Annotated in this window: 82 protein-coding genes, 3 rRNA genes, 1 other RNA gene and 2 pseudogenes (2 of these 88 running past the window's edge); 33 read left to right on the top strand and 55 right to left on the bottom strand. The window is 70.5% G+C overall.

Features of this window, described 5'->3' with window-relative positions; translation table 11 throughout:
- The 9 genes from K3769_RS26680 to K3769_RS26640 form a co-directional block, all read right to left on the bottom strand.
- A protein-coding gene (locus K3769_RS26680) for a xanthine dehydrogenase family protein molybdopterin-binding subunit (protein ID WP_267028821.1) crosses the window boundary here: on the bottom strand, positions 1 to 326 show its 5' end (the start). 1984 nt of this gene lie to the left of the window's left edge; the window shows 326 of its 2310 coding nt (coding positions 1-326); the start codon lies at positions 324 to 326; its stop codon lies beyond the left edge, outside the window.
- On the bottom strand, positions 323 to 1966 hold the full coding sequence (locus tag K3769_RS26675) for a 2Fe-2S iron-sulfur cluster-binding protein (protein WP_267028820.1): 1644 nt from the start codon (positions 1964 to 1966) through the stop codon (positions 323 to 325). The genes K3769_RS26680 and K3769_RS26675 overlap by 4 nt, the downstream gene beginning before the upstream one ends.
- A complete protein-coding gene (locus tag K3769_RS26670; RefSeq protein WP_267028819.1) occupies positions 1963 to 2856 on the bottom strand; it encodes an FAD binding domain-containing protein in 894 nt (297 codons plus the stop codon). Before K3769_RS26670 ends, K3769_RS26675 begins: the two co-directional genes overlap by 4 nt.
- Positions 2857 to 3133: 277 nt before the next feature.
- Entirely contained in the window at positions 3134 to 4816 is a 1683-nt protein-coding gene (locus K3769_RS26665; RefSeq protein ID WP_267028818.1) for a beta-N-acetylhexosaminidase, read from the bottom strand.
- A 1-nt stretch (position 4817) separates the two neighbouring features.
- Positions 4818 to 5666, bottom strand: coding sequence for a carbohydrate ABC transporter permease (locus tag K3769_RS26660; protein WP_267031558.1), 849 nt, complete (start codon positions 5664 to 5666; stop codon positions 4818 to 4820).
- Between the two features lie 47 nt (positions 5667 to 5713).
- Positions 5714 to 6742, bottom strand: coding sequence for a carbohydrate ABC transporter permease (locus K3769_RS26655; protein WP_372515173.1), 1029 nt, complete (start codon positions 6740 to 6742; stop codon positions 5714 to 5716).
- Positions 6743 to 6747: 5 nt separating this feature from the next.
- On the bottom strand, positions 6748 to 8061 hold the full coding sequence (locus K3769_RS26650; protein ID WP_267028816.1) for an extracellular solute-binding protein: 1314 nt from the start codon (positions 8059 to 8061) through the stop codon (positions 6748 to 6750).
- Positions 8062 to 8355: 294 nt separating this feature from the next.
- Entirely contained in the window at positions 8356 to 8667 is a 312-nt protein-coding gene (locus tag K3769_RS26645; protein ID WP_189775099.1) for a DUF3039 domain-containing protein, read from the bottom strand.
- A gap of 29 nt (positions 8668 to 8696) precedes the next feature.
- Positions 8697 to 9269 (bottom strand): YqgE/AlgH family protein, encoded by a 573-nt coding sequence (locus tag K3769_RS26640; protein ID WP_267028815.1) that lies wholly within the window; start codon positions 9267 to 9269, stop codon positions 8697 to 8699.
- A gap of 252 nt (positions 9270 to 9521) precedes the next feature.
- Between K3769_RS26640 and murA the strand changes: the two genes are divergently transcribed.
- The gene (gene murA / locus K3769_RS26635; protein ID WP_189775097.1) at positions 9522 to 10868 is read left to right on the top strand and encodes a UDP-N-acetylglucosamine 1-carboxyvinyltransferase; all 1347 of its coding nucleotides are present in this window, start codon (positions 9522 to 9524) and stop codon (positions 10866 to 10868) included.
- Positions 10869 to 10980: 112 nt separating this feature from the next.
- Here the strand turns inward: murA and K3769_RS26630 are convergent, their stop codons facing one another.
- From K3769_RS26630 to K3769_RS26590, 9 genes are all read right to left on the bottom strand, one after another.
- Complete coding sequence (locus K3769_RS26630; protein WP_007382399.1) at positions 10981 to 11262, bottom strand: HU family DNA-binding protein; 282 nt, start codon at positions 11260 to 11262, stop codon at positions 10981 to 10983.
- A 532-nt stretch (positions 11263 to 11794) separates the two neighbouring features.
- Positions 11795 to 13210: an NAD-dependent malic enzyme gene (locus K3769_RS26625; protein ID WP_267028814.1), complete on the bottom strand. Its 1416-nt coding sequence runs from the start codon at positions 13208 to 13210 to the stop codon at positions 11795 to 11797.
- 451 nt (positions 13211 to 13661) lie between these two features.
- Positions 13662 to 16136 carry a HelD family protein gene (locus K3769_RS26620; protein ID WP_267028813.1) on the bottom strand — a complete coding sequence of 825 codons (2475 nt, stop codon included), beginning with the start codon at positions 16134 to 16136 and terminating at the stop codon, positions 13662 to 13664.
- Positions 16137 to 16278: 142 nt separating this feature from the next.
- On the bottom strand, positions 16279 to 17052 hold the full coding sequence (locus K3769_RS26615; protein ID WP_267028812.1) for an anti-sigma factor family protein: 774 nt from the start codon (positions 17050 to 17052) through the stop codon (positions 16279 to 16281).
- A 38-nt stretch (positions 17053 to 17090) separates the two neighbouring features.
- Positions 17091 to 17612: a sigma-70 family RNA polymerase sigma factor gene (locus K3769_RS26610; protein WP_010039908.1), complete on the bottom strand. Its 522-nt coding sequence runs from the start codon at positions 17610 to 17612 to the stop codon at positions 17091 to 17093.
- A gap of 217 nt (positions 17613 to 17829) precedes the next feature.
- A complete protein-coding gene (locus K3769_RS26605) occupies positions 17830 to 18423 on the bottom strand; it encodes a CGNR zinc finger domain-containing protein (RefSeq protein WP_267028811.1) in 594 nt (197 codons plus the stop codon).
- Positions 18424 to 18786: 363 nt separating this feature from the next.
- The gene (locus tag K3769_RS26600; protein WP_372515172.1) at positions 18787 to 19977 is read right to left on the bottom strand and encodes a uroporphyrinogen-III synthase; all 1191 of its coding nucleotides are present in this window, start codon (positions 19975 to 19977) and stop codon (positions 18787 to 18789) included.
- A gap of 207 nt (positions 19978 to 20184) precedes the next feature.
- Positions 20185 to 21567, bottom strand: a complete 1383-nt coding sequence (locus K3769_RS26595; protein WP_267028809.1) for a nitrate/nitrite transporter — start codon at positions 21565 to 21567, stop codon at positions 20185 to 20187.
- 181 nt (positions 21568 to 21748) lie between these two features.
- Positions 21749 to 22186, bottom strand: coding sequence for an ATP-binding protein (locus tag K3769_RS26590; RefSeq protein ID WP_267028808.1), 438 nt, complete (start codon positions 22184 to 22186; stop codon positions 21749 to 21751).
- Between the two features lie 226 nt (positions 22187 to 22412).
- Between K3769_RS26590 and K3769_RS26585 the strand changes: the two genes are divergently transcribed.
- The 3 genes from K3769_RS26585 to K3769_RS26575 are packed head-to-tail and all read left to right on the top strand — an operon-like array spanning position 22413 to position 23692.
- Positions 22413 to 23264 (top strand): helix-turn-helix domain-containing protein, encoded by an 852-nt coding sequence (locus tag K3769_RS26585; protein ID WP_267028807.1) that lies wholly within the window; start codon positions 22413 to 22415, stop codon positions 23262 to 23264.
- 7 nt (positions 23265 to 23271) lie between these two features.
- On the top strand, positions 23272 to 23475 hold the full coding sequence (locus tag K3769_RS26580; RefSeq protein ID WP_267028806.1) for a DUF397 domain-containing protein: 204 nt from the start codon (positions 23272 to 23274) through the stop codon (positions 23473 to 23475).
- 28 nt (positions 23476 to 23503) lie between these two features.
- Positions 23504 to 23692, top strand: a complete 189-nt coding sequence (locus tag K3769_RS26575; protein ID WP_267028805.1) for a DUF397 domain-containing protein — start codon at positions 23504 to 23506, stop codon at positions 23690 to 23692.
- A 255-nt stretch (positions 23693 to 23947) separates the two neighbouring features.
- Here K3769_RS26575 and K3769_RS26570 read toward each other — a convergent pair whose 3' ends face one another.
- The 7 genes from K3769_RS26570 to K3769_RS26540 form a co-directional block, all read right to left on the bottom strand.
- Positions 23948 to 24598: a hypothetical protein gene (locus tag K3769_RS26570; protein WP_267028804.1), complete on the bottom strand. Its 651-nt coding sequence runs from the start codon at positions 24596 to 24598 to the stop codon at positions 23948 to 23950.
- Between the two features lie 77 nt (positions 24599 to 24675).
- The gene (locus K3769_RS26565; protein WP_267028803.1) at positions 24676 to 25722 is read right to left on the bottom strand and encodes a hypothetical protein; all 1047 of its coding nucleotides are present in this window, start codon (positions 25720 to 25722) and stop codon (positions 24676 to 24678) included.
- The gene (locus tag K3769_RS26560) at positions 25710 to 26369 is read right to left on the bottom strand and encodes a hypothetical protein (RefSeq protein ID WP_267028802.1); all 660 of its coding nucleotides are present in this window, start codon (positions 26367 to 26369) and stop codon (positions 25710 to 25712) included. The genes K3769_RS26565 and K3769_RS26560 overlap by 13 nt, the downstream gene beginning before the upstream one ends.
- 561 nt (positions 26370 to 26930) lie before the next feature.
- Positions 26931 to 28178, bottom strand: a complete 1248-nt coding sequence (locus tag K3769_RS26555) for an acyltransferase family protein (protein WP_267028801.1) — start codon at positions 28176 to 28178, stop codon at positions 26931 to 26933.
- A gap of 161 nt (positions 28179 to 28339) precedes the next feature.
- A complete protein-coding gene (locus K3769_RS26550) occupies positions 28340 to 30553 on the bottom strand; it encodes a bifunctional polysaccharide deacetylase/glycosyltransferase family 2 protein (RefSeq protein ID WP_267028800.1) in 2214 nt (737 codons plus the stop codon).
- A complete protein-coding gene (locus tag K3769_RS26545; RefSeq protein ID WP_267028799.1) occupies positions 30553 to 31329 on the bottom strand; it encodes a hypothetical protein in 777 nt (258 codons plus the stop codon). The genes K3769_RS26550 and K3769_RS26545 overlap by 1 nt, the downstream gene beginning before the upstream one ends.
- A gap of 470 nt (positions 31330 to 31799) precedes the next feature.
- Complete coding sequence (locus K3769_RS26540; RefSeq protein ID WP_267028798.1) at positions 31800 to 32789, bottom strand: LysR family transcriptional regulator; 990 nt, start codon at positions 32787 to 32789, stop codon at positions 31800 to 31802.
- Positions 32790 to 32872: 83 nt separating this feature from the next.
- Here K3769_RS26540 and K3769_RS26535 point away from each other — a divergent pair, with 83 nt between their 5' ends.
- The 6 genes from K3769_RS26535 (at position 32873) to K3769_RS26510 (ending at position 41094) form a co-directional block, all read left to right on the top strand.
- Positions 32873 to 34189 carry an MFS transporter gene (locus K3769_RS26535; protein WP_267028797.1) on the top strand — a complete coding sequence of 439 codons (1317 nt, stop codon included), beginning with the start codon at positions 32873 to 32875 and terminating at the stop codon, positions 34187 to 34189.
- 395 nt (positions 34190 to 34584) lie between these two features.
- On the top strand, positions 34585 to 35889 hold the full coding sequence (locus tag K3769_RS26530; protein WP_267028796.1) for an ABC transporter substrate-binding protein: 1305 nt from the start codon (positions 34585 to 34587) through the stop codon (positions 35887 to 35889).
- Positions 35886 to 36872 carry a carbohydrate ABC transporter permease gene (locus K3769_RS26525; protein WP_267028795.1) on the top strand — a complete coding sequence of 329 codons (987 nt, stop codon included), beginning with the start codon at positions 35886 to 35888 and terminating at the stop codon, positions 36870 to 36872. The genes K3769_RS26530 and K3769_RS26525 overlap by 4 nt, the downstream gene beginning before the upstream one ends.
- Before the next feature lie 28 nt (positions 36873 to 36900).
- Positions 36901 to 37722, top strand: a complete 822-nt coding sequence (locus tag K3769_RS26520; protein ID WP_267028794.1) for a carbohydrate ABC transporter permease — start codon at positions 36901 to 36903, stop codon at positions 37720 to 37722.
- A 43-nt stretch (positions 37723 to 37765) separates the two neighbouring features.
- Positions 37766 to 40087, top strand: coding sequence for an alpha-xylosidase (gene yicI, locus K3769_RS26515; protein ID WP_267028793.1), 2322 nt, complete (start codon positions 37766 to 37768; stop codon positions 40085 to 40087).
- A 2-nt stretch (positions 40088 to 40089) separates the two neighbouring features.
- Positions 40090 to 41094 (top strand): LacI family DNA-binding transcriptional regulator, encoded by a 1005-nt coding sequence (locus tag K3769_RS26510; RefSeq protein WP_267028792.1) that lies wholly within the window; start codon positions 40090 to 40092, stop codon positions 41092 to 41094.
- Between the two features lie 79 nt (positions 41095 to 41173).
- Here the strand turns inward: K3769_RS26510 and dacB are convergent, their stop codons facing one another.
- The 6 genes from dacB to ftsE form a co-directional block, all read right to left on the bottom strand.
- Positions 41174 to 42805 carry a D-alanyl-D-alanine carboxypeptidase/D-alanyl-D-alanine endopeptidase gene (gene dacB, locus K3769_RS26505; protein WP_267028791.1) on the bottom strand — a complete coding sequence of 544 codons (1632 nt, stop codon included), beginning with the start codon at positions 42803 to 42805 and terminating at the stop codon, positions 41174 to 41176.
- An 84-nt stretch (positions 42806 to 42889) separates the two neighbouring features.
- Positions 42890 to 43279, bottom strand: a transfer-messenger RNA (tmRNA) gene (gene ssrA / locus K3769_RS26500).
- 151 nt (positions 43280 to 43430) lie between these two features.
- Positions 43431 to 43964, bottom strand: a complete 534-nt coding sequence (smpB, locus tag K3769_RS26495; protein ID WP_189775199.1) for an SsrA-binding protein SmpB — start codon at positions 43962 to 43964, stop codon at positions 43431 to 43433.
- Positions 43965 to 44080: 116 nt separating this feature from the next.
- On the bottom strand, positions 44081 to 45247 hold the full coding sequence (locus tag K3769_RS26490; protein WP_267028790.1) for a S41 family peptidase: 1167 nt from the start codon (positions 45245 to 45247) through the stop codon (positions 44081 to 44083).
- Between the two features lie 67 nt (positions 45248 to 45314).
- Positions 45315 to 46232 (bottom strand): permease-like cell division protein FtsX, encoded by a 918-nt coding sequence (gene ftsX / locus K3769_RS26485; RefSeq protein WP_267028789.1) that lies wholly within the window; start codon positions 46230 to 46232, stop codon positions 45315 to 45317.
- A 46-nt stretch (positions 46233 to 46278) separates the two neighbouring features.
- Entirely contained in the window at positions 46279 to 46968 is a 690-nt protein-coding gene (gene ftsE / locus K3769_RS26480; protein WP_149514170.1) for a cell division ATP-binding protein FtsE, read from the bottom strand.
- 248 nt (positions 46969 to 47216) lie between these two features.
- Here ftsE and K3769_RS26475 point away from each other — a divergent pair, with 248 nt between their 5' ends.
- Positions 47217 to 47411, top strand: a complete 195-nt coding sequence (locus K3769_RS26475) for a hypothetical protein (protein WP_107015898.1) — start codon at positions 47217 to 47219, stop codon at positions 47409 to 47411.
- A gap of 129 nt (positions 47412 to 47540) precedes the next feature.
- On the opposite strand, the gene K3769_RS26470 is transcribed toward K3769_RS26475, so the two are convergent.
- From K3769_RS26470 to K3769_RS26455, 4 genes are all read right to left on the bottom strand, one after another.
- A complete protein-coding gene (locus K3769_RS26470) occupies positions 47541 to 48191 on the bottom strand; it encodes an LPXTG cell wall anchor domain-containing protein (RefSeq protein ID WP_267028788.1) in 651 nt (216 codons plus the stop codon).
- Between the two features lie 314 nt (positions 48192 to 48505).
- Positions 48506 to 49612, bottom strand: a complete 1107-nt coding sequence (gene prfB, locus K3769_RS26465; protein ID WP_267028787.1) for a peptide chain release factor 2 — start codon at positions 49610 to 49612, stop codon at positions 48506 to 48508.
- Positions 49613 to 49842: 230 nt separating this feature from the next.
- Positions 49843 to 51150 carry a serine/threonine-protein kinase gene (locus tag K3769_RS26460; protein WP_267028786.1) on the bottom strand — a complete coding sequence of 436 codons (1308 nt, stop codon included), beginning with the start codon at positions 51148 to 51150 and terminating at the stop codon, positions 49843 to 49845.
- Positions 51151 to 51342: 192 nt separating this feature from the next.
- Entirely contained in the window at positions 51343 to 53028 is a 1686-nt protein-coding gene (locus K3769_RS26455) for a serine/threonine-protein kinase (protein WP_267028785.1), read from the bottom strand.
- A gap of 425 nt (positions 53029 to 53453) precedes the next feature.
- Between K3769_RS26455 and K3769_RS26450 the strand changes: the two genes are divergently transcribed.
- The 8 genes and pseudogenes from K3769_RS26450 to K3769_RS26415 all read left to right on the top strand — a co-directional run.
- Complete coding sequence (locus tag K3769_RS26450) at positions 53454 to 57359, top strand: FHA domain-containing protein (protein ID WP_267028784.1); 3906 nt, start codon at positions 53454 to 53456, stop codon at positions 57357 to 57359.
- A gap of 383 nt (positions 57360 to 57742) precedes the next feature.
- Positions 57743 to 59131: an ABC transporter substrate-binding protein gene (locus tag K3769_RS26445; RefSeq protein WP_267028783.1), complete on the top strand. Its 1389-nt coding sequence runs from the start codon at positions 57743 to 57745 to the stop codon at positions 59129 to 59131.
- A 9-nt stretch (positions 59132 to 59140) separates the two neighbouring features.
- Positions 59141 to 60493 carry a carbohydrate ABC transporter permease gene (locus tag K3769_RS26440; protein ID WP_267028782.1) on the top strand — a complete coding sequence of 451 codons (1353 nt, stop codon included), beginning with the start codon at positions 59141 to 59143 and terminating at the stop codon, positions 60491 to 60493.
- 152 nt (positions 60494 to 60645) lie between these two features.
- On the top strand, positions 60646 to 61449 hold the full coding sequence (locus tag K3769_RS26435) for a carbohydrate ABC transporter permease (RefSeq protein WP_267031557.1): 804 nt from the start codon (positions 60646 to 60648) through the stop codon (positions 61447 to 61449).
- 150 nt (positions 61450 to 61599) lie between these two features.
- The gene (locus K3769_RS26430) at positions 61600 to 63864 is read left to right on the top strand and encodes a bifunctional glycosyltransferase/CDP-glycerol:glycerophosphate glycerophosphotransferase (RefSeq protein WP_267028781.1); all 2265 of its coding nucleotides are present in this window, start codon (positions 61600 to 61602) and stop codon (positions 63862 to 63864) included.
- An 81-nt stretch (positions 63865 to 63945) separates the two neighbouring features.
- Positions 63946 to 66108, top strand: coding sequence for a bifunctional glycosyltransferase/CDP-glycerol:glycerophosphate glycerophosphotransferase (locus K3769_RS26425; protein ID WP_267028780.1), 2163 nt, complete (start codon positions 63946 to 63948; stop codon positions 66106 to 66108).
- A gap of 62 nt (positions 66109 to 66170) precedes the next feature.
- A complete protein-coding gene (locus tag K3769_RS26420) occupies positions 66171 to 68399 on the top strand; it encodes a bifunctional glycosyltransferase/CDP-glycerol:glycerophosphate glycerophosphotransferase (protein WP_267028779.1) in 2229 nt (742 codons plus the stop codon).
- Positions 68396 to 69586 (top strand): annotated as a pseudogene (locus K3769_RS26415) (hypothetical protein); the annotation flags it as partial. The gene K3769_RS26420 and the pseudogene K3769_RS26415, both read left to right, overlap by 4 nt.
- Before the next feature lie 21 nt (positions 69587 to 69607).
- On the opposite strand, the gene K3769_RS26410 reads toward K3769_RS26415, so the two are convergent.
- Entirely contained in the window at positions 69608 to 70021 is a 414-nt protein-coding gene (locus K3769_RS26410) for an organic hydroperoxide resistance protein (RefSeq protein WP_267031556.1), read from the bottom strand.
- A 137-nt stretch (positions 70022 to 70158) separates the two neighbouring features.
- Between K3769_RS26410 and K3769_RS26405 the strand changes: the two genes are divergently transcribed.
- The gene (locus K3769_RS26405) at positions 70159 to 70638 is read left to right on the top strand and encodes a MarR family winged helix-turn-helix transcriptional regulator (RefSeq protein WP_267028778.1); all 480 of its coding nucleotides are present in this window, start codon (positions 70159 to 70161) and stop codon (positions 70636 to 70638) included.
- Here K3769_RS26405 and K3769_RS26400 read toward each other — a convergent pair.
- Positions 70586 to 72220: a glycosyltransferase family 39 protein gene (locus tag K3769_RS26400; RefSeq protein WP_267028777.1), complete on the bottom strand. Its 1635-nt coding sequence runs from the start codon at positions 72218 to 72220 to the stop codon at positions 70586 to 70588. The two genes, K3769_RS26405 and K3769_RS26400, sit on opposite strands and share 53 nt — an antisense overlap.
- A 90-nt stretch (positions 72221 to 72310) precedes the next feature.
- Between K3769_RS26400 and K3769_RS26395 the strand changes: the two genes are divergently transcribed.
- The 3 genes from K3769_RS26395 to galE all read left to right on the top strand — a co-directional run bounded on the left by K3769_RS26395 (position 72311) and on the right by galE (position 76355).
- Positions 72311 to 73627, top strand: coding sequence for a glycosyltransferase 87 family protein (locus K3769_RS26395; protein WP_372515037.1), 1317 nt, complete (start codon positions 72311 to 72313; stop codon positions 73625 to 73627).
- Between the two features lie 98 nt (positions 73628 to 73725).
- Entirely contained in the window at positions 73726 to 75321 is a 1596-nt protein-coding gene (locus K3769_RS26390) for a glycosyltransferase (protein ID WP_267028776.1), read from the top strand.
- Positions 75322 to 75374: 53 nt separating this feature from the next.
- Entirely contained in the window at positions 75375 to 76355 is a 981-nt protein-coding gene (gene galE / locus K3769_RS26385) for a UDP-glucose 4-epimerase GalE (RefSeq protein WP_267028775.1), read from the top strand.
- Between the two features lie 155 nt (positions 76356 to 76510).
- Here galE and K3769_RS26380 read toward each other — a convergent pair whose 3' ends face one another.
- Both K3769_RS26380 and K3769_RS26375 read right to left on the bottom strand, forming a co-directional pair.
- On the bottom strand, positions 76511 to 76732 hold the full coding sequence (locus K3769_RS26380) for a hypothetical protein (RefSeq protein ID WP_055517933.1): 222 nt from the start codon (positions 76730 to 76732) through the stop codon (positions 76511 to 76513).
- A 152-nt stretch (positions 76733 to 76884) separates the two neighbouring features.
- Positions 76885 to 77526, bottom strand: coding sequence for a TetR/AcrR family transcriptional regulator (locus K3769_RS26375; RefSeq protein WP_267028774.1), 642 nt, complete (start codon positions 77524 to 77526; stop codon positions 76885 to 76887).
- 130 nt (positions 77527 to 77656) lie between these two features.
- On the opposite strand from K3769_RS26375, the gene K3769_RS26370 reads away from it, so the two are divergent.
- Complete coding sequence (locus K3769_RS26370; protein ID WP_267031554.1) at positions 77657 to 78598, top strand: ABC transporter permease; 942 nt, start codon at positions 77657 to 77659, stop codon at positions 78596 to 78598.
- Between the two features lie 73 nt (positions 78599 to 78671).
- Positions 78672 to 79445, top strand: a complete 774-nt coding sequence (locus tag K3769_RS26365) for an ABC transporter ATP-binding protein (RefSeq protein ID WP_267031553.1) — start codon at positions 78672 to 78674, stop codon at positions 79443 to 79445.
- A gap of 41 nt (positions 79446 to 79486) precedes the next feature.
- Here the strand turns inward: K3769_RS26365 and K3769_RS26360 are convergent, their stop codons facing one another.
- The 5 genes from K3769_RS26360 to K3769_RS26340 form a co-directional block, all read right to left on the bottom strand.
- Positions 79487 to 80533 (bottom strand): glycosyltransferase, encoded by a 1047-nt coding sequence (locus K3769_RS26360; protein WP_267031552.1) that lies wholly within the window; start codon positions 80531 to 80533, stop codon positions 79487 to 79489.
- Positions 80534 to 80703: 170 nt separating this feature from the next.
- On the bottom strand, positions 80704 to 83652 hold the full coding sequence (locus tag K3769_RS26355; protein WP_267028773.1) for a bifunctional glycosyltransferase/CDP-glycerol:glycerophosphate glycerophosphotransferase: 2949 nt from the start codon (positions 83650 to 83652) through the stop codon (positions 80704 to 80706).
- A 137-nt stretch (positions 83653 to 83789) separates the two neighbouring features.
- Entirely contained in the window at positions 83790 to 88727 is a 4938-nt protein-coding gene (locus K3769_RS26350; protein WP_267028772.1) for an NAD-glutamate dehydrogenase, read from the bottom strand.
- Positions 88728 to 89445: 718 nt separating this feature from the next.
- A complete protein-coding gene (locus K3769_RS26345; RefSeq protein WP_267028771.1) occupies positions 89446 to 90111 on the bottom strand; it encodes an HAD family hydrolase in 666 nt (221 codons plus the stop codon).
- A gap of 95 nt (positions 90112 to 90206) precedes the next feature.
- Positions 90207 to 90722 (bottom strand): DUF6912 family protein, encoded by a 516-nt coding sequence (locus K3769_RS26340; protein ID WP_267028770.1) that lies wholly within the window; start codon positions 90720 to 90722, stop codon positions 90207 to 90209.
- A gap of 315 nt (positions 90723 to 91037) precedes the next feature.
- On the opposite strand from K3769_RS26340, the pseudogene K3769_RS26335 reads away from it, so the two are divergent.
- A pseudogene (locus K3769_RS26335) lies at positions 91038 to 91544 on the top strand (Rv3235 family protein); the annotation flags it as partial.
- A gap of 419 nt (positions 91545 to 91963) precedes the next feature.
- Here the strand turns inward: K3769_RS26335 and secA are convergent.
- Positions 91964 to 94807, bottom strand: coding sequence for a preprotein translocase subunit SecA (gene secA, locus K3769_RS26330; RefSeq protein ID WP_267028769.1), 2844 nt, complete (start codon positions 94805 to 94807; stop codon positions 91964 to 91966).
- A gap of 245 nt (positions 94808 to 95052) precedes the next feature.
- Between secA and K3769_RS26325 the strand changes: the two genes are divergently transcribed.
- Both K3769_RS26325 and K3769_RS26320 read left to right on the top strand, forming a co-directional pair.
- Complete coding sequence (locus K3769_RS26325; protein WP_267028768.1) at positions 95053 to 95637, top strand: GNAT family N-acetyltransferase; 585 nt, start codon at positions 95053 to 95055, stop codon at positions 95635 to 95637.
- An 83-nt stretch (positions 95638 to 95720) separates the two neighbouring features.
- Entirely contained in the window at positions 95721 to 96920 is a 1200-nt protein-coding gene (locus tag K3769_RS26320; RefSeq protein WP_267028767.1) for a winged helix-turn-helix domain-containing protein, read from the top strand.
- A 19-nt stretch (positions 96921 to 96939) separates the two neighbouring features.
- On the opposite strand, the gene K3769_RS26315 is transcribed toward K3769_RS26320, so the two are convergent.
- The 7 genes from K3769_RS26315 to mtnA all read right to left on the bottom strand — a co-directional run bounded on the left by K3769_RS26315 (position 96940) and on the right by mtnA (position 105700).
- Positions 96940 to 97686 (bottom strand): response regulator, encoded by a 747-nt coding sequence (locus tag K3769_RS26315; RefSeq protein WP_107015873.1) that lies wholly within the window; start codon positions 97684 to 97686, stop codon positions 96940 to 96942.
- Positions 97687 to 97920: 234 nt separating this feature from the next.
- The gene (hpf, locus tag K3769_RS26310) at positions 97921 to 98613 is read right to left on the bottom strand and encodes a ribosome hibernation-promoting factor, HPF/YfiA family (RefSeq protein ID WP_372515036.1); all 693 of its coding nucleotides are present in this window, start codon (positions 98611 to 98613) and stop codon (positions 97921 to 97923) included.
- Between the two features lie 315 nt (positions 98614 to 98928).
- The gene (locus K3769_RS26305) at positions 98929 to 99792 is read right to left on the bottom strand and encodes a ComF family protein (protein ID WP_267028765.1); all 864 of its coding nucleotides are present in this window, start codon (positions 99790 to 99792) and stop codon (positions 98929 to 98931) included.
- Positions 99793 to 99942: 150 nt separating this feature from the next.
- Positions 99943 to 101796: an LpqB family beta-propeller domain-containing protein gene (locus K3769_RS26300; RefSeq protein ID WP_267028764.1), complete on the bottom strand. Its 1854-nt coding sequence runs from the start codon at positions 101794 to 101796 to the stop codon at positions 99943 to 99945.
- Positions 101786 to 103855 carry an MtrAB system histidine kinase MtrB gene (gene mtrB, locus K3769_RS26295; protein WP_267028763.1) on the bottom strand — a complete coding sequence of 690 codons (2070 nt, stop codon included), beginning with the start codon at positions 103853 to 103855 and terminating at the stop codon, positions 101786 to 101788. Before mtrB ends, K3769_RS26300 begins: the two co-directional genes overlap by 11 nt.
- A 1-nt stretch (position 103856) precedes the next feature.
- Positions 103857 to 104546 carry a two-component system response regulator MtrA gene (mtrA, locus tag K3769_RS26290; protein ID WP_188114266.1) on the bottom strand — a complete coding sequence of 230 codons (690 nt, stop codon included), beginning with the start codon at positions 104544 to 104546 and terminating at the stop codon, positions 103857 to 103859.
- 8 nt (positions 104547 to 104554) lie between these two features.
- Positions 104555 to 105700 carry an S-methyl-5-thioribose-1-phosphate isomerase gene (mtnA, locus tag K3769_RS26285; protein ID WP_267028762.1) on the bottom strand — a complete coding sequence of 382 codons (1146 nt, stop codon included), beginning with the start codon at positions 105698 to 105700 and terminating at the stop codon, positions 104555 to 104557.
- A gap of 140 nt (positions 105701 to 105840) precedes the next feature.
- Between mtnA and K3769_RS26280 the strand changes: the two genes are divergently transcribed.
- Genes K3769_RS26280 through K3769_RS26260 form a run of 5 tightly spaced genes read left to right on the top strand, consistent with a single transcriptional unit; the run spans position 105841 to position 111433 of the window.
- Positions 105841 to 107217 (top strand): DUF7847 domain-containing protein, encoded by a 1377-nt coding sequence (locus K3769_RS26280; RefSeq protein ID WP_267028761.1) that lies wholly within the window; start codon positions 105841 to 105843, stop codon positions 107215 to 107217.
- 4 nt (positions 107218 to 107221) lie between these two features.
- Positions 107222 to 107917, top strand: a complete 696-nt coding sequence (locus tag K3769_RS26275; protein WP_267028760.1) for a DUF4129 domain-containing protein — start codon at positions 107222 to 107224, stop codon at positions 107915 to 107917.
- Positions 107914 to 109134, top strand: coding sequence for a DUF4350 domain-containing protein (locus tag K3769_RS26270; protein ID WP_267028759.1), 1221 nt, complete (start codon positions 107914 to 107916; stop codon positions 109132 to 109134). Before K3769_RS26275 ends, K3769_RS26270 begins: the two co-directional genes overlap by 4 nt.
- Entirely contained in the window at positions 109131 to 110123 is a 993-nt protein-coding gene (locus K3769_RS26265) for an AAA family ATPase (RefSeq protein ID WP_267028758.1), read from the top strand. Before K3769_RS26270 ends, K3769_RS26265 begins: the two co-directional genes overlap by 4 nt.
- A complete protein-coding gene (locus K3769_RS26260) occupies positions 110123 to 111433 on the top strand; it encodes a DUF58 domain-containing protein (RefSeq protein ID WP_267028757.1) in 1311 nt (436 codons plus the stop codon). Before K3769_RS26265 ends, K3769_RS26260 begins: the two co-directional genes overlap by 1 nt.
- A gap of 94 nt (positions 111434 to 111527) precedes the next feature.
- Here the strand turns inward: K3769_RS26260 and rrf are convergent.
- The 3 genes from rrf to K3769_RS26245 form a co-directional block, all read right to left on the bottom strand.
- Positions 111528 to 111644 (bottom strand): 5S ribosomal RNA (rrf, locus tag K3769_RS26255).
- A 98-nt stretch (positions 111645 to 111742) separates the two neighbouring features.
- Positions 111743 to 114865, bottom strand: a 23S ribosomal RNA gene (locus K3769_RS26250).
- Positions 114866 to 115182: 317 nt separating this feature from the next.
- Positions 115183 to 115343: ribosomal RNA gene (locus tag K3769_RS26245) — 16S ribosomal RNA — on the bottom strand (it continues 1367 nt past the right edge of the window).
- The 16S, 23S and 5S rRNA genes sit together here, the layout of an rRNA operon.

The raw sequence follows: 115343 nt of genomic DNA, 5'->3' as shown, positions 1-115343 counted from the left end.
TCGGAGGCGAACACCGGGCGGTCGGCCCTGCCGCGGCCGAGCAGCGCGGTGCCGGGCACGTCCTCGTGGGTGATGACGGCCTGCACGCCGGGCATCTCGCGCGCGTGGGTGGTGTCGACGGACAGGATGCGCGCGTGCGGGTGCGGTGATCTCAGGACGGCGGCCCACAGGAGGCCCTCGGCCCACAGGTCCGCCGCGTACGGGAAGGTGCCCTCCGTCTTGGCGCGGGACTCCGCGGACGGCAGGGACACGCCGAGGCCGTGCGGCGGCGGTTCCGGCGCGGTGCCGGGCTGCGCGGTGGTCGCGGTGGCGGTGTCGTTGCTCACGCCTGGCCTCCGTCCTGGCCGTACGGCTGCTCGTGGGGCTGGCTGGACTGGTGGGGCTCGAACGCGGACGGGTTGACGCCTCCGGAGCCGGGGCCCGCCTGGTGCGGGATACGGGCCTCGTCGCCGTCCGAGGAGCTCTCGGCGGCGGCGTGGGCCTCGCGCTCGGCCACGACGTCCCGTACGGCCTCCAGGACGCCCCGGTAGCCCGAGCAGCGGCACAGGTTGCCGCACAGGGCCTGGCGGGTCTCCAGGTCGGTCGGCGCCGGGTTGCCCTCAAGGAGGTCGTGCACGGTCATCGCCATGCCCGGGATGCAGAAGCCGCACTGCACGGCACCGCACCTGGCGAGGGCCCGCTGGACGTCCGAGGGCTGCCCGTCGGCGGCGAGGCCCTCGACGGTGCGCACCTCGCTCCCGGCGGCGGTCACCGCGGGCACCAGGCAGGAGGCGACGAGCCGGCCGTCCACCTGGACGTTGCAGGCGCCGCACTCGCCCTGTGAGCAGCCGTCCTTGGCGCCTGCGAGGCCGAGGCGCTCGCGCAGTACGTACAGCAGCGATTCGCCGATCCAGGCGTCCGTCACGGGCCGTTCGACGCCGTTCACCCGCAGGACGTACGAGGCGAGGGGGTGGTCGTTGTGCGGGGCGATGCCCTGAGCCTCGTCGGACTCGGCCTCGGACTCGGACCCGCCCCCGGACTCCTCGGCAACGGCGTCGGCGGTGGCGTCGGCGTGCGCGTCCGGAGCCCGCTCGTCGGGCTCCTCCGTAGAGGCCGCTTCCTGCTCGGCGGCGGGGTCGTCCGCGAACTCGGGGTGGTCGTGGCGGGGCGCGGCCCCGGACGGTTCCTCGCGTCCGTCGTCGCGTCCGTCGTCGTGACCCGGGTCGCGCTCCACGGAGACGGCGATCTCGTCGGCGTGCGCTCCGGAGACGTCGATGATCTCGGCGGCGCCGTGCTCGGCGGGCGGCTGCTGCCCGGCCGGCTGCTGGGCCCACGGTTCGTCGGCCCAGGGGGCCGCCGCCCCGCCCGGCAGCGTGGCGGGCGGACTGCCGCCCCACTGCTCGACCAGCGAGGACGTGGTGAACTCACCGGACTCGTCCGGCAGATCACCGTCCGCGAGCGGGATGGACCACTGCCCGGTGACGTCCTGACCCGAGGCGTCGTGCCCCGTCCCGACGCCACCCGTCCCGTCATGCCCCGTCCCGTCGTGTCCGGGCGGGCCCTGGTCGCCCTGTGCGGGCTGGTCGAAGGTCCACTGGCCGGTGGCCCCGGGGTGGTACGAGAACTGGTCCTGGGGGGCCTGCCGGTGCTCCTCGGGGAGGGTGTTCGGGTCGGGCCACCGTACGTCCTGCCCGTGACCGGGGCCGGCCGCGTCGGGCGGTGCGCCCCAGGCGCCGGCTGACCCGGGGTCGTTCTCCGCACCCGTGCCGGGCGCGACCGTTATCGGCGGCGGTACGTAGCCGTGGCCGGGCGCGGCGAGGGGCGAGTCCGCGAGGAGGGCGTCGATGCCCCCTTCGGGGAGCTTGACGAAGGCGGTGGCGCCGTCGTCGTAGTCGCCCTGGGGCAGCGGGTCCCAGCGGCTGCCCGCGCGGGGCCCGCCCTGTCCGTGCTGGTCTCCGTACTGGTCTTCGTGCTGGTCGTCGGTCACGACAGTGCCCTCCCCAGTGCTCGTCGGGCCAGCGCGGCGACGGTACGCCGCAGGTGCAGTACGGCGGGCGGCAGCGGCTGTACGGAGCCGTCCTCCTCGGGGGCCGGATCGGGGATGCAGGCCGCGGCGACGTACTCGCCGAAGGCGGCCAGCGCCTCGGGCACGATCGCGCGGTTGTTGTCCCAGTCGATCAGCGAGGCGACCCACTGCTCGGCGTCCAGGGGGCGCAGCGGCATCGGCGCTATGGCTCCGACGGCACACCGCACTCCGCGCCGGGCGGGGTCGAGGACGAGCGACACGGAGGCGATGGCGCGCCCGGGGCCGGTCCGTCCGGTCGCCTTGAGGAAGACCTGGGGCGCGTGCAGCAGCGGCACGCGCACGTACCCGATGAGTTCGCCGCCGCGGAGCATCTCCACGCCCGCGAGCAGGTGCGACACGGGGATCTCACGGCGGGCGCCGCCCGGGCAGGCGATGATGAGGGTCGCTTCCAGCGCGGCCAGCACCGGCAGCGCGTCGCCGGTGGGGGACGCCGAGGCGATGTTGCCGCCCAGGGTGCCCGCGTTGCGGATCTGCGGCGGTCCCGCGGCCCGCGCGGCGGCGGCGAGGGCGGGGATGAGGGCGGCGAAGTCGGGGCGCCCCATACGCGCGTGGGTGAGGCCCGCGCCCAGGAGCGCGTGGCCGTCCTGGTACTGCCAGCCGCGGATCTCGCTGATCCGGCCGAGGCCGACGAGTGCGGCGGGCCTGAGCTGTCCCGAGTTGACGGCGGCCATGAGGTCGGTGCCGCCGGCCACGGGAACGGCGGCGGGCATGGCGGCGAGTGCCGCCACGGCCTCGTCCAGTGAGGCGGGCAGCGTCACGGCGTGCGCCGCCTGCGGTGCGTGCGTGGTCAAACCGGCTGCCCCTTCCCGCTGCCCCACCTGGTCCCACCTGTGTTGCCGTACGGTACGTGCTGACAGGGCGGACGTGGCAACTCTGGCACATCTTCCCGGTTCCCCGACGCGGGGGTCCGCTAGGAGGCATTCCTACCCGCCACCAGCGTATGGTCCGTTTTCGCACCACATGGCCCGCCGGAGTCAATTGGCGGGTTTCGTGTCCTCTTGGGCGCCTTTCTCCGTAGCGGCCACCGTCCCAGGGTGCCGCGCCGGGCGACACCCTCCGGGAGCCTCCTCACACGTTCGGGGGCGGCCCCTCGATCGGGCGTCCGAGCACCCCGGGGCGCCGCTGCCACGGCAACGGCCCGGCGGGCGGCCGGTAGGCGACTCCCAGGGCGTCAAGTCGCGCGTAGTGCGCGGTCATTCGCTCCTCGAAATCCGCGAAGTCGCGTTCCGCGGGCGGGGGCAGCGCGCTCCAGGCGACCTCCGCGAAGGCCACGAGCCGCGGGAAGGCCTGGTAGTCGACGCGGGCCCGGTCCTCCATCACCTCGGTCCACAGGTTGGCCTGGGTGCCCAGCACGTGCCGCGCCTGAGCGGGGGTCAGCTCCGGTGGAACGGGTTCGAAGCGGTAGACGTCCTCCAGGGTGCGCACGAAGCCGATGGGCACCGGCTCGTCGGGGCCCTCGGCCTGCCGGTGGTCCAGGTACACCTGCTGCTCAGGGCACATGACGACGTCGTGGCCGGCCCGTGCGGCCGTGATGCCGCCCCGGTAGCCGCGCCACGAGGAGACGGCGGCGCCGGGGGCGAGTCCGCCCTCCAGGATCTCGTCCCAGCCGATCAGCCGGCGGCCTCGCGCGCCCAGCCAGTCGTCGAAGTGGCGGATGAACCAGGACTGCAGTTCGTCCTCGTCCGCGAGGCCCAGTTCGGCGATCCGCGCCTGGGCGGCGGGGGACGCCTTCCACTGGTCCTTGGCGCACTCGTCGCCGCCGACGTGGATGAACTGTGAGGGGAACAGTCCGAGGAGTTCCTCGAAGACGCCCTCGTAGAAGCGGAGGGCGTTGTCAGTGGGTGCGAGTACGTTTTTGGAGACGCCCCAGGTGTCCCAGACGGAGAGGGAGTGCGTGTCGATGACATCGGTGTTGCCGAGTTCCGGATATGCGGCGATGGCGGCCTGCGAGTGCCCCGGGATGTCGATTTCGGGGACGACGGCGATATGCCGTTCGGCGGCGTACGCGACGATCTCGCGGATGTCGTCCTGGGTGTAGTGGCCCCCGTGCGGCTTCTCCTCCCAGTGGGGCGAGGCGCGATGACCGAATTTGGTGCGTGCCCGCCATGATCCGGTCTCCGTGAGCTTCGGATACCGCTTGATCTCGATACGCCAGCCCTGGTCGTCCGTGAGGTGGAAGTGGAAGACGTTGAGCTTGTGCGCGGCCATCAGGTCGAGTTGGCGCAGGACGCCGTCCTTCGGCATGAAGTGCCGCGAGACGTCGAGCATGAGTCCGCGCCAGCCGAATCGCGGTGCGTCCTCGATGGTCCGGTTCGGGACGACGTACGTGACGCCCGGCCGGACGGGTGCCCGCCGGAAGGCTTCGGGGCCGATGAGCTGACGCAGGGTCTGGGCTCCCCAGAACACTCCGGCGCCACTTCCGCCGCGGATCTCGATACCGTTTTCGGCATCGACGTCGAGTACGTACGCCTCGGGTCGCAAAGTCCCGTCGATACGCAACCGCACGGTACGGGCGGCGTTTTCCGCGCCGGTGGTGTTTTCGGGGCCCGGCGGCAGCGAAAGTCCGAGGGCGGCACCGAGGGTGAGGCGCAGCCAGCGTTCGGTGGTGCCGGTGCCCGGCCCGGCCCACAGGGTGGTGTCCGCGTCGAGCGGGACGCCCGGGCGGGTGGACTCCCGCACCGAGCGGGGTGCCGGGATCACCCCGGCCGGGGCTGCGAGGGCGGGAGCCGCGTCGCTCGGGTCAGCGTTCACGTCAGTCCTTCACCGCGCCGCCGAGTCCGGAGACCAGGCGCCGCTGTACGAGTACGAAGAAGATCAGCACGGGAATCGTCATCACCGTGGAACCGGCCATCACGCCGCCCCAGTCCGGGTCGTCGGGCTTGTAGAAGACGAGGAGGGCCATCGGCAGCGTGGACTGCGAGGTGTCGCTGATGATGAAGGATTTGGCGAACAGGAAGTCGTTCCAGGCGGAGATGAAGGAGAACACGCTGGTGGCCACGAGCCCCGGAAAGACCAGCGGGAAAAGGATCTGCCACAGGAACCGCGTCCGGCTCGCCCCGTCGATGTGGGCGGCCTCCTCCAGCGCTTCGGGGACGGCCTTCACGAAGCCCCTCAGCATCCAGATCGCGAAGGGCAGGGAGAAGGCGATGTGCGGCAGGATCAGCGCGCCCAGGGTGTTGAGCTGACCGAAGTCCCGCATCTGGAAGAAGAGGGGGATCGTCAGTGCCTCGACGGGCACCATCTGGGCGATCAGGAACATGATCAGGAGGGTGGTCCGGAAGCGGAAGCGGAATCGTGTCACGGCGGTCGCGGCGAGAAACGCGATGAGTGCCGAGACGGCGACGACGGTGACCGCCACGACAAGACTGTTGAGGAAGTAACGGCCGAATTCCTGCTGCCCGAAGACGCGCCGGAAGGAATCCAGGGAGGGAGAGAGCGTCCAGGGCCGCGGCTCGCTCGACTCGATCTCCCCGGCCGGTTTGAAGGCGCTGAGCACCATCCAGTAGAGGGGGAATGCGACCACCGCCGCGATCAGCAGCGCCGAGGCCTCCGCGGCCAGTCGCCAGGGCCGCCGCACGGAACGGCGTACGAGATTTCGCACGAATCCGGCCTGGACCGAATCCACCGAATCCCCGGACGTCACGGAACTCACAGTTCTTCCCCCTGCCTTCGCAGCAGCCTCAGATAGACGAGCGTGACGGCCAGCAGAATCAGCAGCATCACCACTCCGATCGCCGACCCGAGGCCGTACTGGGAGGACGCGAAGGCCTTTTGATACGCGTACACGTTCAGGACGAGGTTCTGGCCCGCGATGCCGCCGCCGTTGGTCATGACGTAGATCTGGGTGAAGACCTTGAAGTCCCAGATGACCGACTGGATGGTGACGACCACGAGGATCGGGCGGAGCATCGGCGCGAGCATCGAGCGCCAGATCCGCCACTGGGAGGCGCCGTCCAGGGAGGCGGCCTCCAGGACCTCGGAGGGCACGGCGCGGATTCCGGCGTACACGGTGACCATCACGAACGGGAAGGAGCACCAGACCACTTCGAGCAGGACGAGGGCGAAGGCGCTGTACCGGCCGTACGTCCAGGAGTGGTCGCCCAGTCCCAGGATCCGGTTGACCGGCCCGAAGTCGGGGTCGAACAGGAGCAGCCAGACCGTGGACCCGGTGACCGCCGGGGTCGCCCAGGCGCCGAGCGCGGCCAGCATCAGGGCGAGCCGCGGCAGGGCACGGACACGTGTCAGGAGGACGGCGAGCGCGCAGCCGACCGCGAGGGTCGACACGACGCACGCCCCGGCGAACACCATGGTGGCCAGCAGCACCTGCCAGAACTGCTCGTCGCGGAAGAGCGCCGCGTAGTTCCCGAAGCCCTGGAAGGACGTCGGCTCCCCGCCGCTGACCTGGGCCTGGGTGTATTCCAGGAACGAGATCAGCCCGAGCTGGTAGACGGGGTAGACGAGCAGCCCGCCGAGGACGACGAGGGCGGGGGCGAGGTAGAGCCAGGGCGTCCAGCCGCCGCGGGCGAGCGGGGATCTGCGGCCCGCCGCGGGGCCGCGGCCCGGCCGGGGCGCCTTGGTGGCGGCCCGGGCCGAGGATGCCCGCACGGCGGGTCCGGCCGCCGGGGCCGGCCCGGGGGCTGCCCCCGGGGCGGACACCGTGAGCGGCCGGTCGGTCATCCGGCTCATCCGGCGGAGCTGAACGCGTCGTTCATCTTCTCGGCCGCGTCCCTGGACGCGGCCTCCACGCCCTTCCGTCCGCTGACGACCTCCTGGAACATCGTCGGCAGGACCAGGGACGCGTCGATCTGCGACCAGGCGGGCGAGGCCGGGACGAACTTGGCGCCGGCGCCGAGGGTCTTCACGAACGGCTCGACGAACGGTTCGCGCTTCGCGACGTCCCGGCGCACGTCGGTGAACGTCGGCAGGAAGCCCATCGCGTCGAAGAGCGCGCCCTGCGTCTTCTTCGACGCGAGCTGTTCCATCAGGTCGACGGCGAGGGTGCGGTGGGTGGTGCTCTTGAGGACGCCGAGGTTGTTGCCGCCCGCGAAGGCGGGGGCGATCTCACCGGACTTCACGCCGGGCAGCGGTACGACCTTGTACTTGCCCTTGACCTTGCCCGCCTCGATCGCCGCGTGGCTGAAGTCGCCGGCGATGGCCATGCCGGCCTTGCCGGAGGCGAACGCCGTGACGGTGTCGTTGCCGCCCATGCCCGCGCACTTGGCGGCCGGACAGTTGTCGTCGCCGAAGAGCGAGGTGTACGCCTTGATGCCCTTCTGGGCCTCGGCGCTGTCGATGGTCGAGGCGTACGAGCCGCCCTTGCCCTCGGCGAGTTCACCGCCGTTGGACCAGATGAACGGCATCGCGCCGTACGTGTAGGCGCCGCCGACCGCGAGACCGTACAGCTCGGGCTTCGCCTGCCGGATCTTCTTGGCCGTGCTGATCAGTTCGGCCTGCGTCTTGGGCACGTCGAGGTCCAGGTCCTCGAAGACGTCGGTGCGGTAGTAGAGCGCGCGGACGCCGACGAAGTACGGGGCTCCGTAGATCTTGCCGTCGACCGTGACGGACTGCTTGGCGGTCGGGTCGGTGTCCTTGGACTCGCTCCAGTCCGTGAACTCCTCGCTGACGTCCGCCAGTCCGCCGTCCTTGACGTAGCCGGCGGTGTCCGTGTTGCCGTACTCGATGAGGTCGGGCGCGCTCTTGGGGTCGTTGAAGGCGGCCTTGATCTTCTCGGCGCGGGTCTCGACGGGGATGTACTGGACGTCGACCTTCGTACCCTTGTGGGCCTTCTCGAAGGCGGTGACGACCCCGTCGACCACCTTCTCCTTCGGCGCGTTGGCGACCTCCTGGAAGAGCCACACACGCACGGTGCCGCTCTTCTCGTCCTTGCCGCCGGAGTTGTCGGACGACTCGGGAGCACAGGCGGTCGCCGTGAGCCCGGCGACGACGAGGGCGGCGATCGGGGCGGCCATGCGGGCAGAGAGCGGTGCGAGCTTCATGGGGGCGTCCTCCGGGGGCGCGTTGCAGCATTTGCAATGGTGGTTTTGCGCTGCACAACACCCGGGAGGCTATGGAGTACATGAACATGCCCACAAGAGGTCTCAACCACTCTGTGACCGGCGGAAGCATTCCGTGCAACGGACGGCCGGGACAAAGGCCCCGGATACGCCGCATACGCCGACGCCGCCCCGAGCCCCGCCGATCAGCCGGACACGAGGCCGGACACGACAGAGCCGCGGCACCCCGCACCGGGGCACCGCGGAACGCGGGAGACCGCTAAGGCCACGGGCGCGCTACTTGCCGCCGTCCTTGCCCTTGCCGCCGCCCTTGCCGTCGTCGCCACCGGCGCCCATGGACTCGTAGATCTCCTTGCACATGGGACACACGGGGTACTTCTTCGGGTCCCGGCCCGGGACCCACACCTTGCCGCAGAGTGCGACGACGGGCGTACCGTCGAGCGCGCTCGCCATGATCTTGTCCTTCTGGACGTAGTGGGCGAAGCGCTCGTGGTCCCCGTCACCGTGCGACGTCTGCGGCGTCGGCTCTACGAGGGTTCCCGTCCCAGTGCCTCGCTGGGGCTGGGTCTCAGGCTCAAGAGTGCTCATAGACGCAAGAGTACTGAAGGCCGGGGTCATCAGTTGAGCGAAGGGTCGTCCGGGTACGTGGCCACCATCGCCAGTTCGTTGCGCTGACGGCGCAGGACCTCGCGCCACAGCCGCTCCGGGGCGGGCGAGGAGACATCGCCCGGCTCCGACTCGACGACGTACCAGGCGCCCTCGCCCAGCTCGTCCTCCAGTTGCCCCGGCCCCCAGCCGGCGTACCCCGCGAAGATCCGCAGGGAGCCGAGCGCCGAGGCCAGCAGCTCCGGCGGGGCCTCCAGGTCCACGAGTCCGATCGCGCCGTGCACCCGGCGCCAGCCGAGCGGCGCGCGCTCCCCGGAGGCGCCGCCCGGGATCACCGCCACCCCGAGCGCGGAGTCGAGGGAGACGGGGCCGCCCTGGAACACGACGCCGGGCTCCCCCGCCAGTTCCGCCCAGCCCGCGAGGATGTCACCCACGTCCACGGGGGTCGGGCGGTTGAGGACGACGCCCAGCGAGCCCTTCTCGTCGTGGTCGAGAAGCAGCACGACCGCGCGGTCGAAGTTGGGGTCCGCCAGGGCGGGTGTGGCCACGAGCAGCCGCCCTGTGAGCGAGGACACCTCGGTCATGCGTGACATGATCCCGCATCTTCCCCGCGCACGGGGAGGCAATACCCGTAACCACGTGAACGCAGCTCAGGGCACAAGGGGCGTGCGTGGAGCGCGCGATGGGGCCGGTGACCCCACGTGTCCGATTAGGCACGGTTCGTGTTGTGGCAAAGCTATGACGTGTCTGAGAGGCCCTCGGGCTTACTGAAGGGGGGTGGGCGGCCATTACCCTTGCTTCTTCGCCTCTGTCCCACCAATCGGAACGCGAGATACATGACCGTCAACGGCTCAGACGACGTACTCCTTGTCCACGGCGGAACCCCGCTGGAGGGTGAGATCCGTGTCCGCGGTGCGAAGAACCTCGTACCGAAGGCCATGGTTGCCGCACTGCTCGGCAGCGCTCCGAGCCGGCTGCGCAATGTCCCGGACATCCGTGACGTGCGGGTCGTACGCGGGCTGCTGCAGCTGCACGGGGTGACGGTCCGTCCGGGTGAGGAGCCGGGCGAGCTCATCATGGACCCGTCGCACGTGGAGAGCGCCAACGTCGCGGACATCGACGCCCACGCGGGTTCGTCGCGCATCCCGATCCTGCTGTGCGGCCCGCTGCTGCACCGCCTCGGCCACGCGTTCATCCCGGGCCTGGGCGGCTGCGACATCGGCGGCCGGCCGATCGACTTCCACTTCGAGGTGCTGCGGCAGTTCGGCGCGACCATCGAGAAGCGCGCGGACGGCCAGTACCTGGAGGCCCCGCAGCGGCTGCGCGGCACGAAGATCGAGCTGCCGTACCCGTCCGTCGGCGCGACCGAGCAGGTGCTGCTGACGGCCGTCCTCGCGGAGGGCGTCACGGAGCTGGCGAACGCGGCGGTCGAGCCGGAGATCGAGGACCTGATCTGCGTCCTGCAGAAAATGGGCGCGATCATCGCGATGGACACCGACCGCACCATCCGCGTCACGGGCGTCGACAAGCTCGGCGGATACACCCACGCGGCCCTGCCGGACCGCCTGGAGGCCGCCTCCTGGGCTTCCGCGGCCCTGGCGACCGAAGGCAACATCTACGTCCGCGGCGCCCAGCAGCGCTCGATGATGACGTTCCTCAACACGTACCGGAAGGTCGGCGGCGCCTTCGAGATCGACGACGAGGGCATCCGCTTCTGGCACCCCGGCGGCCAGCTCAAGTCGATCGCGCTGGAGACGGACGTCCACCCGGGCTTCCAGACCGACTGGCAGCAGCCCCTCGTGGTCGCCCTCACGCAGGCCACCGGCCTCTCGATCGTCCACGAGACGGTGTACGAGTCCCGCCTCGGCTTCACGTCCGCGCTGAACCAGATGGGCGCGCACATCCAGCTCTACCGCGAGTGCCTGGGCGGCTCGCGCTGCCGCTTCGGCCAGCGCAACTTCCTGCACTCGGCGGTCGTGTCCGGCCCGACCAAGCTGCAGGGCGCCGACCTGGTCATCCCCGACCTGCGCGGCGGCTTCTCGTACCTGATCGCGGCGCTGGCGGCCCAGGGCACGTCCCGGGTGCACGGCATCGACCTGATCAACCGCGGCTACGAGAACTTCATGGAGAAGCTGATCGAGCTGGGCGCGAAGGTGGAACTGCCGGGCAAGGCGCTGGGCTGAGTCCTCGTGAGCCCGGCCCGCGTCTGAGGCCGTCTTCGAGCGAACCACGATGGGGCGGTACCCGGAGTTCCGGGTACCGCCCCATCAGCGTTCTCAGCGAAGCGCTTGGCGCTTACTTGCCCTTGGCGGCTTCCTTGAGCTTGCTGCCCGCGGAGACCTTGACGCTGTAGCCGGCCGGGATCTGGATCGGGTCACCGGTCTGCGGGTTGCGAGCGGTACGAGCGGCACGGTGGGTGCGCTCGAAGGTCAGGAAGCCGGGGATGGTGACCTTCTCGTCGCCCTTGGCGACGATCTCACCGACGGTCTCGGCGAAGGCGGCCAGAACGGCGTCGGCGTCCTTGCGGGTCACCTCGGCACGGTCGGCCAGCGCGGCCACCAGCTCACTGCGGTTCATGTTGTTACTCCCGTGTTCTTCTTGCCGTTGAGGCGTGCCACGCGGCGGAGCCGCATATCGGGCACGTCGAAGCCGATGCTGCCAGGGTCCTCGGCGGTCCCCGGACCCGGGTCCGTGGCCGGACCCTCGCGCCCGAAGACGCATCCTGCCCCCACCTGCGGCGGGAAAGCCAATCCGGCACCCCTGGGAGTCACACGAAAAGCGCCACGGCCTCGATAATGGTGACGCTCCGTCCGCTCCCGGCAGCGGACCGCAGGGCCGGTGAGGGCCTGGTGGGCCCGCAGGGACCGAGCCATGGCCGCCACCCTAGAGGCGCGCCGAGGCGCGGTGTCCGGCGACGCGCCGGTAGCGGGCCGGGGTGGCAACCGTCACAAACCCGGGGCCGGCCCCCGAACCCATGGCCCTCAAACGCCGGACGGGCGGAGACGGCGCCGGACCGGCGGACATCTTCGGCCCGTCCGGCGTTCGAGGACGAGCGCGCCAGTGCGACAGGGGTCTGGGGGCGCAACCCCCAGGGAGGTGAGGCAGCGCCTCAGACCGTGACGCCCGCCGCCTTCGCCGCGTCGCGGACCGCGCCCGCCACCGCCCCCGCGACCTTGTCGTTGAAGACGCTGGGAATGATGTAGTTCGCGTTGAGCTCGTCCTCGGTCACGACCTCCGCCAGCGCCGTTGCGGCCGCAAGCATCATCTCGGTGTTGACCGTGCGGGACTGGGCGTCCAGGAGCCCGCGGAAGACACCCGGGAAGACCAGCACGTTGTTGATCTGGTTCGGGAAGTCCGAGCGGCCGGTGGCCACGACCGCCGCGGTCTGCCGGGCGACACCCGGGTCGACCTCGGGGTCGGGGTTCGCGAGCGCGAAGACGATCGCGTCGTCGGCCATCGCGGCCACGTCGTCGCCGTCCAGCACGTTCGGGGCGGAGACGCCGATGAAGACGTCCGCGCCGCGCACGGCCTGCTTCAGCGTGCCCGTGACGCCCTCGGGGTTGGTGTTGTCGGCGATCCACCGCAGCGGCGAGTCCTCGGCGGCCTTCACCAGGTCCTCGCGGCCCGCGTGCACGACACCGTGGATGTCGGCCACGACCGCGTGCTTGACGCCCGCGGCGAGCAGCAGCTTCAGGATGGCCGTACCGGCCGCGCCCGCACCCGACATGACGACACGGATGTCGCCGATCGACTTGCCGGTCACCCGCAGCGCGTTGGTGAGCGAGGCGAGGACGACGATCGCCGTGCCGTGCTGGTCGTCGTGGAAGACGGGGATGTCCAGGGCCTCGCGCAGACGGGCCTCGATCTCGAAGCAGCGCGGGGCGGAGATGTCCTCCAGGTTGATGCCGGCGAAGCCGGGGGCGATCGCCTTGACGATCTCCACGATGGCGTCGGTGTCCTGCGTGTCCAGGCACAGCGGCCAGGCGTCGATGCCGGCGAACCGCTTGAAGAGCGCGGCCTTGCCCTCCATCACCGGCAGGGCGGCCTTCGGGCCGATGTTGCCGAGGCCCAGCACGGCCGAGCCGTCGGTGACGACCGCGACCGAGTTGCGCTTGATGGTCAGACGGCGGGCGTCCTCCGGGTTCTCGGCGATCGCCATGCAGACCCGGGCCACCCCGGGCGTGTAGATCATCGAGAGGTCGTCACGGTTGCGGATGGGGTGCTTCGACGCCATCTCGATCTTGCCGCCGAGGTGCATCAGGAACGTACGGTCGGAGACCTTGCCGAGCGTCACGTCCTCGATGCCGCGCAGCTGCTCGACGATCTCTTCCGAGTGCTTCGTGGAGGACGCCGCGATGGTGACGTCGATACGGAGCTTCTCGTGGCCGGAGGCCGTCACGTCGAGGCCCGTCACCGAGCCTCCGCTGGACTCCACGGCGGTGGTGATCTGGGAGACCGCGGTTCCGCTCGCGGGCACCTCCAACCGGACCGTGATCGAGTAGGAGACGCTGGGCGCCGTTGCCATGGCCGACTTCCTCTGCTGTTCACCGGGTACTGCGGGCGCTGCGAGCACCGAATGTCTCGTCCTGGCCCGTGGTTTGCCGTCCGATCGTCGCACCTACCGCGGAGTACGTGGTAGCCGCCCCGGATTGCGAACCTTTTGTTCACCACGAGAGAGGTCCACGTCACCTGGTGACGTGGACCTCGGTCGTACGACTGTCTCTGTTGCTCAGTTCAATGACACCGACCCGCCATGCTCGCCTCGCGGCAAGTGGTCGCTCGTAGCGACGAAGGTTGGGCCCGGGGGCTTGGATCGGGCCGGTGTCACGTCAAAGGTAACAAACGATCCCCGTAAGGCAATTCCCGCACCGTGGGTTCACAGCGAAGCTTTACGCGGACGGGCCCCGCGGTTCACCGGGACGGGCCCCGTGATTCACCAGGCCGCCCCGCTCCCCCGCACGGGCCCGGGGCCACGCTCAGTCCCGCAGCAGGTCCGGCACCCCGTCCGCGTCCGGCTCGTCGCGGGCCGCCGAGACGATGGTGAGCTGCTGGGTCGCCCGGGTCAGCGCCACGTACAGCACCCGCAGTCCGGCCGGTGACTCGTCGGCGATCTCCGCGGGTGAGACGACCACCGTGGCGTCGTACTCCAGGCCCTTGGCCTCCAGGCTGCCGAGGGCCACCACGCGGTCCCCGAGCCCGGCGAGCCAGCGCGCCGCCTCGCCGCGCCGGTTCATGGCGACGACGACGCCGACCGTGCCGTCGACCTGGTCGAGCAGCCGGGCGGCCTCCTCCCGCACGGTCTTCGACAGGGCGTCCCGCGCGCCGCCGGAGCCCTGACCGCCGGAGCTCCTGCCACCCGCGGCACCGCCCGCCGCGCCGGCCGCGGGCACCGCCGTGACGAAGCGCGGCTGTACGCCGGTCGAGCGGACCGCTCTGGGCGACTCGGAACCGGGCATGGCGAGGGCCAGCACCTTGGCGGCGAGGGCAGCGATCTCGGCCGGGTTGCGGTAGTTCACGGTGAGCGTGAAGCGGCGGCGCGGACGGCTGCCGAGGGCCTCGTCACGGGCCTCGGCGGCCTCGTCCGGGTGCGACCAGGACGACTGGGCGGGGTCGCCGACCACGGTCCAGGTGGCGTGCCGTCCGCGGCGGCCGATCATGCGCCACTGCATGGGCGTGAGGTCCTGCGCCTCGTCGACGATGACGTGCGCGTACTCCGTACGCTCCTGGGCCAGCCGTTCGGCCCGCTCGCGCTGCGTCTCCTCGCGCTGGGGCATGAGCTCCTCAAGGCCCGTCAGCTGGTCGAGCGGATCGAGGTCGCGCTTCTTGCGGGGGCGGGTCGGGGTGCCGACGATCGCCTCCAGTTCGTCGAGCATGGCCACGTCGTGCACGGAGAGCCCGTCGCGCTTGAGGGAGCGGGCCACCCGGCGCACCTCGCCGGGGTTGAGGATGCGCCGCGCCCAGCGCCCGAGCCGCCGCTCGTCGGCCATCGCCGCCAGGACGGCGCGCGGTGTCAGCTCGGGCCACCAGGCGTCGAGGAAGGCGATGAAGGCGTCCTCCGCGCTGACGTCCTCGTCGAACGAGGAGCGCAGTTCGGCGGCCAGCTCGGGGTCGCTGTGCCGGGAGCCCGCGCCGGAGCGCGACCAGAGGGCGTCGAGCAGCAGCTTGCGGGCGCGCGGGCGCAGCAGGTTCACGGGCGCGGTGCCGGAGAGCGCGTTGTTGCGGATGCGGTCCAGCTCGGGCGCCTCCAGCTCCAGCCGGCGCCCGAAGGCGACGACACGGAGCCGGGTGGGCGTGGCGAGGGGGGCCCGCGTGCCGGTCTCGTCGTCCCCCTCGCTCTCGTCGCCGAACGCGAGCTGCCCGGACGGGACGGCGTCGCCGGGCCGGCCGGCGCCGGGGCCACCCGGCGTCTCCAGTGCCCCGCGTGCCGCCTGCCGCAGCACCTTGAGCATCCGGTAGGAGCCCTTGGCACGGGCGACGGCCGGTGCGTCGTACTGGGTGGCCTCGGCGCCGTCGACCAGGTTGCCGACCGCGCGGATGGCGACCTGGCCCTCCTCACCGAGGGACGGCAGGACGCCTTCGGTGTACGCGACGAGCAGGGGCGTGGGCGAGACGATCAGGATGCCGCCCGCGTACCGTCTGCGGTCCTGGTAGAGCAGGTAGGCCGCCCGGTGCAGGGCCACCGCGGTCTTCCCGGTGCCGGGGCCGCCCTCCACGTACGTCACGGACGCGGCGGGGGCCCGGATGACCAGGTCCTGCTCGGCCTGGATGGAGGCGACGATGTCGCGCATGGTGTGGCTGCGGGCCTGGCCCAGGGCGGCCATCAGGGCGCCGTCGCCGATCACCGGGAGTTCGTTCCCGGCGAGGGTGGCGGTCAGCTCCGGGCGCATCAGGTCGTCCTCGACCCCGAGGACCTTGCGGCCCTTGGAGCGGATGACCCGGCGGCGTACGACCCGGCCGGGGTCGACCGGGGTGGAGCGGTAGAACGGGGCCGCCGCGGGGGCCCGCCAGTCGATGACCAGCGGCGCGTACTCGGCGTCCAGGACGCCGATGCGGCCGATGTGGAGGGTCTCCGCGATGTCGGCGGTGTTGTCGGGGCGGACGGCTCCCTCGGCGGGTTCGACCGCCGTGTACGCGCCGTCCGGGCCCTTCTTGCCGTCCTTGCCCTGGAGGAGGTCGATCCGTCCGAAGAGGAAGTCCTCGAACTCGTTGTTCAGGCGGTTGAGGTGGATCCCCGCCCGGAACACCTGCGCGTCGCGCTCCGCGAGTGCCCCGGGCGTCCCGACCTGGCCGCGCTGGGCGGCGTCGTTCATCAGGAACTCCGCCTCGTGGATCTTTTCCTCAAGACGCTGGTACACCCGGTCGAGGTGTTCCTGTTCGACGCCGATCTCCCGGTCGCGTACGGAGTCGCCTACCGGATCGAGCGCCATTTCCTGCTGAACCTGAGCGGCCACCGGGCCCCCTTCTGACGTGCATGGCAGCCGTCAACCGTACGCGAAGGGGAGCCCGCCGGGCTACGTTTCCGCTCTTGATCCACTTACCGGTCGGCTTCGCGCCGGCTTTCCCGCCGGCCGGCCCACGCCCTCGCGGGCCGGCTCACGCGTTCACCTCGACCAGTTTGTCGCCGTCGAAGGTGACGACCTCGAAGTGGTCGATGTCGGCGCTGCTCATCGCCACGGCGCCCTGGAGGTAGAGCGGATTCCTGGCCAGCTCGGTGGCGGCGCCCTTGATTCCGTACCCCCACTTCGGGACGGTCCAGGTGGTCGCCGTCTCCCGCTCGCCGCTCTTGCTGACGGCGACCAGGGAGCACTTCTGCGGGCCCTTGACGTTCTTCAGCTGGAGCGCGATACCCGTGCCGTAGGGCTTGCTCACCGTGCCGACCGCGGCGTTCACCTGCGTGGCCGCGTCCGTGGCCTCGACCTTGTCCTTCATGTCGGTGAACACCTGCTTGGCGGGGCTGACCGACGCCAGCGGCCTGGCCTCCTGCGCGGTGTCACCGCCGCTGGTGGCCGCGATCGCGGCGATCGGGCCGCCGATGATCAGCGAGGCCGCGAGCCCGAAGAACAGGCGCCGGCTCTTCTTGGCCTTGACGCGCCGCTCGACCACTTCGCCGACCAGCCGGTCGGAGAGCTGTGGGCTCGGGCGGACGGCCAGTGTCTCGCCGATGGCCGGTGTGCCCCGCGTGCCCGGCAGATCCGCGAGGGCGGCGAGCATCGGCTCCATGCCGGCGAGCTCGTCGAGCTGCTGCCCGCACCACTCGCAGGTGGCGAGATGCGCCTCGAACTCAGTCGCCTCGGCGTCGTCGAGGATGCCCAGCGCGTAGGCACCCACCGTCTCGTGCAGATCGCCCTGCCCTTGCGAACTTTGCATGGAACCAGGACTACCCGTTCCGTATCCCCCGTATGTGCTCATGCCGTCACCCCCCGCTCCTCCAGTGCGAGCTTCATCGAACGCAGGGCATAGAACACCCGTGAGCGCACCGTGCCGCTGGGTATCCCCAGGGTTTCGGCGGCTTCGTTAACGGTACGCCCCTTGAAGTACGTCTCGACCAGTACCTCCCGATGCGCGGGGGTCAGGTCGTCGAGCGCGTCGGAGAGTGTCATCAGCCACAACGCCTTGTCGATCTCGTCCTCCGCGGGAATGACCTCCAGCGGCGACGGGTCCACCTCCTGCGGCCGGGCCTGCCGGCTGCGGTGCCCGTCGATGACGATGCGCCGGGCGACCGTCACCAGCCAGGGGCGTACCGAACCGGTCGCTCGGTTGAGCTGACCGGCGTTCTTCCACGCGCGGATGAGCGTCTCCTGCACGACGTCCTCCGCCCGCTGCCGGTCTCCGGCGACCAGCCGCAGCACATAGGCGAGCAGGGGCCCCGCGTGCTCCCGGTACAGCGCACGCATCAGCTCCTCGTCGGGTTCCGAGGGCTGGGACATGCGATGTCGGGCCCTCGGCGATCGTTCATCGGCCACGGCGGAATCCTTGCGCACGCCTACCTCCGGTGTCCGGGGGATCCCCCAGTCGGTCGCTCATCTCCGGATACGGGTGCGGGCGTTGCGCTGTTCAAAGTGAATGGAATTCTTTGTGAGGAGCGTGAGGATCTCTCCTCCTCATCTGCTCCACAAGTGCTTCACGAGGGATCCACGGCAGATCCTAAGCCCGTGCGAGGGCTGCTCTGCGCCGGTGCCTGGCCACCCGCTCGCGGTTCCCGCACACCTCACTGGAGCACCACCTGCGGCGACGCCCTCTGGACGTATCCAGGTACACGATGGGGCAGTTGTCTCCCTCACACTGCCGGATGCCCGCGCGGGCCGCCGGGTCCGTGAGGAGCTCCACCGTGTCGCGGGCGACCGCCGCGAGGAGCGCCGCGCAGGTCGGCGGAGCGCACAGGCTCCGGACGAGCGAGCCGCCCGCGTCCCACTCCGCCAAGGGTACGGGCGGTGCGGCGCGGGCGAGTTCGTTGACCCGGGCCAGCGCGAGCACGGTGGGCCGGGAGTCCCGCGAGGGCTCCTTGCGCATCAACTGTCCTATTTGACCGCGCAGTTCACGAAAGCCCGCGATCCAGGAGGAGTCGGCCGACGCGAGAGGCGTGCCCGCCGGGACGAGTCCGGATCCGGTGATCCAGGCACGCAGCGGTTCGGCCGAGTCGAGCCGTTCCTCGGGGTGCGTGGTCGCCAGGAGATCGAGACAGATCCGCCCGGAGTCGAACCGCAGCTCGTACGGGGCCGTGGCCGTGCCCAGTGCCATGTGCCTGTCACCGCCTTGGGGTTGCCGCCAGTGCCGCCCGTTGCCGCCCGGAGGGGCCGGTGCGGGATCGCAGGAGGTCGGGGGAGGTCGGGGAGGTGTCGGGGGGCGAGGGTCCGTGAGAGGGCCGCGCGGGACCCCTGAGGAGGCCGCGCAGGGCTCGTACCCCTACAGTGCCCTCCCCCGCGCGCGGCGGGAAGCCCCACGCCGTTCCGTACCGGCCCGCGCCCCGCGGCCACCGGCAGGTACGCGGGGCGCGGCGGGTACGGGTGGGCGTGCGCGTGAAGGTCTCAGACGTCGGCGTACGTGTCAGGCGCCGACGTACATGTCAGAGGTCGACGTGCGTGTCAGAGGTCGACGTGCGTGTCAGGCGTCGGCGTATTTGGAGTCGGCGGCCGGGTCCAGGGCCAGCCGGTAGCCGCGCTTGACGACGGTCTGGATGAGCTTGGGCGTGCCCAGGGCCGTACGCAGCCGGGCCATCGCGGTCTCCACGGCGTGCTCGTCCTTGCCGGCGCCGGGCAACGCCCGCAGCAGGTCGGCCCGGGCGACCACCCAGCCGGGCCGCCGGGACAGCGCGCGCATCAGCGACATACCGGCGGGCGGTACGGGCCGCAGGACGTCGTCCACCAGCACGGCGTGCCCGCGGATCTCCACCCGGTGCCCGGCGATCGGCAACGTCCGCGCCCGGGAGGGCAGTTCCTTGCACAGCACCTGTACGAGGGGGCCGAGCCGGAAGCGTTCCGGCTGGACCGTGTCGATGCCCCTGGCCTGCAGCGGCAGCGCGGTGACCGGGCCGACGCAGGCGGGCAGCACGTCGTGGTTGAGGGCGGCGAGCAGTTCGGGCAGCAGCCCGCGGTCGTCGGCGCGGCCCAGCAGGGAGGCGGCGGCCGGGGCGCTGGTGAAGGTGAGCGCGTCGAGGCCGCGGCTGATCGTGGCGTCGAGCAGCCGGTCAAGGGCCCCGATGTCCTCGGGGGCCATCCACCGATACACGGGCACGCCGACGACATCGGCGCCCGCGGCCCGCAGCGACTCGACGAAGCCGGGCAGCGGTTCGCCGTGCAGTTGGACCGCGATGCGGCGCCCGTCCACTCCTTCTTCCAGGAGGCGGTCGAGCACTTCGGCCATGGATTCGGAGGAGGGGGACCATTCCTCCGTCAGCCCCTGGGCGCGTACCGCACCTTTGACCTTGGGTCCGCGGGCGAGGAGTTCGACCCTGCGGAGTACGTCGAGCAGCTGCTCACCGAGTCCCCAGCCGTCGGCGGCCTCGACCCAGCCGCGGAACCCGATCGCGGTGGTCGCGACGACGATGTCGGGCGCCTGGTCGAGCAGCTGCTTGGTCGCCGCCAGGAGTTCGCTGTCGTCGGCCAGGGGCACGATGCGCAGGGCGGGTGCGTGCAGCACGGCGGCCCCGCGCCGCTGGAGAAGGGCGCCGAGTTCGTCGGCACGACGGGCGGCGGTGACGCCGACGGTGAATCCGGCGAGCGGCCCGTGCTCCTGCCGGCCGCGGCGGTCCTGCTGGTCCGGTTGCTGATCCGGTTGCTGCGGTTCCTCGTGGATGAATGGCTTGGATGGCATGGATGGCATGGATGGCTCTCGTCCCGCTGGAGTGGTGTTCGTCCGCGTCACCCGCTGGGTTGGGGCGCCCCGCCTGCCCGCCTCACGACGGACGACCGAGCCTGTCAATCATGCGTGACAGGCTCGGTTCCGCGTGATGTCGCCCGTGTTACGTCACGTGTCGGGCCGGGTGCCGGGCCGCGTGAGGCGTCACACCTCGGCGTAGCTGAGCTGCGTCTTCGTCTCCGACGCGGTCGGGGCGGTCGACGCGGAGGCGGCCGGGCGGCGAAGGTATACGGCCCAGGTGACCGCGAAGCAGGCCCCGTAGAAGGCGAGGAAGGCGACGAAGGCCCCGGTGCCGGAACCGACGCTGAGGAAGGACTGCCGGAAGGCGAGGTTGATACCGAGTCCGCCGACCGCGCCCACGGCACCGATGAGCCCCATCGAGGCCCCCGACAGCCGCCGCCCGTACGACGCGGCATCCTCGCCGGTCAGCCCCTTGGCGGCGGCCTTGGCCTGGAAGATGCCGGGGATCATCTTGTACGTGGAGCCGTTACCGAGCCCGCTCAGCACGAACAGCACGATGAACGCGGTGGTGAACAGGGCGAGCGACTTCTCCATGGAGGCAACCACGATGACGGCGGTCGCGGCGCCCATGCCGACGAAGTTCCACAGGGTGATGCGGGCGCCGCCGTACTTGTCGGCGAGCCAGCCGCCGACGGGCCTGATCAGCGAGCCGAGCAGCGGCCCGATGAAGGTGACGTACGCCGACTCCAGAGGCGTACGCCCGAACTGTGTCTGCAGTACGAGCCCGAAGGCGAAGCTGTAGCCGATGAACGACCCGAACGTCCCGATGTAGAGGAAGGACATGATCCAGGTGTGCGGGTCCTTCACGGCCTCGCGGGCGGCGCCGGTGTCGTTCCTCACGGACGTGATGTTGTCCATGTACAGAGCACCGAGCACGGCGGCGACGACGATGAGCGGGATATAGATCCCGAGCAGCAGCCGCGGCCCCCCGTTGGCCCCGATGACGGCGAGCCCGATGAGCTGCACGACGGGTACGCCGATGTTGCCGCCGCCGGCGTTCAGTCCGAGGGCCCAGCCCTTCTTCCGCAGTGGGAAGAAGGAGTTGATGTTGGTCATGGAGGAGGCGAAGTTCCCGCCCCCCACACCGGCGAGCATGGCGCAGACGAGGAAGGTGCCGAAGGACGTCCCGGGCTCCATCACCACGAAGGCGGCGACCGTCGGGACGAGCAGCATGGTGGCCGCGATGATGGTCCAGTTCCGGCCACCGAAGCGGGCGACGGCGAAGGTGTACGGCACCCGGACGATGGCGCCGACCAGGGTGGCCATCGAGATGATGAAGAACTTGTCGGCGGGGGTCAGCCCGTACTCGGGCCCCATGAAGAGCACCAGGACCGACCAGAGGGTCCAGATCGAGAACCCGATGTGCTCGGAGAGTACGGAGAAGAAGAGGTTCCGGTGGGCGACCTTCTCCCCCGTCTCCTTCCAGAACGTCTCGTCCTCCGGGTCCCACTGCTCGATCCAGCGGCCCCCCTTGCGCGTCGCGATGCTGCTGCTCGGGGCTGTCATCTCACGCCTCCACGATTTCCTCCGGGTGGTGTTCCCGAAGGTAGGGAGGCCGCGTTTCGGCCCTGTGCGTTCGCGGGTGACCACGGGGGAACGTTGCTCTCACCCCGCGGCGGGTGGCGTGGTGAGGGTTTTGCGCGGCGGTTCCGTCAGCGGGTCTCCCGGCGGATCGGGCAACGGGCCCTCAGACCTCGAACCACAGCAGCTTGCCGGCGCCGCGTCCGAGCGGGCCGCTCCCCACGGACCAGCCGCCCCAGGAGGTCGCGCACTGCTGCACGAGGAGCAGCCCGCGTCCGCGCTCCGCGTTCAGCGGTGCCGGCGCGGCCCGGCCGCCGGGAGGCTCGTCGAAGGGTGCGGGGACGTGGGGGCTGCTGTCCCACACGCCCACGCGCAGGCGCCCGTCCCCCAGGGCGGTCAGCCGCAGCGAGGCGGGCCCTTTCGTGTGCCGGTAGGCGTTGGTGACGAGTTCGGACGTCAACAGCTCGACGAGGTCGCGGGTTTCGGCCACCCCGTGCCCGTGGAGTGCGGCCCGCACGGTCATACGTGCGACGCGGGCGGCCCGGGGGTCATGGGGCAGCCGAAGGGCGTACGTCCAGGTGTCGGGCGGGGCTACGGTGACCATGGGTCCTCCAGGAGGAAGGGGAGAGGTTTCCGGCTCGCACAACGTCGGCGCCATGCGGTGGCAGTGCCTCATAGGGTGCGCTTCCGGCTTGGGGGCGCGGGCAGTTGGCGATACGGTCTTAAGCTAGCGCGCCTCGGGAGATACATCTCCCAGAGTGGCGATATTCATCCCTGATTACCTCGTGTGGGGTACCCCGAGTGCCGCGACGCGACCGAGAGGAGGCGTCTTGCCGCCCACCAGCACCCCGACGCTTCGCCAACGCCGCATGGGCGCCGAACTCCGCAGACTCCGCGAGCGGGCGGGTCTGACGGTCACCGGCGCCGCCGCATTGCTCGGCGTCAACCAGGGCCGCGTCAGCATGATCGAAACCGGTCGCAGCTCTCTCAGTGCCGACCGCGTCCGCGCCTTGGCCCGCTCGTACGACTGCGCGGACGAACGGCTCGTTGACGCCCTCGCCACCATGACCGGTCGGCGGGTCCGCGGATGGTGGGAGGAGTACCGCGATCTACTTCCCGCCGACCTACTGGATCTGGCCGAGCTGGAGCACCACGCCACCGCGCTACGCGTGGCTGTCACCGTCCACATGCCAGGCTTGCTACAGACCACGGAGCATGCCCGAGCGGTGATGCGCGAAGCGGTCCCGCCGCTACGGTCGTACGAGATCGAGCACCGCGTCTCGCACCGCGCGAAGCGCCAAGCCGTCCTGTTCGAGGGAGTCGCGACGCCGTACACGGCCATCGTGCACGAGGCGGCGTTGCGGATGGGCTTCGGCGGCCCAGAGATCAGCCGGGCGCAACTCGCCCATCTGCTGGAAGCAAGTGATCACCCCACGATCGCCGTCCTGGTCATCCCCTTCGGGGAAGCGGGGTTCCCGGCCTCCGGCCAGCCCATCACCTGCGCCGTCGGTCCCGAGCCGGGGCTCGACACCGTCGTTCTGGACACGGATCACGGTTGCGAGTTCCTCGACGCGGAGGCGCAGTTGCAGCGCTACCGCTCCGTGCTGGACCGCATGGAATCGCGGGCCCTGCCCGCACCGAAGTCCCGAGACCTCATCCAGCGCATCGCACAAGACCTCTAGGAGACCCATGCGAGAACTCACCTGGCAGAAGTCGTCGTACAGCGCCGAAGCGGCCAACTGCGTCTACGTGGCCGCCACGCCCACCGGCGCCGTCCACCTCCGCGAGAGCGACGCGCCCGACACCACCCTCATAACAACCCGCGCCCACCTGGACGAACTGATACGCAGCCTGAAGGCACAGCCGTCCCCGATGTCACGCGCACTGGGCTGACTTGCGGAATCTCCGAGAGAAACCGCCCATGCCCGCCATGAACTGGCAGAAGTCCACGTACAGCGGCGACAGCTCGAACTGCGTCTATGTCGCCACCACACCCACCGGCGCCGTACACCTCCGCGAGAGCGACGCGCCCGATCGCACGCTCATAACAACCCGCGCCCGCCTGGGCGAACTAATACGCGCCCTGAAGGCGCAGCCCCCTGCTCCCTAAGATCACAGATCACAGACACAGCTGGCGTCAGAGAGTTCGGGTGGGCGAGAGCAATCGGCCGAAGCCAGGGTTCTCGCCCGAGAGGCCTCACCGGCACCCCAGCCAACCACCGCTGCACGAACACTCCGGGAGAAGGCCCCCACGCGATGCGCCTGGGCCCCGCCCCGACGAACTGAACACCGACGCCGTGCCCCGTATGTGCCGATCAGCTCCGGTGGGTACGGGACACCCTGCGTCCAGCAGTGTGGGGCTACTTCAGGGCTGACACTTGGCACTCCCCTGCTGCGAGGTGATCTCCTGAATCACCCAGACACCCTTTTCGTTCTTCTTGAGTGATGTCTGGTAAGCGACGTAACTCCGCGCGGTAACGGGAGTCTTCTTGACCTGCTTTCCCTTGAGATACATGACGTACGCCTTGCCCTGATCCTCGCAATAGCTGAGAGAAGCCGTTCCCTTGCCGGCGACGGCCACGTTCGGGTCGTAGAAACGGTAGGCACCCGTGGTGCGAGCCTTGTTTTTGACGTAGTTCTGGATGAACTGCTCAGTCCCCGCAGCCGCCTCTCCCTCGTAATAGAAAAGGTACGGCTTGTCCAAGGCGTCCTGATTGGCGATGGCCAGATCAACGGCCTTGATGGACTGCTCACTGTCGCTCAGAACAGCGTCCTTCTCCTGGTCACCGGTCTTCGGCCACGCGAAGGTATAGGTCAGATCCGCAGGCAGCTCGATCTTCGGGCGATCCACGGCAACGGCAGCTGACTGGGACGCGGTCGGCGAAGCGGCCTTCCGCGTACCGGTGGCGGCGCCCGCGCCCTCGTCGTCGGCGCTGTCACTACCGCAGGCGGACAACGTCAAGGCCGCGGCGGCGGTCAGCGTGATCGCTGCGCGCAGGGTGGAACGGCGGTTCACGAACGGCTCCTGGTGAAGGCGATGTCAGAGCAGAGCGGCCTGCACACCGTCGGAGACGTCGTGCAGGCCGCTCCGGCTCAGCGGTTGATCGACTGGATCTCCTGCACGATCACTTCCTGATCGGCTCCAAACTCGCCCGGAGGAAGGTCCTGCGGGTCATTGACTCCGGTGCCCGTCCACGAAATCTTCCACGTGACCGTCGCCTGGAGCTTGTACGAGCCGTCGCCCGAAGAACGCAGATACTTCACACCGCACGGCGGGGTCTCGCCGGCCTTGCCCTTGGCGTAGGGCTCCCCGATGCGGCCGTCGTTGCCGATCGCACACTCGCCGGAAGCCGGGTAGGTCTGTGCGTCGCCGGTGCCCGGCTCGATCTTGAGGGAGACCGGCTCGGCGGTGGTGGTCGCCTGGAGGCCGATCGCGGGTATGGACGCCGTGACCGAGACCGGCTTGAAGTCGGCACCGTCCAGCCAGGCCCAGGTCGGCAGGTTCACCTTGGTCGTGCCCTCGGGGGCCAGGTCGATCTCGGTGCCGGGCACGCGGATCTCGGCGTACGCGAGCTGGGCCAGCATCTCCGGGGTGATGGCGTTCTGGATCCCGGGCGGCGGGGCGTCGCCCGTGTCCACCCAGAACGGGGGCTCCGTGCACTTGTCCCAGCCGGGCGGATAGCTGTCGTTGACGTACGAGTCCCAGAAGTAGCCCTTGCCGGTCTTCTCCTTGTTGAAGTCCTTGTACTCGCCACCGTTGACGTACTTCTCGCGCTGCTCGGCGTCCCACTGGTCCCCTGTCGACCCCGCCTCCCAGATCGGCTCCATGTATGCCTTGAGCTGTGCCGGGGTGTACTTGGGGGCGTACCAGCAGGCGGGCGGGGTCCAGGTCGTCGTGGGGCTCACGGCCCCGACTGAACCGCCGCTGCCGTTCTTGGAACGGTCGTAGACGATCGCGCCGACGGAGGCGTTGATGGTGTCGCCGTCGGCACCCCCCGACGGACCTTTGCCCGGACCAGCACCGATTCCCCCTTTACCGGGATTCTGGGTGGCAACGGCTGAGGGAGAGAGGGTCCAGAACACCGACCCAGCCACGATCGTGATCGCGACAAGACGCTGAAGTCTGATCACGGCTGGCACCTGTCGGCCCCACGAGTGGACGAAATCTTCACGAGCTCCCAGACCCCTTTCTTGTTCTTCTGGACCTGCGCTCCATAGGCGATGTAGCTGTCCTTGGTGACCTTGCTTCCCTTGATTTCGTTGGTCTTGATCACCTTACTGAAGCCCTTGCTCTCGTCACCGCAGTAGCTGAGCGAAGCGCTGTCCTTGGAGTTGACCGTGACCTGCCGGTCGAAGAAGCGCACGGTTCCAGTGACCGTCCAGCCGGCATCCTTGAACGCCTTCACCCACTCCTCGGACGCAGCCGCGCCTTCGCCCTCCGTGTAGTACTCAAGAGCAGGCAGCCGGGGGTTCTGGGCGACGATGGCGGCGTTCAGCGCACGAGTGAACTCCGCGTTGTCCTTCAGGACTGCGGACTTCACGGCGTCACTCGCCTGCTCAGGCGTGAAGGTGAGCTTGACGTCCGACGGCAGCTCGATCTTCGGGCGCCCGGCTGCAGCCTCTTCCGAAGCGGTCGGCGAAGGTGACTTCTCCTTGCCGGTGTCGGCGCCCGCGATCTTGTCACTGTCCTTGTCCTTGGGGTCGCTGTCGCCACCGCAGGCGGACAGCGTCAAGGCCGCAGCGGCGGTCAGCGTGATCGCTGCGAGCAGAGTGGGACGGCGGTTCACAGATGTCTCCCGTGAGGCGAAGGCGGCTTGAGGGCAGCCACGCTACCGAGGGGCCGGGAGACGACACCAGTGCGAACTTCGGCAAAGCGAAGCTCGTGGCGAAACTGCAACGACCAGGTTGCACGGGCCGGAGGTTCGTTGACGCCCGTGGTTGTCGCTTGGAGCTGGTACGAGCCGTCGCCCGGCGAGCGCAGCTACCTCACACCGCGCATCGGATCTCGTGGGCCTTGGCCTTGGCCCGGGGTCGCCGACGCGGCAGTTGTTGCCGATCGCACACTCGTCGCCCTCACCGCTCCGAAACCGACGGCGCCCACTCGGGGCCACACGTAGCTTCGGCTTCAGGTACATGTCGTAACCCTTGCTCTGGTCCTCGCAGTACTCGAGCGAGGCGCGGGGCGTGCCCGACGGCAGCCCGATCTTCGGGTGGGCCGCGGCAGTCGAGGCGGTCCTGGTCGGCGACGCCGACGTCTCCGTGCCCGTGGTGAAAATCCATCGGGCCACCCGGAGCGATCCGGGCGGCCCGATGTCCATCGGCAGGCTCGTCTCAGCGAGTGTTCGTCCTCAGGCTCGGTGCGCCCTCGCACCTGTCTTCGTCCTCGCCTTCGGGCGCTTGCTCTCGCTGCCGTCCGGCCACAGGCGTGGTTTGCGCTTGGCCGCCACGTCCTCCATCCAGCCGAAGGCGACGACGCAGGCGCCGATAAGGATCCAGACCATCAGGAGGACGGGCCACGGGCTCTCCAGCAACCCCGCGTAGTGCTCCGACAGCACGTCGAAGCCCCACAGCTGATCCCACAGCGTCGCAGCGACGAGGATGCAGATGTTGTGCCAGAGGTAGATGGTCACGGCTCGGGAGTTGAGCAGGGTGACCAGCCTGTCCCAGTGCCGCAGCACGCGTGGCCACTCGGGCCACGAGGGGCTGAAGTGCAGGAGCAGCATCACCGTCGCGAACGACCAGAGGGACTGCGCGAACGGGAGGTCGTCGAGGTCGTGCCCCTCCTTGAACCCGTGTGTCAGCGCGTACCACAAGCCGTAACCGGCCACGAACGGCACCACGGAGGGGACGATGTAGCGGGGAAGGCGCTGCAGGATGCCTTCCTGGTGCGCCATCCCGAGGATCCAGCAGGCGCCGAACGTGCTGAAGTCCGTGACGGCGGAGTCGATCCGCACGCTCGGGATGTGCAGCCAGCCGAACTCCAGGGCCGCGGCCACGGCGATGGGCGACACGATCGTCGGCCACGGAACGGCGCGCAGGAGCTTCAGGATGAAGGGCGACAGCAGCACGTACCAGAGATACGCGCGGATGTACCAGAGCGGGCCGGCGAGTTCCGCCGCCCAGTCGTCGCCGATGATGCCGTGGATTCCGGAGAGGCCCTCGGCATACGGCGGATCGCTCAGTGGAAGGACCCAGTAGGTCAGGTGGAGCCACCACCAGGCCGGGTGCCCTTCCGAGTCCGGCCCCCAGCCCTGGATCAGCATGCCCGTCACGCCGATCGCGCCGAGGAGCCACAGCGGAGGAAGCAACCGACGCATACGGCTGCGCACCACCTGCAGGGGCGGGCGCTTGAGGGAACGCGCCATCAGGTTGCCCGCGAGCGCGAACATCACGCCCATGGACGGGAACACCACGGGGAGCCACGCCCAGCCCATCAAGTGGTAGAGGACGACCCGGAACAGGGCGATCGCACGCAGCAGGTCGAAGTAACGGTCCCGCACGGGCCCTCGTCTGGTGGCCTTCGCGTCGTCGGGCACCGGGGGCGGCGGCACGTCCGTGAGCAGCGCCGTGTCGGAGGCACGGAACGGGGCGTTCATGTCCTGGACTTCCTGAGTCGTTGTCGCACCGTTCGTCAGTCCCGGTGTCGTCGTCAGTCCCGGTGTCGCCGGAGTGGGGTATCCACCGGGGTAGGGCGCGGACGGTACGTCGACCCGCGGGTTCGTGGTGGGGCCGTGTCCGCCGTGGCCGTGTCCGTGTGTCATCCGACGGGCCTCCGGTCGTTTCCGGTGCCGCTCTGCGCACGCTGTCGGGGCATGGGTGCGGGGGCGCCCGCGGCGCCCGGGGCCGAGCCCACCACGCCCGTGCGGCGCAGTTTCTGCCAGCGCAGCCGGCCGCCGGTGAGGGCGGTGATCCAGGACTGGAGGAGGACCACGTACATGAGCTGGCGGTACAGGATCTGCTGCAGGGGCAGCGAGACGAGGTGGGTCATGCGTTCCTTGTCGAGCCGGAAGGCGTACGCGGCGCAGATCGCCTGGATGGCGAGGACGCCCAGCCAGGCGCCGATCGTCTTCTCGGTGGGGCCGAACACGATCCCGTACAGCAGGAACACGTCGATCAGGGGGGCCAGGAGCGGGGCCAGGACCATGAAGAAGGAGATCAGGGGCAGGCCGACGCGGCCGAAGCGGCCCGAGGGGCCCCGTTCGATGAGCGCCTTGCGGTGCTTCCAGATCGCCTGCATGGTGCCGTACGACCAGCGGTAGCGCTGGGACCACAGCTGCTGGACGGACTCGGGGGCCTCGGTCCACGCGCGGGCGTCCTCCGCGTAGACGACGCGCCAGCCGTCGCGGTGCATGGCCATCGTGATGTCGGTGTCCTCGGCGAGGGTGTCCTCGCTCATGCCGCCGACGCGTTCGAGGGCCGAGCGGCGGAAGGCGCCGACGGCTCCGGGGATCGTCGGCATGCAGCGCAGCATGTCGTACATACGGCGGTCGAGGTTGAAGCCCATCACGTACTCGATGTGCTGCCAGGCGCCGATCAGCGAGTCGCGGTTGCCGACCTTGGCGTTGCCCGCGACGGCGCCCACGCTCGGGTCGCCGAAGGGCTGCACCAGTTCGCGCACGGTGGCCGGCTCGAAGACGGTGTCGCCGTCCATCATCACGATGAGGTCGTACTTGGCGTTGGCTATGCCCCGGTTGAGGGCGGCGGGCTTGCCCGCGTTGAGCTGGCGTACGACGCGGACGTTCGGCAGTCGCAGGTTCTCCACGATGCGGGCGGTGCCGTCGCTCGAACCGTCGTCGACGACGACGACCTCGATGGGGTGTTCACTCGCCACCAGCGAACGCACGGTGGCCTCGATGCACTTGGCCTCGTTGTAGGCGGGGACCAGCACCGAGACGGGTTCGGTGACCGGCCGTCCCCAGCGGAAGTTCTTGCGGCGCACGCGCCGGGCGTGGGCGATCGAGAGGACGAGCATCAGGCCGAAGCGGGTGATGACCAGCGTGCCGATGACGGCGAGGCAGACGACGAGGCCGTCGGTCGTCCTCTCGGAGAGCTGCACCGCCCAGGTCCAGGCCTTGCCCTTCCACAGGTCGAGTCCGGTGACCTGGGTGTGGGCGCTGGGGGCGCCGAGCGCTCCGGTGAGGTTGTCGAACTCGTACCCCTGCTTCTGCATCTGCGGCAGGAAGCGGTCGAGTGCCTCGACGGTCTGGTGGCGGTCGCCGCCCGAGTCGTGCATCAGGACGATGGCGCCCTTGCCGCCCTTGGGGGTGGCGTTGCGGATGATCGTCTCGACGCCGGGCTTCTTCCAGTCCTCGCTGTCGGTGTTGTTGACGACGGTGAGGTAGCCGCGGCTGCCTATGTACTCCGTCACCGGCCACGACTTGTTGTCCATGGCGTCGGCGAACGAGGAGTACGGCGGCCGGAACAGCGACGTACGGATGCCGGCCGCGCCCGCGAGCGCCAGTTGGTTCTGGGACAGCTCCCGGTCGATGCGGCTCTTGGACTGGAAGGACAGGTCGGGGTGGTTGAAGGTGTGCAGGCCGATCTCGTGGCCCTCGTCGACCATGCGCTGGACGAGGCCCGGGTAGCGGGAGGCCATGGTGCCGGTGACGAAGAACACCGCGTGCGCGTCGTGCTTCTTGAGGACGTCGAGGACCTTGGGGGTCCACTCGGGGTCCGGGCCGTCGTCGAAGGTGAGGACGAGGTGGTGCTTCGGCACGCTGATGCCGGCGGTGCGGTCACCGCGGGTGTCGATGACCGGACCGCCGTCGATGATCTTCTCGGGTACGCGGTCGGTGGCGGCCTCGGGCTGGATGCGGTGGTCCGCGAGTATCTCGCTGTGTACGTACCCGCGCAGCATCAGCATCGCCATGAGGGCGAGGAGGATGAGCGAGGGCAACAGATAGCGCATGGGCAGGCGTCGGCGCCGGACGGCGCCCCGGCCCGCGCCGCGCGTGCTGGTGCGGCGTGCCATCAGAGGATGTTCTCCGGGGAGGAGGGGGACGGGGGGCTCGGCTCGATGGGAGTCGGCTCCGCCGTGAGCGGGGCGTCGGCGACGTCGTTGGTGTCGTTTCCGGCGGGGGTCCCGGTGGTGGGGCCGTCCGTGACATCGGTGTCGGTCGGTTCCGGCTCGGGGTCCGGTGACGCGGGGACTTCGTCGGTGGGGTCCGCCCCGGGGTCGGGCGAGTTGTTGCTGCCCGCGGCCGGCTTGGTGGTGCTGGCGGAGGGTTTGGGGCCGGCCGAGGTGTCGGGCGCCTTCGCGCTCGCCGAGGTGTCGGCCGGGAGGCTGGCGCCGGGTGACGGCGTCGTGCCTTCGGTGCCGGAGACGCTCGCCTCGGGCGAGGCGCTCGCGGAGCCGGACGGGCCGGCGGAGTCGGTGGGCACCGGCGAGGGCTCGACCTGGCCGGCCGGTGCGTCCTCCTGCTGGTCCTTGATGGGCAGCCAGGGGGCGTTCGAGTTGCCCGATACGAGGGTGATGAGGATGGCCACCGCGTAGACGGCGCAGGCCAGGCCCACCGCCATGCCTATCCGGCGGTATCTGCGGCTGCGGCGGCCCGTCTCGTCGACGAAGACCGGGCCGTCCGATCCCTCCTGGGCGCCGGGGGCACCCTTGGCCTGCTGGACGAGCCAGTCCTCCAGCTGCCGTCCCACACCGTCGAGCTGGACCGTGACCTCGTGCGGGTCATGGGTGTGCTCGGGGTGCTCGGACTCCTGCCAGGAGTCGTGGGCGTCGTCCCGCTGTCGCGGCACGGCCGCGGCGGCCTCACGACGGAACCAGCTGTCGGACGCGACCCGCGTATCGGACGCACCGGGGCCACCTGGCCCGACGGGTGCAACCGGGCCGCCCATGACCTCGGTCGCGTCCGTGCCACCGGCCTGGCCGGAGCCGGAACCCGAGCCCGAAGCGGATCCGGAACCGATATGGAAGGGCTGATCAGGACCATTTCGAAGCGACCGGCCCGCCTCATCACGGGCCGAGCGGTCGTCGCCACCCGCACCGGGCTGATCGGAATCATTCCGACCTGGTTGAGCGTCTTCTGGCCAACTTTTCACGCGCACGTACATCCCCCCACGGGAATCGTTCTGGGGTGGCACGTGCGACCCGGATACTCGCACGTCATCGTCCGGAACCGGACCCCCACCCGGTCCCAGCGCCCCCTTTACCACACTGCACCCGGGCCACGAATGTATCGCACGTAGCCATGAGTGAGGGTTCTGTGTCAGATCCGACTCATCATGATGAGTGCATCTGTGGCCGGAATCCACCCCTCGGAAGGTCGCTCCAGCCATCCTTCGTCCGCCGCGAGGCGCGCCGCCGCGGCTCTCAGTGCCGCAACTCCACGATGCACCAACCCCTTTCGCCACACCAAAGACACCGGTGACAACGGAACGGGGTCCACCAGGGGACGCAGCGTTGAACCGGGCATGGCCGGAAAGTCCACCACCGCCAGAACAGGTGTTCGCATCTTGGCCATGATCCTTCGGAACTCCTCCCTGCCGACGGCGAGCGGCGCGGGCGAAGCCACCTCGATCCCGTGTCCCTCGAAAAGCTGACGGGCGAGGTCGGTCCACTCAAGCGTCCGGGGGTTCCCGGCCCCCGCGTACACCCGCTCCCCCGCCAGGGCGTCGAGCGGTACGGCGTCCAGTGCGGCCAGGGGGTGGTCCTCGGGCAGCACGACGGCCATCCGCTCGTACCGTACGGGCTGCTGCTCCAGGCGGGCGCGCACCGCGGGGTCGAGGCCGGCGAACCGGCCGAAGGACGCGTCGAGCCGGCCGGCCAGCAGCTCGGCCGCCGCGCCGGTGAGGCCGCTCTCGAAGCGGGCCATCAGTTCGCAGTCGGGGGCGAGTTCGCGGGCCAGGGCCAGGATCCGGCCGGAGACGAGGCCGGGGCTGTTCACGTCCACGAGCAGGGGTCGTTCGGTGCCCGCCTTCCCCAACGGCCCGGTCCGCCCGAAGGCCGCGAGCAGGTCGTCCTGCGCCTCCAGGGCCCGCCGGGCGTGGGGCAGCAGCCGCTCACCGTCGGGGGTGAGCGTCACCTGCCGGGTGGTGCGTACGAAGAGGTCGGCGCCCAGTTCCCGTTCCAGGCGCCGGATGTCGCGGCTGAGGGCCTGCTGGGCGACGTACAGCCGGGCCGCCGCGCGTGTGAAGTGCAGGTCCTCGGCGACGGCGAGGAAGGCGCGCAGCAGCCGGGGGTCGAGGTGGGCGGACATCGGGTGAACTTACATCGTGGGTGTGTGAATCGGTACGGAGAAGGTGTTGGACCGCGTGGGGCGGGGCGGGCGAACGTTGATCCATGCCGCCTCAGTCGTCCCGCCGCCGCGAGAAACTGCCGCTGTCGCCTGAGCCGTCGCCGGTGCCACCGCCTTCGGCCTCGACCTCGCCCTCGCCCTCGCCCTCGCCCTCGCCCTCGAGGAATCCCTACCGTCGGCTTTTCGCCATTCCTGGTGCGCGGGCGTTCACGATCGGGAATCTGATCGCGCGGCTCCCCATGGGGATGTTCAGCGTGAGTGCCGTGATCATGATCGCGGGGACGCGGGGGTCGTACGCGCTCGCCGGTGCCGTCACCGCGACCGGACTGGCGGCGACGGCGGTCGTCGCGCCCTGGACGGCGCGGCTCGTCGACCGGCACGGGCAGGCCCGGATCGCCGTACCCGCGACCGCGGTCGCCGCGCTCGGCTCGCTCGCGCTGCTGCTCTGCGTCCGCCTCGGGGCGCCGGACTGGACGCTGTTCGCGGCGTACGCGGCCACGGCGACCACGCCCAACACGGGAGGGATGTCGCGGGCACGCTGGGCCCACCTCCTCGAAGGGGACCCGGTCCGGCTGCATACCGCGAACTCCTTCGAGCAGGCCGTGGACGAGCTGTGTTTCATGTTCGGGCCCGTGCTGGCAGCGCTGCTGTGCGGGGCGCTGTTCCCGGAGGCGGGCACGCTCGTCGCGGTCGTGCTGCTGCTGACCGGCGTGCTGGTGTTCAGCGCCCAGCGCTCGACGGAGCCGCCGGCGCGGGGGCGTACGGAAGCCGGTTCCGCGTCGCCGCTGCGGGCACCCGGGATACCGCCGCTGCTGGTCGGATTCCTTGCCACCGGCGCGGTGTTCGGGTCGATGGAAGTGGTGACGATCGCGTTCGCGGACGCACAGGGGCACCGGACGGCGGCCGGGGTGGTACTCGCCCTGCAGGCGGCGGGGTCGTGTGCGGCGGGGCTGCTGTACGGGGTGCTGCGGCTGGGCGGGTCGGTGGAGCGGCGGTTCCTGTTCAGTGTGGGCGCGATGGTGCCGCTGATGTGCCTGCCGTTGGTGGCGGCGACGCTCGGGAGTGGCGGCGGTCTGGTGACGCTCGGCGCCGCGCTGCTGCTCGCGGGGATGGCGACCGCGCCGACGATGGTGACGGGGATGACGCTGTTGCAGCACCGGACGCCTGCGGAGCGGTTGAACGAGGGGATGACGTGGGCGGTGACGGGGTTGTTGGGCGGGATCGCGTGCGGGTCCGCCTTGGGCGGGTTCGTGGTGGAGCGTGCGTCTGGCGTGGCCGGCTATGGGGTGCCGGTCGGGGCGGCGGGGGTGGCGCTGCTGATCGCGCTGACGACGGGGCGACGCGATGCTCCCCGCCCGTGAAAGCTGGGCGTCACATCAGGCGACGACCCGCCTGGGGTCACCCGCGCAGTTCCCCGCGCCCCTAAAAAAACCAGGCCAGCCACCAGGTGACGGGTCGGTTCCGGTTACCCGCGCCGTTCCCCGCGCCCCCAAACAGACCAGGGCGGCCCCCATGTGGCGGGCCAGCTGACGTGATCCGCGCAGTCCCCCGCATCCCCATCCGCACCGCGCCCACCCCGTCCGACCGACCGAACGCCCGCCCCAATTCCCGCGCACCCCATTGACTCCCCCGGAGCCCCCACATACGTTCCCCCGTCGAAGCGCTTCGACGGCCTACGTCGAATCGATTCGACGCGCGCACCCCGCAAGCGGCGCGTGTGGTTCCGATACCCGTCCGACTCCCCCGGAGGCACAGGATGTTGACGGCACGAAGGCGCAGGCGCGTGATGGCGGCGGCAGCCGCGGTGGTGAGCACCACCCTGCTGCTGGCCTCCTGCGGCGACTCGGACAGCGGGTCCGGCGGCGACGGCAAGACGCTCAAGCTGTGGCACTACGAGAGCCCGGACAGCGCCATGGCGGTGGCCTGGAACGCGGCCATCAAGGAGTTCGAGAAGACCCATCCCGGGGTCAAGGTGAAGTTCGAGGAGAAGGGCTTCGAGCAGATCCAGAAGACCGCCCCGATGGTCCTCAACTCCAATGACGCCCCCGACCTCATGGAGTACAACAAGGGCAACGCGACAGCCGGCCACCTCTCCCAGCAGGGCCTGCTCACCGACCTGTCCGCGGAGGTGACCAAGCACGGCTGGGACAAGAAGCTCAGCGCGGGCGTGCGCACCACCAGCCAGTACGACGCCAAGGGTGTGATGGGCTCCGGCAAGTGGTTCGGGGTCCCCAACTACGCCGAGTACACGATGGTCTTCTACAACAAGGACCTCTTCAAGAAGTACGACATCGCCGAGCCGAAGACGTTCGACGAACTGACCGCCGCCATGGACACGTTCGTCGCCAAGGGCATCACCCCGCTCGCCAACGGCGGTGCCGAGTACGTGGCCCACCAGTACCTCTACCAGCTCGCGCTGTCGAAGGCCGACCGCGCCTGGGTGGACTCGTACCAGCTCTACAAGGGCAAGCCCGACTTCCACGACGCCGCCTGGACGTATGCCGCCGAGACCTTCGCGGACTGGGTGAAGAAGGGCTACATCGGCAAGAGGACCACCAGCGCGAAGGCCGAGGACGCCGGGGTCTCGTTCATGCGGGGCAAGAGCCCGATCCTGTTCTCCGGCAGTTGGTGGTTCGGCCGGTTCGCCGCGGAGAACAAGTTCGACTGGGGCACGTTCCTGTGGCCCGACTCGAACCTGACCCTCGGCTCGGGCGGCAACCTGTGGGTGGTCCCCAAGGGCGCCAAGAACAAGGAACTGGCGTACGACTTCATCGACATCACCATGTCGAAGAAGATCCAGAACCTGCTCGGCAACAAGGGCGGCGTCCCGGTGGCCGCCGACCCCGCCGCCATCACCGACCCGCGCTCCAAGGGCCTCATCGCCAACTTCAACACCCTCTCCGAGCGCGACGGCCTGGCTTTCTACCCCGACTGGCCGGCCCCCGGCTTCTACGACGTCCTCGTCTCCGAGACCCAGAAGCTGATGACGGGGAGCGCGAAGCCGGACGCCTACCTGGACGCGGTGAAGGCGGCGTACGACAAGGGCGTACAGGACCGATGACGTTCACCGTCGACGAGCGGGGCGGGCGGAGGAGCGCGGTCGTCGAAGCGCGTCACCAGTCGAAGGGCACGAAAAACAACCGACCGCCCCGCGACTCCTACGCCCTCTTCCTCCTCCCCGGCGCCCTCGCCTTCCTCGTGATCGTCGTCGTGCCCTTCCTGATGAACACGGGCGTGAGCTTCACCGAGTGGCAGGGCGTCGGCAGCCCGAAGTGGACCGGGCTCGCCAACTACCGGGAGCTGATGGACGACGCCGAGTTCTGGGCGTCGTTCCGGCACAGCCTCTTCATGGTGGTCTCGATGGCGGTCGTACCGACCGTCCTCGGGCTCGTCCTGGCCGCCGCCCTGTTCGACTTCGTGGGCAAGCACTTCGGCAGCAGGATCGCCGCCGTGCTGCGGGCCTGCTTCTATCTGCCGCAGGTGCTCCCCATCGCGGTCGCGGGCATCGTCTGGAGCTGGATCCTCGCCCCCGAGAACGGCTCGCTGAACGAGCTGCTGAAGGCGGTCGGGCTCGGCGGCCTCCAGCAGGACTGGCTCGGCGACCCCGACCTCGCGCTCTACAGCGTCATGGGCGTGATGGTCTGGGTGCAGCTCGGCTTCCCGCTCGTGATCTTCATGGCGGGCCTGCAACGCGTCGACCCGCAGCTGTACGAGGCCGCCGAACTGGACGGCGCCGGCTGGTGGCGGCGGTTCTGGCACGTCACGCTGCCGCAGATCAGACCCGAGATCTACGTCGTGCTGCTCTGGTGCACGATCGCCGCGCTCAAGGTCTTCGGCGCGGTGTACGTGCTCACCAAGGGCGGACCCGGCGGTGCCACCGACGTGCCCTCGTACTTCTCGTTCACCACGTTCTTCGAGAAGACGCAGGTCGGGTACGGCGCCGCGATCTCCACCGTCCTCACCGTGATCGTCCTGCTGCTCGCCGTGGTCGGCCTGAAGCTCCAGACCCGTGCCGAGGACGCCGAACAGGGAGTCGTGCGATGAGCAGCACCGAGAGAGGGGCAGGTGGGTCATGACCGCCCTGCGCCGCTACCCCGTCCTCCTCGCCCTGGTCATCGGGGCCCTGTTCATGGTCCTGCCGTTCCTGATCGTCACCGTCAACGCGGTCAAGTCGCCCGCCGAGTACTCGGCGAACGGCCCGCTGAGCCTGCCCGAGGGCGTCTACCTCGACGGGCTCAAGGACTTCTGGGAGCGCGTCGACTTCGGGCAGAAGCTCGTGAACTCCATGCTGATCAGCGGGTCCGTCGCCCTCGGCGCGGTGATCCTCTCCGTCCTCAACGCGTACGCGATCGGCATCGGGCGGATCAAGGGCCGCACCTGGGTCCTCGCCTTCTTCGTGCTGGCGAACATGCTGCCGCAGGAGGCGCTGGTCTACCCGGTCTACTACCTGAGCAAGGAAGCCGGCCTGTACGACACCAGGCTGAGCGTGATCATCGTCTTCACCGTGATCCAGGCCGCGTTCGGAACGTATCTGCTCGCCTCGGTCCTCGGACAGTTCCCGCGCGAGATCATCGAGGCCGCCCGCATCGACGGCGCGAACAAGTGGCAGGTGCTCTGGCGGATCGTGGTGCCCGTCAGCCGGCCCACCATCGGCGTGCTCCTGGTCTTCTTCTTCATCTGGACCTGGAACGAGTTCCTGCTCCCCCTCGTGATGCTGATCTCCAACGACAACCAGACCGTGTCGGTGGCGCTCGGCGTCCTCCAGGGCCAGCGCCTGATGGACGCCACGATGACGAACGCCGCCGCGCTCCTGGGCGTCCTGCCCGCCATCGTCTTCTTCCTCGTCTTCCAGCGGACGCTCACCCGCGGTATCGCCGTGGGCGCCGTCAAATGACCGTGAGCCCTCAACCCTCAACCGCCGAACAAGGGGTGTGCGCGTGAAGTTCACCGACGGCTACTGGCTGCTGCGCGAGGGCGTGACGGCGGCCCACCCGGTCGAGGTCCTCGATGTGAGCGCCGGATCAGGGGCCCTGGAGATCCACGCGCCGACCCAGCCCATCCGCCACCGCGGCGATCTGCTGAAGGGACCGGTCGTGACCATCGGCGCGCACGCCCCGATGCCCGACGTCATCGGCGTCACGTTCACCCACTTCGAGGGCGAGGAGCCGAGAGGACCGCAGTTCGAGCTCAACCGGCTCGCGGGGGAGGAGTTCCAGGCCCACGCCGAGTACGACGACGACTCCGCCACCCTCACCGCGGGCGCCCTGTCCGTCCGGGTCAGCCGCACCGGCCCCTGGCACGTGGACTTCCTCGCCGACGGCCGCACCCTCACCAGCAGCGGCCCCAAGGGCATGGGCATCATGCGCGACACCGGCAGCGGCGGCCACTACCTGCGGGAGCAGCTGAACCTGGGGGTGGGCACGCACGTCTTCGGGCTCGGCGAGCGGTTCGGGCCGCTGGTGAAGAACGGCCAGGTCGTCGACATGTGGAACGCCGACGGGGGCACGGCCACCGAACAGGCGTACAAGAACGTGCCGTTCTATCTGACGGACGCGGGCTACGGCGTCTTCGTCGACCACCCGGGGCGGGTGTCGTTCGAGGTCGGCTCGGAGGCGGTGTCACGGGTCCAGTTCAGCGCCGAGACCCAGCAGCTGACGTACTACGTGATCTACGGGCCGACGCCCAAGGACATCATCCGCAAGTACACGGCCCTGACCGGCCGGCCCGCGCTGCCGCCCGCCTGGTCGTTCGGGCTGTGGCTGTCGACGTCCTTCACCACCTCGTACGACGAGGCGACCGTCAGCTCCTTCATCGACGGCATGAAGGAGCGTGAACTGCCGCTCTCCGTCTTCCACTTCGACTGCTTCTGGATGCGCGAGTTCAACTGGTGCGACTTCGAGTGGGATCCGCGGGTCTTCCCGGACCCGGCGGGGATGCTGGCCCGCCTCAAGGAGCGTGGGCTGCACATCAGCGTGTGGATCAACCCGTACATCGCACAGCGCTCGCCGCTCTTCGCGGAGGGCAAGGCGCTCGGGCATCTGCTGCGGCGGCCCGACGGCAGTGTCTGGCAGTGGGACCTGTGGCAGCCGGGCATGGCGCTCGTCGACTTCACCAGCCCGGCCGCCCGCGAGTGGTACGCGGCCAAGCTGGAGGCGCTGCTCGCGCAGGGCGTCGACTGCTTCAAGACCGACTTCGGGGAGCGGGTCCCGCTCGACGTGGCGTACGCGGACGGCGGCGACCCCGAGCGGATGCACAACTACTACGCCTACCTCTACAACCGGACCGTCTTCGACGTGCTGCGCAAGCACCGCGGGGAGGGCGAGGCGGTCGTCTTCGCGCGCTCGGCGACCGCGGGCAGCCAGAAGTTCCCGGTGCACTGGGGCGGCGACTGCGAGGCGACCTACGAGTCGATGGCCGAGTCGCTGCGCGGCGGACTCTCCCTCGGGCTCTCCGGGTTCGGCTACTGGAGCCACGACATCGGCGGTTTCGAGGGCACGCCGACCCCGGCCCTCTTCAAGCGGTGGCTGGCCTTCGGACTCCTCTCCTCGCACAGCCGCCTGCACGGCAGCTCCTCGTACCGCGTGCCGTGGCTCTTCGACGAGGAGTCCGTGGACGTCCTGCGCCTGTTCACCCGCCTGAAGCTGCGCCTCATGCCGTACCTGTACGAGGCCGCCCGCACCGCGCACGCGCAGGGGGTGCCGATGATGCGCGCGATGGTCCTCGAATTCCCGGACGATCCCGGGTGCGCGCATCTGGAGCGGCAGTACATGCTCGGCTCCGACCTGCTGGTCGCGCCGGTGTTCTCCGACGACGGGGATGTCTCGTACTACGTGCCCGAGGGCGCCTGGACGCACTTCCTGACCGGGCGGACGGTGACCGGGCCGCGCTGGGTGCGCGAGACGCACGGCTTCTCCAGCGTGCCGCTCCTCGTCCGGCCGGGCGCGGTGATCCCGGTGGGCGCCGTCGAGGACCGCCCCGACTACCCGTACGCCGACGGGGTCACCCTCCACGCGTACGGTCTGGCGCGCGGCGCGCAGGTCACGGTGGTCGTGGACGGGGTGACCTTCACCGTCGTACGGGAGGGCGACACACTGCGGGCCTCGTCCAGCGACCCGAAGGCGCCCTGGGCCCTGACGGCGGGCGACCGGACCGCGCGGGCGGCGGCCGGGACCGGATTCCTCTCCCTGGAACTGGAGTCGGAGCCGGAGCCGGAGCCGGAGTCGGAGCCCACGGGCGGTCCGGGCCGGGAGCGGGGCTGAGCATGGTGAAGATCACCGATGTGGCCCGGCACGCGGGGGTCTCCCCCAGCACCGTCTCGTACGCGCTGAGCGGCAAGCGCCCGATCTCCGAGGAGACCCGGCAGCGCGTCGAGGACAGCATCCGCGAGCTGGGCTACCGGCCGCACGCGGGTGCCCGGGCCCTCGCGAGCAGCCGGTCGAACGTGCTGGCGCTCGTGGTCCCGCTGCGGGCCGGCATCCACGTGCCGGTCGTCATGCAGTTCGCGGTGTCCGTGGTGACGGCCGCCCGCCGCCACGACCACGACGTGCTGCTGCTCACCCAGGAGGAGGGCGAGGAGGGGCTGCGGCGGGTCGCGGACACCGCCCTCGTGGACGCGCTGATCGTGATGGACGTCCAGCTCCACGACGCACGCCTGCCGTTGTTACGGGCCCTGGACCGGCCCTCGGTCCTCATCGGCTTCCCGGCCGAGGCCGACGGTCTGACCTGCATCGACCTGGACTTCGAGGCGGCGGGCGAGCTGTGCGTCGAGCATCTGGCGGGGCTCGGCCACCGGGTGATCGCCCTGGTGGGCTCACCGCCCGAGGTGTACGTGCGCGAGACCGGGTTCGCCCAGCGGGTCGTCCGGGGCTTCACCGCGGCGGCCGACCGCAACGGCCTCTCCTCCTCGGTCCACCCGTGCGAGGCGGACCCGGCGGCGGCCCGGCAGATCGCCGAGCGGCTCCTGCGGGAACGGCCCGCCCTGACGGGGGTCGTGGTCCACAACGAGCCGGTCCTGGAACCGCTGATCGACGCCTTCGAAGCGCTCGGGCTGCGGGTGCCGGGCGATCTGTCGGTCACCGCGATCTGCCCGGACGAGCTGGCCGGCCGCGTCCGCGTGCCCGTCACCTCCGTCGCCATACCGGCCGCCGAGGTGGGCGCCGGATCGGTGGAGCTGCTGATGAAGAAACTGGGTGGCGCGCCGGTACCGCAGGCCACGCTGCTGCCGCCCCGACTGACGGTACGAACGAGCACCAGGTCGCGCCCCTGACCCGTGTCCGACGTCCATTCGTGCGACGTCGGTGGGGGCGGCGCCGAACAGGCCGCCGCCCCCACCGCGCCTCACTCCCTCAGCACCTTGCCGGTTTGCGCCACGAACACTCCAGGTCCGTGGTCCGCTCGGCCGAGCGCGCGCCCGGACCCGTCGGCTTCACCGTCGCGGTCGCGTCCGCCGTGGACCGGGCGAGCGTCACCACGATCGCGTCCTCCAGCGGCTTCACTGACGCGGCGAGGTAGTTGTTGAGCACGATGCTGTAGACGAGTTCGCGTCCGTCCGCGTCCTTCACGTACCCGGAGAGCGCGGACGCCCCGGTCAGCGAACCGGTCTTGCCGACCGCGTTGAGGGCCGCGGGCGTCCCGCACATCCTGGTGCGCAGGGTGCCGCCCACGAAACGCTCGGGGGCGCAGGCGACCGGCAGGGACGTGCGCCAGGCGGCGTACCAGGGCTCGGCCCGTACCGCGAGCAGCAGCTTGGCGAACTGCCCCGCGGTGAGGTTGTTCATCCGGGAGAGCCCGGAGCCGTCGACCTGCCGCAGCTTGCCCGGGTCGACGCCGACGCCCTTGAGGTAGCCGCTGACGGCGGCGAGCCCGGCGCTCCAGCTGCCTTCTCCGGAGACCTTCAGGCCCATGGTCTTGGTGAGGATCTCGGCGTGCATGTTGTTCGACAGCTTCATGAACGGGATCAGCAGGTCCTTCAGCGGCATGGAGGCGTGCGAGGCGAGCCGCCGGGCCGTCGCGGGGGTGGCGCGGCCGAGCCGGGTCGCGCCGGTCACCTGCACGCCGTGCGCGGTGAGCGCGTCACGGAACACGGCGGCGGCGTAGCCGGTGGGCTCCCACACGCTGACCCACTCCTGGGCGCCGGAGCCGCCGACCGGGGTCGTACCGCTGACGACGATCGTGTTGGTGCCGTGCTCGCGCTCCACGGTGAGGTCGTTCGCCCCGCCCGCGGCGACGGTCGTGGCCCGTACGTCGAAGTTCACGTACGTCGTCTTCGGGGTGACGGTGACCTTCGGTTTGTCACCGGCGGCGGCACCCGGGGCGACCTCCACGATCACCGAGCCGGTGTCGTAGTCGGTGTCCGGGGCGACGCTCAGCGCGCTGATCTGCGCCGAGTAGTACGAGGACTCGTCGTCGGCCGCCCAGGCGCGGCCCAGGCGGTTCCGGTCGAAGCGGGTGTCGTCGGCCAGGAGCCGCCCGTCGACGCGGCTGACGCCGGACGCGGCGACCTGTGCGGCCAGGGAGTCGTAGTCCGCGGCCAGGGCGGTCGGGTCGCCGGTGCCGCGCAGATACAGGTCGCCCTTGAGTGTGGCGCCGTGCCGGCGGCCGGCCGCGAGGACGTCCGTGGTGAAGGTGTGGTCGGGGCCGAGGATCTCCATCGCCGCGGCCGAGGTGGGCAGCTTGGTGTTGGAGGCGGGCATCAGCCGTGAGGTGGGCGCATGCTGGTAGAGCAGGTCCCCGCTCGCGGCCTCGGCGACCACGACGCTCGCCGCCCCGCCCTCCATCCGGCTGTCCCCGAGGATGGTGTCGATGGCCTCCGGCAGCCCGCTGGTGCCCGGGTCGGCTCCGGCGGGCGCGCTCCAGCCGAGCCCGGCCACCAGCACACCGAGCACCACGGCCCAAGTCCACGCCCGTCGGCGCGGCTTGTGAGATCTGTTGGTCTCTCCGGTCTCTCCGGTCTCTCCGGTCTCTGCGAGTCGTCTCATGCGACAGCAGCATCCACGACGAAGGCCCCGCTGCCTATGGCAGCGGGGCCTTCGCTTCTGACCGGTCATGCTGTGAACATGGGAAAGTGGAGATGGCGGGAATCGAACCCGCGTCCAACGGTGCAGAATCAGGGCTTCTCCGAGCGCAGTTCGCTTAGATTTTCTCAGCCCCGGAGATCACGCGAACAAGTCTCCGACGGGCTCAGTCACTGTTTGATTTCCCGTCCGACCCCGTGACCGGGCCGGACGGTTTAGTTCCCTTGATTATGCCAGGATCCGAGCCGGGAACACTCTCGGGCTGACACCCATTAAGGGTCCTTCACTCGTTACTTAATTAAGCAGCGAGGGCGAAGGACTGGGAATCGCTCTTGGAATTGGCGATTATTGGTTGCGACATATGGTTAACGAGATCATTGCCGCTTCCTCGGCTCGCTTCCCCTGCTTCGACAGCCGCTGTCGAAACCGATCATCCCCATGTTGTTTTTTCAAATCCCTCCGGAGAGGGCCCTCCGAGGAGGGTGCGTGCACCCGCTGTGGGGTGCGTTGCCATCGTACGTGACCAACGCACGTCGATGCCACTGTATTCCCGGCGGCCGGCCGCCGGGCGCCGTCGGGTGCCCGCTCGCTACTCGCCGCGCTGCTTGCGCTTGACCGCCGCGATCGCCCGGTCCGACTCACGCCGGTCCTGCTTCTCACGGAGGGTCTGGCGCTTGTCGTATTCCTTCTTGCCGCGGGCCAGCGCGATCTCGGCCTTCGCGCGGCCGTCCTTGAAGTACAGGACGAGGGGCACGATGGTGTGGCCCGTCTCCTCCGACTTCGAGGCCAGCTTGTCGATCTCCTCGCGGTGCAGGAGCAGCTTGCGCTTGCGGCGCGCGGAGTGGTTGGTCCAGCTGCCCTGGCTGTACTCGGGGATGTGGGCGTTGTGCAGCCACGCCTCGTTCCCGTCGATCTGCACGAAGCCGTCGGCCAGCGAGGCGCGCCCCTGGCGCAGCGACTTCACCTCGGTGCCGGTGAGCACGAGCCCGGCCTCGTAGACATCGATGATCGCGTAGTCGTGCCGGGCCTTCTTGTTCTGCGCGACGATCTTGCGCTTGCCGTCCTTGACGGCGGCCTTGGCGCCACCTCCCTGCTTCGGCTGGGATTCCTTCGGTACGTACATGCCCTTGCTCATAGTGCTGGCCATTTTCGCACTACAGGGGGGCCGGAGGGAAAGCCGATTACGCGACGTGCGGGCCGGTGGCCGCGCGGGGCGTGTGCGGGCCTCTCACTCGGCGGTCATTCGGCGTCCCCGAGCCCGCTCAGGACGGTCTCGGCGCGCTCCAGCGCGCCCTCCTCGGCCTCCAGGTCGGGGGTGATGCCCCGGGCGTCCACCGTGCGCCCGGAGGGGGTGCGGTAGTGGCCGACCGTCAGTTCGGCGACCGAGCCGTCCGGCAGCCGGCTCGGCATCTGCACCGAGCCCTTGCCGAAGGTCCTGGAGCCCACGACGACCGCGCGGCCACGGTCCTGCAGCCCGCCGGTGAGGAGCTCCGCCGCGCTCATCGTGCCGCCGTCGACGAGCGCGACCAGCGGTCTGGCGGTGTCGCCGCCGGGATCGGCGTGCAGGGCCTTCTGGTCGCCGTTCACGTCGTACGTGGCCACCAGGCCGCCGTCGAGGAAGGCGGAGGCGGCGGTGACGGCCTCGGTGACCAGGCCGCCGGAGTTGCCCCGCAGGTCGAGGACGATCCCCTCGTCCGCGGGCGCGTCGGCCACCGCGGTCCGTACGAGGTCCCCGGAGCCCTTGGTGAAGGCGGCGACCTTGATCACGGTGACGCCGCCGGGAAGCTCGCGCACGCTCACGGAGTCGGTGGACAGCCGCGCCCGGCGCAGGGTCTCGCTCCACGCGTGCGTGCCGCGCTGCAGGCCGAGGTCGACGGTGGTGCCCGCGTCGGCGCCGGTGGCGTCGCCCCGCAGCAACGAGACGACCTCGGTGACGGGCCTGCCGTCGACGCGGTGGCCGTCGACGCTGCGCAGCCGGTCGCCCTTGCGGATCCCGGCGGTCGCAGCGGGCGAGCCCGACCGGACCCGGGTCACCTCGATGCGTCCGCCGCGCTCGCGCCGGGCCCAGAGGCCGACTCCGGTGTACTGGCCGTCGAGGGCGTCCTCGAACTCCTCGTACTCGCCCTGGGAGTAGACGGCGCCCCAGCGGTCGCCGCTGCGGCTGACGGCCCGCTCGGCGGCCTCCACGGGCGACTTGCCGTCGGCCATCGCCTCGGCGGCGGCGTCGGCGACGTCGCCCTGGTGGCCCCCCTGCGCGGTACGGGCCGCCGGGGTGACGGATTTCCGGCCGGGGGTGTCGAACGCGCCGGTCGCGGCGCCCGCCGCGAGGACGCTCGCGAAGACCAACGTCAGGGCCGCCCCGCGGCGGATGCGGCGGGGCTGACAGAACAGGTCACGGCCTGACATGCGGGTGAGTCTAGGACAACGAGAAGGGCCGTACCGGCGGTTGCCGGTACGGCCCTCTTGGCATGTGTCACACCTTCAAGTACTTGCGCAACGCGAAGAACGCGGCCAGCGCGGGCATCAGAAGGCTGGTGGCGAGGATCAGCGGCAGCTTCGTGAGAACGGCGTCCCAGCCGATGAAGTTGATCAGATTCAGCTTCTCGGACAGGGCTAGGCCGTGGTCGATGATGAAGTACCGCGCGATCACCAGGAAGGCGCAGGCGACACCACCGCCGATCAGTCCGGCGACGGCGGCCTCCATGATGAACGGCGCCTGGATGTAGAAGCCGGAGGCGCCCACCAGGCGCATGATCCCGGTCTCACGCCGACGACTGAAGGCGGAGACGCGCACGGTGTTGACGATCAGCATCAGCGCGACGACGAGCATCATCGCCATCACCGCCCGCGCCGCCCAGTTCATGCCGTTGAGCAGCCCGAAGAGGTTGTCGAGGATGCCCTTCTGGTCCTGCACGGACTGCACGCCGTCACGGCCATCGAAGGCGGTCGCGATGACCTGGTACTTCTCCGGGTCCGTCAGCTTGACGCGGAAGGACTCCTGCATCTGGTCCGGGGTCAGCGAGGCCGCCAGCGGGGAGTCGCCGAACTGCTCCTTGTAGTGCTTGTACGCCTCGTCGCTCGACTCGTGCGTGACGTTGTCGACGACGGCCATCTTGCCGAGGTCGGTCTCGATCTGCTTCTTCTGCTCGCTGGTGACCGCCCCCTTGGCGCAGTTGGGGTCGGACTCCGCGTCGGACTTGTTGCAGAGGAAGATCGAGACGTTGACCTTGTCGTACCAGTAGCCCTTCATCGTGCTCACCTGGTCGCTCATCAGGAGCGAACCACCGAACAGGGCGAGGGACAGGGCGACGGAGACGACGACCGCGAAGGTCATCGTGAGATTGCGGCGGAGACCGACACCGATCTCCGACAGAACGAACTGGGCGCGCATGGCGTCTTCTCAGGCCTTTCCGTGGACGGACGCGTGGGACTCGCGGTCAGTGCTGATAGCCGTAGACGCCGCGCGCCTGGTCGCGGACGAGGCGACCCTTCTCCAGCTCGATGACGCGCTTGCGCATCTGGTCCACGATGTTCTGGTCGTGCGTCGCCATCACGACGGTGGTCCCGGTCCGGTTGATCCGGTCGAGCAGCTTCATGATGCCGACGGAGGTCTGCGGGTCCAGGTTTCCGGTGGGCTCGTCCGCGATCAGCAGCTTGGGCCGGTTCACGAACGCTCTCGCGATGGCCACGCGTTGCTGCTCACCGCCGGACAGCTCGCCGGGCATCCGGTCCTCCTTGCCGCCGAGGCCGACGAGGTCGAGCACCTGGGGCACGGACTTGCGGATCTCGCCCTTGGACTTGCCGATCACTTCCTGCGCGAAGGCGACGTTCTCGGCGACCGTCTTGTTGGGCAGGAGGCGGAAGTCCTGGAACACGGTCCCCAGCTGGCGGCGCATCTGCGGCACCTTCCAGTTGGAGATGCGCGCGAGGTCCTTGCCCAGTACGTGCACCTGCCCCTGGCTGGCCCGCTCCTCGCGCAGGATCAGCCGCAGGAAGGTGGACTTTCCGGAGCCGGATGACCCCACGAGGAACACGAACTCGCCGCGCTCCACCTCCAGGGAGACATCCCGGAGAGCGGGGTGGGTCTGCTTGGCGTAGACCTTGGAGACATTGTCGAATCGGATCACGGATGCACCACAGGCCGTCGGGGGTATGGGGGCTAGATGAGCGTGACCTTACGCGACCCGGGTAGGCGCGCGCAGGCGCGGAGGCGGGTTGCACAAGGGTTGTGGGCATTTGTACCGGGCACATAAGGAAAGGGCCTCGCCCCAGGGGAACCCGCGCACCTTCTGGCGGAACCTGGCACAGTGGACTGGGAACGTATCCGTCCCCGAAAGCGTTGTGTCCGTTGAACCGGTGCAAGGAGGGCGAGCGCATGACGTACGACCGGCTGGTGTGCGCGAACTGTGCCGCGCCCGTGAACGAGGGCCGCTGCCCCGTGTGCCGCGCGAACCGCGCACGGCTGCAGAACGAGGGCCCCCTGGGCGGTGGGCTCAACCCCATGACCCTGATCGCGCTGCTCGCCATCCTGATCGCGGCGGTGGCCCTGCTGGCCCACCAGACCGCATAGACCGCTCAAGGGCCAGGTAGAACCCACAGCGGTCGGTCAGTCGGTAGACCTCACAAGAAGGGCCCGGAGCCGATGGCTCCGGGCCCTTCCCGCGTCACATCTCATGCGTCATGCGTCACACGTCATGCGTCAGGCAGCTGCGCCGCGGCCGTTCACGAGGCGCGGCAGCATACGGAAGCCGATGCCGCCGGCGATCATCGTCGCGGCGCCGATCAGCAGGTAGGTGATGTTCTCGGCGGCACCGGTCTCGGCCAGCTCGCCGCCGGTGCCCTGGGCGGAGGTGTCCGAGCCGGTGTCGGTCAGGCTCTCCTTGCCCGCACCCTGCTCGACGACCTGGGAGCCGGCACCGTCGGCGCTGTCGGCGCTGTTGTCGTTGCCACCGCCGTTGCTGTTGCCGTTGCCGTTCCCGCCGCCGGTCCCGTTCTCGCCGCCGTTGCCGGGCGTGGTCGGGTCGTCGGTGGGCTCCTCCGTGGGCTCAGTGGGCTCCTCGGTGGGGTCGGTGGGCTCCTCCGTGGGGTCGGTGGGGTCCGTGGTGGGCGGGTCCGTCGGCGGGTCCGTCGGAATCTCGGTCGGGTCGGTCGGCGGCGGGGTCGTCGGGTCGTCGGCGGAGATACCGACGGCGACACCGCCCTCGTCGACGCTGGCGCCGACGTTCAGCCCGGCGACGTCGACACCCACGTCGAGCGCCGAGGCGGCACCGGCGGCGGTCAGAGAGGCACCGGCGGCGATCACGGCGCCGGCGGCTATCCGCGCGATCCGGATCCGCGTCTTCTTGGTCATCTGGTTGCTACCCCCAGTAGCTCATCGTCAGTGGTGCAGCGTCCGGGGCCGCGACCTCGGGGATGGCCCAGTGGGGCCCCCGGTTCACACGCGCCCCAGAAATACGCATGCCACGCGTCAGCTTTCCCATCTTTCAAGACATCGTCAAGGCCGTTGCGACCGCGATGTCCAGATCAAGGTCTTTTGACCGGCACAGCGTCATGTGAGTGTGATGCAAAACCCACACATCGCTCACCAGAGCGCAGCAGAAAGGGCAACTGCCGTCCACTGGACCGCAGTTGCCCTGTCGACAAAACGACGTCCGGGAAAGTCGCTTACTTCTCCTGCTGCTTGCGCCAGCGAATTCCGGCCTCCAGGAAACCGTCGATCTCACCGTTGAAAACGGCCTCGGGGTTTCCGACTTCGCATTCCGTGCGCAGGTCCTTGACCATCTGGTACGGGTGCAGGACGTACGAACGCATCTGGTTGCCCCAGGAGTTGCCGCCGTCGCCCTTGAGCGCGTTCATCTTGGCCTGCTCCTCCTGGCGGCGGCGCTCAAGGAGCTTGGCCTGGAGGACGTTCATCGCGGACGCCTTGTTCTGGATCTGCGAGCGCTCGTTCTGGCAGGAGACGACGATACCGGTGGGGAGGTGGGTCAGCCGGACAGCGGAGTCGGTGGTGTTGACGCCCTGGCCGCCCGGTCCCGACGACCGGTACACGTCCACGCGCAGCTCGGACTCGTCGATCTCGATGTGGTCGGTCTGCTCGACCACGGGCAGGATCTCGACACCGGCGAACGACGTCTGGCGGCGGCCCTGGTTGTCGAACGGCGAGATCCGCACCAGGCGGTGCGTCCCCTGCTCGACGGAGAGCGTCCCGTAGGCGTACGGGACGTGGACGGCGAAGGTGGTCGACTTGATGCCGGCCTCTTCCGCGTACGAGGTCTCGTAGAGCTCCGTCTTGTAGCCGTGGCGCTCGGCCCAGCGCAGGTACATCCGCTGGAGCTTCTCGGCGAAGTCGGAGGCGTCGACGCCTCCTGCCTCGGCACGGATGGTGACGACGGCCTCACGGGCGTCGTACTCCCCGGAGAGCAGGGTGCGGACCTCCATCTCGTCCAGGGCCTTCTTGACGGCGGTGAGCTCGGTCTCGGCCTCGGCACGGGTGTCCGGGTCGTCCTCCTCCTCGGCCATCTCGAACAGCACGCTGAGATCGTCGATGCGTCCGCGGAGGGTTTCGGCCTTGCGCACCTCGGCCTGGAGGTGGCTCAGCTTGCTGGTGATCTTCTGCGCCTCATCGGGGTCGTCCCACAGGGACGGCGCCGCCGCCTGCTCCTCGAGCGCGGCGATGTCCGCCCTCAGCTTGTCGAGGTCCAGGACGGCCTCGATCGACTCCATGGTCGAGGAGAGGGACTTGAGCTCTTCGGAAACATCGACGACTGCCACGCCCCCCAGCGTAACGGCTCCGCCAACTTGGACGGCCCTGGCCGTGGGCTCCGCAACCGCCCGGGGGGCCGAAAGCCTTTGTCTGCGGGCCGGTGGGGGCTGGCCGCGCAGTTCCCCGCGCCCCCTAGGGGGCGGGGGTTCCACCCCTGAAACCCCTGAAGGGGCGCGGGGAACTGCGCACCCGGGGGCCAGGGGGCGCAGCCCCCATGCGTGACGAGACCCACCCCCACTCACCCAGGGGCGCGGGGAACTGCGCACCGGGGGCCAGGGGGCGGAGCCCCCATGCGGTGTCGGACTCCCGCGGTCAGGGAGAGGCAGGCGCGCTGCTCTCTGGTCGGAGGGCGAACCACCCCGTCGTTCCCCGACGTGGCCAACCACGCCCACCCCCACGGCCGCGACGAGCGCCACCCCGCCACCCCCAACGTGATCCTCCGCCGCCGAGCGGAAGCGCGATGCCGCGCGGACCCCGGCCGCGGCGCCCCCCCGCCCGGGGCGCCCGCGCGGTACCCAGCGCACCCCGCCAGCTCGTCCGGCCCCGGCACCCGCATGGACGTGTGCGTGTCCCGGTTCGAGTCCGGCTTGGCCCCCGGCACCAGCGGAACGGCCCCGCGCCGCACCCGCTCCCGCGGCGCCTCCGGCTCGGCGGCGGGCGCCGCGTCCTCGTAGGCCCCCTCGGCCTCCCCGTCGGGCTCGTCGACGTCCAGCGGCGGCATCCCGGCCAGCAGCGGCAGCTGCTCACGCAGCCGCTCCCCCAGCTCGGACGCCCGCAGCCGCGACGCCGGCGCCTTCGCCAGACACTGCACGAGCAGCTGCCACAGCTCCTCCGGGATCCCGGGCAGCGGGACGACGGTCTCGGTGACGTGCCGCCGCAGCACCGCCCCCGGATGCCCGCCGCCGAAGGGCGTGAAGCCCGCGAGCAGCTCGTACAGCACGGTCGCCAGCGCGTAGATGTCGACGGCCGCCCGCGGGGGCAGCCCCTCGATGATCTCCGGCGCCAGGTAGTCCGGCGTACCGATGATCTTCGTCGCGCGGGTGCGCCGCGGTGAGTCGATGAGTTTGGCGACGCCGAAGTCCGTGAGCAGCGCGGGGTGCGAACCGCCGGGCCCGAGCGGCCCCTGCATGTCGAGCAGCACGTTCTCGGGCTTCACGTCCCGGTGCACGACGCCCGCCGCGTGCGCCGCGGCGAGCCCGTCGGCGACGTCGGCGACGATCGCGACGGCCGCCTCGGGCGCGAGGCGCCGCTCCCGGTCGAGCCGGGTCCGCAGGTCCGTGCCGCGGACGAGGTCCATGACGAGGGCGAGGTCGGTGCCGTCGACGACCAGGTCGCGCACGGAGACGACGTGCGGATGGTCGAGGCCCAGCAGGGCCGTCCGCTCCTGCACGAACCGTCCCACCAGCTCCTGGTCGGACGCCAGGTCCTCGCGCAGCAGCTTGATGGCGACAGGCCCCTCGGGGCCCTCACCCAGCCACACCGTGCCGGCGCTGCCCCGTCCCAGGATCTGGTGCGCGGTGTACCGGCTGCCGATCTTCCGTACCAAGACTGCTCCTACGGGCGCGTGTTGGCGACAAAACTACGCGCCCGAAGCACCAACCTTCACTTCCGGGACGGAAATCACCCCCCAGGTGTCGACAAATCCCCAGAACCGCAGCGCGATTCCGGGGATTCGGGGGGGGGAGCGAGCGCATGCCGGCAAGCTCGTACTACGACTGCCTCAGGGACCTCAGGGATCTCAGTTGAGCCTTCCGACCCACTCGGAGACCTTGCCGTACCAGTCCCCCAACTGCTCCCAGTAGCCCTTCGACGTGCCGATCCAGCCCTGCAGCGGGCTGAACTCCCAGATCGCCCAGCCGGCCACGACCAGGATGACGATCGTGAACAGGCACCCCTTGAGGCAGCCGAGTCCGGGGATCTTCATCGGGTTGGCGCTGCGCTGCCGGGGCTCGCGCGACGGACGCGGCGCGGGCTGCTGGGGCTGCTGCGGCGGCGCGGAGTACCGCTGGGGCTGGGGGGCCTGCTGCTGAGGGGCGTACCCCTGCTGCCCGCCCTGCGGGTAGCCGTATCCCTGCTGGTTCTGGGGCGGCTGCTGCTGGTTCCGCTGCCTGCGCTGTCCGCGCGGCTGCGGCTGCTGGGACGGCGGCTGCTGCGGCTGCTGCTGGGGCGGCTGGGCTACCTGCCGCTGCGGGCGGCGGCGCAGCGGGTCCTCGTTCGGGTCGAGGTACGACTGCACCTGCGTCGCCTCGTTGCGGTCGCGGGCCGCGCGGAGCTGGTTCTGCCAGGGGTGCGGGTCCTCGGGGCCCGCCCCGGGCTGGTTCGGCGGCACCGGCGGCAGCACGGCCGTCGGGTCGGCGGCGCCGCGGTGGGGCAGTACGGCCGTCGGGTCGGCCGCGCCCGCGCCGGTGTGCGGCAGGACGCTGGTCGCGCCGTTCGGGTCGTACGAGGCGGCGCCCTGCGGCAGCACCTGGGTGGGGTCGGCGGCGCCGAACTCGCCGGGCACGGCGGCGGGCGCCGGGTCCGGGGCGAGGAGTACGCCCACGGCCTCGGCGGCGGCGATCTGCGCGGAGTTCGCGTGCACCCCGATGCCCTCGGCGACCGTACGCAGACCGCGGGCGAGGTTCTCGGCGCTGGGCCGTTCGTCGGGGTTCTTGCGCAGACAGCGCTCGATGACGGTCCACAGCGGGTCGGGGACCGTGGAGGGCCTGCGGGGCTCGGCGCTCAGGTGCTGGTGGAGGACTTCGAGCGCCGAGCCGCCACCGAACGGCGGACGGCCGGTGACCAGCTCGTACAGCATGATTCCGGCGCCGTAGATGTCGACAGCGGAGGTCTGCGGGCGGCCCTCGGCGGACTCGGGCGCCACGTACGCGGGCGTGCCGACGAACTCGTGGGTCCGGGTCAGGCCCGGGGAGTCGGCGAGGCGGGCGATGCCGAAGTCCGTCAGCAGCGGGTGCATCCGGCCGCCCTGCTGCTGGAGCAGGACGTTCGCCGGCTTCAGGTCGCGGTGCACGACACCGTCGGCGTGGCTGGCGGCGAGCGCGTCGGCGACCTGGGCGGTGAGGAGGGCCGCGGCGACCGGCGAGAACGGGCCGTTCTCGCGCAGATAGCGGTGCAGGTCGGGACCCTCGATCAGGTCCATGACCAGCGCCAGCAGATCACCCTCGACCACGAGGTCCCGTACGCGCACGATGTTCGGGTGGGTCAGGCGGAGCAGGACGGAGCGCTCCCGCAGGAACCGCATCACGATGTCGGGATCGCTCGCGAGCTCCTCCTTGAGGACCTTGATCGCCACGGTCTCGCCGGGCTGACCGGCCACGGCCGCCTCGGCGCCCGCCGCCTCGCGCTGGCTGGCACGCCAGACGGTGCCCGTGGCGCCGCGTCCGAGCGGCTCCTCCAGGAGGTACTTGCTGCCTACCGGCCGCACGTCATGCGCTCCCTGTTGCTTGCTTGGCTGGTCCGTCCACCGTGCTACGGGTGGTTCCGACCCACTGTAATGCCGCCGAACACGGCTCCGGGTTGTCGTCGCGCAGCGGTTTTCCCCGTCCCGCCCACCCATGCATTACGTGGGGCTTTCCCGTACGTGTTCGATGAAAAGACGCTCGCTTCGGGTGGTTTGGTTGCCCGATCTTGACGTGAGCGGTCTCAACCGGGCATTGGTCAGGCACTTTTGCGGGCAGAGCCGACCAATCAAGATCACTTGCTGGCGGAGTACGGGCGTGTTGTCAGTATCAAGTGCGAGGATGCTTTCCGTACTGGCCGACGTGCCCGTGCGCGGTGGGGGAATCCGCGGTGGGGACCGTGGGAGAGCCCCGTCGCGGGCGCCCGCGACAGAAGGGACCGCTGACGGCGATGCAGATCCGGCTGACCGTCGTAGACCCGCTGGGGACGCGCCCCGACGGACGCCCCGCGTCCTGCGACGTGCTGGTCACGGCACCCGCGGGGACCGCGCTCGCGGCGGTGGCCTCCGGGCTCGCCTCGGCGGTCGGGGGCGAGGGCCCCGGGGTGCTGTACGCGGAGGCGGAGCGGCTCGACGCACAGCGCTGCACGCTGGGTGAGCCTCCCCTGATGGACGGCGCCGTGCTGTCCCTGGGGTCCCCCGCGCAGCCCGGTCCCGATGTCGATCCCGCGGCGGCGCAGCTGCGGGTGGTCGCCGGGCCCGACGCCGGGGGCGTCCATCTGCTGCACGGCGGCCGGATCGAGATCGGCCGCTCCGCCGACGCCGACGTACCGCTGGACGACCCGGACGTCTCCCGGCTGCACTGCGCCGTGACGGTCGAGGCGGACGGCCAGGTCTCGGTGGCGGACCTGGGCTCCACGAACGGCACGGTGCTGGACGGCAGGCGCGTGGGGGAGCGCCCGGTGCGCTTCGCGCCGGGCGCGCTGCTGCGGGTGGGCGAGTCGGCCCTGCTGCTGGCCCCCGCGGGCGAGCCGGCCGACATCCTGGAGACCGCGCCGGACGGCGAGGGGCATGTACGAGTGGTGCCGACGGGGGCCGGGGCCCCCGGCCGGGGACGGCCGGGGCAAGCGGGGGGTGCCCCCGGAGAAGCCGGATATTCGACGAGCCCCGGGCGCGCCGGAGGGTCCGGAGCGGCCGAAGGACAGAGGCGGGCGCGGGGACAGGAGCAGGGACGGGCGGAGGCGCGGGGGCAGAGGCAGGGGCGAGATTCGGCCGTTTCTGGTGGGGCGGCGGAGTCCGGTTCCGGAGCTTCGTCCCGATCCGAGTCGCCGGCCGCGTCCCGGACCGACGCGGGCGCCAGGGGCGCGAGGGTGCCCCGGGCGCGCGGAGAGGACTCCGCCGGGGGATCCCGGGGCTCCGGAAGCTCGGGAGACGCCCGGGGCACCGGCGCTTCCCGCTCGGGCGTCGTACCGCCGGCCTCCGAGACCCATCACGGTTACGGCACGGCCGGGTGGGGCGCCTCCGGCGGTGGCGCCCCGGGCTCCCAGGGGCACCTGCCGACGGGCCCGCACGTGGTGCCGGGCCAGGGCACGGCACCCGGATCCGAGCGCAGGGACGCCGGGGACCGCGCCGAGTACGGAGAACCGGGGGACGGAGCCGGGTACGGGGGCGAGTACGGGGGCGGGGTCGGGTACGGGGTCGGGTACGGGGACTCCGGGGAGCCGTACGAGGACGACCCCGGCGCCGATGTCCAGGGACCGGGTGAGGGCAAGCGGAAGGGCACTCCCCTCCGGGGGACGTCCGTGCCGCGCACCGCGCGCAAGCGCGGCCTCTCCGCGTGGGCCCGCCGGCTGGCGGGGTCGCGGAGCGAGGACCAGGACGGCGACGCGGCCGGATACGACCCGTACGACTCGTACGAGGCGCCCTTCGCCGAGCCCGTCGCCCTGGGCGTGCCCTCGCCCGAGCGGTGGCCCGATCCGGCCGCGCTGCTGCTGGCGGCGCTCGGACCGGGACCCCGGCTGTGGGAGCGCGGACCGGGCCATCAGGAGACCCTCACGGTCCGGCTGGGCACGGCGGACCGGAGCACCCCCGACGGCTCCGGACTGCTGTCCGCGGTCCCGGTGACCGCCGGGCTGCGCGAGGTCGGGGCGCTGGGCCTGGCCGGACCGCGCGAGCGCCTGTCGGGACTCGCGCGCGCGGTGGTGGCCCAGCTCGCCGCGCTGCACTCCCCCGACTCCCTGGAGATCACCCTCCTCAGCACGGATCGCGCGCGTTCCCTGGAGGAGCGCGTCGCCGAGTGGTCGTGGCTCGGCTGGCTGCCCCATCTGCGCCCCACCCACGGCCAGGACTGCCGCCTGCTGCTCGCCTACGACCGCGAACAGGCGACGGCCCGCACGGAGGAACTGGTCCGGCGCCTGGAGGACCACCTGACCGAGACCGGGCGGGCCGCCGAGCGGGGTCACGGATCCCGCTCCGGCGCGGGCTCGCCGGACGACAGCGGGGCCTTCGCGCCGCGCCCGAGGAACCCGGCGGACGCCGGGGCGGCACCCGGCCAGGACGCGTCCGGCGCGCCCGCCCCCGGAAGCCGTCCCCTCGCCCGCGACGCCCACGCCACCCACCTCGGACTCCCCCGCAGCGGCACCCAGGGCGGCGAGCCGCGGGGAAGGTCCGGACGGCCTTCCTGGGCGCGGCCGGACGACCCGTCCCAGGCCGGGTGGTCCGGTCCCCGCACCGTCGTCGTGGTGGACGGAGACCCCGGGTCGGCCGGTGTGCGGGAAGCGGTGTCACGGCTCGCGGCCGAGGGGCCCCAGGTGGGCATCCATGTCATCTGCCTCGCCGAGACACCGGCCGCGTCACCCTCCTCGCCCGTGATCGACACGTACGAGGAGGCCTGCGCGGTGTCGCCCGCGTTCCGCGAGTGCGGGGCTGTCGCGCTGCTCAGCGGTGACGTGGCGACGGCCCTGCGGCTGCTGCGCGTGGCGCCCGCGACCCAGACCCACGGCTCGTCGGGCTCTCCGGCTTCCTCCGGCGGGCCGGTCGGACATGGCACGGTCGCCGCGGTGGACGCCGTCTCCATGGCGTGGGCCGAGCGCTTCGCCCGGGCACTTGCGCCGTTGCGCGCGGAGGGCGGGGCCGGTGAGCGGCACACCCGCGTGTCCGCGCCGCTGCCGCAGGCGGCACGGCTGCTGGACGAGTTGGGGCTGGCGCGGGCGACCCCGGCGTCCCTGATGGCGCGTTGGGCGGACGCGGCCGACGACCCGGAGGCGGTCGGGGGCCGGGCCACGGCCGTGCTCGGCGCCGGGCCGCGCGGCCCCGTCTGCGTGGATCTCGTGGGCGAGGGCCCGCATCTGCTGATCGAGGGGCCCTCGGGCAGCGGGCGTACGGAGCTGCTGCGTTCGCTCGCCGCGTCGCTCGCCGCCGCGGAGCGGCCCGACCGGCTGGGGATCGTGCTGGTCGACGGGCGGGACGGCACGGGTTCCGGTGGTTCGGCGGGGCGCGGGGACGGGCTGCAGGTGTGTACGGATCTGCCTCATGTCACGACGCATCTGGGCGCCCACGATCCCGTACGTATGCGGGAGTTCGCGCAGTCCCTGTCCGCCGAGCTGAAGCGGCGGGCCGAGTTGCTCGGGCGCCTCGACTTCACGGAGTGGCACGCCGGGCGGGAGGGGCCGGGGCGGGTCGTGGCGCAGCGGTCTGCGGGTTCCGCGTCCGGGGCGGCCGGGCCGTCCGGTTCATCCGGTGGAGCCGGCGCAGCCGGTGCCGGGGACATCGACACGATGTCCGGTTCGACGCTGCGGCTGCGGCCCGCCGCGGCTCGGCCCCGGCCGGACGCGGGGCCCCCGCTGCCGCGGCTCGTCGTGGTCGTCGACGACCTGGACGCACTGCTGTCCCCCGCGCTGGGGTCCCCCGGGCGCCCGGCGGCCGGGTCCGTCGTACGGGCCCTGGAAGGGGTGGCCCGCGACGGTGAGCGGCTCGGGGTGCACCTGGTGGCGGCCACCGGGGGCGGGGTCCGTACGGACGAGACGGAGCTGGCGCGGCGGGCCGGACTGCGGGTGGTGCTCGAAGCGCCGGGGGTGGGGGCGGAGGAGCCGTCTCCGGGGCGGGGCAGGCTCCGGGCGGCGGGGCCGGGCGGGCGGTCCGTGCCGTTCCAGGGCGGGCGGGTCACGGGGCGCATTCCCCGTACGGCGACGCTGCGGCCGACGGTCGTGCCGCTCGAGTGGGCGCGGATGGGGGATCCGCCCGCGCGGCGGCCCGTGCGTGAACTGGGCAACGGGCCGACGGACCTGGCGCTCCTGGCCAGCGCGCTGGACCGGGCGTCGCGCTCGGTCTCGGCGGCAGAGGTCCCCTCGCTTCTGTAGCCACCCCTTTCCCTGGGGGCTGCGCCCCCAGCCCCCCTCATCGCGCTGAACGCGCTCGTCCTCAAACGCCGGACGGGCTGACCCCCCAGGGGCGCGAGGAACCGCGCACTCCAGCCCTGCCCGGGCCGCACTCGCAACTCACGCCCACCCCGAGGGGCCCAGGGGCGCGGGGAACTGCGCACCCGGGCTCCGCCCGGCCGCACCCGGCGACGCGGCCGGGGGTCCGGGGCGGAGCCCCGTGGTGGGAACCGCCCACACCGTCACGACGCGGTCACGATCACCCCCTTGACAGCGCAGGCGCCCTTGCCGACGCCGAGCGGACGGGCGTAGACCAAGAGCGCACGGGCAGGACCTCGGACGTTCGACGGAGAACGGGGCACACCATGCGCAGCAGCACTCTTCGGATCAGCAGGTCGCACAGGAGGAGCGGAGCCGCGAAGGCCGCGGCGGCCGTCGTCGCGGGGGCGATGGCACTCACGCTCACGGCATGCGGCGGTGACGACGACAAGAAGGACGACGGCGGCGACAACGGCAGCAGCGCCGCTTCCAGCGTTCAACTCCCCAAGCTCGACGGCCAGAAGCTTGAGGTCGCGGCCGTGTGGACCGGGCCCGAGCAGGACAACTTCACCGCGGTCCTGGACGAGTTCGAGAAGCGGACGGGCGCCGAGGTCAGTTACGTACCGACCGGCAACAACACCTCCACGTTCCTCGGCACGAAGATCGAGGGTGGCAAGCCGCCGAACGTGGCGTTCCTCCCGCAGGTCGGTGTGCTCCACCAGTTCGCCCAGAAGGGCTGGGTCAAGCCGATGGGCGCCGAGGCGAAGGCGCAGCTCGACAAGAACTTCTCCAAGGGCTGGCAGGACCTCGGCGCGTACGAGGGCAAGCAGTACGGCGTCTACGCGAAGGCCGCCAACAAGTCGCTGGTCTGGTACAACACGGCGGCATTCGAGGCGGCGGGCATCTCCGAGGAGCCCAAGAGCTGGGACGAGTTCCTGCAGACCGCGCAGACCCTGTCGGACGCGGGTTCGCCCGCGGTGTCCATCAGCGGACAGGACGGCTGGACCCTCACCGACTGGTTCGAGAACGTCTACCTCTCGCAGGCGGGCCCGGAGAAGTACGACCAGCTGGCCAAGCACGAGATCAAGTGGACGGATCCGTCGGTCAAGGAGGCTCTGACCACGCTGGCCCAGCTGTGGGGCAAGAACGACCTGATCGCGGGCGGTAACGCGGGCGCGCTGCGCACCGAGTTCCCGAAGTCGGTGACGAACACCTTCTCCGGTGACACCCCGGCGGGGATGGTCTTCGAGGGCGACTTCGTCGCGGCGAACATCAACGCCGACACGAAGGCCGAGATCGGCACGGACGCCAAGGTGTTCCCGTTCCCGGCGGTCGGCGACGCGTCGCCGGTGGTCAGCGGCGGTGACGTGGCGGTCGCGCTGAAGGACGACAAGGGCTCGCAGGCCCTGCTGACCTTCCTGGCCTCCACCGACGCGGCCGAGATCTGGGCGGCGCAGGGCGGCTTCATCTCCCCCAACCGGGAGATGAACGCGGACAAGTACAAGGACGACGTGGCGCGGGACATCGGCAAGGCCCTGCTGAAGGCGGGCGACTCCTTCCGCTTCGACATGTCCGACCAGGCGCCGGCCGCCTTCGGCGGTACCGAGGGCACGGGCGAGTGGAAGGCGCTGCAGGACTTCCTGAAGACGCCTTCGGACGTCGCGGGTGCGCAGAAACAGCTGGAGACGGCCGCCGCCAAGGCCTACAAGGGCTGACGGCCGCCGATGTCGTCGCAACTCGCGACGGCGGGGGGCCCGGCGAACCCGGTGCCCCCCGTCGGCAAACGCAAGAGTGTGCTCGGTACGCGGTGGTGGGTGGCGGGGCTGTTCCTGCTGCCGGCGGTCGTGCTGCTCGGCGCGCTCGTGGTCTACCCGATCGGGTACTCGGTCTGGCGCAGTCTGTACGACGCCGACGGTTCGGGCTTCGTGGGTCTCGGCAACTACGGGGACCTGTTCCGTGACGACGCCACGTTCACGGCGGTCAAGAACACCGCGATCTGGGTCGCGGTCGCCCCGGCGCTGGTGACCGGGCTCGGTCTGATCTTCGCCGTGCTGACCGAGCGGGTGCGCTGGTCGACGGCGTTCAAGCTCGTCATCTTCATGCCGATGGCGATCTCCATGCTCGCCGCGGGCATCATCTTCCGGCTCGTGTACGAGGCGGACCCCAACCAGGGCGTGGCGAACGCCGTGCTGGTGGGCGTGCACGACACGTTCGCCGAGTCGTCGGTCTATCCGAAGGCGCGCCCGTCCACCGAGAGCGACCTCAAGGCGTCCGGCGGGGGTGGGTTCACCTCGACGGGCACGGTGGCCGCGGGGTCGCCGGTCCTGGTGCCGCTGGTGGGTATCGCGCCCGACAAGGTGCCGGGCGGTCCCGGGGACGCCAAGGCCGCGAAGACCTCGGGCGACGGGGTGTCCGGCACGGTCTGGCTGGACTTCAAGCTGGGCGGCGGCGGTACGAAGGGCGCCGTCGATCCGGGCGAGAAGGCGCTGCCGGGCATCAAGGTCGAGGCGGTCAAGGACGGCAAGGTGGTGGCCTCGGCGAAGGCCGGCGACGACGGTACGTTCACGCTGCCGGCGTCCGCCGCGGGCGCGCAACTGCGGCTGCCGTCCTCGAACTTCGCCGAGCCCTACAACGGCGTCGACTGGCTGGGCCCGAGCCTGGTCACGCCGGCCATCATCGGTTCGTACGCCTGGATGTGGGCGGGTTTCGCGATGGTGCTCATCGCGGCGGGGCTGGCCGGGGTGGACCGCAATCTGCTGGAGGCGGCCCGGGTCGACGGGGCCAACGAGTGGCAGGTGTTCCGCCGGGTCACGGTCCCGCTGCTCGCGCCGGTCCTCGTCGTCGTCCTGATCACCCTGATGATCAACGTGATGAAGATCTTCGACCTGGTCTTCATCATCGCCCCGCAGCCCAGCAAGGACGAGGCCAACGTGCTGGCCCTGCAACTGGTCAACGCGTCCTTCGGCGGCGGCAACAACCAGGGGCTCGGCAGTGCGATCGGCATCGTCCTGCTGCTGCTCGTGATGCCGGTGATGATCGTCAATATCCGCCGGCTGCGGAAGGAGCGTCGACGGTGACCACATCCTCCGTACCTCTGAAGGGACCCGGGGATTCCGGGGACGCCGGGGGCCCCGGGAGCTCCGGGGACCCGTCCGTGGCCCTGGACGCCTCCGGTCCGCCGAGGCGTTCGGTGGCCTCCCGGCTCGCGAGCACCGCGGGCGGCGGTGCGATGCGGGTCTTCCTGATCCTGGTCGCGCTGCTGTGGGTGACACCGACGGTGGGGCTGCTCGCGTCGTCGTTCCGGGACCCGACCGACATCGCCGCCTCCGGCTGGTGGGAGGTCTTCAGCAAGCCGTCCCAGCTCACCACCGAGAGCTACTCGACGCTGCTCGGCAAGGAGGAGATCACCGACTCCCTGCTGAACACGGTGTACATCACGGTGCCGGCCACCGTCCTGGTCGTCGTGATCGGCGCGATGGCCGGGTACGCCTTCGCCTGGATGGACTTCAAGGGCCGCGACTGGTGGTTCGTGGCCGTGGTGGCGCTGCTGGTGGTGCCCATCCAGATCGCCCTGATCCCGCTGGCCGACCTCTTCGGCGACCTGGGGATCTTCGGCAGCGTCATCGGCGTGGTCCTCTTCCACGTGGGCTTCGGCCTGCCGTTCGCGATCTTCCTGCTGCGCAACTTCTTCGCGGAGATCCCCCGGGAACTCCTGGAGGCGGCACGGCTCGACGGGGCGGGCGAGGCCCGGCTGTTCGCGACGGTGATCATGCCGCTCGGCGCTCCCGCGATCGCCTCGCTGGGCATCTTCCAGTTCCTGTGGGTGTGGAACGACATGCTGGTGGCGCTGATCTTCTCGGACTCCGGTTCCCGGCCGCTGACGGTGGCGCTGACCGAGCAGACCCGGCAGTTCTCCGGCAACATCGAGACGCTCGCACCGGGCGCGTTCATCTCGATGGTGATCCCGCTGGCCGTGTTCTTCGCGTTCCAGCGGCAGTTCGTGTCGGGCGTCATGGCGGGCGCCGTGAAGTAGGCGTCGCAGCAAGCGAGTTGAGGGGCGGGCCGGTGACGGTCCGCCCCTTCGCGTCGCCCGGGGGGTCCCCCACATGCCGCATTCGGCGTAACCCCGTAACCCCTTCGGCCGTTGCCGGGCAATATGGCCGCGCCGACCCATGGATGTCCCTTGCCCCGGTTCAGTGTCATCGTCCCCGCGTACCAGGTCCAGGCGTATCTGCACGAGTGCATGGCATCGGTCCTGGAACAGTCGTTCAGCGACCTGGAGTTGATCGCTGTCGACGACTGTTCACCGGATGCCTGCGGGGCGATCGCGGACGAGTTCGCGGCCCGTGACGCGCGGGTGAGGGCGGTCCACCTCAAGGAGAACGTGGGCCTCGGCCGGGCCCGCAACGCGGGGATGCGGGCCGCGACCGGCGACTATCTGATCTTCCTGGACGGCGACGACACCCTCACCCCGCACGCGCTGCGGGACATCGCCGACCGCATCAAGGAGACCGGCGATCCGGACGTCCTGGTCTACGACTACGCGCGCACCTTCTGGTCGGGCGAGACGGTCCGCAACGTACGGGCGGGGCAGCTCCACGAGGAGGGCCCGGCGCCGTTCTCCCTCGACGACCGGCCGGGGCTGCTGGACGTCCTCATGGTCGTGTGGAACAAGGCGTACCGCCGGGAGTTCGTCGAGCGGGAGCAGTTCGCGTTCCCGCCCGGCTACTACGAGGACACGCCCTGGACGTACCCGGTCCTGATGGCCGCCCAGACCATCGCGACGCTCGACCGGGTCTGTGTCCACTACCGGCAGCGGCGGCAGGGGAACATCCTCGGCACGACGAGCGCCAGGCACTTCGACATCTTCGACCAGTACGACCGGGTCTTCGCCCACCTCGACGCGCACCCCGAGCTGGCGCGCTGGCGGCCGGTCCTGTTCCGGCGGATGGTCGACCATCTGTCGGCCGTGTTCCTCAAGCGCGACCGGCTGCCGCGGGGTTCGCGCGCCGCGTTCCTGCGCAAGGCGCGCGCCCACTACGCCCGCTATCGCGTACGCGACGCCGGTGTCCCGCCCGGCAACCGGCTGCGGCACACCCTCGTGCGCTTCGGCAGCCATCGCACCTACCGCGCCCTGTGGACGGCGACGCGGCTGAAGCGGCGTGCCGCGCGGCTCGCCGGGGCGCTGGCCCGCGGGGTCCGGACGGCCGCGCTGCGGCTGCACTACGGCGTCCAGCGCCTGCTGCCCGTGCGGGCCGACCTCGCCGTGTTCGCGGGCCGGGGCGGGCGCGGCCACGGCTGCAATCCGGGGGCGCTGGAGGCCGCGTTCCGCACGCACGCCCCGGGGATGCGCACCGCGTGGGTCGCGGGTCCGGGCTTCCACCACACGATCCCGACGGGGACGCGCCGGCTGACGCCGGGGTCCGCCGCGTACTGGACGGCGCTGGCCCGGTCCAAGTACGTCGTCGGCAACGCCGGTTTCGACCGCGGGCTGGTCAAGCGGTCGGGCCAGATCCTGATCCAGACACAGGCCGGCACGCCGCTCAAGCACATGGGCCTGGACCTCCAGGAGCGGCCGGCGGCGGCGCGGGGCACCGACTTCGCCGAGATGCTGCGCGACGCCGACCGGTGGGACTACTGCCTGTCCGGCAACCGCCACTCCACGCTCGTCTGGGAGCGCGTCTTCCCGGCCGCGTACACGATGCTGGAGTACGGCCAGCCCCGTAACGACGTCTTCCAGAGGGCCACTTCGGCGGAGGTGGCCCGGCTGCGCGAGTCGCTCGGCATCCCGCAGGGCACGGTCGCCGTCCTGTACGCGCCGACGCACCGCGACTACCGCCGCACCCAGCGCACCGCGCTCGACCTGGAGCGGGTGCTGCGCCGGCTCGGCCCGCGGTTCGTCCTGCTGACCCGCGCGCACCCCTCGTACGGGGCCCCGCTGGCCCGGAGCGACGGCCGGCTGATCGACGTGAGCGACCATCCGAGCGTCGAGTCGCTCTGCCTCGCCTCGGACGCGCTGGTCACGGACTACTCGTCGCTGATGTTCGACTACGCGGGCCTCGACCGGCCGATCGTGATCCTCTCGGACGACCCCGAGGCGTACGAGGCCGCCCGCGGGACCTACTTCGACCTGCGGGCCTTCCCGCCGGGTGCGATCGCCCGCTCCGAGGACGAGCTGATCGACATCTTCGCCACCGGCCACTGGCGCGGTTCGCGCTCCGCGCAGCTGCGGGCCGCCTTCCGGGAGCGGTTCTGCCCCTACGACGACGGGCGGGCCGCCGAGCGGGTCGTACGCCGGGTCGTCCTCGGCGAGACGGCCGGCCTGCCCGCGGTGATCCCCCCGTCCGAACGCCGCCCGGTACCGTCCGCGGCTTCCCGGACCCCCGCCGCCGCCCTCACCCCGGTCGCGGCCCCCGGAGCCCCCGTCCCCGCCGTCGACACACCCTGACCCCCGCATATCGGCCGTTCCCCGCCAGTACACCCGAGCCGACCCGACCGAGCCGACCCGAGCCGACCCATGGATGTCCCCTTGCCCCGCTTCAGCATCATCGTCACCGTTCACGACGTCGCGGGGCGGCTCCCCACGACCCTCGATCCGGTGCTCGGCCAGTCCTTCACCGACTTCGAGCTGATCGTGGCCTGCCCGGACCCGGACGCGCCCGCGGGCGCCCTCGTCGCCGAGTACGCCGAGCGGGACTCCCGCCTCGTCCCGGTCACCGGAGGCCGCGAGGCCGGACTGCGGGCGGCCACCGGGACCTACGTGCTGCTCCTGGACGCGGGTGACGTGCTGACGCCGGGGTCGCTGGCCGGGATCGACGCGCGGCTGCGTGAGTCCGGGACCGGGGCCGAGGCCGGGATCGACGTCCTGCGCCTCGGCCACGAGCGCGTGCCGTGGTGGGAGGGCGAGCCGGTCGCGGAGCTGTTCGAGGACCGGGACCCGGCCGACGTACGGCTGCCGGTGTGGGCCACCGTCCTCCGCCGCGCCTTCCTCCGCGATCACGGGCTCACCTTCCCCGGCGGCCCGTACGCGGACCTCGGCCAGTCCGGTCTGGTGGCGCTCGCGGCCGGCACGACCGCCGTACTGCGCACGGTGTGCGTACGGCGTCCCGAACGCAGGCAGGTCGGCGGCCCGGCGGCGGGCGCGCGAACCGAACCCCCCGCCCCCGAACTCCTCGACCAGGTCGAGCTGGTGCTGGACCGGGCTGCCGCCCAGGGCCTCCCCGAGGACCGGGCGCGCGCCCTCTTCACCCAGCTCTTCGCCGAGGTCCTCGACGTGGCGGCCCGCGCCCCCCGCTCCCGGGCCTTCCTCCGCCGCGCGGGCAGGCTGCACCGCCGGTACCGCCCGGCGGGCCACCGCGCCGCGACCGTGCGGGAGCGGCTGCTGCGGCGGGGCGCGTACACGGCGTTCCGGACGCTGCCGGGCCTCGCCCGGCTGACGGCGCGGGCGAGGGCGTACGCGAGCCGCTCGGCGCTGCGCAGACGCCGCGCCCTGACGTACGCGTGGTATCTGCGCAGGCCGCTGGACGAGAACCTGGCCGTGTTCGCCGCCTACTGGGGGCGCGGCTACGCCTGCAACCCGGCGGCCATCCACCGCAAGGCACGTGAACTCGCCCCGCACATCCGGTCGGTGTTCCTGGTGAAGGAGAAGGAACTGCCGCACATGCCGGACGACGTGGAGAGCGTGGTGATCGGCAGCAGGCGGTACTGGGAGGTGATGGCGCGGGCGAAGTACACCTTCAACAACGTCAACTTCGAGCACGCCGTGGTCAAGCGCCCCGGCACCGTGCACGTCCAGACCCACCACGGGACCCCGCTGAAGCGGATGGGCGTCGACCAGATCGAGTACCGGGCCGTCGCGGCGGCCACCGGCAGCTTCGGCAGGCTGATGCGGCGCGTGGACCGCTGGGACTACAGCCTGTCCTCCAACGCGCACTCCACGGAGGTCTGGTCGGGCGCCTACCCGAGCGCCTTCACCCACCTGGAGTACGGCTACCCGCGCAACGACCGCTTCTACACGGCGGCCCCCGGCGAGGTCGCCGCGATCCGTGAGCGCCTCGGCATCCCCGAGGACCGGGTGGCACTGCTGTACGCGCCGACCTACCGGGACTATCCGCGGGACGTGGCGGCGCAGTTCGACCTGGCGCGGTTCTGCGCGGAGCTGGGCGACGGGTTCGTGGTGCTGCTGCGGGCGCACTACTTCCTCGACGGCGACGCCGGTCTGCGGCAGGCGGTGGCGGACGGCCGGCTGATCGACGTGACGTCCCTGCGGGACACCGAGGACGTCTGCCTGGCCTCGGACGCGCTGATCACGGACTACTCGTCGATCATGTTCGACTACGCCAACCTCGACCGGCCGATCGTCACGTACGCCGACGACTGGGACGTCTACCGGGACACCCGGGGCGTCTACTTCGACCTGATCGCCGCGCCGCCCGGCCATGTCGCCCGTACGCAGGACGAGCTGATCCAGGTCCTCACGTCGGGCCGGTGGGCGGACGAGCGGTCCGCCGCCCTGCGGTCCGCCTTCCGCGCGCGGTTCTGCGAGTTCGACGACGGACAGGCCGCCGAGCGGGTCGTACGGCGGGTGCTGCTCGGCCGGCCCGAGGAGGAGCTGCCGGCCCGGATCCCCCTGCGGGAGCGCCTGCCCGTACCGGCCGCCGTCGTCGCACGCCCCCGCACGCCGGCGCACTGATGGGCGCCTCGATGCCCTCGCCCGCTCCCGCGCCCCAGCAAGTTCCCGGACCTGGAAGTGCCATGCCCCGCTTCAGCATCGTCGTGCCCGTCCACAACGTGCAGGGCTACCTGCGCACCTGTCTGGAGTCGGTCCTCGGCCAGTCGTACGGCGACTTCGAGCTGATCGTCGTCGACGACCGATCCCCCGACGGCAGCCCGGCGATCATCGACGAGTTCGCGGCCCGCGACGAGCGGGTCGTGGCGGTGCACCTGCCCGTCAACGGCGGTATCGGCCCGGCCCGCAACCACGGCGCGAAGCTGGCACGCGGCGAGTACCTGCTCTTCCTGGACAGCGACGACAGCTACACACCCGGCACGCTGCGGGCGATCGCCGAGCGCATCGACGCCACCGGCCGGCCGGACATCGTGCTGTTCGACTACGCGCGCACCCACTGGTACGGCACGGTGAAGCGCAACCGGGACGCGGCGATGTTCGGAGCGCCGGGCCCGGAGGTGTTCACGGTCGCCGAACGCCCCGAACTGCTCGACCTGTTCACGGTCGTGTGGAACAAGGCGTACCGCCTCGACTTCTTCCGCGAGGGCGGCTTCACCTTCCCCACCGGCTTCTACGAGGACGCGGTGATCGTCTACCAGACGCTGTGGACGGCCCGCACGATCACCCTCGTCGACCGGGTCTGCGTGTACTACCGCCAGCGTCGGCAGGGCAACGCGATGCGCACGCCCAGCCGGGAGCACTTCGAGGTGTTCGCGCAGTACGAGCGGCTGTTCCGGTTCCTCGGGGAGCGGCCGGAGCTGGAGCGGTGGCGCGGTTTCCTCTACGACCACATGGCGGACCACTACCTCTTCATCCTGCGCCAGGCGGACCGCGTACCGCCGTCGTCGCGTCCCGAGTTCCACCGGCGGGCGGCCCGGGACCTGCGCGCGTACCGGCCGGCCGGGCACCGGCTCGGCGCGCACGTCCCGCGGACGTCGTTCACCCTGCTCGCCCGGGCCCCGTACGCCCTCCACGCCCTGCACCGGGTCGCCTCGGTGAAGCGTGCCGGGCTGCGCAGGCGCCTGCGGGTCTGGCGGCGCCGGCTGCGCAGGATGCTGCTCGCGCTGCACAGGCGGCTGGTCCTGCGCCGCGCGCTCGACCCGAACCTCGCGGTGTACTCGGCCTTCTCGCACCGGGGTGTCCTCGGCGACCCGGCCGCGATCCACCACAAGGCCCAGGAACTCGCCCCGCACATCCGGTCGGTGTGGGTGGTCGGCAAGGACCACGTGGACGCGCTGCCGCCGGGCGTCGAGCACGTCCTGCCGGGCAGCCGCGCCTACCGCCGGGTCACGGCCCGCGCCACCTACCTGATCAACAACGCCAACTGGGCGAACGACCTGGTCAAGCGCGAGGGCACGGTCCACATCCACACGCACCGGGGCACCCCGGTGAAGTCGATGGGCGCGGACCTGCTGAAGTACCCCGGCGCGCGGCGCGGTTTCAGCGTCCCGAAGATGCTGCTGCGGGCCGACCGCTGGGACTACAGCCTGGTCGCGAACCCGCACTCCGAACTGGTCTGGGACCGCGCCTTCCCCTGCGGCTTCACCTCGCTGCGCTCGGGCAGCCCGCGCAACGACTGCCTGGTCCGCCCGGCTCAGGGCCGCCGCGAGTCCGTACGGCAGCGCCTCGGCGTCCCGGCCGACAGCACCCTGATCCTGTACGCGCCGACGAACCGGGACCACCGGCAGGGCGGTTACGCGCCGGACTGCGACCTGGAGCGGCTGATCGCCGGGCTGCCCGGCGACCACGTCCTGGCGGTCCGTCTGCATCCGTCCCTCGCCCAGCACCACGAACGCGGCCTCGGCCTGCGGGACCTGGCCGCGCGCGGCCTGCTCCTGGACGTCACCGACGAACCGCACGTCGAGGATCTGCTGCTCGCCTCCGACGCCCTGATCACGGACTACTCCTCCCTGATGTTCGACTACGCGCACCTGGACCGGCCGATCGTCCTGCACACCTACGACCTGGACACCTATCTCGCGGCGCGGGGCACGTACGTCGACGTCACCGAGCGCCCGCCGGGCCATGTCACCCGCGACGAGGACGAACTGGCGCGGCTGTTCGCGTCGGGCGCGTGGCGGGACGAGGAGTCGACCCGGCTGCGGACCGCCTTCCGGTCCCGGTTTCGCGGGTACGACGACGGCCGGGCCGCGGAGAGGGTCGTACGTACGCTGATGCTCGGCGAGGACCTGGCGGTACCCGTGGTTCCCGCGCCGGCTTCCGGTGCTCCGAGCGACGCACTGACCCGCTCATGAAGACCCGCCCCGCCGCGTGGGTGCTGTTCCTCGCCGCCCTGTTCGGCCTGCTCCAGCTCGCCAACGTCACCGGCCGGGACACCCCCGACAGCCGCAACTACCTGTCGTACGCGCTGAGTCTGGGCGGCGCCGACAAGACCGGGGCGGCGGACCGCAGCATCGCGTACGTGTGCGCGAGCCGGGGCGAGAGGGCCTCGCGCGACCACAGCGTGGACGTCCGGCGCTTCCGTGCCCCCGATCCGGGGCCGGGGATCCGGGCGGAGTGCGACCGCTACTACCACCGGAGTGTCGGCCGGCGGCTCGACGCGGGACAGACGTCCGGCTGGACGGCACCCTTCATGAGCGAGCGGTTCATGCGGATCTTCGAGGTGCGGCCCGGTTATCCGCTGCTGCTCCTGCCGTTCGTCACGGTGTTCGGCGTGACGTGGGGGCTGTGGGCGGCGGGGGTGTGCGTGGCGGCGGCCGGGGGCGTACTGGTGTTCCTGATCCTGCGCACGCTGGACGTGCCGGTGCGGCCCGCGCTGGCGGGGCAGGCGCTGTACTACGTGCTGCCGACGGGCGCGACCGCGATGCGGCCCATGACCGAGGGCACGATGACGGCGCTCACCCTGGCGGCGCTGTGGGGCTGCGCGCTGGTGCTGCGCGGGCGGCGGGCGGGCCCTCTGGTCGCTCTGTCCCTGGCCCTGCTCTTCACCGTGAAGCACTCGCAGGCACTGTTCCTGGCGGTGTGTCTCGGCGGGGCGTGCTGTGTGCTCGGCGTCCACCGGAGGAGGGCGGGGCGGCCGGCCGGGGACGCGGTGAAGACGCTGCTGAAGGTGACGGGAGCAGCCGCTGTCGGGACGGTCCTGCTCGCCCGGCTCCTCCACTACCCCTCGGAGTCGGACAGCCTCCAGGACCTGCTCACCGACCACTTCCTGCGGCCCGACCGGGAGCGGCCCTGGCGGGAGTTCCTCCGTCTGGAGGTCAACTTCTGGACCGAGTGGCTGCGCCGGCAACTGGCCGAACCGCTGTTCCTGGCGCTGGTCGGGGCGGGGGCGTGGGGGGCGCTGCGGGCGCGGCCCGCGTTCGGGGTGCTGCTGGTGGGCGCCGCGGCGACGGGGGTCCTGAGCATGGCCGCGCATCCCGACATCGCGATCGACCGGTTGATGGTGACAGCGTGGCTGCTGCCGGTGGTGGGCACGCCACTGTGGTGGGCGGGGGCGAGAAACCTACTCGACGACGAGCTCGACCGGCACGTTCCCCCGCGTGGCGTTCGAGTAAGGGCACACCTGGTGAGCCTGCTCGACAAGCTTCCGCCCGGTCTCCGCGTCGACGGCCTCCGGCAGCTCCACCCGCAGGGTGACCTTGAGGGCAAACCCCTCCCCCTGCTTGCCGATCCCCACCTCAGCGGTCACCGCCGCATCACTGACGTCGACCTTCGCCGCCCGCCCCACCAGAGCGAGCGCGCTGGCGAAACACGCCGAGTACCCGGCGGCGAACAGCTGCTCAGGGTTGGTGCCCTGGCCGTTGCCGCCCATCTCCGTCGGAATACCGAGCTGCAGGTCGAGCTGCCCGTCGGAGCTGTAGGCGCGGCCGTCACGGCCGTGGGTGGCGGTGGCTACGGCGGTGTAGATCGCGTCCATGGAAACCATCCCTCTCAGAGGTTCACAAAGGTTCGAATTCGGGCCCGCGGCCTCGGATCCCGGCCGCCGACAACCACAAGTAGAGCACACAATTAAATTGTGCACAACTAAATGACGTACCGCGGTACCCTGGAGGCATGACCACGACGCCCGTGCCCGACGACGACTTCCTCCGCCTGGACCAGCAGATCTGTTTCTCGCTGAACGCCGCCACGCGCGCCTTCGGGGGCCTGTACCGCGTCGTCCTGAAGGATCTCGGGCTCACCTACCCCCAGTACCTGGTCATGCTCGTGCTGTGGGAGCACGGGGACCTGCCCGTGAAGAAGGTCGGCGAGCACCTGCGGCTCGACTCCGGGACGCTGTCGCCGCTGCTGAAGCGACTGGAGACGGCCGGTCTCGTACGCCGGGAGCGCAGCGCGCTGGACGAGCGGTCCGTGGTCGTCGGGCTCACCGGTGAAGGCGCGGCCCTGCGGGAGCGGGCGCTGCGCGTACCGCGCCGGATCGCCGCCGCGACGGGCTTCGAGCCGGCCGAGATGGACGACCTGCGGACCCGGCTCGACCGGCTCACGGGCGCGCTGGACGCGGCGGCACTCCAGGAGACCCCGGGCTGCGAGTGACCGCGCCAGTCCCAGTCCCAGTCCCAGTCCTCGCCCCCGAACCCGCCGCCGCGGACCTGCGCACGTAGAGCCGTATGACCGACCCCTTGCGCACGGACTCGGCCCGCGGCGCGAACTCCGCGCGCAGCAGGGCGATTTTGACCTGTTCGGCGGGGTCCGGCGGATACCAGCCGGGCCGCAGCGCGTACGGCTCGGCGATCACCCACACGCGGTCGAGCCCGTCGAGCCGGCGGCGCAGTTCGCCGGGGCCGCTCTCGCGTCCGTAGAGGGTTCCGGAGACCGGCCCCGGCTCGCGCAGCGCGATGTCCGCCGTAGCGCGGAAGCCCTTCGGGTACGCCACCGCCGCACGCCTGGCGAGCGCCGGGAGGAAGAGCACGGGGTCGCCGGGGCCCGTCCGCTCGGCCGCCGCGGCCGAGACGGCGGCGAGGTTGTCGGGGCGGCGGGCGGGGTCCCGGTCCGCGCGCAGGACGGGAAGCTGCGCGACGAAGGCGAGCGCGACGCCGCACACCCCGAGCCCCGTGACGGCGTACGGATGGGACCACCGCGCGCGGCGACCGCACAGGCGGGCCGCCGCCCCGGCGACCCGTTCCGCGCCCGCCGCCGCCAGCAGGGGCGCGCCCGCGAGCGCGTACAGCACATAGCGGTCGTCGAAGAGCGGCCAGTGGCGTGAGACCGCGAGGAGGGTCGCGGGCGGCACGAGCAGCAGCGGGAGGGCGACCGCGGGGAGGGAGAGCCCGCCGCGGCGGGCTGGCCGGGTGCGCGGGACGAGGGCGAGGACGATCAGGAGCAGATACGGGCCCAGGACCAGCGGCGTCGACCCCGTGAACGACCGCAGGAGCCCTTCGACCGCCTCGCCGCCGGGAGCCCTGAGCCACGCCACCTGCCCCGCCTGACCGCTGGAGACCAGCGCCAGCGGCAGCAGCACGAGCAGCACGCCCCCGGCGACCCGCCCCCACGCCCACCACACCCGCCGGGGCATCCGCGCGGACGCCAGCGTGAGGGCGTGCGCGAGCAGCACCAGTACCGCGAACTCGTGGAGCAGCACGGTGACCCCGGTGACGCCTCCATAGCTACACCACCGGGCCCCGTCGGAGGCGCGCGGCACCGCCCGGCCGGCCCCCGCCGCCCGTACGAGCAGCACCGTGGACGCGGCGACCCCCGCGGCGACCCACGCGTACGACCGGCCCTCCTGGGCGAAGTGGCCCACCATCGGCGTCACCGCGTACAGCAGTCCCGCCCACAGCCCCACCCGCGGACGCGCGAGCCGCACCCCCAGGGCCGCGACGAGACTCGCCGTCACGGCCGCCGCGCAGAGCGAGGGCAGACGCAGCGCGACCTCGCCGGAGTGGACGGCCAGAACGGGGTGCATCGCGAGGTAGTAGAGCCCGTGCACCGCGTCCACGGAGTGCAGCAGATGCCAGATCTGCGGCAGCGAGCGCCGCGCCACCTGGAAGGTGACCGCCTCGTCGCGCCACATCCCGCCACGGTCGATCCCCCACAGGCCGATCGCGAGCATGACGACCCCGGGCACGATCACGACCACGGCGGAGTCGGTGACGCCCCTCGAACACTTGACGGTCATGCGCACGATCTTGTGCTACTAGTAGACCTTTACGGCTGATTGACTCGTCATCAGCCGATATGAGCCACCTTGCGGCTTACGATCCCCCGGATGATTTCCCGGATGATTCCCCGCGACAAGCCCCGTGAGAAGCTCCGCCCGAAGCCCGGCAAGGAGTCCGGCGAGAAGCTCTTGACCCTCGCCGTGACCTGGTCGGTCACCCGCGCCCTGATGCTCTGGCTGCTCTCCCAGGACGGCCGCACCCCCCTCGGCGTCGGCGGCGTCGCACGCGAGGTGCACGAGCTCTACGCCCGCTGGTACGGCGTCCTCGCCACCGGCACGTTCCCCTCCGGCGACCGCCTGTGGCAGTACCCACCGGGCGCGGGCCCCGTCCTGCTCTCCCCCGGTCTGCTGCCTGGACTGACGTATTTCCAGGCGTTCGTCGCCCTCACGCTGGCCACCGACCTCCTGGTCACCGCCGTCCTCACGCGCGCGGGCACCCGTCCCGGCCGCAGCCTGCGCGGCGCGGCACTGTGGACGGCGGCCCTGCCCCTCCTCCTGCACGTCCCCCTCGCGCGTTACGACGTGCAGGTCACCGCCTTCGCCGTCATCTCCCTGTTGACGTTGTCGCGCTCCACGCGTGCGTGCGGCGCGTTCGCCGCACTGGGCGCCCTGGTGAAGGTGTGGCCCGCGCTGACACTGATCGGCACACCACGGGGCCGTACGACGAAGGAGGCGTGGACCTCGGCGGCCGTCACCGCGGGCGTGCTGCTGCTGACGCTCGCCGCGCTCTTCCGCGACCCGTTCGACTTCCTGCACCAGCAGAGCGGCCGGGGCGTGCAGATCGAGTCCCTCGGCGGCACGGCCCTGTCGCTGGCGCGCCACGCGGGCTGGCCGGGGCACGTGGGCTACCGGTACGGCGCGATGGAGTTCACCGGCCCGTACGTCACCTCGATCGCCGCGCTGTCGCTCGCGCTCACCGTCGCCGCCTTCGGCGCCCTGCTGTTGTGGCGGCTGCGCGCACGACACTGGACGCCGGCGACCCCGTACGACGCCGCGCTCTGCGCCGTGCTCCTGTTCACGGTGACGAGCCGGGTCATCAGTCCCCAGTACCTGGTGTGGCTGATCGGTCTGGCCGCCGTGTGCCTGACCTCCCGGCACACCACGCAGCGCCCGGTCGCCATGCTGGTCTCGGCAGCCGCCGCGGTCAGCGCCCTCGCGTATCCCGTCCTGTACGACGACGTCGTGGCCTGCACCTGGACGGGCACCCTGCTGATGCTCGTCCGCAACGGCCTGCTGGTGACGGCCGCCGGGCTCTCCTTCCACCGCCTGTGGACGGCCGCGGCCCCTCCGGCCGGCCCCCGGACTCCGTGGGCGCGCCCCGCACCCGACCGGCACCGCCCCCACGAGACGGCGAGCGCCCCATAAGGGGAAATTGCCCGCATTGACTACTATTGCGTCTCGTGGATGCCGTACCAGCCAAGGAAGCCAGTGCGTCTCACTGCCCCCGGCCGCACCGGGCGCAGGTGAGCGTCGTCGTCATCGGGTACGAGGACGCCGACCATGTGGGGGACGCGGTGCGCTCGGCCCTGGCGCAGGGGCCCGCGGTCCGTGAGGTGATCGCCGTGGACGACTGCTCGACGGACGGCAGCGCAAACCTCCTCGACCGCCTCGCGCTGGACGAGCCGCGCCTCAGGGTCGTCCGCCGCGAGGTCAACAGCGGCGGCTGCGGCAGCCCGCGCAACGACGGCATCGACGCCGCCACGGCTCCGTACGTGATGTTCCTCGACAGCGACGACGTACTGCCGCCCGGCGCCGTGGACGCCCTGCTGGCGGCGGCCACCGGGCGCGGCACCGAGGTCGCAGCGGGGCTGTGCGTGCGCCGCGAACTGCCCTCCGGCCGCGAGGTCCGCTGGCAGCCCGAGCTGTACGCGCGGGCCGCCCTGGTGACCCGTCCGGGGCGGCGCGTGCGCCTGGTCCACGACACGCTGTGCGTCAACAAGCTGTACCGCACCGGCTTCCTGCGCGAACACGGCATCCGCTTCCCCGAAGGGCGCTTCCCCTACGAGGACTTCGTCTTCACCGCGCGCGTGCTGGCCGCCCGTCCGCGCATCGCGCTGATCCCGGACACGGTCTACGTCTGGCACGTGCGCCGGAGCGCCGAACGGCTGTCCATCTCGCTGGACAGGTCGGGCGTCGACAACTGGCGGGCCAGGATCACCGCCCACGCCCTGGCGTACGACATCCTCCTCGCCGCCGGTGAGAAACGGCTGGCCCGGGCGTCCCGGGCGCGGTTCCTCGACCACGCGCTGCGGATGTACGCGCGCGAGCTGGATCTGCGCGGGGCGGCGTACCGGCGTGAGTGGTGGGCCCTCACGCGCGCGTACCTCGCGACGTTCGACGCCGCCGACTTCGCGCTGGCCCCGGCGCCCGGCAGGGTGATCGCCCAGGTGGTGCTGGCCTCCGAGAAACCGCGCGACCTGACCCGCGTCAAGGAGGTCGCGGCGCGTCCGGCCCGGCTGCGGCCCCCGTACGCCCGGGCCAAGGACGGCACGCCGGTCTGGTCCGCCGATCTGCCGCACGTCACCCTGGAACACCTCCTGCACCGGCCCGTACGCGTCCTCCCGTTGGCCGTCGACGCGGAACTGCGGCCACGCGCGCGTGGCACCCGGCTGCGGCTCCGCCTGCACGAGCTGTACGGGCGGATGGCGGACGCGGCCCCGGCGACCGTGGACGCCGAGTTCGTGAACCGGCGGGATGGCAGGACGGGCCTCACGCTCACCGCCCGCTTCCACGCGGACGACACCGATCCCGCCCCCTACGCCTCCGGCGCCGACTCCTGGACGGCCGAGGCGCGGGCCGACCTCGCGGCGCTCGGCTCCGGCACCTGGGACCTGCGGCTGTGCCTGCGCTTCCACGACGGCACGACCCGCGAGACCACCGCGCACGCGAGCGCCGGCCCCGGCCTGCTGCGCCGGACGGTCGTACCGAGCGCCCGGCACGGGGTGCTGCTCGTCCAGCCGTACGCGACTCACGCGGGCTCACTCGCGCTGCGGATCGCGCCCGGCCTGCGGGGCACGGCGACCGTGCTGGGCCGGAGACTGAAGCGTTTGCTTCACTGATCCGTATCCGCACCATGAGGGACACCCGAGGACACACGAGGGGACGGCCGTAGATGACCTGGCTGATCACCGGCGGCGCCGGCTACATCGGGGCGCACGTCGTCCGCGCGATGACCGAGGCGGACGAACGGACCGTGGTGTACGACGACTTGTCCACCGGGCTCTCCGAACGCGTCCCGGACGGGGTGCCGCTCGTCGTCGGCTCGACCCTGGACGGGGAGCGGGTCGCGCGGGCGCTGCGGGACCACGCGATCACCGGTGTCGTGCATCTGGCGGCGAAGAAGCAGGTGGGCGAGTCGGTGGAGCTGCCCCTGCACTACTACCGGGAGAACGTCGAGGGGCTGCGCGTACTGCTCCAGGCGGTCACGGCCGCCGCGGTGCCGTCCTTCGTGTTCTCGTCCTCGGCGGCGGTGTACGGCATGCCCGACGTCGACCTCGTGACCGAACAGACGCCGTGCGTGCCGATCAACCCGTACGGGGAGACCAAGCTCGCCGGGGAGTGGCTGGTGCGGGCCGCGGGCCGCGCGCACGGCCTGTCGACGGCCTGTCTGCGCTACTTCAACGTGGCGGGCGCGGCGACGCCGGAACTGGCCGACGTGGGCGTCTTCAACATCGTGCCGATGGTCTTCGAGAAGCTCACGGCGGGCGAGCCGCCGCGGATCTTCGGCGACGACTACGCGACCCCGGACGGCACCTGCGTGCGCGACTACATCCACGTCGTCGATCTGGCGGAGGCCCATGTGGCGGCGGCCAGGCGCCTGGCCGCCGCCCCCGGCACCGACCTGACCCTCGACATCGGCCGCGGCGAGGGGGTCTCGGTCCGCCGGATGATCGACCGCATCACCGAGATCACCGGTCACACGCTCGCGCCCACCGTGACCCCGCGCCGACCGGGCGACCCGGCACGGGTCGTCGCCTCCGCCGAACGCGTCGCCTCGGAACTCGCCTGGAAGGCGAAGTACGGCCTCGACGACATGATCACGTCGGCCTGGGAGGGCTGGCTGCGGCTCCACCCGCAGGCACGACGGAACTAGGGCCCGCAGGCCTGGAACGGGAACCAGGACCGGGGCCCAAGACCTGGAACCGCACCGCTCCGCGGCGAAAGCGCACCGCTCCGCGGCCCGAAAACGCACTCGCCGCGGGCCGGAGGTGGTCCTGGGCCGCGGCGAGAGTGCTCCGAAGGGATCCGTCAGAGCTTGTCCATACGGGTGTAGGGGCTGACGATACGGGCCTGGCGGGAGCCGAAGTCGACGAGCATCGCGATGCCCTCCTCGACGCCGACAATCCTGCCCAGGCCGAACTGGTCGTGCGTCACACGGTCACCCAGGGCGAAGTGCTTGGCGACCGGGACAACCGGAGCTTTGAAGGGACTGGTGGACAGGTGGCGCCGGGGCGCGGATGGCTTCGTCATCGTGTTTCCAGTATGCGCCCCCGGAGGGCCTGAGAGTGAGGCGTGGATGACAACGATCCGGCCGCTACGGGGGTCGGGCGCCCTTCCGGAGGTGCCCGGAGCAGGGCGGCAGGGCCCGCCGAACCGCAGGTGGAGCGGCCCTCTCCGGTCTTCTACAGCGCCCTGAGTGCCGCCGCCGTGGCCCGGGTCAAGCTCTCCAGATATCCCTTCGGCGGCTTTGGGCCGCGGATCACCACCGCGCGCCAGTACAGCGGTCCGGACATCAGGTCGAGGGCCAGTTCGCCGTCGACGCCCGCCCTGATCTCACCGCGTGCCCGGGCCGCCTCGACGATGCCGTTCGCGACGCCCGCCTGCCCCTCGCGCAGCGCCTTCTGCAGGGCCTCGGCGATCTCCGGATTGCGGGCCGCCTCCGCCTGGAGGTCGGGGATGACCTGCGAGGCCACAGGGTGACGCAGGGCCCGTGAGGTGACCTCGTACAGCAGGCGCAGATCGCCCTCCAGGGTGCCCGTGTCGGGCGCGGGCAGCCCCTCTACGGCGATCGCGGAGACCAGGTCGAGCACCACGTGCAGCTTGGAGCGCCACCGGCGGTAGACGGCGGTCTTGCCGACGCCCGCGCGGCGCGCGATCCCCTCGATGGACATGCGCGCGTATCCGACGGCCGCGAGCTCCCCGAAGACGGCGGCCCTGATCGCCTCCGTGACGTCCTCCCGGAGCACGGCCGCCCCGGCGGGAGCTCTGCGGCGCGGCTGCGGCGGCTGAGGGCTCTGCGCTGCTCCGTCGGCGTTCGTCGTCATGGGTCCAGCATAGGTAAGCGTGACGACGAAACGGTTGCGTTCCGACGTCGGGCGGGCCTACGCTCACGTCACGACGATACGGTCCCGTCCCGACGCAAGCGACGCTACCGACTTGAAGAAAGCAGCGGATGTGAGTCAGGTCCTCGAAACACTCGACACACCGCCCTCGGCGAGCCCGTTCCCGGCGTCGGACCCGCCCGACGACGACCCCGCGGCGCTCGCCGCCCGCTACGGCCTCACCGTCAGCGGCGCGCGCCCCACGCTGCCCGCGTACGTCCGCCAGTTGTGGGCGCGCCGGCACTTCATCACGGCGTTCGCGACGGCCAAGCTCACCGCCCAGTACAGCCAGGCGAAGCTCGGCCAGGTCTGGCAGGTGGCCACTCCCCTGCTGAACGCGGCGGTCTACTACTTCATCTTCGGCGTCCTGATGGGCACAAGCCGGGGCGTGCCGGACTACGTTCCGTTCCTGGTCACAGGCGTGTTCGTGTGGACGTTCACGCAGAGCTCGATCATGGCGGGCACCCGGGCGATCTCCGGCAGCCTCGGCCTCGTCCGCGCCCTGCACTTCCCACGCGCGGCGCTCCCCGTGTCGTACGCGCTGCAGCAGCTCCAGCAGCTGCTGTTCTCGATGGCCGCGCTGGTCGTGATCCTGCTCTGCTTCGGGGTGCCCGTCGGCGTGTCCTGGCTGCTGGCCGTGCCGACGCTGGCACTGCAGTTCGTGTTCAACGCGGGCGTGGCGATGATCGTGGCCCGGCTGGGCGCCCGGACACCGGACATCGCCCAGCTGATGCCGTTCCTGCTGCGGACCTGGATGTACGTCTCCGGCGTCATGTGGAGCATCGACCGGGTGCTCAGCGGCCACCCGGACATGCCGCGCGTCGTACTGCTCGCCCTGCAGTGCAACCCGGCCGCCGTCTACATCGACCTGATGCGGTTCGCGCTGATCGACTCGTTCCACGCGAGCCAGCTGCCCACACACGTGTGGGCACTCGCGGTCGGCTGGGCCCTGCTCGCCGGCGTCGGCGGGTTCATCTACTTCTGGAAGGCTGAGGAGACGTACGGCCGTGGCTGAACAAAGCACAGTACAAAGCGCAGTCTTTACAGGCGAAACAAGTGGTGCGGGTACCGGCGGGGACGACCGGCGGATCCCCACCGTCGTCGCCGACCGCGTCGACATCGTCTACCGGGTCAACGGCACGGGCGTGGGCCGGGGCAGCGCCACCGCCGCGCTCAACCGCATCCTGCGCGGCAAGAAGACCGAGCAGGCGTCGGGTGTGCGCAAGGTGCACGCCGTGCGGTCCGTCTCCTTCACCGCGTACCGGGGCGAGGCCATCGGTCTGATCGGCACGAACGGCTCGGGCAAGTCCACCCTCCTCAAGGCCGTGGCCGGACTGCTGCCCGTCGAACACGGCCGCATCTACACGGACGGCCAGCCCTCCCTGCTGGGCGTCAACGCCGCGCTGATGAACGACCTCACCGGCGAACGCAACGTCTACCTGGGCGGGCTCGCGATGGGCATGTCCCGCGAGCAGGTGCGCGAGCGGTACCAGGAGATCGTCGACTTCTCCGGGATCAACGAGAAGGGCGACTTCATCACCCTGCCGATGCGGACGTACTCCTCCGGGATGGCGGCGCGGCTGCGCTTCTCCATCGCCGCCGCCAAGGACCACGACGTGCTGATGATCGACGAGGCCCTCGCGACGGGGGACCGCTCCTTCCAGAAGCGCTCCGAGGCCCGGATCAGGGAGCTGCGCAAGAGCGCGGGCACGGTCTTCCTGGTGAGCCACAACAACAAGTCGATCCGGGACACGTGCGACCGGGTGCTGTGGCTGGAGCGGGGGGAGCTGCGGATGGACGGCCCCACGGGGGAGGTACTGAAGGAGTACGAGAAGTTCACTGGGGGCGGCGGTAAGGGGTAGTCCGCGGGAAGGGGTGGTCCGCGGGGAGGGGCGGTCCGGCCTCACCGTTCCAGGAAGCCGAACAGGTCCTCCCAGCGCCGCACGATCGTGTCCGGCGCGTAGCGCCGGATGTTCGCGCGGGCCCGGTCGCCCATGCCGTCCCGCAACCCCTGGTCGGACATGAGCGCGTCCAGGCGCCGGGCCAGCTCCCCGCTGTTGCCGGGGCCGGCGAGGAGTCCGTCCTCGCCGTCCCGGACGATCTCGTGGACACCCGGCGCGCAGTCGAACGCGGCACAGGGCACCCCCATCGCCATGGCCTCCATGAGGGCGAGCGGAAACCCCTCGCCCCGGGACGACTGCGCGAACACCGAGCCACCCCGCAGCGCCCCCGGCACATCGCTCGTACGCCCCATCCAGTCCACGGAGCCGTCGAGCCCGAGAGCCGTGCACTGCTTCCGCAAAATCTCCTCGTCCTCGCCGGAGCCGTAGATCCGCAGCCGCCAGCCGGGGTGGCGCGGCGCGACCTCCGCCCAGGTGTCGAGGAGCATGTCGATGCCCTTCTGGTCGTGCAGCCGCCCGATGCTGACGACCACGTCCTCGGTACGCGCCGACGGCACCTCGGGCATGAAGGGCAGCGGATTCGGCATGTACGAGGCGTTGTTCATGCCCTGCCCGATCCACAGGTCGGCGTCCTCGCGGGTCAGCGCCAGCATGCGGTCGACGTCCCGGTAGTGCGTGCGCACCCGGTGGAAGCGCGAGGACGCCTTCGAGTACGCGTACGACTCGTGGCTCATGCCGATCACGGTCAGGCCGCGTGTGTCGGCCCGGGCGACCCATTCCATGGCCCACACCTGCGTGACGATCACGACCGCGCCGGGCCGCGCCGCCCGGAAGAGGGCGGTGAGCTTCGCGGCCTCCTCGCGCATGCTCGCCTCGCGCGCCCGGCCGGGCCGCGGCGGCTGTCCGGCGTACAGGGTCGTCGTCGGGTACGGGACCTCGCCGAGTTCCTGGGCCACCTCGGGCGGGGTGATGCCGACGACGTGGACGCGGTGCCCGCGCCCGGTGAACAGCCTGGCCATCTGGTGCGACCAGCTGGTCACGCCGCCCAGCTCGTCGACGCTGTTGGAGACGAAGAAGACGTCCCGGCGCGGATCCGCGGTCGCGGGAGCCTGCTCGGCGGACTCGGCGGACTCGGCGGACTCGGCGGATTCGGCGGATTCGGCGGACTCGTGTGTCTCGGCTGTCTCGTGTGTCTCGTGTGTCCCGGCTGCCTCGGCGGTCACGCGCGCCTCCACTGGGCGAAGAACTGGTCGACGATGCTCCGCGCGGCGGTGCCCGTGTCGTACTCGCCGAACTCCGCGACGAAGCCCTCCCGCGCCTCCCGGTACTTGACCACCTGCTCGTCGAGGGAGGCGAGGGCCACGTACAGCTCGTCCTCGGTGCGCACGACGGGACCCGGCGCCCGTTCGCGCAGGTCGAAGTAGGTGCCGCGCCCCTCGTGCACGTACTCCTCGTAGTCGTAGGCGAAGAAGAACATCGGCCGACCGAGGAGCGCGTAGTCGAACATCACGGACGAGTAGTCGGTGATCAGCCCGTCGGCGAGCGCAAGCAGCGGCGTCACGTCGTGGTGCGCCGACACGTCGACGACGCGCCCGCGCACGGACGGCGGGAGCACGACGTGGTTGAGGTAGTGCGAACGCACCAGCAGGACGTACCGGTCACCGAACTCGTCGGCGAACCGCTCCACGTCGAAGGGCAGCTCGAACCGCCGCTGCCTGCCGCCGTGCTGCCGGAAGGTGGGCGCGTACAGCAGGACGGCCCTGTCGTCCGGGATCCCCAGCTCGGCGGCGAGCGCCCCGCGCTCCCGCTGCCCCGTCTCCTCCTCCCGCCGCCGGGCCGCCACGAGCGCGTCGTTGCGCGGGTAACCCACGCGCAGCAGCGTGCGCTCCTTCAGACGGAAGGCGCGGGCGAGAGTGCGTACGTCGTGCTCGGAGCGGATCAGGAACCGGTCGAAGCGGTCGAGGACGCGCTGCTGCTGTTCCTGCGCGCCCCGCGTCCTGAGCTTCCACTCCGCCTCGTCGAAACCCATCCGCTTGAGCGCCGAACCGTGCCAGGTCTGGAGGTACGTGGTCTGCGGCCGCTTGGTGAGCTTCAGCGGGTAGCTCTGGTTGTCGACCCAGAACTCGGCCCCCGCCAGCGCCTTCAGATAGGGCAGCGACCAGCGGCGTACGAGCGTGGCGTCGGGCGGGAAACCGGCCGGGGTGCCGCCCGCGTACGACCACACGGCGTCGAAGTCGAGGTCCTGGCGGCGCATCTCCTCGTAGAGCGCCCTGGGGCTGTCGCTGTACTGCCGGCCCAGATGGCTCTCGAAGACGACCAGGCCCTTCTTCACGGGCAGCCGGCTGAACACCTCGTGGTAGATCCGGATCTTGGTGGGTCCCGAGGTGAGCTTCTTGCGGACCGTACGCGCCTTGCGGTAGCCGGACTTGGCGAGCCGGCCGGGCGTGCCCCGCACTCCCCGCCCGACGAGCGCCTCGACCCTCTCCCGGGTGACGACCCGGAAGGAGAGGTGGCCGCGCGCCGAGACCTCGGGCTCGATGTGGTCGGCGACCAGCCGGGTGAGCCGCGGCCTGACGGGCGACCGGCCGACGGCCAGACCGGGCTCGGAGGCGGTGAGGCGGGTGGTGGTGCGCACACCGTCGACACCGAGGCGCAGCCGTACGTCCCACACGGCGTCCACGACACCGAGGGGCCGCAGGCCGTGGGTGAGGTCGACCGTCGCCTCCCAGGCGATGAACTCGCCCTCGTGCCGCAGCGTGCGGACGGGAAAACGGAAGGTCTGGAAGCGCACGCCCTTGCGGCGGGCGCCGAACTCCAGCTCGCCGGTGAGCCGGGCGCCGGGCGGGACGACACCGAGGGGGTTGGTGATGCGCCCGGCGAGCCGGACGGTACCGCCACGACCGCCGGTACCGCCACGACGGCCGGTACCGGCGATCTCCTCGTACCCGGTCAGGACGTTGCGCAGGAACATCTTCTCGACGGGTTTGGTGTGATAACCGAGTTCGGTGACGTCGAGAACGTGCCGCGCGAAGGCCGCTTCGCCGCTGTCGCCGGTTTCACCGCTGTCGCTGCTGGCGCTGCTGTCGTCGTCGATGTGTTCGGCGCACCAGTAGACGCGGCCGTCGCGCTCGACCAGCGGCGAGGAGATCTTGTCGCGGTTGGTGAGGGTGTCCACGGCCGGCAGGAGGTTGTCCCAGTCGCTCCTGCCCAGCAGGTAGGCGCAGATGGCGTGGATGGGCTCGGCCTCGTCGAAGGCGGCCCGGTCGATGGACTCCAGATAGCAGCGCGCGATGGCGGCGAACTCCTGTCGGTAGGCGGCGTCCCGGAACGGCAGGTCGCGCAGGTGCAGCACCAGGTCGTGCTTGAGGAACTTGACGTCCTTGAAGAACGTGAGCTCCGCCAGCCCCCGGTCGGCGAGCATCCGGTCGACCCGTCGGTGGATCTCCATGCGGTGCGCGAAGTTGGCGATCTCGGCTCGGCGGTTGCTGATGGACTTGGCCGCGGCGTTGTCGACGACCCGCCAGTCGTAGACGCGGTTCGGGATGAGGGTGATCCTGCGGGCCGCCGCGTACGCCTGCGCGGAGAAGAGCAGGTCCTCGTAGTGGATACCGACGGGAAACCGGAGCCCTTCCCGGACCAGGAACTCCCGCCGATAGCACTTGTTGGTGGACAGGGTGTCGAAGACCAGCAGGTCGGGCAGCTCGGAGATCGACTCAAGGGTGCGGGTGCGGTTGTACAGCCAGGGGTACCACTTGACCTCCTTGCCGCCCCGCGAGTCGACGTGGACCCGCACGCACAGCCCGGAGACGAGGTCGGCGCCGGTCGTCTCGGCCGCCTCCAGCATGTTCCGGCAGGCGTTGCGTTCCAGTACGTCGTCGCTGTCGAGGAAGAGGACGTACGTGCCGCGGGCCTGGTCGATGCCGTGGTTGCGGGGCGCGCCGCAGCCTCCGCTGTTCTCGTCCAGCCGGTGGGCGCGTACGCGTGCGGGGTGTCTCGCGGCCAGCCCTTGCGCGACCTCGTACGAACGGTCCGTGCTCCGGTCGTCGACGATCACGACCTCGACGTTGCGCAGCGTCTGCTCCAGCACGGAGCGGACGGCGGTGTCCAGCCGGGCCTCGTCGTTGTAGACGATCACGACTACGGAGATGTCAGGGCGGTCCTCGTTCATCCCTTTCACCCTAAACGCGCCCCGGAGCTCCCCGCAGGGGCGGCTAGGCCGGACGGGCTGAAGACGTTCCGGCCCGTCCGGTGACGCGGCGCGGAGGCTGCCCCCGCGAAAGGGCAGCCCCTACGGAGAGGCAGCCGCTATGAATGCGTCCGCAGCATCGTCCGCATCGTCCTCATCGCCACGGAGAGATTCGCCAGGTCGAAGGACTCCGACCCCCGGATCTCCTCAAGCGTCGTCCGCGCCCGTGCGAGAATCGCCGCGTTCCGCTCCTCCCACGCCTTGAACCGCTCCTCGGGCGTGGCGGCCCCGTCGCCCGCCGCGAGCACATCCGCGGTCAGCGCCGCGTGCGCCGCGTACAGGTCCTCCCGGATGGACGCCCGCGCCATCGACTGCCACCGGTCGGCCCGGGGCAGCTCGATGATCCGGTCCATGAGCTGGGTGATCCGCAGCCGGTCACCGAGGTCGTAGTAGACCTCCGCGACAGCCAGCGGATCCTTGCCCATACGGTCACCGACCGCGACGATGTCGAGCGTCGGGAACGCGGACGAGAATCCCGCGACCCGCTGCGCCAGCTCATCCGGCACACCCGCCCCGGACAGCTCGTCGTAGATCTGCTGGTACCACTCCAGATCCGCGCCCCGCAGCAGGTTGGGCAGCTCGCCCCAGACCTGCGTGACCCGCTCCTGGAAGAAGCCGATCGTTTCGGCGAGCTGGATCGGCTGCGGCCGGTTGTTGAGCAGCCAGCGCGTACCGCGCTCGACGAGCCGGCGCGAGTGCAGCCGGATCCGCGTCTGGACGCCCGCGTCGACCGTGTTGTCGAGCGCCTCGACGGCGTCCCACACGGAGCTGGAGTTGAAGATCGCGCGGGCCGCGGTCTGCGCCCTGACGATCTCCTCCAGGGACGCCCCGGTCTCCTCCCGCAGACGGTGCAGGAAGCTCGTACCACCGGTGTTGACCGTGTCGTTGACCAGCACCGTCGTGACGATCTCGCGGCGCAGCGGGTGGTTGTCGATCTGCTCGGTGAACTGCTTGCGCAGCGCGCTCGGGAAGTACGCGTGCAGCAGGCTCCGCAGGTACTCGTCGTCCGGCAGGGACGTGTGCAGCAGTTCGTCGGAGACCGTGATCTTCGTGTACGCGAGGAGGACGGCCGTCTCCGGCTGGGTGAGCCCGTGCCCGGCGCTGAGCCGCTCCTTGATCTGCCGCTCGGTGGGCATGAACTCCAGCGCGCGGTTGAGGTGGCCCGCCCGCACCAGGTGCCGCAGGTAGCGGTGCTGGGCGTGGAGCATGCTCGGCGACTGGGCGAGCGCGTTGGCGAGCGCCGTGTTCTGCGCGTAGTTGTTGCGCAGGACCAGCGTGCCGACCTCGTCGGTCATCTGGGCGAGCAGCTTGTTGCGCTGCTTGACGGTCAGATCGCCCTCCGCGACGACCGCGTTGAGCAGGATCTTGATGTTCACCTCGTGGTCGGAGGTGTCCACGCCCGCGCTGTTGTCGATGGCGTCGGTGTTGACCTTGCCGCCGGCCTGCGCGAACTCGATGCGGCCGAGCTGGGTGAGTCCGAGGTTGCCGCCCTCACCGACGACCTTGACCCGCAGGTCGGCGCCGTCCACGCGGATCGCGTCGTTGGCCTTGTCTCCGACGTCCGCGTGCGTCTCGGTGGACGCCTTCACATACGTACCGATGCCGCCGTTCCACAGCAGGTCCACCGGTGCCGCGAGGATGGCCCGCATCAGGTCGGCGGGGGTCATCTTGCCGATGTTGCCCTCGATGCCGAGAGCTTCCCGGATGTGGCTGTTGAGCTGGATGGCCTTGGCGGTACGGGGGAAGATGCCGCCGCCCTGCGACAGCAGTTCCTTGTTGTAGTCGGCCCAGGACGAGCGCGGCAGCTCGAAGAGGCGGCGGCGCTCGGCGTACGAGGTCGCGGCGTCCGGGCGCGGGTCGATGACGATGTGCCGGTGGTCGAAGGCGGCGACCAGGCGGATGTGCTCGGAGAGCAGCATGCCGTTGCCGAAGACGTCACCGCTCATGTCGCCCACCCCGACGACCGTGAAGTCCTCGGTCTGGGTGTTGACGCCCAGCTCCCGGAAGTGCCGCTTCACGGACTCCCAGGCGCCGCGGGCCGTGATGCCCATCTTCTTGTGGTCGTAGCCCGCCGAACCGCCGGAGGCGAAGGCGTCCCCGAGCCAGAAGTTGTACGACTCGGCCACGCCGTTGGCGATGTCGGAGAACGTCGCGGTGCCCTTGTCGGCCGCGACCACCAGGTAGGTGTCCTCGCCGTCGTGCCGTACGACGTCGGCGGGCGGTACGACCTCGCCGGCCACCATGTTGTCGGTGATGTCGAGCAGCGCCGAGATGAAGGTCTTGTAGCTGCGGACGCCCTCGGCCATCCAGGCGTCGCGGTCGACAGCCGGGTCCGGGAGCTGCTTGGCGACGAAGCCGCCCTTGGCGCCGACCGGCACGATGACGGTGTTCTTGACCATCTGCGCCTTGACGAGCCCGAGGATCTCCGTGCGGAAGTCCTCCCGCCGGTCGGACCAGCGCAGACCACCGCGCGCGACCTTGCCGAACCGCAGGTGCACGCCCTCCACGCGCGGCGAGTACACCCAGATCTCGTACGCCGGCCGCGGCGCGGGCAGGTCCGGGATGGCCTGTGGGTCGAACTTCATGGAGACGTAGTCGTGCGGTACGCCGCCGCCCGCCTCCTGGAAGAAGTTCGTGCGCAGGGTCGCCTTGATGACGGTGAGGAAGGACCGCAGGATCCGGTCCTCGTCGAGGCTGGCCACCTGGTCGAGGGCGGCGTCCAGCTCCTCCAGGAGGGCGTCGGTCAGTTCCGTGCCGGCCCGCTGGCGGTCCGGCGACATCCGGGCCTCGAAGAGCGAGACGAGCAGCCGGGTGGTGTGGACGTTGCTGCGGAGGGTGTCCTCCATGTAGTCCTGGCTGAAGGTCGCACCGGCCTGGCGCAGGTACTTGGCGTACGCGCGCAGCACCATCGCCTGCCGCCAGTTGAGCCCGGCGCTCAGGACGAGGGAGTTGAAGCCGTCGTTCTCGGCGCGCCCCGTCCAGGTCGCCGCGAAGGCCTCCTGGAACCGCTCGCGGGCGTCGTCGGCGAGGTGGTCGCCGTTGCCGCCGAGCGACGCGGGCAGCCGCAGACCGAAGTCGTAGATCCACGCGGAGGCGCGGTCCGGGCAGCGCAGTTCGTAGGGCCGCTCGTCGGTGACCTCGACGCCGAGCCGGGTGAGGACCGGCAGGACGGCGGAGAGGGAGACCGACTCGCCGATGCGGTAGATCTTGAAGCGGCGCTCTCCGGGGGCCGCGCCGACCGGCTCGTACAGGCTGAGGTCGAAGTCCTTGCCGTCGCCGAGCTGCTCCAGGCGCACCAGGTCGGCGACCGCGGTGCGCGGGTTGTGGTCGGCCTTGTAGCCCTCGGGGATGATGTTGCCGTAGCGGCGCAGCAGTTCGGCCGCGCGCTCCTCGCCGCACTCGGCGTTCAGCGCCTCGGCGAAGCCGTCGGCCCAGGAGCGGGCGGCCTCCACGAGCCGCGCCTCGATACGGTCCTTGTCGGCGTCGCTGAGCTGCGGCAGCTCGGTGCCCTGCGGGACCCGGACCACGAAGTGCAGCCGGGAGAGAATCGATTCGGTGTTCCAGGCGGTGAAGTCGACGCTGATGCCGCCGAGCTCCTCCTTGAGGATGTCGATGATCCGCAGGCGCACGCCGGTGGTGTAGCGGTCGCGCGGGAGGTAGACGAGCGCCGAGTAGTAGCGCCCGTACTCGTCCTGGCGCAGGTAGAGCCGCAGCCGGCGCCGCTCCTGGAGGTACAGCACGGAGGTGACGATCGCCCGCAGCTCGTCGGGCGGGGTCTGGAAGAGCTCGTCGCGCGGGTACGTCTCCAGGATCTGCAGGAGGTCGCGGCCGTCGTGGCTGTTGGGCGAGAAGCCGGCGCCGCGCAGGACCTCGGCGACCTTGCGGCGGATGACGGGCACCCGGCGCACGGACTCGGTGTAGGCGGCGGAGGAGAACAGGCCCAGGAAGCGCCGCTCCCCGACCACGTTCCCCTCGGCGTCGAACTTCTTCACGCCCACGTAGTCCAGGTAGGACGGCCGGTGCACGGTGGCGCGGCTGTTCGCCTTCGTCAGGACGAGGAGCTTGTGCTCACGGGCCTTCGCGCGGGCGTCGGCGGGCAGCCGCTCGAAGGACGGGCTGACGGGGTGGCTCTCGTCCTCCCCGTGCTGCGGGTCGGAGCGCAGGACGCCGAGCCCGGTGCCGGGGACGGCGGCCAGCGAGTCGTCGTCGTGCAGCTCGTACTCGCGGTAGCCCAGGAAGGTGAAGTGGTCGTCCGCGAGCCAGCGCAGCAGTTCGCGGGCCTCCTCCACCTCCTGGTCGCGCAGGTCGTCGGCGGTGGGCTCCTTGGGCAGCTCCTCGGCGATCCGCAGCGCCGAGTCGCGCATCTTCTCCCAGTCCTCGACGGCCTCACGGGCGTCGGACAGGACCCGCAGCAGGTCGGCGGTGATCTGCTTCAGATCGGCGCGGTCGGTCTCGCGGTCGATCTCGACGTGGATCCAGGACTCGATGGAGGCGTCGTGCGGGAGGTCGCCGGTGGGGCGGGTCTTGAGGACCTCGATCAGCTCGCCGGTGAGGTCGCGCCGCACGACGCACTGCGGGTGGATCACGACGTGGATCCCGCGGCCCTGCCGGGACAGCTCGTTGGTCACCGTGTCGACGAGGAAGGGCATGTCGTCGGTGACGACCTCGACGACGGAGTGGCTGCAGGTCCAGCCGTTCTCCTCGACGGTCGGGGTGTGGACTCTTACGTTCGCCGTGCCCTGGGGTCGCTTCTCGGCCAGCCGGTAGTGCGAGAAGGCGGCGCCGAAGACATCGACCGGGTCGCGGTCCGCGAGGTCCTCCGGGGCGGTGTGCAGGTAGTAGCGCTGGAGGAACGCGAGCAATGTGTCCTGGTCGGGAGCGCTCGCGCCCGTCTTCCCGGTCGGCAGGTGAAGATTCCCCCCCACCGGGCTGTTCTCAGCAACCCGGGCCGCCCGTTCGAGCAACTCGGCCTTGGCTTCGTCCAGCTTGGTCTGCATTGTCCTCTGGCTCCTGTCGCGCGCCGTTGCGTGACGTCGTAGAACGTGAAGTGACGTAGCGCCGCGACGCGGGGTGTCCGGTCTGATCCGACGCTATGCCGCGATGAGAGATGAGCGGGGCGTTATCGGCCATATTCGGCGGCACCGGAGGGTGTGACCCTGATCTCGGTGCGTGTTCCGCGGCTGCCCGCTCGGGGAGACCAGCGACCGCCCGGTCACGGATGTCGTCCGTGCGGTCCGGGCGCAGGGCAGGGGCAACGATGCCCCCGCGACGTATCGCGCTGATCACGAGCCAAGGCTATCGCTCCTGCGGGTCCCCCCGTCATGAGCCGCATATGTACAAAAGAGCCCCCCACTTTTAGCCACTCCGCACAGTCCCCCACCTCCTCCGAAGGGAACACACGCCCGAGGGCCACGGACAGGGCGCCTGTCAGGGCCACAGGCAACGACGCCCTTAAGGGCCGCGGGCAACCGCGCCTTTCAGGGGCGCGGGGAACTGCGCGACCAGCCCCAGCGAACCCGCACCTGCCACTCAGCTCCCGCAGTCCCAGGGCCTCGGTAGCGAGCAACCACGCCTGCCTTTCAGGGGCGCGGGGAACTGCGCCCTTCAGGGGCGCGGGGAACTGCGCGACCAGCCCCAGCAAACCCGCACCTGCCACCTAGCTCCCGCAGTCCCACCGAGCCATGGACACAGCCACAACCACGGCCCCGCTAGGGGTCACGCCGCCACCCACTCGGCCAGAGCCACCGCCTCGGCAAGCGTGTCCACCACCGGCACCCCCACCCCCTCAAGACTGGCCCGACTGTGCGACCCCCCGGTGTACAGCACCGCCTTCGCCCCCACATGCCGCGCCGCGATCGCGTCGTCCGCCGCGTCCCCGATCACCACCGTACGAGCGGGGTCCACCCCCGTCAGCGCTCTCAGATGCCGCACCATGTGCTCGGCCTTGCTCCCGCCGGACGGCCCGGTCCGCCCGTCGACCCGCAGGAAGTGCGGCTCGATACCGAACCCCCGCACCAACGGCACCAGTTCCTCATGCCCGTACATGCTCAGGATCGACTGGCTGCGCCCGCCCGACACCCACTCGGCGAGCAGCCCCGGCACCCCGTCGGTGAGCCCGCACCCCGCCCGCTGCTCCGCGTAGTACCGGTGGAAGACCGCGTCCATGACCTCCCACTCGTCGTCCGTCGGCAGCCGCCCGATCAGCCGCTCGTAGAACTTCGGCACAGGCACGCAGTACAGCTCCCGGTACCGCTCCAGCGTGATCGACGGTATGCCCAGCTCCGCGAACGCCGCGTTCGTCGCACCGATGATTGCCTGGTTGTCGTGGAACAGGGTCCCGTTCCAGTCCCAGACGATATGTGTCGCTCCGCGCATCCCCATATCCAAAAAGTACCCGGCACCACTGACAAAGCCCCATATGCGCTTCGAGCACCCCATGGAAGCGCCGACCGCGCGGAACACGCCCCCCGAGTGCTTCAGTCGCCGAGCCCCACCAGGTTCGGAATCTCCTGCGTGGCGAACCACAGCAGCTCGTGGTCCGCGGCCCCGTCCACGACGAACTGCGCGTCGTCGTCACCCCGGTCCGCCGCGCCCAGCGCCTCCGCCGCCGCCGTCACCTCCGCCTCGGCCTCGTCGGAGTCGACGTGTACGGCCGCGGCCCTGGCCAGCGCCACGTCCACGCCGACCCGCAGCTCACCGAGGGACGCGGGGTCGGGCCCCAGACCGGGATCGGCGACCGCGGCCCCGTCCGGCACGTCGACGGCGACGACGACCCGCCGGCGCGGAGCACCGGGATCGAGCGCGACCAGCCGCAGGGAGGCGAGCGCGGCCCGGTTCAGCGCCGCGTACTCCAGTTCCTCGATGTCGTCGGAGAGGTACCACTCACGCAGCGCGGGCGTGACGGCGTACGCGACGAAAGGCGCCGAGCCGAGCTCACCCGTGTTGTACGCCTCGGCGAGACCGGAGAGGGTCACAGGGACGTACACACGCATGGCTGACCGCTTTCGTAGACGTGGTTCCGTGGGCGCGCCCCGCACCTCCCGGATGGCTCTCAGGATACGTCCGGGTGTCCCCTTTCGAGTTCGCACCCACCCCCACCCGGACGTCCACCCCCGTCCCGCCCGTCACCCGGTAGCCCCCAGGCCCCCCAAGCGCGCAGCCCTCCCCCGTCCCCCTGATAGGTGAACGTCCCGCGGGTCCCGGCACTCGCCGACCCCACTTGCGGTCACTCGCCCCGGCCCCGTACAAGATCCCCAACGGAAAGTTACCGACCGGTATCAACCGGTCCGACCGAATGGGGTTCCGTCGTGAACAAGGTGATGACCAGGACGAGGCGCACCCAGGGCACCCGACCCCCCGTACGCCACGACACACGCCGCCCGGGCGGCTCCGCCCCACGCACGACGCCCAGGGGCGCCCCGGGCACGCCACGGGCCAGGACGGGCCCTTCCACGGCCCCGCCACCACCGCCCCCGCGGCCCCGTCCCACCGACGTCTTCGCCGACCGGCTCGTCGAGGTACTCAGCGGACGGCGCCCGGTGCACTGCATGCTCCGGCACACCGCGGGCCGCGCCTACGACGAACTGGCCTGGCTCGCCGAACACAGCCCGCTCCGCACTCGCGGCACCCGCCCGTTCGTCCGGGACATCGGCTACTACGTGGCCCGCCCGGGCGCCGTCGAGGCCTTCGCCCGGATCGGCGCCGGCGACCGGCTCCGCGCCATGGCCTTCCGCCTGGAACAGGGCCCGGACCTCCGCTGGCGCTGCACAGCGGTTGAACGGGGCGGCACCCTATGGCCCCCACCACACACCGACAACCCCCCCCCCCCGCGCCCCCAACCCGGCTGGGGGGCGCGGGGAACTGCGCACCCCAGCCCTCACCCCCCACGCCAGAACAACCAACCCCCACGCCCACCGGCTCGGTTCGGCGGCGCGGGGAACCGCGCACTCCAGCCCTCACCGACCGCAGCAGGACAACCAACCTGCACGCCGACCCGCTCGGTTCGGGGGCGCGGGGAACCGCGCACTCCAGCCCCCACCGCCCCGCACCCCCAAGCCGCCCCACCCCATCCCGCCCCATCCCGCCCCAGACGCAGCACAAAGGGCCGGGCGCCCAAACCGCACCCGACCCTTCACTCACCCACTCACCTACTCACAAAGCGGAACCCGCTAGCCCCGCAAGCAGCACAAGCCGCACGAGCCCCACAAGCCCCCAACCCAGCGGAGCGCGACGCTCACTTCTTGCGCCGCCGCCCACCCTTCTGCTGCTTACGCCGCTCCGCCCGAGTGAGCCCGTCCGACTCCGACCGCACCGGCTCGTCGTCCGTGGCGAAGTCGCCCTCGACGACACCGCCCTCGCCGTCGACCGTCGGCGCGGAGAAGTGCAGCCGGTCCGGCCGCTGCGGAGCGTCGAGCCCCTTCGCGCGGATCTCCGGACGAGCACCCCCGCCGGCGGGAACCGCGTCCTTCTTGTCGAGCGACGGCGCCGCGTCCTCGACCGGAACCTCCTCGACCTGCTGCTCGACCTGGACCTCCAGGTTGAACAGGTAGCCGACGGACTCCTCCTTGATGCCGTCCATCATGGCGGTGAACATGTCGAAGCCCTCACGCTGGTACTCGACCAACGGGTCCTTCTGGGCCATCGCGCGCAGCCCGATGCCCTCCTGGAGGTAGTCCATCTCGTAGAGGTGCTCGCGCCACTTGCGGTCCAGGACCGACAGCACGACCCGCCGCTCCAGCTCACGCATGATCTCGGACCCGAGCTGCTCCTCACGGGCGGAGTACTGCTCGTAGATGTCGTCCTTGATGGACTCGGAGATGAACTCGGCGGTCAGACCGGCCCGGTCGCCGGCCGCCTCCTCCAGCTCCTCGACGGTGACCTTCACCGGGTAGAGCTGCTTGAACGCGCCCCACAGCCGGTCGAGGTCCCACTCCTCGGCGAAGCCCTCGGCGGTCTCCGCGTCGATGTACGCGTCGATCGTGTCGTTCATGAAGTGCTGGATCTGCTCCTGCAGGTCCTCGCCCTCCAGGACGCGGCGCCGCTCGCCGTAGATGACCTCGCGCTGCCGGTTGAGGACCTCGTCGTACTTGAGGACGTTCTTACGGGTCTCGAAGTTCTGCGTCTCGACCTGCGACTGGGCGGAGGCGATGGCACGGGTGACCATCTTGTTCTCGATCGGCACGTCGTCCGGCACGTTCGCCATCGACATGACGCGCTCGACCATCTGCGCCTTGAAGAGCCGCATCAGGTCGTCGCCCAGCGAGAGGTAGAAACGGGACTCGCCCGGGTCGCCCTGTCGGCCGGAGCGACCGCGCAGCTGGTTGTCGATACGGCGCGACTCGTGCCGCTCGGTGCCCAGCACGTACAGCCCGCCGAGGTCCTTGACCTCCTCGAACTCCGCCTGCACGGCCTTCTCGGCCCGCTCCAGGGCGGCCGGCAGCGCCGCGGCCCACTCCTCGATGTGCTCCTCGGGGTCGAGGCCGCGCTGACGCAGTTCCGCCTCGGCGAGGTCGTCGGGGTTGCCACCGAGCTTGATGTCAGTACCACGGCCGGCCATGTTCGTGGCGACGGTGACGGCGCCCCTGCGGCCGGCCTGGGCGATGATCGGCGCCTCGCGGTCGTGCTGCTTCGCGTTCAGCACCTCGTGCTGGATGCCGCGCTTGCTGAGCTGCTGCGAGAGGTACTCGGACTTCTCGACCGAGGTGGTGCCGACGAGGATCGGCTGGCCCTTCTCGTGCTTCTCGGCGATGTCGTCGACCACGGCGTCGAACTTCGCGACCTCGGTGCGGTAGATCAGGTCCGACTGGTCCCTGCGGACCATGGGCCGGTTGGTCGGGATCGGGACGACACCGAGCTTGTAGATCTGGTGGAACTCGGCCGCCTCGGTCATCGCCGTACCGGTCATGCCGGAGAGGCCGGGGACTTCCTTGCCGTTGTGGTCGTGGCGCTTGTAGAGACGGAAGAAGTTCTGCAGGGTGATCGTGGCGAGGGTCTGGTTCTCGTCCTTGATGTCCACCCCTTCCTTCGCCTCGATCGCCTGGTGCATGCCCTCGTTGTAGCGGCGGCCGGCGAGGATACGGCCGGTGTGCTCGTCGACGATCATGACTTCGCCGTCGATGACGACGTAGTCCTTGTCCTTCTTGAAGAGCTCCTTGGCCTTGATGGCGTTGTTCAGGTAGCCCACCAGCGGCGTGTTCACCGACTCGTAGAGGTTGTCGATACCCAGCCAGTCCTCGACCTTGGCGACGCCGGACTCGTGGATGGCGACGGTGCGCTTCTTCTCGTCGACCTCGTAGTCGCCGGTCTCCTCGATGCCCTTGAGGGTGTTGCCCGCCTCGCCCTTCTTCAGGCGGGTGACGAGCTTCGCGAAGTCGCCGTACCACTTGGTCGCCTGGTCGGCGGGGCCGGAGATGATCAGCGGCGTACGGGCCTCGTCGACCAGGATCGAGTCGACCTCGTCGACGATCGCGAAGTTGTGGCCGCGCTGCACCAGTTCGTCCTGCGACCACGCCATGTTGTCGCGCAGGTAGTCGAAGCCGAATTCGTTGTTCGTGCCGTACGTGATGTCGCACGCGTACTGCTCGCGGCGCTGGGCCGGCGTCATGTTGGCGAGGATGCAGCCGACGGTCAGGCCCAGGAACTTGTGGACGCGGCCCATCATCTCGGAGTCGCGCTCGGCCAGGTAGTCGTTGACCGTGATGAGGTGGACGCCTTCTCCGGAGAGTGCGTTCAGATACGCGGGCAGTGTGCCGACCAGGGTCTTGCCCTCGCCGGTCTTCATCTCCGCGACGTAACCGAGGTGCAGCGCGGCGCCGCCCATGATCTGTACGTCGTAGGGGCGCTGGCCGAGGGCGCGCTTGGCGGCCTCGCGCACGGTCGCGAACGCCTCGGGCAGCAGGTCGTCGAGGCTCTCGCCGTCCGCGTACCGCTGCTTGTACTCATCGGTCAGGGCTCGCAGCTCGGCGTCGGAGAGGTCGACGAAGTCCTCTTCGATGGACTTGACCTGGTCCGCGATGCGGTGCAGCTTGCGCAGGATCTTTCCTTCGCCTGCACGCATGATCTTCGAGAGGACGGACACGAGGGTTTGTCTCCTTGCCGGTCGGGCCTGGGACGGTCGGTTTCAATGGCAGATTCAAATCACAGCTTGAGCAACGGCCATCGTAAGCGAGGACCCCACCGCGCCGGGAGGTCTGCATGTGACAGCCATAGAGACAACGGGCGGAGGATGCGGAAGGTGCCGCGTCGGCGCCACGAAACGTGACCGAGGGCTCACACAGTGCGAAAGTGATGGCTTCCTTACCGAAGCCCGAGCAGAATCGGCCGATGGACTCCGTCACACTGACTTCCGAACGGCTCCTGCTGCGCACGGTGGGGGCACACGACACCGACGCCGTGTTCGACGCCGTCCAGGATCCCGACATCCGGCGCTGGACCACGGTCCCCTCGCCCTATCTGCGGGAGCACGCCACGGCCTTCACCGAGCAGATGGTGCCCGACGGGTGGGCGGACTGCTCGATGTTCACCTTCGGTGTCTTCCTGCCGGTCGGCGGTGAACTCGCCGGCATGCTCGCCATCACGATGCGCGGTCTGGGTGTCGGCGAGATCGGCTTCTGGGCGACGAAGGAACACCGGGGCAACGGCTACATCACCGAGGCCGCCCTCACCGCCTGCCGCTGGGCCTTCACCGAGCGGGCCCTGGACCGCGTCGAGTGGCGGGCGGAGGTGGGCAACACGGGCTCCCTCGCGGTCGCCGAACGCGCCGGCTTCGTCCTGGAGGGCACCCTGCGCGCGGGCGTCAACAACAAGGGCGTACGCCGCGACTCCTGGGTCGGTTCCCTGCTCCCGTCGGACCTCGGACTGCCGTCCACCGCGCCGTACCTCCCCGCGCCCACGCCGCAGCACCGCTGACCCTCCGCCCACCCTCACCTGATCGCCGGGACCAGCGGGACCGGCGGGCGCGATTGTCAGTGGCACCGCCTATCGTGCGGACCATGACGAGTCTGCCGCGCCCGACCGCCGAACTCTCCGCCGACGAGGCCCGTCGGATCGCCCTGCGCGCCCAGGGGTTCCTCGGAGCCCCCGATCGCCGGGGCGGCGTACGGGGCGTGCTGCGGCACCTGGGAGCGGTCCAGCTCGACACCATCTCCGTCCTGGCCCGCTCCCACGAACTCATCCCGTACGCGCGGCTCGGCGCCGTCGGCCGCAGGACGGTCGACGAGGCGTACTGGACCCCGGCGCCCGTGGGCACGACCCCGCCCCGGCCCCACGCCTTCGAGTACTGGTCGCACGCGGCCTGCATCCTGCCCGTCGAGGAGTGGCCGCACTTCGCCTTCCGCCGCCGCGCCTACCGCGCCCGCCCGCACTGGAACCACGCACTGCCGGACGGCACGTACGAGCAGGTCATCAAGCAGTTGAAGGCCGAAGGCCCGCTCACGGCCACCGATTTGGGCGGCGCGAAGAAGACCAGCGAGTGGTGGGACTGGTCGGGCACCAAGGTCGCCGTCGAGCGCGCGCTGATGTACGGCGAGGTGGTGTGCACGGAGCGCCGCGGCTGGAAGCGGGTGTACGACCTCGCCGAGCGGGCCATCCCGGAATCGCTGCTGCACGACGATCTGGACGACAAGGAGTGCCTGCGCCGGCTGGTGCGGCTCGCGGGCCGCTCCCTGGGCGTGGGCACCCTCGCGGACATCGCCGACTACCACCGCCTCAAGCGCGAGCAGGTCGACGCGGTGATCGCGGAGTCGGGCCTGGTCCCGGTCACGGTGTGGGGCTGGTCGAAGGCGGCCTGGGCGGACCCCGCGGCGCTGGAGACGACCCCGCGCGGCCGTCATCGCACCACGCTCCTGTCGCCGTTCGACTCACTGGTCTGGGACCGGGCGCGCACCGAGCGGATCTTCGACTTCACCCACCGCCTGGAGGCGTACGTCCCCAAGCCCAAGCGCGTGTACGGCTATTTCGCCATGCCGGTGCTCGCCGGCGGTCGCCTGGTCGGCCGGGTGGACCCGGCCCGCGAGGGCGCCACCCTGATCGCCAAACAGGTCACCCTGGACAGCCCCAAGTCCGTCCCGTCCGTGGCCCAGGCCCTCCTGGAAGCAGCCACCTGGGTGGACTGCACGAACGTGAGGGTGGAGAGGGCGAACACTCCCGCACTACGAGAAGCCCTGACGACGGAACTGGCGAAAACGCTTTAGGGGCGCGGAGAACGACGCCTCAGCGGATCTCCAGAATCTTCTCCCGCATCGCGTACACAACCGCTTCCATCCGCGAGTGCAACTGCAGCTTCTCCAGGATGTTCCGCACATGGTTCTTCACGGTGTTCTCGGAGATGAACAACTCCTTGGCGATATCCCGGTTGTTCATCCCGGTCGCCACCAGCTTCAGAACCTCCAGCTCACGATCGGTGAGCCGGGGCGCCGGCACCAGCCGCCGCTCGTCCGTGCGCTGGATCATCGACTTGAACTCGGTCAGCAGCTTCGACGCCATCGAAGGACTGATCTGCGACTGCCCGTCGGCCACCGCGCGAATCGCCGTGGCCACTTCGTCCGTGGAGATCTCCTTCAGGAGATACCCCGTCGCCCCCGCCTTGATCGCGTCGTAGAGGTCGGCTTCCTCGTCGCTGATCGTCAGCATGATGATCTTCGCGCTGGGAGCGACCTCCTTGATGGAGGTGCACGCCTCGATCCCGCCGCGCTTGGGCATCCGTACGTCCATCAGCACGATGTCGGGCAGCAGATCCGCGGCCTTGTCGACCGCCTCCGCACCGTCCCCCGCCTCACCGACGACCTGGATGTCCTCCTCGGCGGCGAGCACGATCTCCAGGCCGCGGCGGAAGAGCGCGTGGTCGTCCACGACCAGGACCCGGATCGGCTCCTTGCCCGGGGAGCCCGCGTCCGGGCCCATGCCGACGACGCCGTCGTCGGCATCCTCGTCACGCATCGGTCCGAAGCTGTCCGCCATGGTTCCGCCCCCTGAAGGCCGTGGCCTGTGTTTCTGTGCCCTCACCAACCTCGCGCAACGACACACCGGTTGAGGCCGGTACGGCCATGATTTCATGCCCGGACGACAACGGGATGACAGAGCGCCGCACTGAGGGGTCGCACACCGGTGCCCCTGGGGGCGCACAAGCACTCCAGGGGCACCTGCTGGAGCCGTCGCCCCGGCGCGAGGGCCGGGGGAGCTCACCGGTAGGGGTCAGCCACCCAGCGCCCCGCCGGGCGGGTCCTGCTGCACCTCGGCGACCATCGGGTCCGTGTTGAGGTGGATGACGCCGTAGTCGTACGCGTGCCGCCGGTAGACGACACTCGGTTCCTTGGTCTCGGAGTCGACGAACAAGTAGAAGTCGTGCCCGACCAGTTCCATCTCGTAGAGCGCCTGGTCGAGCGTCATCGGGGACGCGACATGTGTCTTCTCGCGGACGACGAGGGGGCCGTCACCCTTCACCTCGAGCGAGCCGATCTTCTTGGTCGGCACCGCGTCGGGCTCTTCGTCGCGGACGACGCTGCCGTTCCCGTCGAGCGTCGCCGCGTCCGGGACGTGGTCGGCGACCTCGGCGGCCGAGATCCTGCGGGATCCACGACGCGTGTACCGCTTGTCGTGCTGCTTGCGCAGCCGCGCTTCCAGCTTGTCCGCCGCCAGGTCCAACGCCGCGTACGGATCGCTCGCCGCTGCCTCCGCCCGGATCACCGGACCGCGGGAGTGGAGCGTGATCTCCACCCGGTCGGAACGGTCGGCCTGCCGGGGGTTCAGCTCCTTGGACACCTCGACGTCGAGACTGATCACTTTGCCATCGAGCTTCTGGATCTTCTCCAGCTTCAGCTTCTCGGCCACGTGCTTGCGGAACCGCTCGGGCACCTCGGTCTTGCGGCCCTTGACGACGATGTCCACGCAGAACTCCGTTCCCGGATCGCTCCGCATCGACGGCGGAGCATCTCCCTTTTGCACCAGGCTCCAGCGCGTTCCGGAGCCTCGGACTCGGTGACTTCCACCTCCTCCTCCCCCGCGGGCAAGATCTCCACCCCACTGTCCCGGGTGAATGAGGAAAACCCACGGCGCGGCATTCCGATATGCAAGGGACGGCGTCCGCCATTCCCTCACAACCGAACATATCTCGCCCAGGCGGATGTCGTCACCCTCTACTGCTGCGTACCTCCATTCAAGTGAATGGAACCTCCTACTACCTGCAACGACGCAACTTCTCTGTCAGTTCCGGTTTATTTCGAAAGAAGCTGGAGACGCCGCGACCACTGCCGCGCCGACCCTGCCATCCGCGCTGTTCACGCCTCCCTTTTCCCTGACCGCTTCTGCGCGGCCTACACCTGCCATCGGAGCCCGTCTCACCCCTTCTCCCGTCGTTCCAGGTGTTACCCGTCCGTAGAATCCGCCTTTTTCCGGGAGAACGGCCCTCAGGGCCCGCGCCGCCTCGGCCAGGGACGCGCCCGTCGTCATCAGGTCGTCGACGAGAACGACCCGCCCACCACCGGCCAGCAACCGCGCACCGCCCGGAGCCACCTCCAACGCACCGGCCAGATTGTCCAGCCGCTGCCGTGAGTTGAGCCCCGACTGGTCGGCCACGGCACGCCGCTGGCGCAGCACGGCCACCACCCGGGCCGCCGTCCCGGACCGCCGCAGCCCGGCGGCCGCGGCGAGCGCGATCCGCCGCGCCGGGTCGTGCCCTCGCGCCCGCACCGCCCACCGCGCCGACGGCACGGGTACGAGCAGCACCGGCGTCCCGGATCCCGCCGCTCCCACCGCCCCGACCGCCTGTCCGGCGGGCCCGAGTCCGGCCCGTACAGTCTCCGCCAGCGCCGCGCCCAGCGGCCCGGCGAGCATCAGCGCCCCCCGTTCCTTGTGGGCCAGGAGCGCCGCGCGCACCTGGTCCTCGTACGGAGCCGCGGCGTGCACCACCGGCAGCCCCGGCGGCTCCGGGTCCGGTCGTACACGGCACGGCGCGTTCCCCGTCAGAGCGGCACGGCACTTCAGGCAGAGCACCGTGCGAGGCCGTCCACAGCCTCCGCACTCGGCCGGAAGCACCAGGTCGGTGAGGTCCTGCCACCACCCCCGCATGCACACCACTCTGCCAAATTCCGCAGCACCCGGGCCAGCCCTGTGGACAACTACCTGTGGACAACTCCTCGCACACGTCGACACGTTGTCCCCCACACGAGGGACTAGACCCGTCCCGACCCGACCGGGGCCCGTCCGGGGCCCCGGCACTCAGCCCGGATAGACCGGCGCCATCCCCGTCTTGACCACCGTCTGCCACTGCGAACCGGTCGACAGCCGCACGATCCCGTCCTCCGAGTGCGCCACCAGCGGCAGCCGTTCGTCCTCGGAGGCGGCGATCTCCTTCACACCGGTGAGCGCGGAGGGGGCCGGGCCGACCGGCGTGGAGCCGTCGACCTGGACGTACTGGATCTGCTGCACACCGCGGGCCTCACGCCCGACCACGACCAGACGGCTGTCGCCCGCCCAGGACATGGCTGTGACCTCCTCAAGCTGCGGTGCCACGGAGCGCAGTTCACGGATCGCGACGGTGTCCGTCCCGTCCGCGCCCTCGGATTCCGCGCGTTCGATCCGCCCCATGAGCAGGGTCGTCCGCTTGTCGTTGCTCACCATGAGCGCGATCCGCACCCCGTCCGCGGCCACCCGTACCGCCTCGATCCGGCCCTCAAGACCGGGGGTCGAGACCACCAGCGGGTCACCCGCGCCCTGCGGCAGCAGAAGCAGCCGGGACTCCTTCGACTCCCGGTCGGCCACCCACAGGTCGCCGCTCGCGTCCCAGCTGGGGGTCGTCAGCCCGTCGTCCTGCGACGTGGCCTCGCTGCGCAGCACGGGCTCCCCGAGGGAGCCCCCGGACGCGAGCGACCCGACGTACATCGAGCGCCCGTCGAGCGACACCCCGGCGGCGGTGTCCTCGTCCCGGGAGACCGCGGCGGCACGCAGTTCCTTGCCGCCGTCGCCCAGCGCGCCGGGCACCGGCTCGGGCTCCTGCTCGCTGCCGGCCCCCGGTATCCGGACCAGCCGCTTCTCCCCGTCGATGAAGTACTCGTACTCGGCGCGCTTGGCCGGGCCGTGGACGACGTAGATCTCTGCCTGGTTGTTGTTGATCACGCACGATTGCGTGCCGTCCGAGCGCTGCAGTTCCACCTCGTCGATGCCCGTGGGCGTCAGGTCCTGGAGCGTGAACAGGATCTGGGCGGCCATCTCCGTGCACTTGGCCTGCCCGACCCGGTCCGCCTTGGCGTTCAGCGGCACCGTCAGCCGGTTCTGGTCGTCGGGCGTCAGCGACTTGACGCCCTTCTTGAGCGCCGTACCGGTGGGGAAGCTCGACCTGACCACCGGCTTGAGCCAGCTCGTGGGCCCCTTGAGGACCGAGCGGACCATCTGCGTCACCGGGTCCACCTGCTCCCGTACGTAGACGGGGTCGGCGACCGCGCCGAGCTGGGCACCGGTCCTGCCCTGCGTGTTCGAGGCGAAGTAGTACTTATTGACGGACTCGTAGTTGCGCTGGAAGTCGGACATCCCCATCACCAGGCCGGCCGGCAGGGCGTCGATGCGCCACTCCTTGGCACCGTCCGCGGTCTGTTGCTTCGTGAGGTGCACGACTTCGTCGTACGCCCCCTCGGCCGGCTTGTAGGCGTACTGCGAGTCCACGGTGGCGACCTTGGTGCCGATCAGCGAGTACACGTAGTCGCCGGTCGCCTCCCTGCTGCCGCTGTGCTCCGCCACGGCGTTCGGCCCGTCCGCGAGCACCGTCGTCGACGCGTTCGGACGCCACTTCTTGGAGGCGCCTTCGGTCAGGTACTTGCGGGCCGTCTCGAACCGCGGGTCGTCACTGGTCAGCGCTTCGAGGAAGCCCTGGACGATCTCCTCGGGCTGCGCGTTCTCCCGCGGTGGTATCGCGAAGACCCTGACCTGCGCGTCCGGCCGCTGGGAGGCCTCGACATCACGCAGGTCCCCCGCGTCCGGCATCGACGCGCACCCGGCCAGCAGTACGCTCCCGCAGGCGGCGTACACCACCGCACGTGCCGGACGCCGACGGCCGCCCCGATCGCGGTCAGCGCCCACGAGACCCCTCCCCCTGCTTCTGCTGTTCCGGCCGCCCGCCGGCCTCCGGGCCGTCCTCGGACGGCGCCTCTTCCGGCGTTTCCTCCGGTGCCGCGACCGGGCCCCTGGACTCCGCGGCGGGCCGCGGCACCACGCGCGCGCCGCTGCCGGGCAGCGCCGCCGGATCCACCGCGCCCGCCACCCGGGGGTCACGCGACGGCATCGGCGGCACGGCCCGCTCGACGGGTTGCGCGGGCACCGTGGCCAGCTTCTGCGTGCCGCCCAGGGGCAGCCCCGCGTCGTTCAGGCCGCGGTTGCGCCGCGAGTCCTTGGGCTCCAGCGGTATCGGCGATCCCCGCAGCGGCTCGTCGGCCGTCCGGGGCACCGTCAGCCGGAACTGCGAGCCCCCGCCCGGCTCCCCCCACGCCTGCAGCCAGCCGCCGTGCAACCGCGCGTCCTCCAGGGCGATGGACAGCCCCAGGCCCGTACCGCCGGTGGTACGCGCGCGTGCCGGGTCGGCCCGCCAGAAGCGGCTGAACACCCGGGTCGCCTCACCGGGCTTGAGCCCCACTCCGTAGTCGCGCACCGCGACCGCGACGGCCCCGCCCGCGGAAGCGAGCTTGACCACGACGTCCTTGCCCTCACCGTGCTCCACGGCGTTGACCACGAGGTTGCGCAGCACCCGTTCCACCCGGCGGGCGTCCGCCTCGGCGACCACGGGCTGCTGGTCGCCGACGACCCGTATCCGGGTGCCCTTGCGCTCGGCGAGCGGCTCGGCCCCGCTGATGACCCGGCGGACGACCTCCCGCAGGTCTATCGGCTCGGCCTCCAGGGCCGCCGCGCCCGCGTCGAAGCGGCTGATCTCCAGGAGATCCGCCAGCAGCGTCTCGAAACGGTCCAGCTGGTCGGCGAGCAGCTCGGCCGACCGGGCGGTCATCGGATCGAAGTCCACGCGCGCGTCGTGGATGACGTCGGCGGCCATCCGGACGGTCGTCAGGGGCGTCCGCAGCTCGTGCGAGACGTCGGACACGAACCGCCGCTGCATCCGTGACAGGTCCTCCAGCTGCTGGATCTTCAGCTGAAGGTTCTGCGCCATCTTGTTGAAGGCCTCGCCGAGGCGCGCGATGTCATCCTCACCGGTGACCTTCATACGCTCCTGGAGGCGCCCGGCGGACAGCCTCTCGGCGATCCCGGCGGCCATCCGTACGGGCGTGACGACCTGGCGCACGACGAGCCAGGCGATCGCCCCGAGCAGCACCACGACGAACAGCCCCGCCGTGGCAAGGGTCCCCTTGACCAGGCTGAGTGACTTCTCCTCCTGCGTGAGCGGGAAGAGGTAGTACAGCTGGTACGGGTCGCCCTTGGGATCGTTGACCCGCGTGCCGATGATCAGCGCCGGCTGGGAGTCCTGGCCGTTGGTGTAGACGACGCGCGTGTAGCTCTGGGCCGCGCCCGTGCCGGCGTCGACCCGCTCGCGCAGGTCCTGGGGCACGCTGAGGCTCCAGTCCACGTAGCCCGACGCACGCGGGCCGAGGCCCCGGCTGCTGCTGTCCGCCGAGGTGGTGCTGAGCGTGACGACGCTGAACGCGCCCTGACCGCCGCTGGAGAGCGACTCGACGAGGGAGCTCATCCAGCCGCTGACGTTCTGGACGGGGTTGTCGTCCGGTCCTGAGCGGTCGTCCCCGCCCGCGCCCGCCGCGCTGTCGGCCTCCTGCTTGGCGACCGTGAACCCGCCCGTGGCCTGGCTCTGGGAGGCCTTCACCTTGGCGTCCAGCAGGCCGTTGCGCACCTGCCCGATCACGACGAACCCCAGCAGCAGGACCACGCCCAGCGACATCAGCAGGGTCGTGGCGACGACCTTGAGCTGGATGTTGCGCCGCCACAGCCGCATGACCGGCAGCAGCGGACGGCGCACCCAGCGCATGAACAGCCGGAGGACCGGGCTGCCCTGGACTCCGCCCTGGAGCAGCCCGCCCTCGACGAACCGGCCCCAGCGGGAGCCCGTCATCTTCCGGCCGACAGGCCGCCCTGAGCGGACCCCCGGCTCACCGGGCGCCGAAGCGGCACTGTCCCGGGACACGTCAGCTCGGTCCGGCCTTGTAACCGACGCCACGGACGGTCACCACGATCTCCGGCCGCTCCGGGTCCTTCTCGACCTTGGAGCGCAGCCGCTGCACATGGACGTTCACCAGGCGGGTGTCCGCCGCGTGGCGATAGCCCCACACCTGTTCCAGGAGCACCTCACGCGTGAACACCTGCCACGGCTTGCGGGCCAGCGCCACCAGCAGGTCGAACTCCAGCGGAGTGAGCGCGATCGAGGCGCCGTCCCGCTTCACAGAGTGACCGGCCACGTCGATGACCAGATCGCCGATCGCGAGCTGTTCGGGCGCCGGTTCCTCCGACCTGCGCAGCCTGGCCCGGATCCGGGCCACCAGCTCCTTTGGCTTGAACGGCTTCACGATGTAGTCGTCCGCGCCCGACTCGAGGCCGACCACGACATCGACGGTGTCGCTCTTCGCTGTGAGCATCACGATCGGTACCCCGGACTCCGCCCTGATCAGGCGGCACACCTCGATGCCGTCCCTGCCGGGAAGCATCAGGTCCAGGAGCACCAGGTCGGGCTTGCTCTCACGGAAAGCGGCCAGCGCCTTGTCGCCGTCGGCTACGAAAGACGGCTCAAAACCTTCACCACGCAACACAATGCCGAGCATCTCGGCCAGTGCGGTGTCGTCATCGACGACAAGGACTCGTCCCTTCATAAACGACATCATCCCATTAACTAAATCGTTACCTGGCGTGACCTGTCACACAGCTCCGCGAGCGCCTCGGCCGTCACGGGCGACACGACGCCCTCCTCGGTGACGATCGCCGTCACCAACTCGGGCGGCGTCACGTCGAAAGCCGGGTTGTACGCCTGCGTCCCCAGAGGTGCCACCGGTATCCCGCCTCCCGCTTCGACTCCCGCCACGGGCACCAAGGGTGCTGTGATCTCTGTCACTTCATGACCGGCACGCTGCTCGACCTCGATCGATGCTCCGTTCGGAGTGCCCGGGTCCACCGTCGTCAACGGAGCCACCACGATGAACGGCACATGGTGGTACTTCGCCAGCACGGCGAGCGGATAGCTCCCCACCTTGTTCGCCACCGAACCGTCGGCCGCGATCCGGTCCGCTCCGATGAGCACCGCGTCCACCTCTCCCGCCGAGAACAATGACCCGGCAGCGTTGTCCGTGAGCAAGGTGTACGCCATTCCGGCGCGCGCCGCCTCATACGAGGTCAGGCGAGCACCCTGCAGCAACGGACGCGTCTCGTCCACCCAGAGCCTGCGAAGCCGACCCACCCGGTGCGCCGCGAGCGCCACCGCGAACGCCGTGCCCTCCCCGCCCGAGACCAGCGCCCCGGTGTTGCAGTGCGTGAGAATCCGGTGGCTGCCCCCGGGCAGCAGCTCGTCGAGCAGCGCCAGCCCGTGCACTGCCATACGCCCGCTGGCCTCGGCGTCCTCCTGGTGCAGCACCCGCGCGGCAGCCAGCGCGGCAGCCGCGGCCTGCTCCTGGCCGCCACCGGCCCGCAGCACCGCGAGATGGGCCTCCTGGGCCCGGCGCACGCCGTACGAGAGGTTCACCGCGGTGGGCCGCGCACTCGCGAGCGAGGCAGCCGCCCCGTCCACGTCGAACCCCCGGGCGGCGGCGAGCGCGACCCCGTACGCCCCCGCGATGCCGAGGAGCGGCGCCCCACGCACGGCGAGCGAGCGGATCGCCTCCACGAGCGTGGACGCGTCCGTGCACACCAGCTCGACCTCTTCGGCGGGCAGCCTCGTCTGGTCGAGGAGGACCACCACCGGCCCCTCCGGCGGCTCGTCCCACCGGATCGCGGGTATCTCGATGGGCCGGTTGTCCTCGCGGATTTGCGCGTACTGATCAGCCATCTGCTCAGTCTGCCCCGTACGGGGCAGACAATTGAAGGTGTGCAGCCCATACGGCGGCCGGTCACTTCCCGGCCACACCGTGACACGATGGCAGCCAACCTGCCGCCGCGACCGCGGGCGGGCACCGTGAAGGAGCGACGATGAACGACACTCCGGGCTGGGCATCGCCCGGATCTGCCCCCTCCGACGGGCAGAACGGACAGGAGCCGACGCCTTCCGGACCTGCCCAACCCACGGACCGGCCCGCGTCCCCGGAGTCGACGGGCGAACCGGGTCAGCCCGGCCCCGCCCCCTCCGGCCCCGGCCCGAAGTGGTCCAAGGAGCAGCCCCCGCCCGCCCAGTGGCCCTCGCCCGGCGGCGGCCCGCAGGGCGCCCCGCCCCAGACCCCGCCACCACCGCCCGGCCCCGGCTGGGGCGGCCAACCCCCGGCGGGCCCCGGAGGTTACGCCGGCTACGGCGGCGGCTACGGACCGGGCCCGGGCGGCCACCCCGGCTGGGGCGGCGGCTGGGGCGGCCCCCCGCCCGCGGCCAAGCCCGGCGTCATCCCGCTCCGCCCGCTCGGCGTCGGTGAGATCCTCGACGGCGCGGTGTCGACCATGCGCACGCACTGGCGCACGGTCCTCGGCATCTCGCTCGCCGTCGCGGTCCTCACCCAGATCCTCGTGATCCTGCTCCAGGGCCTCGTTTTGGACGACAGCGCCAGCACGGACGTCCTCAACGACCCCAGCGCCACCGCGGGCGAACTGTCCCGCGCCATGGGCGACACCCTGCTGAACTCCGGCGTCGTCCTGCTGATCACCCTGCTGGGCACGATCGTCGCGACGGCCCTCCTCACGACCGTGACCAGCCGCGCCGTCCTCGGCAAGTCGGTGACCACCGCCGAGGCCTGGCGCGACGCCCGGCCTCAACTGCTCAAGCTCTTCGGCCTGACCTTCCTGCTGCCGCTCATCGCGGTCGCGATCGCCGCCGTGGGCATCCTGCCCGGCGTCCTCGTCGGTCTCGCGGGCGGCGGCGACGGCGCCGTCGCACTCGGCGCCCTCGGAGGCCTGGCCGCGACCGTCGTCGCGGTCTGGATGATGATCCGCTTCTCCCTGGCCTCGCCGGCCCTCATGCTGGAGAAGCAGAGCGTCTGGAAGTCGCTGAGCCGTTCCGCGAAGCTGGTCCGCGGCTCCTGGTGGCGGGTCTTCGGCATCCAGCTCCTCGCCACGATCATCGCGAACATCGTCGCGTCGATCATCGTGATCCCGTTCGCCTTCCTCGCCTCCGCCCTCAGCGGCGACGGCATCGGCAGCCTGCTCGAAAGCGGCACCGGCGACCTCGGCTGGACGTTCCTCATCGTGAGCGGCATCGGCTCGGTGATCGGCTCCATGCTCACCTTCCCGATCACCGCGGGTGTCACCGTCCTCCTCTATATCGACCAGCGCATCCGCCGCGAGGCCCTCGACCTCGACCTGGCCCGCGCGACCGGCCTCCAGGACCACGGCTCCGGCACCCCCGGCCCTACCCCGGGGAGCTGACGGAGTGAGTCCGGCGGGGGCAGTTCTCACTGCGGTACTGGCGCTGCCACGCGCCGACGGCGAACCACCGGTGACCGTCCCGCGCGACCCCGCGCGGGAGGCCGCCCGGCGCGAACTGTCGAAACGGATGTACCACGAGAACGACCCCGGCCTCCTCCGCCAGGCCCTGGACGCCTTCTGGAAATGGGTCGGCAAACTGCTCAGCGCGGCTTCCTCGGCGACCCCGGGCGGCGGACTCGGCCTCCTGGTCCTCGTCCTGGCGGTCCTGGCACTCATCGGTGCCCTGTGGTGGCGCCTCGGCTCCCCACGCCGGGGCCCCACCTCGACCGCCCCGCTCTTCGACGACCGGCCGCGCAGCGCCGCCGAGCACCGCGCGGCAGCCGAGGCACACGCGGCCCAGGGCCACTGGAACCAGGCCGTCCAGGAGCGCATGCGCGCCGTGGTCCGCTCCCTGGAGGAACGCGCCCTGCTGGACCACCGCCCCGGACGCACCGCCGACGAGGCCGCCGCCGAAGCGGGCCGCACCCTGCCCGCCCACACGGACCGACTGCGCGGCGCGGCACGGGACTTCGACGACGTCACGTACGGCGGACGCACCGCCGCCCCGCAGACGTACCACCGGCTCGCACAGCTCGACCAGGACCTGGAACGCACCAGACCAGTCCTCACCGGCGCCGCCGGCGGAGGGACCGCCCCATGACCCCTGAGGCCCCCACCACCCCGACGCCAACCCCGACCGCCCCGCCGTCCACCTCGGCGTCGCCCACCGTCCGCCAGGTATGGACCCGCTCGCGCGGTGTCGTTCTCGCGCTCGTGATCCTGCTGGTCGCCGCCGTCGCCATCGCCGTCGTACGCTCCGGCGCCCAGCACGGCAGCCTCGACCCGCGCTCCGCCGACCCCACCGGCAGCCGCGCCGTCGCCGAACTCCTCGCCGACCGGGGCGTGTCCACGCGCGTGGTGACCACCGTGGACGAGGCGAGTACCGCGGCCGACCCCGACACGACGCTCCTGGTCGCCCGCCCCGACCTGCTGACCGGCCGTCAACAGGACCGCCTGCACTCCGCATACCGGAACTCCGACGCCCGCACCGTCCTCGTCGCCCCCGGCACTCCCTCCGTCGGCACCCTCGCCCCCGGAGTCGACGCCGACCCCGCACCCAGCTACGACTCCACGCTCTCCCCCTCCTGCGCCCTGCCCGCCGCCCGACGAGCGGGCACCGCCGACACGGGCGGCATCCGGTACGAGACGGACGCACCCGGCGCCGACACCTGCTACCCCAGCGACGGCCGGCCCACCCTGCTCCGCATCCCGGCATCCGAAGGGACCGGCGACACCGTCGTCCTCGGCGCGCCCGACATCCTCCAGAACGAACGCCTCGACGAGCATGGCAACGCCTCCCTCGCCCTTCAACTCCTCGGCTCCCGCACCCACGTGGTCTGGTACCTCCCCTCGCTCTCCGACGACTCGGCCACCGACACCGGCGACCGCAGCTTCCTCGACCTGGTCCCCTCCGGCTGGCTCTGGGGCACACTGCAGCTCTTCATCGCCGCGCTGCTCGCCGCCCTCTGGCGCGCCCGCCGCCTCGGCCCGCTCGTCCCCGAACGGCTCCCCGTCGCGATCCGCGCCTCCGAGACCGTCGAAGGCCGCGCCCGCCTCTACCGCAAGTCCAACGCCCGCGACCGTGCCGCGGGAGCTCTTCGCTCCACCACCCGCACCCGCCTCGCCCCCCTCGTCGGCGTATCTCCCGCTCAGGCGCACACGCCCGAGGCCTTGCTCCCCGCCCTGTCCGCCCGGCTCCACCAGGAAGGACAGGCCCTGCACTCCCTGCTCTTCGGGCCGCCGCCCCGCGACGACGCGGCCCTCATCGCACTCGCCGACCAACTCGACGCCCTCGAAAGAGAGGTACGCCGTCCATGATGGCCCCGACCACTGACAACGCCGGGAACACCGGGGACGCAGCCGCCGCCCGCGCCTCCCTGGAAACCCTGCGCGCCGAGATCGCCAAAGCCGTGGTCGGCCAGGACCCCGCAGTGACCGGCCTCGTCGTCGCCCTCCTGTGCCGCGGACACGTCCTGCTGGAGGGCGTCCCCGGAGTGGCCAAGACCCTGCTCGTCCGGGCTCTCGCCTCCGCGCTGGAACTCGACACCAAGCGCGTCCAGTTCACCCCCGACCTGATGCCGAGCGACATCACAGGCTCCCTCGTCTACGACGCCCGCACCGCGGAGTTCTCCTTCCAGCCGGGCCCGGTCTTCACAAATCTCCTCCTCGCGGATGAGATCAACCGCACCCCTCCGAAGACCCAGTCGTCCCTCCTTGAGGCCATGGAGGAACGCCAGGTAACGGTCGACGGCACCCCGCGCCCCCTCCCCGAGCCGTTCCTCGTCGCCGCGACCCAGAACCCGGTCGAGTACGAGGGCACGTACCCCCTCCCGGAAGCACAGCTGGACCGTTTCCTCCTCAAGCTGACGATCCCGCTCCCGTCCCGCCAGGACGAGATCAACGTCCTCACCCGTCACGCCGAGGGCTTCAACCCCCGTGACCTGCGCGCCGCCGGCATACGCCCCGTAGCGGGCCCGGCCGACCTGGAAGCCGCCCGCGCGGCAGTCGCCAAAACGGCGGTCTCCCCCGAAGTCACCGGCTACGTGGTGGACATCTGCCGCGCCACCCGCGAATCGCCGTCCCTCACCCTCGGCGTCTCGCCCCGTGGCGCGACGGCTCTCCTGGCCACGGCCCGCGCCTGGGCCTGGCTCACGGGTCGCGACTACGTCATCCCGGACGACGTGAAGGCCCTCGCGCTGCCGACCCTGCGCCACCGTGTCCAGCTCCGCCCGGAAGCCGAGATGGAGGGTGTGACGGCCGACTCGGTCATCAACGCGATCCTCTCCCACGTCCCCGTCCCCCGCTGATGGCCCTCACCGGCCGCACCGCCCTCCTCGCGGCCCTCGGCACTCTCCCCGTGGGCATCTGGGAACCCAGCTGGACGGGCATCCTCGCCGTCAACGCCCCCCTGGCCCTCGCCTGCGCCTGCGACTTCGCCCTGGCGGCACCGGTACGCCGCCTGGGTCTGACCCGCTCCGGCGACACCTCCGTCCGCCTCGGCGAGGCCGCCGACGTCACCCTCACGGTCACCAACCCCTCGGGCCGCCCCCTGCGCGCCCGCCTCCGCGACGCCTGGCCCCCGAGCAGCTGGCAGCCGGGCACGGAAGTCACGGCGTCCCGCCACCGCCTGACAGTCCCTCCGGGCGAGCGCCGACGCATCACGACCCGGCTGCGCCCCACCCGCCGAGGCGACCGCCGGGCCGACCGCGTCACCATCCGTTCGTACGGTCCTCTGGGCCTCTTCGCCCGTCAGGGCAACCACGAAGTCCCCTGGACGGTACGTGTCCTGCCGCCCTTCACCAGCCGCAAGCACCTCCCCTCGAAGCTGGCCCGGCTGCGCGAACTCGACGGCCGCACCAGCGTGCTGACCCGCGGTGAGGGAACCGAGTTCGACAGCCTGCGTGACTACGTCCCCGGTGACGACACGCGCTCGATCGACTGGCGGGCCACCGCCCGTCAGTCGAGGGTCGCCGTACGCACCTGGCGTCCCGAACGCGACAGGCATATCCTCCTGATCCTCGACACGGGCCGCACGGCCGCGGGCCGCGTCGGCAACGCTCCCCGCCTGGACGCCTCCATGGACGCGGCCCTCCTCCTGGCGGCTCTCGCATCCCGCGCCGGCGACCGGGTGGACCTGCTCGCCTACGACCGCCGGGTACGCGCCCTGGTACAGGGACGTGCCGCAGGCGACGTCCTTCCTTCGCTGGTCAACGCCATGGCCCACCTCGAACCGGAACTCGTCGAGACAGATGCCCGCGGCCTGACCTCCACCGCGCTCCGCACAGCCCCGCGCCGCTCGCTGATCGTGCTCCTCACCACCTTGGACGCGGCACCCATCGAGGAGGGCCTGCTTCCCGTACTCTCCCGACTCACCCAGCGCCACACAGTCCTCGTCGCCTCGGTCTCCGACCCGCACATCGAGCGCATGGCCACAGCACGGGGAAACACGGAAGCCGTGTACGAGGCAGCCGCGGCGGCGCAGGGCCAGGCGGAGCGCCACCGCACGGCGGAGCAACTCACTCGTCACGGAGTCACCGTCGTCGACGCGACACCGGACAACCTGCCGCCGGCCCTGGCGGACGCCTACCTGGCTCTCAAAGCCGCAGGCCGTCTCTGACAGTTCTGCCGGCCTCTGAACCTGGCGTTCCTCGACGGGAGACAAACGCAAAAAAGCCCCCGCACCGAAGTGCGGGGGCTTTTCCGTAATATTTGTTCGGCGGCGTCCTACTCTCCCACAGGGTCCCCCCTGCAGTACCATCGGCGCTGTAAGGCTTAGCTTCCGGGTTCGGAATGTAACCGGGCGTTTCCCTCACGCTATGACCACCGAAACACTATGAAACTCTCAAACTGCGGCACCACACCCCGTGGCCACACGGGTATGGGATTGTTCGTGGTTTCAGAACCAACACAGTGGACGCGAGCAACTGAGGACAAGCCCTCGGCCTATTAGTACCGGTCAGCTCCACCCCTTACAGGGCTTCCACATCCGGCCTATCAACCCAGTCGTCTACTGGGAGCCTTAACCAATCAAGTTGGTGGGAATACTCATCTCGAAGCAGGCTTCCCGCTTAGATGCTTTCAGCGGTTATCCCTCCCGAACGTAGCCAACCAGCCATGCCCTTGGCAGGACAACTGGCACACCAGAGGTTCGTCCGTCCCGGTCCTCTCGTACTAGGGACAGCCCTTCTCAATATTCCTACGCGCACAGCGGATAGGGACCGAACTGTCTCACGACGTTCTAAACCCAGCTCGCGTACCGCTTTAATGGGCGAACAGCCCAACCCTTGGGACCGACTCCAGCCCCAGGATGCGACGAGCCGACATCGAGGTGCCAAACCATCCCGTCGATATGGACTCTTGGGGAAGATCAGCCTGTTATCCCCGGGGTACCTTTTATCCGTTGAGCGACGGCGCTTCCACAAGCCACCGCCGGATCACTAGTCCCGACTTTCGTCCCTGCTCGACCCGTCGGTCTCACAGTCAAGCTCCCTTGTGCACTTACACTCAACACCTGATTGCCAACCAGGCTGAGGGAACCTTTGGGCGCCTCCGTTACTCTTTAGGAGGCAACCGCCCCAGTTAAACTACCCATCAGACACTGTCCCTGATCCGGATCACGGACCCAGGTTAGACATCCAGCACGACCAGACTGGTATTTCAACGACGACTCCACCCGAGCTGGCGCTCAAGCTTCACAGTCTCCCAGCTATCCTACACAAGCCGAACCGAACACCAATATCAAACTATAGTAAAGGTCCCGGGGTCTTTCCGTCCTGCTGCGCGAAACGAGCATCTTTACTCGTAGTGCAATTTCACCGGGCCTATGGTTGAGACAGTCGAGAAGTCGTTACGCCATTCGTGCAGGTCGGAACTTACCCGACAAGGAATTTCGCTACCTTAGGATGGTTATAGTTACCACCGCCGTTTACTGGCGCTTAAGTTCTCAGCTTCGCCAAACCGAAGTTTGACTAACCGGTCCCCTTAACGTTCCAGCACCGGGCAGGCGTCAGTCCGTATACATCGCCTTACGGCTTCGCACGGACCTGTGTTTTTAGTAAACAGTCGCTTCTCGCTGGTCTCTGCGGCCACCCCCAGCTCACCGAGTAAATCGGATCACCAGTGATGGCCCCCCTTCTCCCGAAGTTACGGGGGCATTTTGCCGAGTTCCTTAACCATAGTTCACCCGAACGCCTCGGTATTCTCTACCTGACCACCTGAGTCGGTTTAGGGTACGGGCCGCCATGAAACTCGCTAGAGGCTTTTCTCGACAGCATAGGATCATCCACTTCACCACAATCGGCTCGGCATCAGGTCTCAGACTTATGTGAACCGGATTTACCTGGATCACGTCCTACACCCTTACCCCGGGACAACCACCGCCCGGGCTGGACTACCTTCCTGCGTCACCCCATCACTCACCTACTACAGGTCTGGTCCGTCGGCTCCACCACTTTCCATTCCCCGAAGGGTCCGGAACGGCTTCACGGACTTAGCATCGCCTGGTTCGATGTTTGACGCTTCACAGCGGGTACCGGAATATCAACCGGTTATCCATCGACTACGCCTGTCGGCCTCGCCTTAGGTCCCGACTTACCCTGGGCAGATCAGCTTGACCCAGGAACCCTTAGTCAATCGGCGCACACGTTTCTCACGTGTGTATCGCTACTCATGCCTGCATTCTCACTCGTGAACCGTCCACCACTGCCTTCCGGCGCGGCTTCACCCGGCACACGACGCTCCCCTACCCATCCATACTCCCGTTGGGGATATGTGTATGAATGACACGACTTCGGCGGTACGCTTGAGCCCCGCTACATTGTCGGCGCGGAATCACTAGACCAGTGAGCTATTACGCACTCTTTCAAGGGTGGCTGCTTCTAAGCCAACCTCCTGGTTGTCTGTGCGACTCCACATCCTTTCCCACTTAGCGTACGCTTAGGGGCCTTAGTCGATGCTCTGGGCTGTTTCCCTCTCGACCATGGAGCTTATCCCCCACAGTCTCACTGCCGCGCTCTCACTTACCGGCATTCGGAGTTTGGCTAAGGTCAGTAACCCGGTAGGGCCCATCGCCTATCCAGTGCTCTACCTCCGGCAAGAAACACACGACGCTGCACCTAAATGCATTTCGGGGAGAACCAGCTATCACGGAGTTTGATTGGCCTTTCACCCCTAACCACAGGTCATCCCCCAGGTTTTCAACCCTGGTGGGTTCGGTCCTCCACGACCTCTTACAGCCGCTTCAACCTGCCCATGGCTAGATCACTCCGCTTCGGGTCTTGAGCGCGCTACTATACCGCCCTATTCGGACTCGCTTTCGCTACGGCTTCCCCACACGGGTTAACCTCGCAACACACCGCAAACTCGCAGGCTCATTCTTCAAAAGGCACGCAGTCACGACGCACCAAGTAAACTTGATGCGCGACGCTCCCACGGCTTGTAGGCACACGGTTTCAGGTACTATTTCACTCCGCTCCCGCGGTACTTTTCACCATTCCCTCACGGTACTATCCGCTATCGGTCACCAGGGAATATTTAGGCTTAGCGGGTGGTCCCGCCAGATTCACACGGGATTTCTCGGGCCCCGTGCTACTTGGGTGTCTCTCAAACGAGCCGTTGATGTTTCGACTACGGGGGTCTTACCCTCTACGCCGGACCTTTCGCATGTCCTTCGCCTACACCAACGGTTTCTGACTCGCCTCACAGCCGGCAGACTGTGAAAGAGAGATCCCACAACCCCGCATGCGCAACCCCTGCCGGGTCTCACACACATACGGTTTGGCCTCATCCGGTTTCGCTCGCCACTACTCCCGGAATCACGGTTGTTTTCTCTTCCTGCGGGTACTGAGATGTTTCACTTCCCCGCGTTCCCTCCACACACCCTATGTGTTCAGATGTGGGTGACAGCCCATGACGACTGCCGGGTTTCCCCATTCGGAAACCCCCGGATCAAAGCCTGGTTGACGGCTCCCCGGGGACTATCGTGGCCTCCCACGTCCTTCATCGGTTCCTGGTACCAAGGCATCCACCGTGCGCCCTTAAAAACTTGGCCACAGATGCTCGCGTCCACTGTGCAGTTCTCAAACAACGACCAACCACCCGTCACACACCACTTACGCGATGCTTTACCGGGGCCGGCACTGAAGATCCAGACTTGAAGTCCGTACCCTCAGACACCCAACAGCGTGCCCGACACCCTCACCCCTTCAGGTCTGCTTTCCACGCCCCGAAGGACAGTACTTACAGCCGAAGAAGGCTGAGTGTGCCGAATAATCAACGTTCCACCCTTGAGCAACCACCGTCGAACGTATGCCGACGTAATGGCCCTGGACCACCAAACAAAAGCTTGGCGGCCTAGATGCTCCTTAGAAAGGAGGTGATCCAGCCGCACCTTCCGGTACGGCTACCTTGTTACGACTTCGTCCCAATCGCCAGTCCCACCTTCGACAGCTCCCTCCCCACAAGGGGGTTGGGCCACCGGCTTCGGGTGTTACCGACTTTCGTGACGTGACGGGCGGTGTGTACAAGGC

Origin of the sequence: Streptomyces ortus (assembly GCF_026341275.1) — a bacterium.
Lineage (GTDB): Bacteria > Actinomycetota > Actinomycetes > Streptomycetales > Streptomycetaceae > Streptomyces > Streptomyces ortus.
Note: the sequence above shows the minus strand (reverse complement) of the source record. Positions and strands in the feature narration are given on the sequence as shown.

Coding starts and splice junctions, on each gene's coding strand:
- K3769_RS26540 (WP_267028798.1), bottom strand. CDS start 32,789: ATGTCCGCCCACCTCGACCCCCGGCTGCTGCGCGCCTTCCTCGCCGTC.
- K3769_RS26410 (WP_267031556.1), bottom strand. CDS start 70,021: ATGGACGCGATCTACACCGCCGTAGCCACCGCCACCCACGGCCGTGAC.
- mtnA (WP_267028762.1), bottom strand. CDS start 105,700: ATGGCTGATCAGTACGCGCAAATCCGCGAGGACAACCGGCCCATCGAG.
- K3769_RS26450 (WP_267028784.1), top strand. CDS start 53,454: ATGCAGATCCGGCTGACCGTCGTAGACCCGCTGGGGACGCGCCCCGAC.
- K3769_RS26320 (WP_267028767.1), top strand. CDS start 95,721: ATGACGAGTCTGCCGCGCCCGACCGCCGAACTCTCCGCCGACGAGGCC.
- K3769_RS26325 (WP_267028768.1), top strand. CDS start 95,053: ATGGACTCCGTCACACTGACTTCCGAACGGCTCCTGCTGCGCACGGTG.
- K3769_RS26440 (WP_267028782.1), top strand. CDS start 59,141: ATGTCGTCGCAACTCGCGACGGCGGGGGGCCCGGCGAACCCGGTGCCC.
- K3769_RS26575 (WP_267028805.1), top strand. CDS start 23,504: ATGCCCGCCATGAACTGGCAGAAGTCCACGTACAGCGGCGACAGCTCG.
- K3769_RS26260 (WP_267028757.1), top strand. CDS start 110,123: ATGGCCCTCACCGGCCGCACCGCCCTCCTCGCGGCCCTCGGCACTCTC.
- K3769_RS26490 (WP_267028790.1), bottom strand. CDS start 45,247: ATGTCAGGCCGTGACCTGTTCTGTCAGCCCCGCCGCATCCGCCGCGGG.
- K3769_RS26265 (WP_267028758.1), top strand. CDS start 109,131: ATGATGGCCCCGACCACTGACAACGCCGGGAACACCGGGGACGCAGCC.
- K3769_RS26630 (WP_007382399.1), bottom strand. CDS start 11,262: ATGAACCGCAGTGAGCTGGTGGCCGCGCTGGCCGACCGTGCCGAGGTG.
- K3769_RS26350 (WP_267028772.1), bottom strand. CDS start 88,727: ATGCAGACCAAGCTGGACGAAGCCAAGGCCGAGTTGCTCGAACGGGCG.
- K3769_RS26420 (WP_267028779.1), top strand. CDS start 66,171: ATGCCCCGCTTCAGCATCGTCGTGCCCGTCCACAACGTGCAGGGCTAC.
- K3769_RS26610 (WP_010039908.1), bottom strand. CDS start 17,612: ATGTCCCAGCCCTCGGAACCCGACGAGGAGCTGATGCGTGCGCTGTAC.
- K3769_RS26580 (WP_267028806.1), top strand. CDS start 23,272: ATGCGAGAACTCACCTGGCAGAAGTCGTCGTACAGCGCCGAAGCGGCC.
- K3769_RS26520 (WP_267028794.1), top strand. CDS start 36,901: ATGACCGCCCTGCGCCGCTACCCCGTCCTCCTCGCCCTGGTCATCGGG.
- K3769_RS26595 (WP_267028809.1), bottom strand. CDS start 21,567: ATGACAGCCCCGAGCAGCAGCATCGCGACGCGCAAGGGGGGCCGCTGG.
- K3769_RS26605 (WP_267028811.1), bottom strand. CDS start 18,423: ATGGCACTGGGCACGGCCACGGCCCCGTACGAGCTGCGGTTCGACTCC.
- K3769_RS26340 (WP_267028770.1), bottom strand. CDS start 90,722: ATGCGTGTGTACGTCCCTGTGACCCTCTCCGGTCTCGCCGAGGCGTAC.
- K3769_RS26640 (WP_267028815.1), bottom strand. CDS start 9,269: ATGACCGAGGTGTCCTCGCTCACAGGGCGGCTGCTCGTGGCCACACCC.
- K3769_RS26315 (WP_107015873.1), bottom strand. CDS start 97,686: ATGGCGGACAGCTTCGGACCGATGCGTGACGAGGATGCCGACGACGGC.
- K3769_RS26380 (WP_055517933.1), bottom strand. CDS start 76,732: ATGACGAAGCCATCCGCGCCCCGGCGCCACCTGTCCACCAGTCCCTTC.
- smpB (WP_189775199.1), bottom strand. CDS start 43,964: ATGTACGTACCGAAGGAATCCCAGCCGAAGCAGGGAGGTGGCGCCAAG.
- K3769_RS26280 (WP_267028761.1), top strand. CDS start 105,841: ATGAACGACACTCCGGGCTGGGCATCGCCCGGATCTGCCCCCTCCGAC.
- K3769_RS26375 (WP_267028774.1), bottom strand. CDS start 77,526: ATGACGACGAACGCCGACGGAGCAGCGCAGAGCCCTCAGCCGCCGCAG.
- K3769_RS26470 (WP_267028788.1), bottom strand. CDS start 48,191: ATGACCAAGAAGACGCGGATCCGGATCGCGCGGATAGCCGCCGGCGCC.
- K3769_RS26475 (WP_107015898.1), top strand. CDS start 47,217: ATGACGTACGACCGGCTGGTGTGCGCGAACTGTGCCGCGCCCGTGAAC.
- K3769_RS26550 (WP_267028800.1), bottom strand. CDS start 30,553: ATGGCACGCCGCACCAGCACGCGCGGCGCGGGCCGGGGCGCCGTCCGG.
- dacB (WP_267028791.1), bottom strand. CDS start 42,805: ATGAGACGACTCGCAGAGACCGGAGAGACCGGAGAGACCGGAGAGACC.
- K3769_RS26590 (WP_267028808.1), bottom strand. CDS start 22,186: ATGGTCACCGTAGCCCCGCCCGACACCTGGACGTACGCCCTTCGGCTG.
- murA (WP_189775097.1), top strand. CDS start 9,522: ATGACCGTCAACGGCTCAGACGACGTACTCCTTGTCCACGGCGGAACC.
- K3769_RS26655 (WP_372515173.1), bottom strand. CDS start 6,742: ATGACCGACCGGCCGCTCACGGTGTCCGCCCCGGGGGCAGCCCCCGGG.
- K3769_RS26405 (WP_267028778.1), top strand. CDS start 70,159: ATGACCACGACGCCCGTGCCCGACGACGACTTCCTCCGCCTGGACCAG.
- K3769_RS26445 (WP_267028783.1), top strand. CDS start 57,743: ATGCGCAGCAGCACTCTTCGGATCAGCAGGTCGCACAGGAGGAGCGGA.
- K3769_RS26510 (WP_267028792.1), top strand. CDS start 40,090: ATGGTGAAGATCACCGATGTGGCCCGGCACGCGGGGGTCTCCCCCAGC.
- K3769_RS26345 (WP_267028771.1), bottom strand. CDS start 90,111: ATGGGGATGCGCGGAGCGACACATATCGTCTGGGACTGGAACGGGACC.
- K3769_RS26525 (WP_267028795.1), top strand. CDS start 35,886: ATGACGTTCACCGTCGACGAGCGGGGCGGGCGGAGGAGCGCGGTCGTC.
- K3769_RS26400 (WP_267028777.1), bottom strand. CDS start 72,220: ATGACCGTCAAGTGTTCGAGGGGCGTCACCGACTCCGCCGTGGTCGTG.
- K3769_RS26555 (WP_267028801.1), bottom strand. CDS start 28,178: ATGAACGCCCCGTTCCGTGCCTCCGACACGGCGCTGCTCACGGACGTG.
- K3769_RS26270 (WP_267028759.1), top strand. CDS start 107,914: ATGACCCCTGAGGCCCCCACCACCCCGACGCCAACCCCGACCGCCCCG.
- K3769_RS26305 (WP_267028765.1), bottom strand. CDS start 99,792: ATGCGGGGGTGGTGGCAGGACCTCACCGACCTGGTGCTTCCGGCCGAG.
- K3769_RS26530 (WP_267028796.1), top strand. CDS start 34,585: ATGTTGACGGCACGAAGGCGCAGGCGCGTGATGGCGGCGGCAGCCGCG.
- K3769_RS26645 (WP_189775099.1), bottom strand. CDS start 8,667: ATGAGCACTCTTGAGCCTGAGACCCAGCCCCAGCGAGGCACTGGGACG.
- K3769_RS26650 (WP_267028816.1), bottom strand. CDS start 8,061: ATGAAGCTCGCACCGCTCTCTGCCCGCATGGCCGCCCCGATCGCCGCC.
- galE (WP_267028775.1), top strand. CDS start 75,375: ATGACCTGGCTGATCACCGGCGGCGCCGGCTACATCGGGGCGCACGTC.
- ftsX (WP_267028789.1), bottom strand. CDS start 46,232: ATGCGCGCCCAGTTCGTTCTGTCGGAGATCGGTGTCGGTCTCCGCCGC.
- K3769_RS26395 (WP_372515037.1), top strand. CDS start 72,311: ATGATTTCCCGGATGATTCCCCGCGACAAGCCCCGTGAGAAGCTCCGC.
- mtrA (WP_188114266.1), bottom strand. CDS start 104,546: ATGATGTCGTTTATGAAGGGACGAGTCCTTGTCGTCGATGACGACACC.
- K3769_RS26535 (WP_267028797.1), top strand. CDS start 32,873: ATGCCGCCTCAGTCGTCCCGCCGCCGCGAGAAACTGCCGCTGTCGCCT.
- K3769_RS26625 (WP_267028814.1), bottom strand. CDS start 13,210: ATGGCAACGGCGCCCAGCGTCTCCTACTCGATCACGGTCCGGTTGGAG.
- K3769_RS26435 (WP_267031557.1), top strand. CDS start 60,646: ATGCGGGTCTTCCTGATCCTGGTCGCGCTGCTGTGGGTGACACCGACG.
- K3769_RS26355 (WP_267028773.1), bottom strand. CDS start 83,652: ATGAACGAGGACCGCCCTGACATCTCCGTAGTCGTGATCGTCTACAAC.
- K3769_RS26615 (WP_267028812.1), bottom strand. CDS start 17,052: ATGCAAAGTTCGCAAGGGCAGGGCGATCTGCACGAGACGGTGGGTGCC.